Source organism: Amycolatopsis sp. NPDC003865, assembly GCF_053605345.1.
Genome location: NZ_JBSGJA010000004.1, coordinates 1 through 112148 on the forward strand (window position 1 = coordinate 1; position 112148 = coordinate 112148).

Annotated in this window: 112 protein-coding genes; 46 read left to right on the forward strand and 66 right to left on the reverse strand. The window is 71.6% G+C overall.

What is annotated here, in order from left to right:
- Window positions 1-104: 104 nt before the first annotated feature.
- Entirely contained in the window at window positions 105-1484 is a 1380-nt protein-coding gene (locus ACWEVP_RS11555; RefSeq protein WP_452062485.1) for an AlkA N-terminal domain-containing protein, read from the reverse strand.
- A gap of 196 nt (window positions 1485-1680) precedes the next feature.
- On the opposite strand from ACWEVP_RS11555, the gene ACWEVP_RS11560 reads away from it, so the two are divergent.
- The 9 genes from ACWEVP_RS11560 to ACWEVP_RS11600 all read left to right on the forward strand — a co-directional run bounded on the left by ACWEVP_RS11560 (window position 1681) and on the right by ACWEVP_RS11600 (window position 12157).
- Complete coding sequence (locus tag ACWEVP_RS11560) at window positions 1681-1977, forward strand: putative quinol monooxygenase (protein ID WP_372670671.1); 297 nt, start codon at window positions 1681-1683, stop codon at window positions 1975-1977.
- Window positions 1978-2210: 233 nt separating this feature from the next.
- Complete coding sequence (locus tag ACWEVP_RS11565; RefSeq protein WP_452062486.1) at window positions 2211-3428, forward strand: MFS transporter; 1218 nt, start codon at window positions 2211-2213, stop codon at window positions 3426-3428.
- 203 nt (window positions 3429-3631) lie between these two features.
- Entirely contained in the window at window positions 3632-4948 is a 1317-nt protein-coding gene (locus tag ACWEVP_RS11570; protein ID WP_452062487.1) for a helix-turn-helix domain-containing protein, read from the forward strand.
- A 297-nt stretch (window positions 4949-5245) separates the two neighbouring features.
- Window positions 5246-5728: a hypothetical protein gene (locus ACWEVP_RS11575; protein ID WP_452062488.1), complete on the forward strand. Its 483-nt coding sequence runs from the start codon at window positions 5246-5248 to the stop codon at window positions 5726-5728.
- An 84-nt stretch (window positions 5729-5812) separates the two neighbouring features.
- Complete coding sequence (locus tag ACWEVP_RS11580) at window positions 5813-5959, forward strand: hypothetical protein (RefSeq protein WP_372670665.1); 147 nt, start codon at window positions 5813-5815, stop codon at window positions 5957-5959.
- 92 nt (window positions 5960-6051) lie between these two features.
- Window positions 6052-6846, forward strand: coding sequence for a dimethylarginine dimethylaminohydrolase family protein (locus tag ACWEVP_RS11585; RefSeq protein WP_452062489.1), 795 nt, complete (start codon window positions 6052-6054; stop codon window positions 6844-6846).
- 105 nt (window positions 6847-6951) lie between these two features.
- The gene (locus ACWEVP_RS11590) at window positions 6952-8736 is read left to right on the forward strand and encodes a hypothetical protein (RefSeq protein WP_452062490.1); all 1785 of its coding nucleotides are present in this window, start codon (window positions 6952-6954) and stop codon (window positions 8734-8736) included.
- Window positions 8737-8921: 185 nt separating this feature from the next.
- Window positions 8922-10508, forward strand: coding sequence for a CHAP domain-containing protein (locus ACWEVP_RS11595; RefSeq protein WP_452062491.1), 1587 nt, complete (start codon window positions 8922-8924; stop codon window positions 10506-10508).
- Window positions 10505-12157, forward strand: coding sequence for a glucosaminidase domain-containing protein (locus ACWEVP_RS11600; RefSeq protein WP_452062492.1), 1653 nt, complete (start codon window positions 10505-10507; stop codon window positions 12155-12157). The genes ACWEVP_RS11595 and ACWEVP_RS11600 overlap by 4 nt, the downstream gene beginning before the upstream one ends.
- A gap of 42 nt (window positions 12158-12199) precedes the next feature.
- Here ACWEVP_RS11600 and ACWEVP_RS11605 read toward each other — a convergent pair whose 3' ends face one another.
- Together ACWEVP_RS11605 and rlmN are read right to left on the reverse strand one after the other, a co-directional pair.
- Window positions 12200-12466: a hypothetical protein gene (locus ACWEVP_RS11605; RefSeq protein WP_452062493.1), complete on the reverse strand. Its 267-nt coding sequence runs from the start codon at window positions 12464-12466 to the stop codon at window positions 12200-12202.
- Window positions 12467-12497: 31 nt separating this feature from the next.
- Window positions 12498-13604 carry a 23S rRNA (adenine(2503)-C(2))-methyltransferase RlmN gene (rlmN, locus tag ACWEVP_RS11610; RefSeq protein WP_452062494.1) on the reverse strand — a complete coding sequence of 369 codons (1107 nt, stop codon included), beginning with the start codon at window positions 13602-13604 and terminating at the stop codon, window positions 12498-12500.
- 126 nt (window positions 13605-13730) lie between these two features.
- Here rlmN and ACWEVP_RS11615 point away from each other — a divergent pair, with 126 nt between their 5' ends.
- On the forward strand, window positions 13731-14327 hold the full coding sequence (locus ACWEVP_RS11615; protein ID WP_452062495.1) for a hypothetical protein: 597 nt from the start codon (window positions 13731-13733) through the stop codon (window positions 14325-14327).
- Here ACWEVP_RS11615 and ACWEVP_RS11620 read toward each other — a convergent pair.
- From ACWEVP_RS11620 to ACWEVP_RS11645, 6 genes are all read right to left on the reverse strand, one after another.
- Complete coding sequence (locus ACWEVP_RS11620; RefSeq protein ID WP_452062496.1) at window positions 14320-16614, reverse strand: transketolase-like TK C-terminal-containing protein; 2295 nt, start codon at window positions 16612-16614, stop codon at window positions 14320-14322. The genes ACWEVP_RS11615 and ACWEVP_RS11620 overlap by 8 nt on opposite strands.
- A 107-nt stretch (window positions 16615-16721) precedes the next feature.
- Window positions 16722-17207, reverse strand: coding sequence for an Lrp/AsnC family transcriptional regulator (locus ACWEVP_RS11625; protein WP_452062497.1), 486 nt, complete (start codon window positions 17205-17207; stop codon window positions 16722-16724).
- A 12-nt stretch (window positions 17208-17219) separates the two neighbouring features.
- Window positions 17220-18227 (reverse strand): ABC transporter substrate-binding protein, encoded by a 1008-nt coding sequence (locus ACWEVP_RS11630; RefSeq protein WP_452062498.1) that lies wholly within the window; start codon window positions 18225-18227, stop codon window positions 17220-17222.
- On the reverse strand, window positions 18217-19029 hold the full coding sequence (locus ACWEVP_RS11635) for an ABC transporter ATP-binding protein (RefSeq protein ID WP_452062499.1): 813 nt from the start codon (window positions 19027-19029) through the stop codon (window positions 18217-18219). Before ACWEVP_RS11635 ends, ACWEVP_RS11630 begins: the two co-directional genes overlap by 11 nt.
- A gap of 10 nt (window positions 19030-19039) precedes the next feature.
- Entirely contained in the window at window positions 19040-20065 is a 1026-nt protein-coding gene (locus ACWEVP_RS11640; protein ID WP_452062500.1) for a FecCD family ABC transporter permease, read from the reverse strand.
- The gene (locus ACWEVP_RS11645; protein WP_452062501.1) at window positions 20062-21069 is read right to left on the reverse strand and encodes a FecCD family ABC transporter permease; all 1008 of its coding nucleotides are present in this window, start codon (window positions 21067-21069) and stop codon (window positions 20062-20064) included. The genes ACWEVP_RS11640 and ACWEVP_RS11645 overlap by 4 nt, the downstream gene beginning before the upstream one ends.
- A gap of 162 nt (window positions 21070-21231) precedes the next feature.
- On the opposite strand from ACWEVP_RS11645, the gene ACWEVP_RS11650 reads away from it, so the two are divergent.
- Entirely contained in the window at window positions 21232-21876 is a 645-nt protein-coding gene (locus tag ACWEVP_RS11650) for a PadR family transcriptional regulator (RefSeq protein WP_452062502.1), read from the forward strand.
- On the opposite strand, the gene ACWEVP_RS11655 is transcribed toward ACWEVP_RS11650, so the two are convergent.
- Window positions 21816-22625 (reverse strand): class I SAM-dependent methyltransferase, encoded by an 810-nt coding sequence (locus ACWEVP_RS11655; protein WP_452062503.1) that lies wholly within the window; start codon window positions 22623-22625, stop codon window positions 21816-21818. The two genes, ACWEVP_RS11650 and ACWEVP_RS11655, sit on opposite strands and share 61 nt — an antisense overlap.
- A 113-nt stretch (window positions 22626-22738) precedes the next feature.
- On the opposite strand from ACWEVP_RS11655, the gene ACWEVP_RS11660 reads away from it, so the two are divergent.
- The gene (locus ACWEVP_RS11660; protein WP_452062504.1) at window positions 22739-23584 is read left to right on the forward strand and encodes a VOC family protein; all 846 of its coding nucleotides are present in this window, start codon (window positions 22739-22741) and stop codon (window positions 23582-23584) included.
- Here the strand turns inward: ACWEVP_RS11660 and ACWEVP_RS11665 are convergent.
- The 6 genes from ACWEVP_RS11665 to rpsB form a co-directional block, all read right to left on the reverse strand.
- The gene (locus tag ACWEVP_RS11665; RefSeq protein WP_452062505.1) at window positions 23572-24894 is read right to left on the reverse strand and encodes an MFS transporter; all 1323 of its coding nucleotides are present in this window, start codon (window positions 24892-24894) and stop codon (window positions 23572-23574) included. The genes ACWEVP_RS11660 and ACWEVP_RS11665 overlap by 13 nt on opposite strands.
- 81 nt (window positions 24895-24975) lie before the next feature.
- Entirely contained in the window at window positions 24976-25851 is an 876-nt protein-coding gene (locus ACWEVP_RS11670) for a phosphatidate cytidylyltransferase (RefSeq protein WP_452062931.1), read from the reverse strand.
- A 275-nt stretch (window positions 25852-26126) separates the two neighbouring features.
- Window positions 26127-26684: a ribosome recycling factor gene (gene frr, locus ACWEVP_RS11675; RefSeq protein WP_452062506.1), complete on the reverse strand. Its 558-nt coding sequence runs from the start codon at window positions 26682-26684 to the stop codon at window positions 26127-26129.
- A gap of 48 nt (window positions 26685-26732) precedes the next feature.
- The gene (gene pyrH / locus ACWEVP_RS11680; protein ID WP_003065595.1) at window positions 26733-27476 is read right to left on the reverse strand and encodes a UMP kinase; all 744 of its coding nucleotides are present in this window, start codon (window positions 27474-27476) and stop codon (window positions 26733-26735) included.
- A gap of 118 nt (window positions 27477-27594) precedes the next feature.
- Window positions 27595-28410, reverse strand: a complete 816-nt coding sequence (gene tsf / locus ACWEVP_RS11685) for a translation elongation factor Ts (RefSeq protein WP_452062507.1) — start codon at window positions 28408-28410, stop codon at window positions 27595-27597.
- An 88-nt stretch (window positions 28411-28498) separates the two neighbouring features.
- Window positions 28499-29359: a 30S ribosomal protein S2 gene (rpsB, locus tag ACWEVP_RS11690; RefSeq protein WP_452062508.1), complete on the reverse strand. Its 861-nt coding sequence runs from the start codon at window positions 29357-29359 to the stop codon at window positions 28499-28501.
- 775 nt (window positions 29360-30134) lie between these two features.
- On the opposite strand from rpsB, the gene ACWEVP_RS11695 reads away from it, so the two are divergent.
- Entirely contained in the window at window positions 30135-30701 is a 567-nt protein-coding gene (locus ACWEVP_RS11695; protein WP_452062509.1) for a M23 family metallopeptidase, read from the forward strand.
- Here the strand turns inward: ACWEVP_RS11695 and ACWEVP_RS11700 are convergent, their stop codons facing one another.
- The 17 genes from ACWEVP_RS11700 to ffh all read right to left on the reverse strand — a co-directional run bounded on the left by ACWEVP_RS11700 (window position 30702) and on the right by ffh (window position 45347).
- Window positions 30702-31550 (reverse strand): FliA/WhiG family RNA polymerase sigma factor, encoded by an 849-nt coding sequence (locus ACWEVP_RS11700; RefSeq protein WP_364450464.1) that lies wholly within the window; start codon window positions 31548-31550, stop codon window positions 30702-30704.
- Window positions 31551-31659: 109 nt separating this feature from the next.
- On the reverse strand, window positions 31660-32643 hold the full coding sequence (locus tag ACWEVP_RS11705) for a tyrosine recombinase XerC (protein ID WP_452062510.1): 984 nt from the start codon (window positions 32641-32643) through the stop codon (window positions 31660-31662).
- A gap of 103 nt (window positions 32644-32746) precedes the next feature.
- The gene (dprA, locus tag ACWEVP_RS11710; RefSeq protein WP_452062511.1) at window positions 32747-33886 is read right to left on the reverse strand and encodes a DNA-processing protein DprA; all 1140 of its coding nucleotides are present in this window, start codon (window positions 33884-33886) and stop codon (window positions 32747-32749) included.
- Window positions 33887-34061: 175 nt separating this feature from the next.
- Window positions 34062-35573, reverse strand: coding sequence for a YifB family Mg chelatase-like AAA ATPase (locus ACWEVP_RS11715; protein WP_452062512.1), 1512 nt, complete (start codon window positions 35571-35573; stop codon window positions 34062-34064).
- On the reverse strand, window positions 35573-35950 hold the full coding sequence (locus tag ACWEVP_RS11720) for a YraN family protein (protein ID WP_452062513.1): 378 nt from the start codon (window positions 35948-35950) through the stop codon (window positions 35573-35575). Before ACWEVP_RS11720 ends, ACWEVP_RS11715 begins: the two co-directional genes overlap by 1 nt.
- Before the next feature lie 261 nt (window positions 35951-36211).
- Entirely contained in the window at window positions 36212-36535 is a 324-nt protein-coding gene (locus tag ACWEVP_RS11725; protein WP_003096226.1) for a DUF2469 domain-containing protein, read from the reverse strand.
- The gene (locus tag ACWEVP_RS11730) at window positions 36532-37365 is read right to left on the reverse strand and encodes a ribonuclease HII (RefSeq protein WP_452062932.1); all 834 of its coding nucleotides are present in this window, start codon (window positions 37363-37365) and stop codon (window positions 36532-36534) included. Before ACWEVP_RS11730 ends, ACWEVP_RS11725 begins: the two co-directional genes overlap by 4 nt.
- Before the next feature lie 91 nt (window positions 37366-37456).
- Window positions 37457-38383, reverse strand: coding sequence for a signal peptidase I (gene lepB / locus ACWEVP_RS11735; RefSeq protein ID WP_452062514.1), 927 nt, complete (start codon window positions 38381-38383; stop codon window positions 37457-37459).
- Window positions 38384-38414: 31 nt separating this feature from the next.
- Window positions 38415-38783, reverse strand: coding sequence for a 50S ribosomal protein L19 (rplS, locus tag ACWEVP_RS11740; protein WP_003103119.1), 369 nt, complete (start codon window positions 38781-38783; stop codon window positions 38415-38417).
- 152 nt (window positions 38784-38935) lie between these two features.
- A complete protein-coding gene (gene trmD, locus ACWEVP_RS11745; RefSeq protein ID WP_452062515.1) occupies window positions 38936-39697 on the reverse strand; it encodes a tRNA (guanosine(37)-N1)-methyltransferase TrmD in 762 nt (253 codons plus the stop codon).
- Window position 39698: 1 nt separating this feature from the next.
- Window positions 39699-40211, reverse strand: a complete 513-nt coding sequence (gene rimM / locus ACWEVP_RS11750) for a ribosome maturation factor RimM (protein WP_452062516.1) — start codon at window positions 40209-40211, stop codon at window positions 39699-39701.
- Window positions 40212-40233: 22 nt separating this feature from the next.
- A complete protein-coding gene (locus tag ACWEVP_RS11755; RefSeq protein ID WP_003103110.1) occupies window positions 40234-40473 on the reverse strand; it encodes an RNA-binding protein in 240 nt (79 codons plus the stop codon).
- Window positions 40470-40913 (reverse strand): 30S ribosomal protein S16, encoded by a 444-nt coding sequence (rpsP, locus tag ACWEVP_RS11760; protein WP_452062517.1) that lies wholly within the window; start codon window positions 40911-40913, stop codon window positions 40470-40472. Before rpsP ends, ACWEVP_RS11755 begins: the two co-directional genes overlap by 4 nt.
- A gap of 159 nt (window positions 40914-41072) precedes the next feature.
- Window positions 41073-41864 carry a CPBP family intramembrane glutamic endopeptidase gene (locus ACWEVP_RS11765; protein WP_452062518.1) on the reverse strand — a complete coding sequence of 264 codons (792 nt, stop codon included), beginning with the start codon at window positions 41862-41864 and terminating at the stop codon, window positions 41073-41075.
- 103 nt (window positions 41865-41967) lie between these two features.
- Window positions 41968-42693 (reverse strand): CPBP family intramembrane glutamic endopeptidase, encoded by a 726-nt coding sequence (locus ACWEVP_RS11770; RefSeq protein ID WP_452062519.1) that lies wholly within the window; start codon window positions 42691-42693, stop codon window positions 41968-41970.
- A 45-nt stretch (window positions 42694-42738) separates the two neighbouring features.
- Window positions 42739-43815, reverse strand: a complete 1077-nt coding sequence (locus tag ACWEVP_RS11775) for an amidohydrolase family protein (RefSeq protein ID WP_452062520.1) — start codon at window positions 43813-43815, stop codon at window positions 42739-42741.
- On the reverse strand, window positions 43812-45347 hold the full coding sequence (gene ffh, locus ACWEVP_RS11780; protein WP_452062521.1) for a signal recognition particle protein: 1536 nt from the start codon (window positions 45345-45347) through the stop codon (window positions 43812-43814). The genes ACWEVP_RS11775 and ffh overlap by 4 nt, the downstream gene beginning before the upstream one ends.
- Before the next feature lie 183 nt (window positions 45348-45530).
- Here ffh and ACWEVP_RS11785 point away from each other — a divergent pair, with 183 nt between their 5' ends.
- Together ACWEVP_RS11785 and ACWEVP_RS11790 are read left to right on the forward strand one after the other, a co-directional pair.
- A complete protein-coding gene (locus tag ACWEVP_RS11785; protein WP_452062522.1) occupies window positions 45531-47321 on the forward strand; it encodes an ABC transporter ATP-binding protein in 1791 nt (596 codons plus the stop codon).
- Between the two features lie 9 nt (window positions 47322-47330).
- Entirely contained in the window at window positions 47331-47795 is a 465-nt protein-coding gene (locus ACWEVP_RS11790) for a MarR family winged helix-turn-helix transcriptional regulator (RefSeq protein ID WP_452062523.1), read from the forward strand.
- A 263-nt stretch (window positions 47796-48058) separates the two neighbouring features.
- On the opposite strand, the gene ku is transcribed toward ACWEVP_RS11790, so the two are convergent.
- The gene (gene ku / locus ACWEVP_RS11795; protein ID WP_452062524.1) at window positions 48059-48931 is read right to left on the reverse strand and encodes a non-homologous end joining protein Ku; all 873 of its coding nucleotides are present in this window, start codon (window positions 48929-48931) and stop codon (window positions 48059-48061) included.
- A gap of 53 nt (window positions 48932-48984) precedes the next feature.
- Window positions 48985-49344: a hypothetical protein gene (locus tag ACWEVP_RS11800; protein WP_452062525.1), complete on the reverse strand. Its 360-nt coding sequence runs from the start codon at window positions 49342-49344 to the stop codon at window positions 48985-48987.
- Window positions 49345-49463: 119 nt separating this feature from the next.
- Here ACWEVP_RS11800 and ACWEVP_RS11805 point away from each other — a divergent pair, with 119 nt between their 5' ends.
- The 6 genes from ACWEVP_RS11805 to ACWEVP_RS11830 all read left to right on the forward strand — a co-directional run bounded on the left by ACWEVP_RS11805 (window position 49464) and on the right by ACWEVP_RS11830 (window position 55255).
- Window positions 49464-50048, forward strand: coding sequence for a TetR/AcrR family transcriptional regulator (locus ACWEVP_RS11805; protein WP_452062526.1), 585 nt, complete (start codon window positions 49464-49466; stop codon window positions 50046-50048).
- Window positions 50049-50071: 23 nt separating this feature from the next.
- The gene (locus ACWEVP_RS11810; protein WP_452062527.1) at window positions 50072-50824 is read left to right on the forward strand and encodes a glucose 1-dehydrogenase; all 753 of its coding nucleotides are present in this window, start codon (window positions 50072-50074) and stop codon (window positions 50822-50824) included.
- Between the two features lie 473 nt (window positions 50825-51297).
- On the forward strand, window positions 51298-52602 hold the full coding sequence (locus tag ACWEVP_RS11815) for a diguanylate cyclase (protein WP_452062528.1): 1305 nt from the start codon (window positions 51298-51300) through the stop codon (window positions 52600-52602).
- Between the two features lie 67 nt (window positions 52603-52669).
- Window positions 52670-53272, forward strand: coding sequence for a TetR/AcrR family transcriptional regulator (locus tag ACWEVP_RS11820; RefSeq protein WP_452062529.1), 603 nt, complete (start codon window positions 52670-52672; stop codon window positions 53270-53272).
- Window positions 53269-53931: a VC0807 family protein gene (locus ACWEVP_RS11825; protein WP_452062530.1), complete on the forward strand. Its 663-nt coding sequence runs from the start codon at window positions 53269-53271 to the stop codon at window positions 53929-53931. Before ACWEVP_RS11820 ends, ACWEVP_RS11825 begins: the two co-directional genes overlap by 4 nt.
- Window positions 53924-55255: an FAD-dependent monooxygenase gene (locus ACWEVP_RS11830; protein ID WP_452062531.1), complete on the forward strand. Its 1332-nt coding sequence runs from the start codon at window positions 53924-53926 to the stop codon at window positions 55253-55255. Before ACWEVP_RS11825 ends, ACWEVP_RS11830 begins: the two co-directional genes overlap by 8 nt.
- Before the next feature lie 19 nt (window positions 55256-55274).
- Here the strand turns inward: ACWEVP_RS11830 and ACWEVP_RS11835 are convergent, their stop codons facing one another.
- From ACWEVP_RS11835 to ACWEVP_RS11845, 3 genes are read right to left on the reverse strand one after another with little or no spacing between them, the layout of a single operon-like run.
- Window positions 55275-57584, reverse strand: coding sequence for a [protein-PII] uridylyltransferase (locus ACWEVP_RS11835; RefSeq protein WP_452062532.1), 2310 nt, complete (start codon window positions 57582-57584; stop codon window positions 55275-55277).
- An 11-nt stretch (window positions 57585-57595) separates the two neighbouring features.
- Entirely contained in the window at window positions 57596-57934 is a 339-nt protein-coding gene (locus ACWEVP_RS11840; protein WP_086677886.1) for a P-II family nitrogen regulator, read from the reverse strand.
- Window positions 57931-59322, reverse strand: coding sequence for an ammonium transporter (locus ACWEVP_RS11845; RefSeq protein ID WP_452062533.1), 1392 nt, complete (start codon window positions 59320-59322; stop codon window positions 57931-57933). Before ACWEVP_RS11845 ends, ACWEVP_RS11840 begins: the two co-directional genes overlap by 4 nt.
- 173 nt (window positions 59323-59495) lie before the next feature.
- On the opposite strand from ACWEVP_RS11845, the gene ACWEVP_RS11850 reads away from it, so the two are divergent.
- The gene (locus tag ACWEVP_RS11850; protein ID WP_452062534.1) at window positions 59496-60347 is read left to right on the forward strand and encodes a putative RNA methyltransferase; all 852 of its coding nucleotides are present in this window, start codon (window positions 59496-59498) and stop codon (window positions 60345-60347) included.
- 28 nt (window positions 60348-60375) lie between these two features.
- Window positions 60376-61002: a (2Fe-2S)-binding protein gene (locus ACWEVP_RS11855; RefSeq protein ID WP_452062535.1), complete on the forward strand. Its 627-nt coding sequence runs from the start codon at window positions 60376-60378 to the stop codon at window positions 61000-61002.
- 5 nt (window positions 61003-61007) lie between these two features.
- Here the strand turns inward: ACWEVP_RS11855 and ACWEVP_RS11860 are convergent, their stop codons facing one another.
- The 5 genes from ACWEVP_RS11860 to ACWEVP_RS11880 all read right to left on the reverse strand — a co-directional run bounded on the left by ACWEVP_RS11860 (window position 61008) and on the right by ACWEVP_RS11880 (window position 64756).
- Window positions 61008-61865, reverse strand: coding sequence for a sigma-70 family RNA polymerase sigma factor (locus ACWEVP_RS11860; RefSeq protein WP_452062536.1), 858 nt, complete (start codon window positions 61863-61865; stop codon window positions 61008-61010).
- 109 nt (window positions 61866-61974) lie between these two features.
- Complete coding sequence (locus ACWEVP_RS11865) at window positions 61975-62388, reverse strand: PPOX class F420-dependent oxidoreductase (RefSeq protein ID WP_452062537.1); 414 nt, start codon at window positions 62386-62388, stop codon at window positions 61975-61977.
- A gap of 61 nt (window positions 62389-62449) precedes the next feature.
- Window positions 62450-62887: a VOC family protein gene (locus tag ACWEVP_RS11870; RefSeq protein WP_452062538.1), complete on the reverse strand. Its 438-nt coding sequence runs from the start codon at window positions 62885-62887 to the stop codon at window positions 62450-62452.
- Window positions 62884-64185, reverse strand: coding sequence for a serine hydrolase (locus ACWEVP_RS11875; protein ID WP_452062539.1), 1302 nt, complete (start codon window positions 64183-64185; stop codon window positions 62884-62886). The genes ACWEVP_RS11870 and ACWEVP_RS11875 overlap by 4 nt, the downstream gene beginning before the upstream one ends.
- 40 nt (window positions 64186-64225) lie before the next feature.
- Entirely contained in the window at window positions 64226-64756 is a 531-nt protein-coding gene (locus tag ACWEVP_RS11880; RefSeq protein ID WP_452062540.1) for a DUF3887 domain-containing protein, read from the reverse strand.
- A 278-nt stretch (window positions 64757-65034) separates the two neighbouring features.
- Here ACWEVP_RS11880 and ACWEVP_RS11885 point away from each other — a divergent pair, with 278 nt between their 5' ends.
- From ACWEVP_RS11885 to ACWEVP_RS11900, 4 genes are all read left to right on the forward strand, one after another.
- Window positions 65035-66321 (forward strand): O-acetylhomoserine aminocarboxypropyltransferase/cysteine synthase family protein, encoded by a 1287-nt coding sequence (locus ACWEVP_RS11885; protein ID WP_452062541.1) that lies wholly within the window; start codon window positions 65035-65037, stop codon window positions 66319-66321.
- Window positions 66318-66794, forward strand: coding sequence for a CoA-binding protein (locus tag ACWEVP_RS11890; RefSeq protein WP_452062542.1), 477 nt, complete (start codon window positions 66318-66320; stop codon window positions 66792-66794). The genes ACWEVP_RS11885 and ACWEVP_RS11890 overlap by 4 nt, the downstream gene beginning before the upstream one ends.
- A gap of 37 nt (window positions 66795-66831) precedes the next feature.
- Complete coding sequence (locus ACWEVP_RS11895; RefSeq protein ID WP_452062543.1) at window positions 66832-67587, forward strand: MBL fold metallo-hydrolase; 756 nt, start codon at window positions 66832-66834, stop codon at window positions 67585-67587.
- A gap of 242 nt (window positions 67588-67829) precedes the next feature.
- Window positions 67830-68006: a hypothetical protein gene (locus tag ACWEVP_RS11900; RefSeq protein WP_400903659.1), complete on the forward strand. Its 177-nt coding sequence runs from the start codon at window positions 67830-67832 to the stop codon at window positions 68004-68006.
- On the opposite strand, the gene alc is transcribed toward ACWEVP_RS11900, so the two are convergent.
- A complete protein-coding gene (gene alc, locus ACWEVP_RS11905; RefSeq protein WP_452062544.1) occupies window positions 68003-69022 on the reverse strand; it encodes an allantoicase in 1020 nt (339 codons plus the stop codon). The genes ACWEVP_RS11900 and alc overlap by 4 nt on opposite strands.
- Window position 69023: 1 nt before the next feature.
- Entirely contained in the window at window positions 69024-70352 is a 1329-nt protein-coding gene (gene allB / locus ACWEVP_RS11910) for an allantoinase AllB (protein WP_452062545.1), read from the reverse strand.
- A 229-nt stretch (window positions 70353-70581) separates the two neighbouring features.
- On the opposite strand from allB, the gene ACWEVP_RS11915 reads away from it, so the two are divergent.
- The 6 genes from ACWEVP_RS11915 to ACWEVP_RS11940 all read left to right on the forward strand — a co-directional run bounded on the left by ACWEVP_RS11915 (window position 70582) and on the right by ACWEVP_RS11940 (window position 75518).
- Window positions 70582-71091 carry a helix-turn-helix domain-containing protein gene (locus ACWEVP_RS11915; protein ID WP_452062546.1) on the forward strand — a complete coding sequence of 170 codons (510 nt, stop codon included), beginning with the start codon at window positions 70582-70584 and terminating at the stop codon, window positions 71089-71091.
- 79 nt (window positions 71092-71170) lie between these two features.
- Complete coding sequence (gene uraD, locus ACWEVP_RS11920) at window positions 71171-71650, forward strand: 2-oxo-4-hydroxy-4-carboxy-5-ureidoimidazoline decarboxylase (RefSeq protein WP_452062547.1); 480 nt, start codon at window positions 71171-71173, stop codon at window positions 71648-71650.
- The gene (uraH, locus tag ACWEVP_RS11925; protein ID WP_452062548.1) at window positions 71647-71964 is read left to right on the forward strand and encodes a hydroxyisourate hydrolase; all 318 of its coding nucleotides are present in this window, start codon (window positions 71647-71649) and stop codon (window positions 71962-71964) included. Before uraD ends, uraH begins: the two co-directional genes overlap by 4 nt.
- A 2-nt stretch (window positions 71965-71966) precedes the next feature.
- A complete protein-coding gene (gene pucL / locus ACWEVP_RS11930; RefSeq protein WP_452062549.1) occupies window positions 71967-72848 on the forward strand; it encodes a factor-independent urate hydroxylase in 882 nt (293 codons plus the stop codon).
- Window positions 72849-73252: 404 nt separating this feature from the next.
- Window positions 73253-73837 (forward strand): TetR/AcrR family transcriptional regulator, encoded by a 585-nt coding sequence (locus ACWEVP_RS11935; protein ID WP_452062550.1) that lies wholly within the window; start codon window positions 73253-73255, stop codon window positions 73835-73837.
- Window positions 73838-73940: 103 nt separating this feature from the next.
- Complete coding sequence (locus ACWEVP_RS11940) at window positions 73941-75518, forward strand: glycoside hydrolase family 27 protein (RefSeq protein WP_452062551.1); 1578 nt, start codon at window positions 73941-73943, stop codon at window positions 75516-75518.
- Here the strand turns inward: ACWEVP_RS11940 and pucD are convergent.
- The 4 genes from pucD to ACWEVP_RS11960 are packed head-to-tail and all read right to left on the reverse strand — an operon-like array spanning window position 75511 to window position 80424.
- Window positions 75511-77769 carry a xanthine dehydrogenase subunit D gene (gene pucD / locus ACWEVP_RS11945; protein WP_452062552.1) on the reverse strand — a complete coding sequence of 753 codons (2259 nt, stop codon included), beginning with the start codon at window positions 77767-77769 and terminating at the stop codon, window positions 75511-75513. The genes ACWEVP_RS11940 and pucD overlap by 8 nt on opposite strands.
- Window positions 77766-79106, reverse strand: a complete 1341-nt coding sequence (locus ACWEVP_RS11950) for an 8-oxoguanine deaminase (protein WP_452062553.1) — start codon at window positions 79104-79106, stop codon at window positions 77766-77768. The genes pucD and ACWEVP_RS11950 overlap by 4 nt, the downstream gene beginning before the upstream one ends.
- Window positions 79103-79570: a (2Fe-2S)-binding protein gene (locus ACWEVP_RS11955; RefSeq protein WP_452062554.1), complete on the reverse strand. Its 468-nt coding sequence runs from the start codon at window positions 79568-79570 to the stop codon at window positions 79103-79105. The genes ACWEVP_RS11950 and ACWEVP_RS11955 overlap by 4 nt, the downstream gene beginning before the upstream one ends.
- Entirely contained in the window at window positions 79561-80424 is an 864-nt protein-coding gene (locus ACWEVP_RS11960) for an FAD binding domain-containing protein (protein ID WP_452062555.1), read from the reverse strand. The genes ACWEVP_RS11955 and ACWEVP_RS11960 overlap by 10 nt, the downstream gene beginning before the upstream one ends.
- Window positions 80425-80545: 121 nt before the next feature.
- Here ACWEVP_RS11960 and ACWEVP_RS11965 point away from each other — a divergent pair, with 121 nt between their 5' ends.
- Both ACWEVP_RS11965 and ACWEVP_RS11970 read left to right on the forward strand, forming a co-directional pair.
- The gene (locus tag ACWEVP_RS11965; RefSeq protein WP_452062556.1) at window positions 80546-81868 is read left to right on the forward strand and encodes a PucR family transcriptional regulator ligand-binding domain-containing protein; all 1323 of its coding nucleotides are present in this window, start codon (window positions 80546-80548) and stop codon (window positions 81866-81868) included.
- A gap of 1 nt (window position 81869) precedes the next feature.
- Complete coding sequence (locus ACWEVP_RS11970) at window positions 81870-82352, forward strand: MarR family winged helix-turn-helix transcriptional regulator (protein ID WP_452062557.1); 483 nt, start codon at window positions 81870-81872, stop codon at window positions 82350-82352.
- Here ACWEVP_RS11970 and ACWEVP_RS11975 read toward each other — a convergent pair.
- From ACWEVP_RS11975 to aceB, 3 genes are read right to left on the reverse strand one after another with little or no spacing between them, the layout of a single operon-like run.
- Entirely contained in the window at window positions 82349-82672 is a 324-nt protein-coding gene (locus tag ACWEVP_RS11975; protein ID WP_452062558.1) for a DoxX family protein, read from the reverse strand. The genes ACWEVP_RS11970 and ACWEVP_RS11975 overlap by 4 nt on opposite strands.
- A 34-nt stretch (window positions 82673-82706) precedes the next feature.
- The gene (locus ACWEVP_RS11980) at window positions 82707-83894 is read right to left on the reverse strand and encodes a DUF6986 family protein (protein WP_452062559.1); all 1188 of its coding nucleotides are present in this window, start codon (window positions 83892-83894) and stop codon (window positions 82707-82709) included.
- On the reverse strand, window positions 83894-85471 hold the full coding sequence (gene aceB, locus ACWEVP_RS11985) for a malate synthase A (protein WP_452062560.1): 1578 nt from the start codon (window positions 85469-85471) through the stop codon (window positions 83894-83896). The genes ACWEVP_RS11980 and aceB overlap by 1 nt, the downstream gene beginning before the upstream one ends.
- A gap of 113 nt (window positions 85472-85584) precedes the next feature.
- Here aceB and ACWEVP_RS11990 point away from each other — a divergent pair, with 113 nt between their 5' ends.
- Complete coding sequence (locus ACWEVP_RS11990; protein ID WP_452062561.1) at window positions 85585-86361, forward strand: IclR family transcriptional regulator; 777 nt, start codon at window positions 85585-85587, stop codon at window positions 86359-86361.
- A gap of 54 nt (window positions 86362-86415) precedes the next feature.
- Window positions 86416-86670, forward strand: coding sequence for a hypothetical protein (locus ACWEVP_RS11995; RefSeq protein ID WP_452062562.1), 255 nt, complete (start codon window positions 86416-86418; stop codon window positions 86668-86670).
- Window positions 86671-86674: 4 nt separating this feature from the next.
- Here the strand turns inward: ACWEVP_RS11995 and ACWEVP_RS12000 are convergent, their stop codons facing one another.
- Window positions 86675-87175 carry a GNAT family N-acetyltransferase gene (locus ACWEVP_RS12000; protein ID WP_452062563.1) on the reverse strand — a complete coding sequence of 167 codons (501 nt, stop codon included), beginning with the start codon at window positions 87173-87175 and terminating at the stop codon, window positions 86675-86677.
- 149 nt (window positions 87176-87324) lie between these two features.
- On the opposite strand from ACWEVP_RS12000, the gene ACWEVP_RS12005 reads away from it, so the two are divergent.
- Entirely contained in the window at window positions 87325-87777 is a 453-nt protein-coding gene (locus tag ACWEVP_RS12005; protein WP_452062564.1) for a hypothetical protein, read from the forward strand.
- On the opposite strand, the gene ftsY is transcribed toward ACWEVP_RS12005, so the two are convergent.
- Window positions 87774-89063 carry a signal recognition particle-docking protein FtsY gene (gene ftsY / locus ACWEVP_RS12010; RefSeq protein ID WP_452062565.1) on the reverse strand — a complete coding sequence of 430 codons (1290 nt, stop codon included), beginning with the start codon at window positions 89061-89063 and terminating at the stop codon, window positions 87774-87776. The genes ACWEVP_RS12005 and ftsY overlap by 4 nt on opposite strands.
- Window positions 89064-89203: 140 nt before the next feature.
- Between ftsY and ACWEVP_RS12015 the strand changes: the two genes are divergently transcribed.
- From ACWEVP_RS12015 to ACWEVP_RS12030, 4 genes are all read left to right on the forward strand, one after another.
- Window positions 89204-90412, forward strand: coding sequence for an anhydro-N-acetylmuramic acid kinase (locus tag ACWEVP_RS12015; protein WP_452062566.1), 1209 nt, complete (start codon window positions 89204-89206; stop codon window positions 90410-90412).
- Between the two features lie 15 nt (window positions 90413-90427).
- Window positions 90428-91993 carry a sodium:solute symporter gene (locus ACWEVP_RS12020; protein WP_452062567.1) on the forward strand — a complete coding sequence of 522 codons (1566 nt, stop codon included), beginning with the start codon at window positions 90428-90430 and terminating at the stop codon, window positions 91991-91993.
- An 86-nt stretch (window positions 91994-92079) separates the two neighbouring features.
- Window positions 92080-92580: a DUF3455 domain-containing protein gene (locus ACWEVP_RS12025; protein WP_452062568.1), complete on the forward strand. Its 501-nt coding sequence runs from the start codon at window positions 92080-92082 to the stop codon at window positions 92578-92580.
- Between the two features lie 55 nt (window positions 92581-92635).
- Window positions 92636-92860 carry a hypothetical protein gene (locus ACWEVP_RS12030; protein ID WP_452062569.1) on the forward strand — a complete coding sequence of 75 codons (225 nt, stop codon included), beginning with the start codon at window positions 92636-92638 and terminating at the stop codon, window positions 92858-92860.
- Window positions 92861-92866: 6 nt separating this feature from the next.
- Here the strand turns inward: ACWEVP_RS12030 and smc are convergent, their stop codons facing one another.
- Together smc and ACWEVP_RS12040 are read right to left on the reverse strand one after the other, a co-directional pair.
- Window positions 92867-96469, reverse strand: a complete 3603-nt coding sequence (gene smc, locus ACWEVP_RS12035; RefSeq protein WP_452062570.1) for a chromosome segregation protein SMC — start codon at window positions 96467-96469, stop codon at window positions 92867-92869.
- Window positions 96470-96638: 169 nt separating this feature from the next.
- Window positions 96639-96926, reverse strand: coding sequence for an acylphosphatase (locus ACWEVP_RS12040; protein ID WP_452062571.1), 288 nt, complete (start codon window positions 96924-96926; stop codon window positions 96639-96641).
- A gap of 223 nt (window positions 96927-97149) precedes the next feature.
- On the opposite strand from ACWEVP_RS12040, the gene ACWEVP_RS12045 reads away from it, so the two are divergent.
- Complete coding sequence (locus tag ACWEVP_RS12045; RefSeq protein ID WP_452062572.1) at window positions 97150-97734, forward strand: hypothetical protein; 585 nt, start codon at window positions 97150-97152, stop codon at window positions 97732-97734.
- Between the two features lie 45 nt (window positions 97735-97779).
- Here ACWEVP_RS12045 and ACWEVP_RS12050 read toward each other — a convergent pair whose 3' ends face one another.
- Complete coding sequence (locus tag ACWEVP_RS12050) at window positions 97780-98421, reverse strand: TetR/AcrR family transcriptional regulator (protein WP_452062573.1); 642 nt, start codon at window positions 98419-98421, stop codon at window positions 97780-97782.
- 65 nt (window positions 98422-98486) lie between these two features.
- Between ACWEVP_RS12050 and ACWEVP_RS12055 the strand changes: the two genes are divergently transcribed.
- Window positions 98487-99626: an acyl-CoA dehydrogenase family protein gene (locus ACWEVP_RS12055; RefSeq protein ID WP_452062574.1), complete on the forward strand. Its 1140-nt coding sequence runs from the start codon at window positions 98487-98489 to the stop codon at window positions 99624-99626.
- On the opposite strand, the gene ACWEVP_RS12060 is transcribed toward ACWEVP_RS12055, so the two are convergent.
- The 7 genes from ACWEVP_RS12060 to kdpF are packed head-to-tail and all read right to left on the reverse strand — an operon-like array spanning window position 99623 to window position 107519.
- Complete coding sequence (locus ACWEVP_RS12060) at window positions 99623-99847, reverse strand: hypothetical protein (protein WP_452062575.1); 225 nt, start codon at window positions 99845-99847, stop codon at window positions 99623-99625. The two genes, ACWEVP_RS12055 and ACWEVP_RS12060, sit on opposite strands and share 4 nt — an antisense overlap.
- 21 nt (window positions 99848-99868) lie before the next feature.
- Entirely contained in the window at window positions 99869-100567 is a 699-nt protein-coding gene (locus ACWEVP_RS12065; RefSeq protein ID WP_436389544.1) for a response regulator, read from the reverse strand.
- The gene (locus ACWEVP_RS12070) at window positions 100564-103092 is read right to left on the reverse strand and encodes a DUF4118 domain-containing protein (protein WP_452062576.1); all 2529 of its coding nucleotides are present in this window, start codon (window positions 103090-103092) and stop codon (window positions 100564-100566) included. The genes ACWEVP_RS12065 and ACWEVP_RS12070 overlap by 4 nt, the downstream gene beginning before the upstream one ends.
- A 4-nt stretch (window positions 103093-103096) precedes the next feature.
- Window positions 103097-103708 carry a potassium-transporting ATPase subunit C gene (locus tag ACWEVP_RS12075; protein ID WP_452062577.1) on the reverse strand — a complete coding sequence of 204 codons (612 nt, stop codon included), beginning with the start codon at window positions 103706-103708 and terminating at the stop codon, window positions 103097-103099.
- Window positions 103709-103714: 6 nt separating this feature from the next.
- The gene (gene kdpB / locus ACWEVP_RS12080; RefSeq protein WP_452062578.1) at window positions 103715-105760 is read right to left on the reverse strand and encodes a potassium-transporting ATPase subunit KdpB; all 2046 of its coding nucleotides are present in this window, start codon (window positions 105758-105760) and stop codon (window positions 103715-103717) included.
- Entirely contained in the window at window positions 105757-107418 is a 1662-nt protein-coding gene (gene kdpA, locus ACWEVP_RS12085) for a potassium-transporting ATPase subunit KdpA (protein WP_452062579.1), read from the reverse strand. Before kdpA ends, kdpB begins: the two co-directional genes overlap by 4 nt.
- Window positions 107418-107519 (reverse strand): K(+)-transporting ATPase subunit F, encoded by a 102-nt coding sequence (gene kdpF, locus ACWEVP_RS12090; RefSeq protein WP_155545259.1) that lies wholly within the window; start codon window positions 107517-107519, stop codon window positions 107418-107420. Before kdpF ends, kdpA begins: the two co-directional genes overlap by 1 nt.
- 403 nt (window positions 107520-107922) lie before the next feature.
- On the opposite strand from kdpF, the gene asnB reads away from it, so the two are divergent.
- A complete protein-coding gene (gene asnB / locus ACWEVP_RS12095; protein WP_452062580.1) occupies window positions 107923-109764 on the forward strand; it encodes an asparagine synthase (glutamine-hydrolyzing) in 1842 nt (613 codons plus the stop codon).
- A gap of 34 nt (window positions 109765-109798) precedes the next feature.
- Complete coding sequence (locus tag ACWEVP_RS12100) at window positions 109799-110158, forward strand: hypothetical protein (protein WP_452062581.1); 360 nt, start codon at window positions 109799-109801, stop codon at window positions 110156-110158.
- Here ACWEVP_RS12100 and ACWEVP_RS12105 read toward each other — a convergent pair.
- Complete coding sequence (locus ACWEVP_RS12105) at window positions 110086-111084, reverse strand: Gfo/Idh/MocA family protein (RefSeq protein ID WP_452062582.1); 999 nt, start codon at window positions 111082-111084, stop codon at window positions 110086-110088. The genes ACWEVP_RS12100 and ACWEVP_RS12105 overlap by 73 nt on opposite strands.
- Window positions 111081-112088, reverse strand: a complete 1008-nt coding sequence (locus ACWEVP_RS12110) for a LacI family DNA-binding transcriptional regulator (RefSeq protein WP_452062933.1) — start codon at window positions 112086-112088, stop codon at window positions 111081-111083. The genes ACWEVP_RS12105 and ACWEVP_RS12110 overlap by 4 nt, the downstream gene beginning before the upstream one ends.
- Window positions 112089-112148 lie beyond the last annotated feature (60 nt).

Genomic DNA, 112148 nt, shown 5'->3' on the forward strand with positions numbered 1-112148 from the left:
CGTCATCTGGGCACTGCTGCGCGACGGCCGTGAGTTCCATCCCTCACCACCGATCACAGCCACAGCCGGCGCTTGACACGATCATTGAGACTCCTCGGGGTGTTTCAGGCAGCCGGGGTGCCGGCGGCGATCAGGTGGGTGGCGGCGAAGGCCCGCCACGGGTGCCAGGCGGCGGCCGTGCGGCCGGCGACGGCGAAGACGTCGTGCTCGAGCAGCTGCGTCTCGACCGTGCGCTCGGTGGCCGGGAAGGCGTCGGCGTGCCCCAGCCGCAGGGCGATCTCCTGGGCGGTGCTCTGCTCGATGCCGGGCAGCGCCGTCAGCCGGGCGGTGCAGTCGGCCAGGCTCGCCCCGGGGTCGAGCAGGGTCTCGTCGGCGGCGACGGCGGTGGCGAACGCGCGCAGCGTCCGCGCGGCCGCCGCGGGCAGGCGGGCCGCGTCCAGGTCCGCCTCGGCGAGGACGCCGGCCGACGGGAACAGGTGGGTCAGGCCGTGCTCGAGGCCGGGGACCGGCTGCCCCGCCGCTTCGACCAGCGCGGCCAGCTGCCGCTGCACCCGCGTCCGGACGCCGTACTGGCTGAGCACGGCTTCCACCGCGATCTCGAAGAAGCCCCAGGCGCCCGGCACGCGCAGGCCGGGCCGCTTGCGCAGGAGCGGGCCGAGGACCGGGTCGTCGGCGAGGGCGGCTTCGGCGGGGGCGGTGTCGGCGTCGACGCCGAACATCCGCCCGACGCGGTCGACGACGTGGATGAGCCCTTCCCAGAACGGCATGTGCGCGGTCAGCAGCAGGTGGTCGTCGCCACCGCGCTCGACCTCGATGACCCCGGCTTCGCCGTCCAGGCTGATCGTGCGCCGGTAGACGCCGTCGCGCACCGACTCCACCCCGGGCACCGCTCGCTCGGCGAGGAACGCGGTGAGCGCGTCCCAGTTCAGCGGCGCCACGAACGGCAGCCGCATCCGCAGGCCCCCGTCCGCGGCGATCCGGTCGGCCTTGCGGCGGCGGCTGCGCAGCTCGACCGGGGACGCGCGGAAGACCAGCTTCATGTCCCGGTTGAACTGGCGCAGGCTGCCGAACCCGGCGGCGAACGCCACGTCCGCGACGGTCAGGTCGGAGTCGTCGAGCAGCCGGCGCGCGAAGTGCGCGCGCCGCGAGCGGGCGAGCTGGTCCGGCGTCACGCCGAGGTGGTCGTGGAAGAGCCGGCGCAGGTGCCGCGGGGACACCGCCAGCCGCTGACCCAGCGCGGCTTCGGTGCCGGTGTCCAGCGCGCCGGCGATGATCAGCTGCACCGCCCGGCAGACGAGCTCGGGCGCGTCCGCGCCGACCGGGCCGGCGACGCGGTAGGGGCGGCAGCGCAGGCACGCCCGGAACCCGGCGGCCTCCGCTTCGGCGGCCAGCTCGAACGTCTTCACGTTCTCGGCGAGCGGCTTCGCCCCGCACCCCGGCCGGCAGTAGATGCCGGTGGTGACCACGGCCGAAAAAGTCGTCATGTCCCAGGTGTAGGGGATCGGCTCGGTGCGGCGCTAGCCAGATCCGGACATGAGCGGGGCAGGTGCGCATCCCGGGAGAAGACTTCTTCGCCGGGGCCGGGACCGCCGGGGACGTGTCCGGATCTGGCCGGACCCGGTCGCCCGCGCCCGGCACAGTGGTCGGCGGATCAACCACCGCACAACCGAGAGGGTTCCCATGCTGGCGAAGGTCTTCCCCATCCCCCTGAAGCCGGGCAAGCAGGCCGAGGCCGAAGCGCTCGTCCACGAGTTCGCGCCGCTCGGCCCCGGGCAGGAGGACGGCACCCTGTCCTTCCGCGTGTACCGCGACCCCGCCAAGCCGGACTTCCTGCTGTTCGTGGAGCACTTCGCCGACCAGGCCGCCTACGACGCGCACACCGGTTCCGCCGTCTACAAGGAACTGATCGCCGGCAAGTTCGCCGACCTGATCACCGAGTTCGTGGAAATCGACCACGAACTGATCGTCGGGCTCTGAATTCCGCGTTCACCGGCCGGATGCAGCAACGGCTGCGTCCGGCCGGGCGCGGGTAATGCGAATTCAGCGACAACCGCGTTACGCTCCGATTATCGGCGTAGTCCACGTCACGCGAGAATTGATTTTCCGGCGGAGACAACTCTGCCGGTCAACCCGCCAGGCCGCTGCAATGAAGAAGCCGGCACCCGACCGAGGTGCGGCACCCCCTTCGCACGCCACCTGGAGGCTCGGCCGTGACCACCACCGAAAAACCCGCCGGCGTACTGGCCGTCCTGCGCCGGACGCCCACGCCCGTCCGCTACCTGCTCGGTGGCGTGCTCGTCAACCAGCTCGGCGCGTTCGTCCAGACGTTCATGGTGCTGTACCTGGTCTTCCGCGGCTTCTCCGCGGGCGAGGCCGGCGCCGCCATCGCCGCCTACAGCGTCGGTTCGGTCCTCGGCGGGCTCGCCGGCGGCGAGCTGGTCCACCGCATCGGCCCGCGCGCGACGATCGCCGCCGCCATGGCGGGTTCGGCCGCGATCCTCGCCGTCATCCCGGTGTTCGGCCGTCCCGGCCTCTACGTCCCGCTGCTGGCCGCGCTGCTGCTCGCGGGCCTCGCGACGCAGAGCTACCGGCCCGCGGCCGCGGTCCTGCTCAGCGAGCTGATGCCGGGCGACGACCGCGTGATGGGCTTCTCGATGATGCGGATCGCGCTCAACCTCGGCGCGGCGCTCAGCCCGCTGGTCGCGGCCGGGCTCATCCTCCTCGACTGGAACCTCCTGCTGTGGTTCGACTCGGCCACCGCCCTGCTCTACGCGGTCGTGGCGCTGCGGCTGCTGCCCGACCACCGCGTCGAGCGCGAGCCCGCGTCCCCGAAGGAGGGCGGGACGCGTGCGGCGTACGGAATCCTCTTGCGGGACGGGCGGTTCTGGTTCTTCCTGGCCTCGGTGCTGATCGGGTCGGTCATCTACGTCCAGTACACCGTTTCGCTGCCGCTGAAGATCACGGCCGAGGGACACTCCGCCGGGCTCTACAGCGTCGTGCTCGTGACCGCGTCGGCCGTGCTCATCCTGTGCGAGCTGAAGATCACCTCCTACGTCACGCGCTGGCCGGGCCACGTCGCCGCCACGGCCGGGACGGTCCTGATGGGCCTCGGCGTCGCCGGGTTCGGGCTCAGCGGCGGTTCCGCGGTCGCGCTCGTCGTCTGCACGGTCGTGTTCGTCTTCGGGATCATGGTCAACGGGCCGACGATGTTCGCCTACCCCTCGACGTTCCCGGCCGCCGTCAAAGCGCGCTACATCAGCGCCCACCAGGCGACTTTCGGCCTCGGTATGGCACTGGGCCCGCTGTTCGGCGTCGCCGCGTGGGTGGCCCTGGGCAACGGCGTCTGGTGGCTGTGCGGCGCACTCGGCCTGGTCGCGGCGCTGTGCGCGCTGCTCGGCATGACGGCGGCGCGCCCCGCGGCCGCCTGAACCCCGTCCCCGACGGCCGCCCGCTGCGCGCGGGCGGCCGTCGAGTGTTGCCACAATTCACCGGAACGACGTAAAAAAGCACCCGAAAATGATCGACCAAGTGTGGCGGGAAATACCCGAACGGGCTAGCAAGGCCGCCAAGGAGCGGAAGAGACGCCGACCGCCAACAGCGACGCTGAGTGAACGAAGGGGAAGGGATTCACATGGGCAGGCCAGAAAAACCCGTCAACATGTCCGGTGGCATCGCCACCCAGTTCGCCCGGGAATTGCGTGAACTGCGCGCGCGGGCCGGGAACCCGACCTACCGGGAAATGGCCCGGTCGGCGATGTTCTCGTCGTCGGTGCTCTCCAGCGCGGCGAGCGGCAACCGGATGCCGTCGCTGCAGGTGACCCTCGCGTTCGTGGCCGCGTGCGGCGGCGACGACGAAGCCTGGCGCCAGCACTGGCACGCCGCGACGAGCGGCTATACGCAGGCCCCGTTCGGGGCCCGCAAACGGAGACCGACGTTGTTCCAGCGCCGCGGCACCCCGCCGCAGCCGGCGCAGCTACCCCCGAGACCGCGGGGGTTCGTCGGGCGGGCGGCCGAGCTGGCCTGGCTGCGGTCCCCGCGCGACACCCCCATGGTCGTCAGCGGGCCCGCCGGCGTCGGCAAGAGCGACCTGGCCCTGCACCACGCGCACGCGATCGCGGCGGAGGAGAACGACGGGCAGCTCTACGCCGACCTCGGCGGCCTGCGCCACGGCGGCGGCGCTCCCCCGGCGCCGGCGACCGCCGACGTTCTCGACGGGTTCCTGCGCGCGCTCGGCGTCGACGACGACCAGCTCGCCGGCACGTTCGACCACCGCGCGGGGCTGTACCGGACGCTGCTGGCCGAACGCCGGCTCGTCGTCGTGCTGGACAACGTCCAGGACGAGCAGCAGGTGCGCCCGCTGCTGGCCGAGACGACCACGAGCACGACGCTGCTGGTCAGCCGGAAACGGCTGCTGGGCCTGCGGGACGTCCAGCGCCTGCAGCTGACGCCGTTGCCGCGCGGCGACTCGATCGCGATGATCACCGCGGCGCTGCCGCACGTCGCGGTCTCCGCCGGGCCGGACTGCGACCGCCTCGCCGAGCTGTGCGGCGACCTGCCGCTCGCGCTCGACCTGGCCGTGCGCAAGATCGCGTCGCGGCCGCGGCTGACGCTGCGGCGGGTCGTCGAAGAATGGCGCCTGAACGGCACCACGGTGGACTGGCTCAGCGTCGGGGACCTGTCCCTGCGGGATTCCCTGGAGTCCGCGTACCGCACGCTCAGCCCGGCCGCGCGGGAACTGCTGGAGCAGCTGGCGCGGACCTCGCCGGGCGCACCGGATCCGTGGCCGCCGGCGCTGGACGAGCTGGCCGAGGAGATCGCCGACGCCGGCCTGCTCACGCACGCGGATCCGTACCTCGACGGGTGCGGGATGCCGCCGCCGGTGCGGGACTTCGTGCTGGGCGCCGCCGAACGCGGCGGACACGACCTCTCCGCGCCCGTGTCCGCCTAGCCCCGGGACGGCCCGGCAACGGCGCCGCCGTCCCTGTCTTCTCCCGCAGAACCGGGGATTGATTGTCCTTTGCGGACAATACTCCCAGCCAAGTCCGCGATGGCCTGTAATCAGCACAGCACGGGTTCTCGCCGACGCAGGCAGGTCGCACGCACCGGTCGTTCCGGCGGAACCCGCTCCCACGGATTTCCCCGGAAGGACAAGGTCATGCTCGACAACGGCATCCCGGTACGGATCCCGCCCGCCCCGCGTCCGCCGGGGTCCGGTGTCCATCGACGCTACGCGGCCTATGCGGCCATGTCTGCTTCGATCATGCTGCTCGCTTCGGCGATCTGGCTGTCGACGCGGGTGAAGCCGAACTCGGCGTGGCACGACATCGCGCTGTTCGCGCACCTGAGCTCGCTCGTGGTCGGCTTCGGCGCGGTCCTGGTGGCGGACTACTTCTTCGCCCTGTGGGCGCTCGGGCGCGTGCCGTTCGCCGAAGCCGTCCGCAGCGCTTCCCGGCTGCACCTGCTCGTCTGGGGCGGGGTGACGGGCCTGGTCGCGAGCGGCGCGCTGCTCTCGCCCGACCTCGGGTCCGCGGCCACGGTCGTGAAGCTCTGCCTCGTCGGCGTGCTGGCCGTCAACGGCGTGCACGCGACGGTGCTCGGCGGGCGGATGACGCTGGTCGACGGCCCGGTGCCGCCGCGGCTGCTCGTGCGCGGCGGCCTCACCACGGCGGTTTCGCAGCTGTGCTGGTGGGGCGCGGTCGTCATCGGCTTCCTGAACGCGACGCGGTGAACGTGTCCGGATCCGGCCAGACCGGCGGGCCCCCCGCCCGGCACCCTGGGTTTCCCCCGGAATCCTCGGAGAAAGGAAGAAAGAATGATCGCCAAACTGGTCCGCGCGGTGAGCGCGGCGATGCGCCCGGCGCCCTCGGCCACGACGGTGGCGCAGCGCATCGACGCGGCCCGCTCGCAGCCGGGCTACCTGATGACGATCGAGCTGTTCCGCTTGCGCGGCCTGGGCTGACCCGGCTCGCTCGCTTCGCCGGCCGGGCGCCGCCCGGGCTGGGCCACCCCCCAGCCCGACCGCCCGCCCGCCTCGACGAATCGAGTGAACCCATGACCCACCAACGGCTTCTGATGTGTTCCGCGCGGTATTTCCGCGTCGACTACGAAATCAACCCGTACATGCACGTCGGGATCCAGCCCGACGTGGACGCCGCCCTCGTCGAGCACGAGAACATCGTGGAGGCGCACCTGGCCGCCGGCCGCAAGGTCGAGTTCGTCGACGCGGACCCGGCGTGCCCCGACATGACCTACACCGCCAACGCGGCGGTGGTCCAGGGAACCCGCGCGGTGCTGGCGACGCTGCCGGCCGAGCGGGCTCCGGAAACCCCGCACCACCGGGCCTGGCTGGAATCCCACGGGTTCGAGGTGGCCTCGACGCGGTACGCGTTCAGCGGCCAGGGCGACGCGCTGGCGTGCGGCTCGCTGCTGCTGGCCGCGCACGGCCAGCGCACGGACACCCGGGCGCTGCGCACGCTGGCCCGGCACCTGGACTACGACGTCGTCCCGCTCCGCACGACCAGTTCCCGGTGGTACGACCTGGATCTGGCGGTGGCGGTGATCAGTTCCGGTGTCCTGGCCTACAACCCGGAGGCACTGGACGCGGCGAGCCTGCGAACGGTGCGCGGTCTGGGCGTGGAGCTGATCGAGGTGGCCCCGGCCGAGGCGGCGGCGTTCGCGTTGAACCTGATCAGCGACGGCCGCACGGTGACGATGACCGCGGGTGCCCCGCGCCTGGCGGCGGACCTGAGGTCGATGGGCTTGACGGTGACGGAGCTGGACACGACGGAGCTGCGCAAGGGCGGCGGAGGAATCCGCTGCACGGCGTTGACCCTGGACAACCCGTGACGGCCGGTGCCTGGCGGGCCGATGGCCCGCCAGGCACCGCGAGCGGCCCGCGATGACGGGAGAAGCGACCGGCCATGCCCTACGGTGATCACCGTGGACAACGGCATGGCGGACCAAACCCGTCGCGACGAGCCTGGTGAGGTCACCTACCGGGTGCTGTCCATCCGGATGATCTGGTTCGCCTCCGCCGTGATCGTGGTGCTCGGCGTCGCGGTCGCGGTGTGGTTGCTGGCGGCTTTCGGCCACGGCGACGCGCGGGAGCGCAACCAGCTGGAGGCGATCAAGACGGCCGGCACCGTCGTGGTCGGGACAGGTGGGGCGGCGGCGCTGCTGCTCGCCGCGCGCCGGCAGCGCAGCGCCGAGATCGCGCTGAAGCAGAAGGACCTGGACCAGGCCGCGGTGGCCCGCACGCACGCACTGCAGGAACGGATGGCCGAGGACACCCGGCTGGACGCGGCGGAGCGACGCCTCACCGAGCTCTACAGCACGGCGGTCGACCAGCTGGGTTCGGAGCGGCTGGCGGTGCAGCTCGGCGGCCTCTACGCCTTGGAGCGGCTCGGCCAGAGCAGCCCCGGCCAGCGGCAGACGATCGTCAACGTGTTCTGCGCGTACCTGCGGATGTTCACCGACGCGGCCGCGGACGTCGTCGAAAACCCCCTCGGGCAGCAAGGCCGCGTCCGGCAGGCCGTGGGCGAGGTGCTGGCGGCCCACCTGCGTCCCGGCGCGCCGGACCACCGCTTCTGGCCGGACCTCGACCTCGACCTCGCCGGCGCGAGCCTGCTCGGCTTCGACCTGAGCGGCTGCCGGGTGCGGTCGGCCGGGTTCCGCTCGGCGACCTTCGTGGGTCCGGCGCGCTTCGGCGCCGCGACGTTCACCGACGCGGCCGGTTTCGCCTCGGCGACGTTCACGGCGGAGGCGGACTTCACCGGAGCCGTTTTCGGCAGCCGGCCGGACTTCTCGGCGGCGTGCTTCCGCGGCGACGCGGTGTTCACGTCGGCGCGCTTCACCCGCGGCCTCGAGTTCGCCGGCGCGGTGTTCCTGACGCGCGCCCACTTCGATTCGGCGGTGTTCACGCTCGGCGAGACGGCACCCGCGTCGTTCGACGAGCTGCCGGACGAGCTGGCCCGGCAGCTGACCGCGCTGCCGACGCACGTTCCCTACGCCGCGATACCGGCTCCGGAGGCCGGTTCCGTGCCGCTCGGCGTCCGCGTCGACGGAACACCGGCCGTCTGGTCGCCGGCGGCCGATCCGCACTTCGTGGCGTTCATGGGGCCGGAATCGGGCAAGACGACGCTGCTGCGCACCATCCTCCGCGGCATCGTCGAGCAGAACACCGCGGCGGAAGCGGTGATCCTGCTGGTGGATTACCGCCGTACCTCGCTCGGTTACGTGCCGGCCGAGCACCTGCTGGCCTACGCGGTGTCCCACGCCCAGCTCACCGCGATCATGGAGGACGTCCGGGAATCGATGCGGCGGCGGCTCCCCGGCCCCGATGTCACGCAGGAGCACCTGAAGAACCGCAGCTGGTGGTCGGGACCGGACCTGTACGTGGTCGTGGACGACGCCGAGCTCGTCGCGCCCGGTGACGCCGACCCGTTCGAGCCGCTGCGCGAGTTCCTCCCCCAGGCGAAGGACGTCGGCCTCCACCTGGTGGTGGCCCGCCGCACGGAAGGAGCGTCCGGCGCGCTGCAGCACGGGACGCTCACCACGTTGGCCGCCCTGCAGACCCCGGGCGTCGTCGGCGACGGCGACTTCCGCGAGGGCCCGCTGGTCTTCGGCGTCTGGCCATCGGCCCTGATCCCGGGCCGCGTGACGGCGGTCAGCAGACGCCACGGCCAGGAACTGGTCCAGCTCGCGTGGTCGGAGCCCGACAACCCGAACTACGGCTGACGTCGGACGAGTCTCCTCGGAACTCGGGGACTTCGCGTTCCGCCCGCGTCAGCTCCCGCGGCACGAGCGCTCATCTGAAAACCACCTTTGAGGTTTCTTTCACCCGCCGCCGACAAGCTACGGCCGTCCCGGAAAGCGAGGAAGGCCGGCGAGGCGTCCTCACGGGTTTCACCTTGGAGGTCACCTTGATCGCAAGACGATCGACAGGCGCCGTCGCCGCGGCGGCGCTGGCCGGTTCGGTCCTGACGCTGTTCGGCCCGGCGGCCGCGCACGCGGACACCCGGACCGACATCCGCGATCTCGCCAGAGCCAACCTCGGCGTCACGATCTGCGGTACCAACAGCCTCGGCGGCACCGGGTACGAGAGCAGCTGCGCCAACCACGAAGCGTGGTGCGCCGATTTCGCGTCGTGGGTGTGGAGCCACCACGGCGTCGACGTCACCGGGCTCACCGCCGCCGCGGGCAGCTTCTACCTCTACGGGCAGCGGAACGGGACGCTGCACGCCGACCCCGGCTACGTCCCCCGCGTCGGCGACGCCGCCGTCTTCAACTACAACGGCAACGGCTACGCCGACCACGTCGCCCTCGTCGACACCGTGAACGCCGACGGGACCATCCGGACGATCAACGGCAACTTCGGCGCCTCGCCGGACACGTCCTCGGTGCAGCCGGCCACCGGCGGCGGCCGGGTCGGGCAAAGCGTCGCCGGCCAGACGATCTCCGGGTTCGTCAGCCCGGTCGTCGAGGAGGGCGACGCGGATTCGGCCCAGACGGCACGGGTGGTGTACCGGCCGGACACCGGCGTCACCGAGGTCTTCGGGCGCGGCACCGACGGCAAGCTCATCCACACCTACAACGGCGGCAACGGCTGGGCGGACTGGTCCGCGATCGGCGACTGGACCCTCGCGGGCGACCCGGTGGCGAGCTACCGCCCCGACACGGCGACCACCGAGGTCTTCGCCCGTGGCGGCGACGGCAGCCTCATCCACACCTACAACAGCGGCAACGGCTGGGCGCCGTGGTCGGTGATCGGCGGCTGGAAGCTCCAGGGCAACCCCAGCGTCGTCCACCAGCCGGGCACCGGCACGACCGAGGTGTTCGCGCGCGGTACCGACGGCAAGCTCATCCACGTCTACAACGCCGGCAACGGCTGGTCCGGCTGGTCCGCGATCGACGGCTGGACCATGGCGAGCGACCCGGTGGCGGTGTACCGGGCCGACCTCGGCGTCACCGAGGTCTTCGCCCGCGGGACCGACGCCCGGCTGATCCACGTCTACAACGGCGGTAACGGCTGGTCGGCCTGGTCGGCGATCGGCGACTGGGCGTTCACCGGCGTGCCGGCGGTCGTCGACCACACCGGATCCGGGGTCACCGAGGTGTTCGCCCGCGGTGCCGACGGCAAGCTCATCCACGTCTACAGCTCCGGCGGCGGCTGGTCGGCCTGGTCGGTGATCGACGGCTGGACGTTCGACGGCAGCCCGGCCGTGGTCGAGCGCCCGGGCGTCACCGAGGTGTTCGCCCGCGGCACCGACGGCAAGCTCATCCACGTCTACAACGCCGGCGGCGGCTGGTCCGGCTGGTCCGCGATCGGCGACTGGGCGCTGGGTGGCCAGCCGCTGCCGGTCCACCGGCCCGGCGACGGCGTCACCGAGGTCTTCGCCCGCGGCGGCGATGCCCGGCTGGTCCACGTCTACAACGCCGGCGGCGGCTGGTCCGCCTGGTCGGCGATCGGCGACTGGCAGCTCGCCGAGGAAACCGGGGGTGCGGCGTGAAGCGCTGGACACTGCGGGCCGCGACCGCTTTCGGCGCGCTGGCTCTGATCACGACGGTCTCCACGGCTCCCGCCGTCGCGGCACCGGCGACCACCGACGACACCCGGCTGGTGGACCCGGCCCGGCAGCGCGCGAACGAGCAGGCCGCGCTGAACGGCTTCCGGACGCAGAGCACTTCGGACGACTACATCGCGCTCGCCGGCCCGATCGCCCAGCAGGTGCACGACGAATTCGACATCCCGGCGTCGGTGACGGCCGCACAGTCGATCCTCGAATCGGACTGGGGCCGCAGCACCCTGACGGTGAACGACAAGAACTACTTCGGCTTCAAGTGCGTCTCGCCGGACTCGCCGGGCGGGATCGCCATCGGCTGCCACGCGTACCCGACCACGGAGTGCGATACCTCGGGCTGCCACCCGGCCACCGCGTACTTCCGCGTTTACGCGTCGATGACGGACTCGTTCCGCGACTACGGCCGGCTGCTGACGACGTTCTCCGTCTACGCGGACGCCCTGCCCTACCGCCACGACCCGGACGCGTTCATCCAGCACGTCGCCGTGCACTACGCGACAGATCCGGACTACGCCACCAAGGTCATCGGGACGATGCAGGCGAACGACCTGTACCGGTTCGACACCGCGGGCAGCGGCGGCGCGGGCTCGGTCGCCGCGGTGTACGAGCCGAACACGGGAACGACCGAGGTCTTCGCCCGCGGCGCCGCGGACAACCGGCTCGTCCACACCTACAACACCGGCGGCACCTGGCACGACTGGTCGGCCATCGGCGGCTGGCAGTTCGCGGGCCGGCCCGCCGCGGTCTACCAGGCGAACACCGGGACGACCGAGGTGTTCGCCCGCGGGACCGACGGCAAGCTCATCCACACCGACAGTTCCGCGTGGGGCAACTGGTCCGTCCTGGCGGACTGGCAGCTCGCCGGGGACCCGGCGGCCGTCTACGAACCCGACACCGGCGCCACCGCGGTCTTCGCCCGCGGCGCCGACGGAAAACTCGTGCACATCTACAAGACCGCGGACAACGTCTGGCATTCGTGGACCACGCTCGGCGGCTGGCAGATCACCGGCACGCCCTCGGTGGTCCACCAGGCCGCCACGCGGTCGGTGGACGTGTTCGCCCGCGGCACCGACGGCAAGCTGGTGCACATCTACAAGACGTCCGACGGCACCTGGCACGACTGGTCGGCGGCCGGGGGCTGGCAGATCAGCGGCGACCCCGTCGCCGTGTACCAGGCCCACGACGGCAACACCGAGGTGTTCGCCAGGGGCACGGACGGCAAGCTCGTCCACAACTACAGCGCCTCGGGCTGGAACTCGTGGTCGGCGATCGGCGACTGGACGTTCACGGGCACCCCGAGCGCGATCTACGAGCCGGGGACGAGGACGACGGAGGTGTTCGCGCGGGGCTCGGCGGACAACCGGCTGATCCACACGTACAACACGGCCGGAACCTGGCACGACTGGTCCGCGGTGGGCGGCTGGCAGATCGCCGGTTCTCCGAGCGCGGTGTACCAGGACCACGACGGCAACGTCGAGGCGTTCGCCAGGGGAACGGACGGCAAGCTCATCCACAACTACAGCGCGGCGGGCTGGAACTACTGGTCGGCGATCGGCGACTGGACGATCGCGAACTGACGCTCGCTTCCGAGGCCCCTGGGGATTTCCCCGGGGGCCTTGTCAGCGGTCGAGCCAGGGAGCGAGCAGCTTCTCCAGATCGGCGTCCGACAGCGCCCGCGGGCCGCCGTGGAACTCGTGCCAGCGGGCCGCGTCGCACGCGGCCGCGTACTCCACCTCGAATGCGCGCATCAGCACGTACATGAACGTCACCGAGCTGAACCGCTCGCCCAGCAACGTCCGGGCCTCACGCGCGACATCGGTCGCACCGACGAAATCCGTGAGCTTCAACGATTCCGCAGCCGGGTCCAACAGGCTGGGGGCATACATCACGACAGAATCTCCATAACCCAAAAGAAAACTAGCCTTCAGCGGCGAGCTGCCCGCAGGCGGCCGCGATGTCCTGACCGCGCGTGTCCCGCACCGTGCAGGCTACCCCGCCGGCGTTCACCAGCCGCACGAACTCCCGCTCCACCGGCTTCGGCGACGCATCCCACTTACTACCCGGAGTCGGGTTCAGCGGAATCACGTTCACGTGCACCAGCTGGCCCAGGTGCTTACGCAGCCGCTTGGCCAGCAGCTCGGCCCGCCACGGCTGGTCGTTGATGTCCCGGATCAACGCGTACTCGATGGACACCCGCCGCCCCGACGTGTCGGCGTAGTACCGCGCAGCCGAGAGCACCTCGTCCACCGACCACCGGTTGTTCACCGGCACCAGCGTGTCCCGCAGCTCGTCATCCGGCGTGTGCAACGACACCGCCAGCCGAACCTGCATCTTCTCGTCCGCCAGCTTCCGGATCGCCGGCGCCAGGCCCACAGTGGACACCGTCACCGACCGCTGACCGATCCCCAGCCCACCCGGAGCCGGATCGGTGATCCGGCGAACCGCCGCCACCACGCGCTTGTAGTTCGCGAGAGGCTCGCCCATTCCCATGAAGACGATGTTCGACAGCCGGCCGGGCCCACCCGGCATCGTGCCGTCGCGCATGACCGCCGCCGCCGAACGCACCTGGTCCACGATCTCCGCCGTCGACAGGTTCCGGTCCAGACCACCCTGGCCGGTCGCGCAGAACGGGCACGCCATGCCGCAGCCGGCCTGGCTCGAAATGCACAGCGTCGCGCGGTCCGGGTAGCGCATCAGGACGCTCTCCAGGAGCGTTCCGTCGTGCGCGCGCCACAGCGTCTTGCGGGTCGCGCCGTTGTCGGCCGAAAGCGCGCGGACCTCGGTCAGCAGCGTCGGCATCAACGACTCGACGAGCCGGTCCCGGGAAGCCGCCGGGATGTCCGTCATCTCCGCCGGGTCGACCGTCAGCCGCGAGAAGTAGTGGTTCGACAGCTGCTTCGCCCGGAACGGCTTCTCCCCCAGCTCCGCCACCGCGGCGGCGCGCTCGGCCACGGACAGGTCGGCGAGGTGGCGCGGCGGCAGGCCGCGCTTGGGGGCGTCGAAAACGAGCGGGAGGGCAGTCATAACCTGACCAGTGTCCCACGCGCCCACCAGCACCGCCCGAACCGCCCTGGCCGAATGTACGCCAGGTCACCGGCGAAACCGGGAAGGCCGTCCGGGAGTCCAACAGCGGACGAAAGAGGTGAGCCCGTGTCCTTCCGGCACAACGTCCTGGTCCTCGCGGTGGTCCTGAGCGCCGCCGCCTGCAGCACGTCGACCGGCGGGCAGGCGCAGCCCGTGCCGACGGTGACGAAGGCCGCCGGGCCGGAGGTCGTCGTCGGGACCATGCACGTCACGCTGCCCGTCGGCGCGAAGTACACCCAAGCGAGCGAAGACGGCCTGCTCGACGGCTGCGTCGCCGAAGGCACCGTCGTCTGCGAAGCCCGGCTCCTGGACCTGCACGAAGCGACCGCGGACCCCAACGCGCCCATCAACCTCCCGAGCGCGAAGCGCCCCTTCGGCTGGTACACGGGCACCGACGTGCCGACATGCATCACGGCCGCGTCGCCGCCCGGGCAGGCCGCGGAGGCGACCGGCAGCAACCTCGTCGAGTCCGGCTTCAAGCCGATCGGCACGAAGACGGCCGAGTACGGCCGCTGGGAAGTCACCTGCAAGGACGAGACCCAGAACAACCAGGTCCGGATGTGGTGGCTGCCGACCAGCAAGATCCTCGTCGTCCAGTACGGGGCGTTCGAAGGCTGGAACGAGAAGATGGACGCCGTGCTGGCCGGCGCGACCTTCAGCTGACGGCGTCGAGCGCCGCGCGGATGATCGCGTCCGTGTCGATGCCGTGGTAGCGGTAGACGTCCTCCAGCGACCCCGACTGCCCGAACTTCGTGACGCCCAGCGCGACCGACGGCACCCGGTTGATCCCGGCGAGGAACGCCAGCGTGTGCGGGTGCCCGTCGAGGACCGTCACCAGCGGGCGAGCCCGCGAAGCCGGGAACACCTGGTCGAGGATCCACGACTCGCCGCCGCCCCGGCCCGACCGCGCCTGGACGGCGTCGAACAGCAGGCCCGGGCTGGTCACGCACACCACGTCCGCCTCGACGCCCACCTGGGCCAGCCGCTCGGCCGCCGCGAGCGTGTCCGGCACCAGGGCGCCCATCGCCGCCAACGTCACCGACGGAGAGGACGCCCGCCGCAGCAGGTACGCGCCCGCCACGACCTGGCGGCGACGGCGTTCGCGCGCCGCCGGGTCGGTGGGCACCGCGGCCAGCGTCTGGTCGACCGGGCGCGTCGAGAGCCGGAAGTACGACGACGTGCCGCCCGGCTTGCCGAGCCGGCCGAGCGCGGCGAGCAGCGTCCATTCGGTGTCGATCGCGAACGCCGGTTCGTAGCTGACGCAGCCGGGCTGCTCGATGCCGATCGACGGCGTGGTGATCGACTGGTGCGCGCCGCCCTCCGGGGCGAGCGTGACCCCCGACGGCGTGCCGATCAGGATCGACTGCCCGCCCGCGTAGATGCCGAACGACCACGGCTCGAGCGCGCGCTCGACGAACGGGTCGTACATGACGCCGATCGGCAGCAGCGGCTCGCCCCAGCGGCTCCACGTCGCCCCCAGCTCGCCCAGCAGGCCGACCAGGTTCGTCTCGGCGATGCCCAGCTCGACGTGCTGGCCGGTCGGCTTCTCCCGCCAGTGCATGATCGTCTCGGGGTCGTCCTCGAACCAGTCGCGGCGCTCGGTGGCCGACCAGACGCCGACCTTGTTGACCCAGCCGCCGAGGTTGGTGGTCGAGCTGACGTCGGGGCTGACCGTCACCACGCGCTTCGCCGTTTCGGGTGCTTCGCGCGTGAGGTCGAGCAGGACGCGGCCCAGTGCCGCCTGCGTCGTCGCGGTCCCGGACGGCGTACGCCCGATGTCGACCGGCAGCTCCAGCGAAGGCGCCGAAGGAACGTCCGGACGGCGAAGGCGCGAAGCAGCTTCAAGACACAACGCGGCTTCGGGTGACCCTTCGGCGAAGCGCTCCCACGGCGAAGCGAGGTCCGCGCCCAGCGAAGAAGCCAGCTCCTCCATCTGCGAAACGGTCAGCAGCGACGAGTGGTTCTGCGGGTGTCCTTGCGTGGGGAGACCGCGGCCCTTGACCGTGTAGCAGAAGATGACCGTCGGCCGGTCGTCCGAAATGGACGCGAAGACCTCGTCGAGCGAGCCGAGGTCGTGCCCGCCGAGGTTGCGGATCGCGGCCAGCAGGGTTTCGTCGTCGAGCGAGGCCACCAACGAGGCCAGCGCCGCGTTCCCCGCGGGCAGCCGGTCGCGCAGCTGGGCGGCGTCGCAGCGCAGCAGCCGCTGGTACTCGGGGTTCGGCATCCCGTCGATGCGGGCGCGCAGCTCGGCGCCGCCGGGCCGGGTGAACAGCTCCTCCAGCAGGCGGCCGTACTTGAGGGTCAGCACCTGCCAGCCGGCGGCGTCGAACATGCCCTGCAGCCGCCCGGCCGCGATGTTCGGAACCACCCGGTCGAGGGACTGGCGGTTGAGGTCGACGATCCAGACGACCTCGCCCAGCTCGGCGACGGCCGGGTCGAGGATGGCCTCCCAGATGGCGCCTTCGTCCAGCTCGGCGTCGCCGACCAGCGAGTACTGCCGGCCGGTGCCCGCCGAAGAGCCCCGGGTCGTCAGGTAGCGGCGCGCCAGCGCGCCCCAGATCGGGGCGGTGGCGCCGATGCCGACCGAGCCGGTGGAGTAGTCGACGGGGTCGGGGTCCTTCGCGCGGCTCGGGTAGCTCTGCAGGCCGCCGAACTCGCGCAGCGTCGGCAGGTAGGCCTCGTCCAGCTCGCCGAGCAGGTAGTTGATCGCGTGGAGCACCGGCGACGCGTGCGGCTTGACCGAGACGCGGTCCTCGGGGCGCAGGTGCCGGAACCACAGCGACGTCATGATCGACACGAGCGACGCGCACGACGCCTGGTGCCCGCCGACCTTGAGCCCCGAGGGGTTGGGCCGGACCCGGTTGGCCTGGTGCACGATCGCGGTGGCGAGCCAGAGGACCCGCTGCTCGATCGCGGTGAGCGCCGGGGCGGTCGCGGGGGCGTGGGTCATCGTCGACACCTTTCGTGCAGGAAGCGCACACCAGGACAGCACTGGTGGACGCTTCGCACAACCGATGCGGACGTGAGTGCGCAGATTGCACACCGGGAGCGGACGGCTCAGGTCTCCGGGTGCGCAGAATGCACGCGCTCCAGCAGGGGCGTCAGGCGGTACGGGACGAGCTCGCGCATGACGAGCGAGATGTTCGTCCGCTCGACGCCCGGGGAGGCGAGGATGCGTCCGGCGATGCGGTAGAGGTCGTCGGCGTCGACGGCCACCACCTGCACCATCAGGTCGCTCGCCCCGGTCAGCCCGCACACCTCGGTGACCTCGGGGATCGTGGACAGGGCGTCGGCGATCTCGGCGAGGCGCCGCTGGTCGACCATCGCGTTGACGAAGGCCCGCAGCGGGTAGCCCAGCCGGGCGGGGTCGATGCGGCGTTCGAACGACCGGAGGACGCCGCGCTGCTCGAGCCGCACGAGCCGGGCCTGCACCGTGTTGCGGGACAGGCCCAGCCGCTCGGCCAGCGCGACCGCCGTGGACCGCGGGTCCTCCCCCAGCGCTTCGAGCAGGCGCGCGTCGATCTCGTCGATGGTTTCCGGCACCCGCCGATTTTGTCAGCCCAGGTACTTCTTCAGGTCGTCGAGGACCTTCATCGCCCCGATCGGGCCGAGGCCGAGGAACCACACCTCGTCGGCGACCGGGATGGCGTGCTTCGCCTTGACCGCGCCGAGCCCGGCCCACAGCCCGCTGCTCGTCACGGCCTTCTCGTCCGCGCTCGGGCCGGCGCCGTAGCTGGAGTAGAAGATCCAGTCGGCGTCGGCCTCGTCGATGCGCTCCTTCGAGATCTGCGCGGCCAGCTCGTCGATGTTCTGGTTCGCGGGCCGTTCGAGACCGACGTCCTTGAGGATGACGCCGATGAAGGACAGGTTGCCGTAGAGCCGGATGTTGCCGGAGAGGAAGCGCAGCAGCGAGATCTTCGGCGTGCCCTTGACCGAAGCCTTCACCTCGTTCGCGCGCTTCTGGTAGTCGTTCAGCAGCCCGACGGCCTTCGTCTCGTCACCGAGCGAGGCCCCGATCAGCAGCAGGTTCTCCTTCCACGGGAACCCGGGCCGGATGCCGAACACCGTCGGCGCGATCTTCGACAGCTGCGGGTAGAGGTCGTTGGCGCGCAGCTTGCTGCCGACGATCAGGTCCGGCGTCAGCGCGGCGATCCGTTCGAGGTTGAGGTTGTTGATGTCCCCCACCGTCGGGATGCCCTCGACGCGGTCGGCGAGGTAGGACGGCACGCCGCTCTGCCCGGCGGTGGTGGCCATGCCGACGGGCGTGACGCCGAGCGCGAGGACGTCGTCCAGCTCGCCGCTGTCCAGCACCACGACCCGCGTGGGCTTCTTGTCCAGCTGGGTCTTGCCCAGCGCGTGGGTGACCGTGCGCGGGAAGACGCCGGGTCCGACGTCCGCGCCGAGCTTGGCCGTCTCCTTGTCCGCGGTCGAGAACAGCCGGCCGCCGGTGGCGACGTCCTGGTCGCCGACGCCGGAACTGCTCGGTTTGTCGGGCTGCCCGCACGCGGCGAGGAGCGTGACGGCCGCGAGCACGGCGACCGGAGATGTCCGCTTAGGACGCATCGGGACTTCCTTTCGAGGTGGCCCGCCGCCGGCCGATCGGGACGACCAGGGGCGTGGCGGACACCGGGTCTTCGATGACCTGGCAGGGCATGCCGAAGACGTCGGCGACGAGTTCGGCGGTGAGGATGTCGGCGGGCGCGCCCTCGGCGGCGATCCGGCCGTCCTTCATCGCGATGAGGTGGTCGCCGTAGCGGGCGGCCAGGTTGAGGTCGTGCAGGACGATGACGATGGTCCGGCCGTCCTCGGCGTTCAGCTCCGCGAGCAGGTCGAGGACCTCGACCTGGTGGGCGATGTCGAGGAACGTCGTGGGCTCGTCGAGCAGCAGCAACGGAGTCCGCTGCGCCAGGGCCATCGCGATCCAGACGCGCTGGCGCTGCCCGCCGGACAGCTCGTCGACCGGCCGGCCGGCGAGCTCGACCGTGTCGGTGGCGACCATCGCCTTCGCGACGGCGTCGTCGTCTTCGGCGCTCCACCGGCGGAACACGCCCTGGTGCGGGTAGCGGCCACGCCCGACGAGGTCGGCGACGGTGATGCCCTCGGGCGCGGTCGGCGACTGCGGCAGCAGGCCCAGCACGGTCGCGACGTCCTTGCTGCGCCACGTCGTGATGCCCTTGCCGTCGAGGTAGACGGCGCCCGCGGTCGGGGTGAGCAGCCGCGCCAGCCCGCGCAGCAGCGTCGACTTCCCGCAGGCGTTGGTCCCGACGATCATGGTGACCCGGCCGGGCGGGATCCGCACGGAGAGGTCCTTGACCACGCGCAGCGGGCCGTAGCCGAGCTCGAGGTTCTCGGTGTGCAGTGTCACGGCGTTCCCCTCACATCCGCCCGGCGCGGTTGGCGCTCGCGAGCAGCCACAGCAGGTAGGGCGCGCCCACCGCGCCGGTCACGACACCGACCGGCAGCTGGGCGCCGAGCAGGTGCTGGGCGGCGAAGTCGCCCAGCAGCACGACGAGCGCACCGGTCAGCGCCGCCGGAAGCAGTCCCGCGCGGGCGCCGCCGACGAGCCGGGTCGCGATCGGGTTGGCCACGAAGGCGACGAACGCGACCGGTCCGGCGGCCGCGGTCGCGAAGGCGGCCAGCGCGACGGCGATCAGCAGCAACGCCAGGCGGGCGCGTTCGACGTCGAGCCCGAGTCCCGCCGCGGTGTCGTCGCCGAGCTGCAGGCCGGCGAGTGCCCGGCTGCGCAGCAGCGCCGCGGGCAGGAGGACGGCGAGCGCGGCCGCCAGCGGGACGACGTGGTCCCAGCCGCGGCCGTTGAGGTTGCCGGTGAGCCACACCAGGGCCTGCTGGGCAAGCGTGACATCGGCCCACGTCATCAGGTACGACACGACGCTCGTCAGCACCGCGCCGACACCGACTCCGACGAGCACCAGGCGGTAGCCGTGCACGCCGCCGCGGCGGGCGAGGAGGTAGATGGTGGCGCCGGTGAGCAGCGCGCCGGCCAGCGCCGCGACCGAGACGACCGCGCCGCCGGCGCCGAACAGCACGATCGCGACGACCGCCGCCGCGCTCGCGCCCTGCGTCACGCCGATGACGTCCGGGCTGGCGAGCGGATTGCGCAGGAGCCGCTGGAAGAGCGCGCCGGACGTCCCGAAGGCGGCCCCGACGAGAACGCCGGTGACCGCGCGCGGCAGCCTGAGTTCGGTGACGACGTAGGCCGCGCGGCCGGTCCCGTCCCCGAAGAGCAGGCCAGGGAGGTCGCCGAGCGGCACCGGGAAGTCGCCCACCGCCAGGGAAACCGCGAAGACGACGACGATCGCGAGCAGCAGCGCCAGCGTCACCGAGCGGGCCCGGACCGCGCCCCGGCGTCGCGCGGCGGCGACCGCCTCGACGGCGTTCACACCGCCACGACCTTCCGGCGGCGCACCAGGAAGACGAACACGGGCGCGCCGACGAGCGCCGTGACGATCCCGACCTGAACCTCGGCCGGGCGCGCGACCACGCGGCCGACGACGTCGGAGACGAGCAGCAGCAGCGGGGCCAGCAGCGCGGAGTACGGCAGCAGCCAGCGGTGGTCGGGGCCGGTGACGACCCGCGCCGCGTGCGGCACGGTCAGCCCGACGAACGCGATCGGCCCGGCGATCGCCGTCGCCGCCCCGCAGAGCACGACGACGGCCAGCGCGCACACCAGCCGCGCGACCGGGACGTTCTGGCCGAGCGAGCGGGCGACGTCCTCGCCGAGGGAAAGCGCGTTGAGCAGCCGGGCGGACACCAGCGCGAGGACCACGCCGGCGACCACGAACGGCACGGCCTGGGTGATCGTCGCCGCGTCGCGGCCGGTCAGCGAGCCGGCTTGCCAGAAGCGGTACTGGTCGAAGGTCGTCTGGTCGGTGAGCAGGAGCGCGCTGGTCGCCGAGGCCAGTGCCGCCGTCACCGCCGCCCCGGCGAGGGCCAGCTTCACCGGCGTCGCCCCGGCCCGGCCGAGCGAGCTGACGCCGTAGACGACGGCGCCGGCGGCCGCGGCGCCCAGGAAGCCGAACCAGACGTACCCGCCGACGCTGGTGATGCCGAAGGTGCCGATGCCCAGGACGACGAAGAGGGCCGCGCCCGCGTTGACGCCGAGCAGGCCCGGGTCGGCCAGGGGGTTGCGCGTCGCGCCTTGGATGACGGCGCCGGACAGGCCGAGCGCGACGCCGGCGAGCACCCCGGCGAGCGTGCGCGGGAGCCGGAGTTCGCGGACCACGAGGTGGTCGGGGTTGCCGGGGTCGAAGTGGAAGAGCGCGTCCAGCACGGTGGCCGGGCTCAGGCCGCGGGTGCCGACGGCGATGCTGAGCAGCACGGCGGCGGCCACGGCCGCGGTGAGGACCACCAGTCCGGCCGTGAGCGGGAGCGAGCGGGTCCGCACTGGTCGTTACCTCTGCTAACAGGTCTTTAGGCTTGCCTACCCTATGGCGCGAAACTTGAGGGCTCAAGTTCCGTGAGCGGCATCACCGCGACCAGGTTGCCATCCGACTGTTTCCGATATATCGTGAACGTGTCGCAACCGTTCGAGAAAGGAACAACCGACATGCGTAGGCAACGACACCCCTTCATGCAGGAACATCCGTTCGCCCAGGAACGTGGGCGTGCACCCTTCGGTGGCTTCGGCGACTTCGGCCCGGGCTTCGGGCCGGGTTTCGGTCCGCGCGGCGGACGCGGCCGGGGACACGGACCGGGCCGGCGGGGTCACGGCGGACGGCGCAGCCGCCGCGGTGACGTCCGCGCCGCGATCCTGGCGCTGCTCGCCGAGCAGCCCCGGCACGGCTACGAGATCATCCGCGAGATCGGCGAGCGCTCCGGCGGCTTCTGGCGGCCGAGCCCCGGCTCGGTCTACCCGACGCTGCAGCTGCTGGCCGACGAAGGCCTGGTCGTCAGCAAGGACGAGAACGGCAAGAAGCTGTTCGAGCTGACCGACGCCGGCCGCACCGCCGCCGAGGAGCAGGACAGCACCCCGCCGTGGGAGCAGATCGCCCAGGACGTCGACCCGGTCGAGGTCGGGCTCGCGAAGGCGGGCAAGAACCTGGCCGCCGCCGTCGTGCAGATCATGCGCGCGGGCACCGAGAGCCAGCAGGCCCGCGCGGCCGAGGTGCTCAACGACGCCCGGCGCTCGCTCTACGGCATCCTCGGCGAGGACGAGGACGAGTCCTCGGCTCCCGGAGAGGCCGCCGAGTGACCTGGCAGGACGAGGCCGGTGGGCTTGACCCGCGTGTGCACGCGGTAGCCCACCGGCAGCGTCAGGTCCTGCGCGCGATTCCCGTTACGCTGCAAGGACTCCGCGATCGCCTGTTCGGCGACCCGCTTGCTGAACTCGATCTTCAGCACCGCTTCCAGGTCGGCGGCGGCCGGGAAACGCCACTGGGTGGCGACCCGGCGTAGCCCGAACCCGGCGCGGGCGAAGAACCGCTCCACCGCCGCCGGGTCGTAGTGCGGCAGGTCGGCGCGCATCCAGCCGCCGTAGGGCTCGCTGGTCACGTCGAGGTCGACGATCACGATCGCCCCGCCCGGCCGCAGCACCCGCTCGGCCTCCGCCAGCCCCGGCTCGCAGCCGGGGCCGAAGAAGTACGCCGTGCGCGCGTGGACGACGTCGACGCTCGCGCTGCGGACCGGCAGCCGCTGGGCCCGGCCCATCCGGACGTCCACGTTCGACAGTCCCTCGACGCGCTTCAGCGCGCTTCGCACCAACGGCTCGTGCGGCTCGACCCCGAGCACCGATCGCGCGTCGCGGGCGAAGACCGGCAAGTGGAAACCGTCGCCGCAGCCGACGTCGAGCACGTCCCGGCCGGTCCAGTCGCACTCCTCGCGCAGCACGCGCCAGATCTCGCCGGCACTGTCCTGCGCGCGGTTCTCCCGCTCGTAATCGGCCTGGTAGTACCAGATGTTGGGGCTCGGCACGACCTCCGCGCGCCGGGACGACCACCGCACCCCGCTGCTCCTTCCGGGTCCTCGTCGCCGTCCCGTGCTCTCCCGGTGGCGAATTCTTGGCGGAAACCTCACCGATCACGCCTAGAATCCGGTGGGTACCGGGAGGAGCACCCATGGCAATCGGCCCGTCCAGTCCCTCGTCCCCGGTTCCGGCCGGAATCCCGTGCTGGATCGAGCTGGCCTGCCGCGAGCAGGCCGTGGCGGAGAGATTCTACGGCGCCCTCTTCGGCTGGGAGTACACCACTCAACGGGATCCGGCGACGTCCGACGGCCGGTACGCCATCGCGACGATGAACACCCTCCCCGTCGGTGGCCTGTACCGCGCAGCCCCGGGCGCGCCGCTGGGCTGGATGCCGCACCTGTCCGTGCCGCACACCGCGAGCGCGGCCGAGTGGGTGGAGCACCTCGGCGGGCGGCTGACGCTCGGGCCGATGCCGATCCCGCAGCGGGGCACGATCCTGCACGCCTTCGACGCGTGCGGCGCGCCGGTGGTGTTCTGGGAGGTACCGCCGGACTGGGAGTTCGTCACCGGGATCCCCAACACCTTCAGCGGCGCGGACCTCAACACGCACGACGGCGTCGCGGCGGATCACTTCTACACCAAGCTCTTCACCTACGGCAGCCACCAGATCGGCGACGGCGAGTCCCTGGACTACGTCGAGTGGCTCATCGAGCACGAACCCGTGCTCTACCGGTACGTCATGGGCTCGGAGTACAGCCTCGACACCCCGCCGCACTGGCTCGTCTACTTCGACATCGACCCGGCGCGCGGGGTCGACGCGGTCGCCGGCGAGTCCCTCATGCACGGCGGCACCGTCGTGATCCAGCCCTACGACACGCCGTTCGGCCGGATGGCGATCCTCGCCGACCCGGAAGGCGCCGTCTTCGCGGTGATCGACCACTCGCGCGTCTCGGAGGACTGGGGCCGCGCCGAGGTCGACGACCCCTACGACGACTGACGCTCGGCGAAGGCCAAGCCCGCCACCAGCGCGTACCCGCCCGCCACCAGCCACATCCCGGCGGCGGGGGCCAGCGCGCCGACGAGCGCGACCCCGATCGCGCCGCCGGTCTGGCGGGACGCGTTGAGCACGCCGGCGGCCAGCCCGGCCTTGCCGGGCAAGGAGTTCATCGCCAGCGACGTCATCGCGGGCATGGCCAGCGAGCAGCAGCCGAAGACGACCGAGCCGGCGACGAACGGCACGAGGGCGCGCTCGGCCGGCAGCACCGCGAAGCCGATCGCTCCGGCGAGCCCGGCGAGCGCACCCGCGACCATGGGGACACGCGGGCCGAAGCGCCCGGTCAGCCGTCCGCTGAAGAACGCGTTGAGCCCGACGGCCAGCGTCAGCGGCACCAGCGCGAGCCCGGCCGCGAGCGCGCCGAGCGACCAGGCGCGTTGCAGGAACAACGCGAGGCAGAAGAGCGTGCCGTAGAGGCAGAAGTTGAACAGCCCGCCGATCCCGGTCGCCACCGCGAAGTTCCGGATCCGCAGGATCCCCAGCGGCAGCACGGGTCCGGGGACGCGCTTCTCGACCGCCACGAACACCGCGCCGCTCACCACTCCCCCGGCGAGCAACGCGAGGGTCGCCGGAGCGAGCCAGCCGGCGTGCCCGGCTTCGATGAACCCGGCGACGAAGGCGGCCAGCGCCGCCGTGCCGGAGAGCTGTCCCGCGAAGTCGAGGTGGGTGTCGCGACGCGGCGGTTCCGTGACCGCCCGGCGCGTCAGGACGATGGCGACGATCCCGACCGGGACGTTGACGGCGAAGACGAGCCGCCAGTCGGCCAGACCGACGGCGAGCCCGCCGAGCACCGGCCCGGCGGCCAGCCCGACGCCGCTCATGCCACCCCACACGCCGAGGGCGCGGGCCCGCTCCCGCGGGTCCGGGAACTGGTGGACGATCAGGGCGAGCGACGACGGCAGCAGCGCGGCGGCCCCGGCGCCCTGGATGGCGCGGGCCGCGATCAGCCAGGTCGCGTCCTGCGCGAGGGCACAGCCGATGCTCGCGACGACGAAGACGGCGACGCCCGTTTCGAAGACGCGTCGCGAACCCCACCGGTCACCGGCGGCGCCCCAGGTGAGCAGGAACGCCGCGAGCGTGACGGTGTAGGCGTCGACGACCCACTGCAGCGCGGCGGTCGACGGCTCGGCGAACTCGGCGCCGATCGCGGGCAGGGCGAGGTTCACGATGGTCGCGTCGAGCGTGATCATCAGGAAGCCCAGGCAGACGGCGGACAGAGCCAGCTTCGCCGGAGCGCGGGTTTCGGTGGTCATGCCCCGAGTCAAACCCGCGGAAGCTTCGGCCGTCCACGAACCGTTGCCTCCCGCGTGGGAGCCTCCGGCTCCCACCGCAGGTCAGCCGAGCGGGACGAACGCCGAGAGCAGCAGCCAGGAGACGACGGCCGAGGGCAGCAGCGAGTCGAGGCGGTCCATGATCCCGCCGTGCCCGGGCAGCAGCGTGCCCATGTCCTTGACGCCGAGGTCGCGCTTGATCAGCGACTCGACGAGGTCGCCGAGGGTGGCGGTGAGCACGATCGCGACGCCGAAGATGACGCCCTGCCAGACGTGGCCGTCCAGCAGCAGGCTCAGGGTGAGGGCCCCGGCGACGACACCACCGACCAGCGAACCGCCGAAGCCTTCCCAGGTCTTCTTCGGGCTGATGGTCGGGGCCATCGGGTGCTTCCCGCCGAGCACGCCGGCGATGTAGCCCCCGGTGTCCGAGGCGACGACACCGATCAGGAAGGTGAGAACGCGCCCGACGCCGTCGGACGGCGGCACGAGCATGGCCGCGAAGGCGCCGAAGAGCGGCAGGTAGGCGGCGGCGAAGGTCGACGCGCTGATATCGCGCAGGTAGCCCTTCGCCCCGCCGGGCAGGCGCCAGAGCAGGCAGGCGAGCACGGTGAGGACGAAGGCGGTGAGCGCGCCTTCCCGGCCGAAGGGCCAGGCGAGCCAGATCATCGCCTGCCCGCCGACGAGCACCGGGATCATCGCGACCTTGATGTCGGCGACCCGGCGCAGCACCCCGGCGAACTCGAAGGTGCCGACCGCGATCGCGATCGCGATGATCCCGATGAACAGGAAGCGCACGGTGAGCAGGGAAACGATGATCGCGGCGCCGAGCAGCAGCCCGACACCGATGGCCGCGGGCAGGTTCCGGCCGGCCTTGGAGGCCTTCTTGACCTCCGGCGCGGCCTGGACACCGGGAGCGTCGGCGGTCCCGGCCGCCGACAACCGGCTCGCTTCGCCGGTTTCCGAGCCCGCCGCCTCGGCCTGCGAGGTCGCCGAACCAGCCGCCTCGCCGTTCCGCGAAGGCGCCACCGGAGCCGTCGCACCGGGCCGCGAGGTCGCCGAACCGGCGGCCTCGCCGGTTTCGGCGCCGGCCGTCCCGGCGGTTGCCGGGAACTCCGTGGTGCCGGCGTCCGCCGGGCCCGGCGTCCCGGGAGCGCCGGCCGGTTCGTCTCCGGTCGCGTCCACCCGGTCCTCGCGTTCCTCGCTCACCTGTGCCATCAGACCTCGAGCAGCTCGGCTTCCTTGTGCTTGACCAGCTCGTCGACCTTGTGCACGTAGGTGTCGGTCAGGTTCTGCAGTTCCTTCTCCGCGCGCGCGACGTCGTCCTCGCCGGCCTCGCCGTCCTTGGCGATGCGGTCCAGCTCGTCCTTGGCCTTGCGGCGCACGCTGCGGATCGACACCCGGGCGTCCTCGCCCTTGCCCTTGGCGACCTTCACCATCTCCTTGCGCCGCTCTTCGGTGAGCTGCGGGATGACGATGCGGATGACCTGGCCGTCGTTGCTCGGGTTGACCCCGAGGTCGGACTCCCGGATCGCCTTCTCGATCGCGCCGAGCTGCGACTGGTCGTAGGGCTTGATGAGCGCCATCCGGGCTTCCGGCACGTTCACGCTGGCCAGCTGGTTCAGCGGGGTCGGCGAGCCGTAGTACTCGACGACGATCCGCGCGAACATCGTCGAGGAAGCCCGGCCGGTGCGTACCGACGTCAGCTCGTCCTTGGCGACGGACACCGCTTTTTCCATCTTCTCCTCGGCATCGAGGAGGGTCTCGTCGATCACGGTCACTCCCGTAGTTGTGATGGGTGGCGCTTGCTGATCCCAGCAGGTCTAGGCCGGCACCCCGTCGGCGGGGGTGCTGACCAACGTGCCGATTCTTTCACCACTCACCGCGCGGGCGATGTTCCCCTCGGTGAGCAGGTTGAACACGATGATCGGCATGTTGTTGTCCATGCACAGGCTGAACGCCGTCGCGTCGGCGACCTTGAGGTCCCGCTCCAGCACCTCGCGGTGGGTGATCTCGCGGAACATCTCGGCGGTCGGGTCGGCCTTGGGGTCCGCGGTGTAGACGCCGTCGACGGCCTTGGCCATCAGCACGGCCTCGCAGCCCAGCTCCAGCGCCCGCTGGGCGGCCGCGGTGTCGGTGGAGAAGTACGGCATGCCGACCCCGGCGCCGAAGATCACGACGCGGCCCTTCTCCAGGTGCCGCTCGGCGCGGCGCGGGATGTAGGGCTCGGCGACCTGGCCCATCGTGATGGCGGTCTGCACGCGGGTGGGCAGGCCTTCCTTCTCCAGGAAGTCCTGCAGCGCCAGGCAGTTCATCACGGTGCCCAGCATCGCCATGTAGTCGGCGCGGTCGCGGTCCATGCCGCGCTGCGAGAGCTCCGCGCCGCGGAAGTAGTTGCCGCCACCGATCACGACCGCGACCTGGACGCCGGTGCGGGCGACGTCGGCGATCTGCTGCGCGACCGAGTGGACGACATCCGGATCGACGCCGATCGAACCACCGCCGAACATTTCGCCGCCCAGCTTCAGCAGCACCCGCCGGTAGCCACCTTCGACCCGGTCACCCATCTATGTCGCCTCCTACGCCCCTCGACCGCTGCAAAACTTCTCTGGACCCGACAGTGCCCCGTCCCCGATGGACGGAGACGGGGCACTGTGGGTGTGAAACCTACGCCCTGGCCTGAGCTCAGGCCTGGCCGACCTCGAAACGCGCGAACTTGGTCAGCGTCACGCCGGCCTCGTCGAGCAGGGCCTTGACGGTCTTCTTGTTGTCCTTGACCGACGGCTGCTCGAGCAGGACGTTGTCCTTGTAGTAGGCGTTGACCTTGCCCTCGACGATCTTCGGCAGCGCCTGCTCCGGCTTGCCTTCCTCGCGCGCGGTCTGGTCGGCGATGCGGCGCTCGTTCTCGATGATCTCGGCGGGCACCTCGTCGCGGGTCAGGTACTTCGCGCGCAGCGCGGCGACCTGCATGGCGGCACCGCGGGCGGCCTCGGCGTCGTCACCGGTGAACTCGACGAGCACACCGACGGCCGGCGGCAGGTCGGAACCGCGGCGGTGCAGGTAGGTCGCGGTCTGGCCCTCGAAGGCCACGACGCGGCGCAGCTCGAGCTTCTCGCCGATGCGGGCCGACAGCTCCTGGACGACCTCGTTGACGGTCTTGCCGTCGAGCTCGGCGGCCTTGAGCGCCTCGACGTCGCTGGTCTTGAGCGTCTTCGCGACCTCGACGATCTTCGCGGCGAGCGCCTGGAAGTCGGCGTTCTTCGCGACGAAGTCGGTCTCGGAGTCGAGCTCGATGAGCACGCCGCCGTCGCCGGTGACCAGGCCCTCGGCGGTGGCGCGCTCGGCGCGCTTGCCGACGTCCTTGGCGCCCTTGATGCGGAGGAACTCGACGGCCTTCTCGAAGTCGCCGTCGTTCTCCTCCAGCGCCTTCTTGCAGTCCATCATGCCGGCGCCGGTCATCTCGCGCAGGCGCTTCACGTCAGCGGCGGTGTAGTTCGCCATTCTGGTAAATCCGTCCTTTGCAGGAAATCTGTGGGTTGCTACGCCGGTGCGGCCGACCCGTCGGGCCGGCCGCACGGGCGGTGGGACATCAGGAGGAGGCGGTCGCCTGCTCGGTGGCGGCCTCGGTCGCGGCAGCGGCCTCGGTCGCGTCGGCGGCGGCGGTCTCGGAGCCGGCGAGCAGCTCCTTCTCCCACTCGGCCAGCGGCTCGTCGGAGGCGACGCCCGGCTCCGGCTTCGTGTCGGCGGAGGCACCGTTGCGGCTGGAGCGGGCCATCAGGCCGGCGGCCGCGGCTTCGGCGACGACCTTGGTCAGCAGCGCGGCGGACCGGATCGCGTCGTCGTTGCCCGGGATCGGGTAGTCGACCTCGTCCGGGTCGCAGTTGGTGTCCAGGATCGCGACGACCGGGATGTTCAGCTTCCGAGCCTCGCCGACGGCGATGTGCTCCTTCTTCGTGTCGACGATCCACACCGCGCTCGGCACCTTGGCCATGTCGCGGATACCGCCGAGGGTCTTCTCCAGCTTTTCCTTCTCGCGGGTCAGCGTCAGGATCTCGCGCTTGGTGAGGCCGGTGAAGCCACCGGTCTGCTCCTGGGCCTCGAGCTCCTTGAGGCGGAGGAGGCGCTTGTGCACGGTCTGGAAGTTGGTCAGCATGCCGCCGAGCCAGCGCTGGTTGACGTAGGGCATGCCCACGCGCGCGGCCTCGTTGGCGATGGCTTCCTGGGCCTGCTTCTTGGTGCCGACGAACATGATGGTGCCGCCGTGCGCGACGGTTTCCTTGATGAACTCGTACGCACGGTCGATGTAGGTCAGCGTCTGCTGCAGGTCGATGATGTAGATGCCGTTGCGCTCGGTGAAGATGTAGCGCTTCATCTTCGGGTTCCACCGACGGGTCTGGTGCCCGAAGTGCACGCCGCTGTCGAGCAGCTGCTTCATGGTGACGACGGCCATTGCCGGAATCACACCTCTTCTGTGTCGCGCGCGCCCGCTGGACGCGCTGCTCGGTTTTGTCGCTCGCGGCCGGGTGGCCGTTCGCCCTGGTGCCCGTGCCGGAGCCCGGACCCTGAGGGGTGAGGAACCCCAGGGACCGCCGGACCCCGTGCGTCTCCCGCGGTGAGAAAATTCGAGGGAACGCGCACGTGCACGCGAAGTCAGCCCGCTCACGCGGACCGCGCAGAAGATTCTACCCCCTGCCACCAGCCCCTCCCCCACCGGCGGCCGAGTTGTCCACACCGGCACCGCAGCGGCCCGAGTTGTCCACAGATTCGCGACCGCGCCCCCACGACGCCACGAAGTGCCGCAGGCTGGAGCCATGGAGTTGATCAACGGTTTCAGGTGGCGGTTCGCCGGTCGCAGCTGGGGCGTGATTGCCCTGGTCACGGTTGGTTTTCTGGCGGGTGTCGGTGTGATCGTTCCGGCCCAGCGGGAGTCCGGGCAGGCGGCCGATTCGGGAGTGGCGGCGGGGTTGACCGGGCTGGGGATACCTGGCGGCTGGACCGGTGGACAAGGGCCACCACCGGCACCACCGCCGTGGACGGGTGGGCCACCACCGGCACCACAGCCACAGACAGGTGAGCCACCACCGGCGCCACAGCCAGGGACGGATGAGCCACCGTCGACAGCACCGCCGCGGGCGGGTGAGCAGTCGCCGGTGCCACCGCCATGGCTCGGCGAGCCACCCCTGACGGCGGGCGAGTGGATGGCGGAGCGGGCGAGAGCCGAGCTGATGGCGGCGGTCGAACGGCCGACCGCACTCGGATCGACCCCGGCCCGGCCCCTCTCGACCGCGCCTCCGGCCGTGGTTCCCGCGCCGGCCTGGCTCACTTCACCCGGGCTGTGGGGCTCGCCGGACCCGCGAGCCGTTCGCCAAGGGCGGCTTTCCTGGCCGTTATCACCCGTTCCGGTGGTCACGAAGTACTTCGACGCCCCCGAAACCCCCTACGGCGCCGGGCACCGGGGCGTCGACCTGGCCGCCTTCCCCGGACAGGAGGTCCTTTCCGCCGATGCCGGTGTCGTCGTCTTCGCCGGGCTCGTCGGCGGGCGGCCCGTCATGTCCGTCGACCACGACGGCGGCCTGCGCACCACCTACGAGCCCGTCGAGCCGAAGGTCGCCGTCGGGGACCAGGTCTACCGGGGGCAGGTGCTCGGGACCGTCCTCGCCGGGCACCCCGGCTGCGCGATCGCAGCCTGCCTGCACTGGGGCGTGCGGCGGGGCGAGGAGTACGTCGACCCCCTCGCCCTGACCGGCGAGGTCGGCGAGTTCCGCCTCAAGCCGTGGGGAGGTGGTCCGTGATCAGGAGCCGGTCTGCTCGACCAGCTTGGCGCGCAGCCGCATGACCGCCCGCGTGTGCAGCTGGCTGACCCGCGACTCGGTGACGCCGAGGACCTTGCCGATCTCGGCGAGGGTCAGGCTCTCGAAGTAGTAGAGGCTGACCACGATCTTGTCGCGCTCGGTCAGCTGCGCGATGGCCTGCGCGAGCTGGCGCCGGTTGTCCTGGTCGACGAGCACCGCGACCGGGTCGACGGCGTCGTCGTCGGGCAGCGTGTCGACCAGCGAGCCGCTGTCCTTGCCCGCGGCCACCAGGTCCTCCAGCGCGACGACGCTGGTGAGCTGCAGCTGGCCGTAGAAGTCGCGCAGGTCGTCGAGGCCGATGCCCAGCTCGGCGGCGAGCTCGGCGTCGGTAGGGGTGCGGTTCAGGCGGGCGCCGAGGCGCTCCATCGCGCGCTCGGCCTCCTTGGCCTTGCTGCGGACCGCGCGCGGCACCCAGTCCTGCGAACGGAGGTCGTCGAGGATCGCGCCGCGGATGCGCTGCATCGCGTAGGTCTCGAAGCGCAGGCCGCGCTCGGGGTCGAACTTCTCGATCGCGTCGACGAGGCCGAAGATGCCGGACTGCACGAGGTCACCGACGTCGACGTGGGTCGGCAGCCCGGTGCCGACCCGGCCCGCGACGTACTTGACCAGCGGGGCGTAGTGCAGCACGAGCCGATCGCGCGACGCCTGGTCGGGGCTGTCGGCGAACTGCCGCCACAGCGCCGCGATGCCGGCGTCGACGTCGTAGCCGGCGCGCGATTCCGCGGGCGCGGCGGCCTCACCGTGAGTGGTCACTCCGGCGGCTTCGGTCACGTGCGGTCCTGCGGTCATTGCACAGTCGTTCTCGGCATGCGGCTCAGTATCGTCTCCGTGCTCGTGCGGATGCGCGTGCGCCGCCGGGCCCGCTGGTGACGACCCCGGCGAGACTCCCCGGGCCGCCTCAGGCCCTGGGGTGCGCTCGGTCATGGATCGCTTTCAACCGGTCGACGGTCACATGAGTGTAGAGCTGCGTCGTGGCAAGCGTAGCGTGACCGAGCAGTTCCTGAACGCTCCTGAGATCGGCACCCCCTTCGAGCAGATGCGTCGCCGCTGAATGCCGCAGGCCGTGCGGGCCCATGTCGAGCGCTCCGGGCACCGCCGAGACGGCGTCGTGCACCACCCGCCGCACCGCGCGCGGGTCGACGCGTTTCCCCCGGACACCGAGGAAAAGCGCGGGCTCGACGCCGTCACCGGCGGTTTCCGCGACGATCTTCGGCCGCCCCTCGGTGATCCAGTCGTCGAGCGCTTCCGCCGCCGGCACGCCGAACGGCACCACGCGTTCCTTGCCGCCCTTGCCGAGCACCGTCACGACACGGCGGGAGAAGTCGGCTCCGCCCAGATCCAACCCGCACAACTCGGACACGCGGATGCCGGTGGCGTAGAGCAGCTCGACGATCGCGCGATCACGCAGTGCGACGGGATCGCGTTCGGCCGCGCCGGCCGCCGACGCCTGCATGACCTCCCCCGCCTGCCCGGCGCGCAGCACCCCCGGCAGAGTGCGGTGCGCCCGCGGCGCGGCGAGCCGGCCGCCGGGGTCGGTCGCGAGGACACCGGTCCGGTGCGCCCAGGCGGTGAACGTCCGCGCCGAGGCGGCCCGCCGCGCGAGCGTCGTCCGGCTCGCCCCGCCGGACTGCTGGGCGGCGAGCCACGCCCGCAGCCGCGCCAGGTCCAGCTCGGCGAGCGAGCCGCCGCCGTCGGCGACGAACGCCAGCAGCGAAACCACATCGCCGACGTACGCCCGGACGGTGTGCGCGGACAGGCCGCGTTCGAGCCCGAGGTGCCGTTCGTACCCGGTGACGGTGGCCCGGACCGGCTCGGGCAGCGCGGCCCGGAGCGCGCGCAGATCGGGACGGCGGCCCCGGCCGGGGTGTGATGGCGGCGGCATGGATGTCACGCTGCGCGAACAACCGCCTCCGGTCAAGGATCGCCACGCGGGCACACCGGACCGGCCGAACGCCATCGACGATTTCGCCCGGAATTCGTGGCGTTCACGCGCTTTCCCTCCGCCGTCGCCAGCCGGCGTCCCCACGGACGGCGAATCCGTCGATTTCCAACGCCGGCAGCAGGGCACGCACTTTCCGCAGCGGCAGCCCGGATTCGGCCGCGATTTCGGAGTCCGACCGGTCGGCGCGTGCGGCAAGTGCCTCGTAGGCGCGCAACGCCTCGGGGCCGAGCCGGTCGGTCGGGCGCTTCGGCCGGGCGGCCGGGTCCTCGGCGATCCCGAACCGGCCGACGGCCTCGAGGATCTCGTCGACGGACGAGACGAGCGTCGCGCGGGAGTCGCGGATCAGCTCGTGGCAGCCGACGGACATCCCCGAGGAGATGGGCCCCGGCAGGGCCATGACGACCTTGCCGAGGGCGCCGGCGGTGCTCGCGGTGTTGCGCGCGCCGCTGCGTTTCCCGGCTTCGACGACCAAGGTGCCCTCGGTGAGGGCCGCGATCAGCCGGTTGCGGACCAGGAACCGGTGCCGGGCGGGCGGTGTGCCGGGCGGGTATTCGCTGACGACGGCGCCGCCGTCGCGGACGATCCGGTTCAGCAGCCCGACGTGACCGGCCGGGTAGCCGGCATCGACGGCGCAGCCGAGCACCGCGACGGTGACGCCCGAGGCGCCGAGCGCACCCCGGTGGGCGGCGCCGTCGATGCCGTAGGCCGCACCCGAGAACACCGGAACGCCCCGGGCGGCCAGCCCGTAGGACAGCTCGGCGGCGTGGTGCTCGCCGTACTCGGTCGCCGCCCGGGCGCCGACCACGGCGACAGCGCGGTCGGCGGCGGTGCCGAGGGCGACGTCGCCGGTGACCCACAGCGCCAGCGGCGGGACGGCTTCGGCCACCCCGCGCCGGGCCGCCTGGTCGAGGGCGAGCAGCGGCCAGGCCGGCCATTCGTCGTCTTCGGGGACGACGAGCCGGGCCCCGCCCGCGGCGGCCCGCGCGAAGTCCTGGCCGACAAGGTCGTAATCACGGCGCGCCTCGGTCGCTTTGAGCACCTCGGGCGGACAGTCGCTTCGCCGGACCCGGGCGGCCGCATCGACCGGGCCGTGCTCGGCCACGAAGGCGACCAGCGCGGCGGCCGGGGGCTCCGCGACCCGCAGGAGGTATGCACGGGCCCGGCGCAGCTCGTCGGCGCTCATGCCACCACCCGCCCACAACCAGACCGACCGACGAAACGCGGAGGCTGGGCCGCCCACGCGCTGGCCGGGTGCGCTCTCTTTGGCGTCATGCCACCACCCCGCCCACAGCCGGACCGACCGACGGAACACGGAGGCTGAACCGCCCACGCGCGAGCCGGGTGCGCTCTCTTCGACCTCATGCCGCCACCCGCTCACGGAAGGCCAGGGCCGAGCTGACCTGGTCGGCTCCGGGACGGTGCTCGCCGTCCAGGTCGGCGAGGGTCCAGGCGATGCGCAGGCACCTGTCGGCGCCGCGGCCGCTCAATGCTCCGCGGTCCATGGCCCGGTCCAGCAGCTGTGTTGCGTCCGGGGCCAGCGTGAACTTCCGCCTCAGGGCCGGGCCGGGAACCTCCGAGTTCGACCGCCAGCCGTGCTCGCTCCAGCGTCGCGCGGCGCGCTCGCGGGCCTGCAGTACCCGGCCGCGGACCGTTTCCGAGGATTCCGCCGGCCCCGTGTCGTGGGCGCTGATCGCGCTCAACGGCCGCAACCGGACCCGTAGGTCGACCCGGTCCAGCAGCGGTCCGGACAGCCGGCCCAGGTAGCGGCGCCGAGCTGTCGGCGAGCACACGCAATCAGCGTCCTTCGGTGGCGCGCACGCGCACGGGTTCGCCGCCAGCACCAGCTGGAACCGCGCCGGGTAGGTGATTGCGCCCTTCACCCGCGCGATGCGCACCTCGCCCTCCTCGAGCACCGTCCGCAGGGACTCGAGGCACTGGCCGCCGAACTCGCACACCTCGTCCAGGAACAGCACGCCACGATGGGCGCGGCTGATCGCACCGGGCATCGCGATCCCGCTGCCGCCGCCGATCAGGGCGGCGATGGAGATCGAATGGTGGGGCGCGACGAACGGCGGCACGGTGACGAGCGGCGAGGACTTCGACAGCGACCCGTCGACCGAATGCACCGCCGTCACCTCCAGCGACTCGTCGGACGACAACGGCGGCAGCAGGCCCGGGAGCCGCTTCGCCAGCATCGTTTTCCCGACGCCGGGCGGACCGGTGAGCAGGACATGGTGGCCGCCTGCCGCGGCGACCTCCAGCGCCCACCGCGCCTCCGGCTGGCCGACGACGTCGGCCAGGTCGGGCACCTCGGATGCCGCCGCCGGCGCGGCCGGGACCGGCTTCGGCAGGTCGAGCTCGCTCTTCAACCAGGCCACCAGGTCCCGCAGGTGGGGCGCTCCCGCGACCTCGATGCCGTCCACCAGGGCCGCCTCGACCAGCGACTCCTGCGGTACGACGGCACGGCCGTACCCTGCCGCTCGCGCCGCCAGCAGGCCGGGCAGGATGCCGCGGACCGGGCGGATCCGCCCGTCCAGGGCGAGTTCGCCCAGCAGCACGGCGCCGAGGAGCCGCGTGGCCGGCACCGCGCCTTGCGCCGCGAGGATCGCGGCCGCGATACCGAGGTCGTACGCCGAGCCGACCTTCGGCAGGTTCGCCGGCGAGAGGCCCAGCGTGACCTTGCCGTCGGGCCAGGGCTGGCCCGAGTTGCGGATGGCCGACCGGACGCGGTCCTTGGCTTCGCGCAACCCGGCGTCGGGCAGCCCGACGAGGGTGACCCTGCTGAGCCCGCCGCCCAGGTCCGCCTCGATCTCGATGATCCGGCCGTCGATCCCCAGCAGGGCGGCGGACCAGGCCTTGGCGATCGGCATCAGAACGCCGCCTCGATGTGCTGGACGCGGGGGCGCTTGCCGACCTCGGCGAGGATCGTCACCACGTCGTAGCGGACCGGGCACCAGCCGATGCGGTACTCGCGCAGCCAGCGTTCCGCCGCTCTGCGTATCCGACCCGCCTTTTCCTCGGTGACTGTCTCCGACAGAAGCCCGTACTCGGTGCCCGTACGGGTCTTGACCTCGCAGAACACCACGCGGGTGCGGTCGGTGAGGATCAGATCGATCTCGCCTTCGCGGCAGCGCCAGTTGCGGCCCAGCAGGACGAGGCCGCGGTCCTGCAGGTACGTGGCCGCCAGGTCTTCGCCCCACGTTCCCAGGTCGCGGCGGTGTCTTGCGAGCTGGTCGGTGCCCGTCATCGTGTCGCCCCCTCGTCGGTGCGCCGGTCACCGGGGTGGTCCCGGCGATCACGGTGCGTGTGCGTTCGACGATGCCAGGGTGCGGGGCGGCGAAACCAGGCCGGAATCGCCGGGCTGTGGACAACCGGGGGTATGTGGACAACTCGTCCACGGATCGCCCCGGGAGCACCGGTTTTGTCGGACCGTTGTGCTAAGGGGGGCGAAAAGACCGCGCCGGCTCGTCCAGGGCGGGACGAACCGGCGCGGGCAGGGAAACGGGGCTCAGCCCGAGAACGGGCCGTCTTCGGGCAGCCTCAGGTCCGGTTTGTCGAGCTCCTCGACGTTGACGTCCTTGAACGTGATGACCCGGACGTGCTTGACGAACCGGGCCGGGCGGTACATGTCCCAGACCCACGCGTCGGACATGCGGACCTCGAAGTACACCTCGCCGCCGCCGTCGCGGACCTGGACGTCGACCGCGTTCGCCAGGTAGAACCGCCGCTCGGTCTCCACCACGTACGAGAACTGGCCGACGATGTCGCGGTACTCGCGGTACAGCGAGAGCTCCATCTCGGTCTCGTACTTCTCGAGATCCTCTGCGCTCATGAAATCCGCGCCCCTCCTCGGGCTCGTTCTGCTCCGGCGGAGCGTTCATTGTGACCCACACCCGCGCCCGGGGCATGCAGCGGCAGGCTGAGTTGTGGCTCGAGTGCCTCGTCGAGGACCGCGGCCAGGCTCGCCGCGGTCCCGGATTCCATGGCTTTCTCCAGCGCCGCGTAGGTCAGCAGGACCGGCCGGGCCGGCCGCAGGCCGTGCTTGACGGCCACCGTCGCGACGTTGGTGTACGACCACCGGTGGACGTCGCTGGGGCCGTGCTCGCGCAGCGCCGCCAGGTGGTCGGACGTGCTGTACCCCTTGTGCACGTCGAAACCGTAGTGCGGGAGGTCGTCGTGGTAGCCCGCCATGATGCGGTCGCGCGTCACCTTCGCCAGCACCGACGCGGCCGCGATGCACGCCACCGACCGGTCGCCCTTGATCACCGCCGCGTTCGGCGCCGTCAGGCCGGGGACCCGGAACCCGTCGGTCAGGATGTAGCCCGGCGAGACGCGCAGCGCCGCCGCAGCGCGCCGCATGCCTTCCAGGTTCATCACCCGGATGCCGTAGAGGTCGACCTCGGCCGTGGGGATGACGATCACCGAGTAGTCGACGGCGCGCTTGAGGATCAGGTCGTAGACCCGGTCGCGCGCCTTCGCCGTCATCAGCTTCGAGTCCGTCAGCTCGGTGAGCTTCGCGTCGCCCTGCTTGAGCACGCAGGCCGCGACCACCAGCGGCCCCGCGCACGCTCCGGCGCCCGCTTCGTCCACACCGGCGACCGGGCCGAGGCCACGGCGGTCGAGCGCGCCCTGCAACCCCCAGAAGAGGTCGCCGCGCACCACGGCCCGCGGCGGCCGGATCGGCTCGGCCGCGGTGAGGGGAACGGGAAGAGTCAAGGCTGGATCACCCGTCTGCCGACACGGATCGGGGTGGTTAGCGTTTCCGGCGGAGTCCGGACTTGAGCTTGCGCCCCAGGAAGAGCGTGGGCCACGCCGCCGCGATCCCGGCGCCGAGCGGGATGCCGCTCTGCCAGGCCGGCGCGCCGAGCGCCACCGGCTGGGCGGCTTCCTGCGGGTTGTGGTCGGTGATCCCGCCCCACCGGCTCGGCGGCAGGACGATGATCCGCGCCTTGCCGATGATGTTGTCCACGGGGACCGCGCCGTTCACGCCGCCGCCGCCCTGGAAGCGGGAGTCGTCGGAGTTGTTGCGGTTGTCGCCCATGACCCAGACGGTCCCGGCGGGGACCTTGACCGGCTCGAAAGGCCGCTCGTTCTGGTTGTTGGCGTCTTCCCAGTGGACGTACGGCTCGTCGAGCCCCTTGCCGTCCACGACGACCCGGCCCTGAGTGTCGCAGCACTGGACGGTCTGGCCGCCGACCGCGATCACGCGCTTGACGAAGTCGCGCTCGTCCGGCGGGGCGAACCCGACCAGCGAGCCCAGACCGCGCAGGCCCTGGACGACGATGTTGCTCGACTCCTGCGGCGCGATCTCGTTGTTGACCCACGCCGGCGGACCCTTGAACACGATCACGTCGCCCGGCGAGGGCTCGGTGAAGTCGTAGGTGACCCGGTCCACGAGGATCCGGTCACCGGTGCAGCCGGGGCACCCGTGCAGGGTGGCCTCCATGGACCCCGAAGGGATCATGAAGACCTTCGCGAGGAATGTCTGGATCAGGATCGTGAGCACCAGGGCGATCACGAGCAGGATCGGCAGTTCCTTCCAGAACGACCGTTTCTTGGCGGGCTTGGCTCGCCGCCGTCGGGACCCCCCGCGCTCCTCGGAGCGGGACCGCCTCGGCTGGTCCTCCTCGGAGCGATCGGGGTCATCCTCAGGAGCGTTCTGGGACACGGGTTCGGCCACGTCGTCAGGCTACCGGTAACCGGGTTGTGACTCAGTTAGCCGAAGCCGTCTCGCGGTTCTCGCGGCGCTCCTTGATCTTGGCCTTCTTGCCCCGCAGGTCGCGCAGGTAGTACAGCTTCGCGCGCCGCACGTCACCGCGCTTGTGGACCTCGACCTCGGCGATGTTCGGCGAGTGGACCGGGAAGGTCCGCTCCACGCCGACGCCGAAGGAGATCTTGCGAACGGTGAAGGTCTCCCGGATGCCACCGCCCTGACGGCGGATGACCACGCCCTGGAAGACCTGGTTGCGCTCGCGGTTGCCCTCGATGACGCGGACACTCACCTTGAGCGTGTCGCCCGGGCGGAAGTCCGGGATGTCGGAACGCAGCGACTGCTTGTCCAGCGCGTCCAGGGTGTTCATCGGTGGTCCGTCCTCGTCTTCGTATGGCTTGCGTACACGTCCCCAGGCGCGCAACGGTGCCGCTGCGGGCGACCCGGGGGGCTGATGGCGGGCTCGTGAACGAGGAGGTCCACTCACGCCAACCTGTCAAGTATTACAGACCGGGGTCCGGCTCAAGTAACCGGCCCCTGGGCCCGCTCGGGGTCCAAGCCCTCCAGGACCCCGCGATCGTGCTTGTCGAGACTACCTTCCGGCAACGCCGCCAGGAGATCGGGGCGGCGGCGGGCGGTGCGCTCCAGGGCCTGGTCACGCCGCCACCGGTCGATCAGCGCGTGGTTGCCCGACCGCAGCACGTCCGGCACGGCGAGGTCCCGCCACACCTCCGGGCGGGTGTAGCTGGGCCCTTCGAGCAGGCCGTCGGAGAACGAGTCCTCCGCGGCCGAGCGGGCGTTGCCCAGCACCCCGGGCAGCAGCCGGACGACGGCCTCGACGATGACCAGCACCGCCGCTTCGCCGCCGACCAGCACGTAGTCGCCGATCGACACCTCGTCGACCGGCATCCGGCGCGCGGCGTCGTCCACGACCCGCTGGTCGATGCCCTCGTAGCGGCCGCAGGCGAACACCAGGTGCTTTTCCGACGCGTATTCGTGCGCCAGCTCCTGGGTGAACGGCTTGCCCGCCGGCGTCGGCACGACGAGCCGCGTCTCGGACGTGCATACGTCGTCGAGCGCCGGGCCCCAGATCTGCGGCTTCATCACCATGCCGGGGCCGCCGCCGTACGGCGCGTCGTCGACCGCGCGGTGCACGTCGTGGGTCCAGTCGCGCAGGTCGTGCACGCCGACCTCGATGAGGCCGCGGTCGATCGCCCGGCCCAGCAGCGCGGCGCGCAGCGGGTCGAGGTACTCGGGGAAGATCGTGACGACGTCGATCCGCATGTCAGGCGTCCAGGAGCCCTTCCGGCGGGTCGAGCACGACCCGGCCGCCCGCGACGTCCACCGTGGGGACGATCGCGCGGACGAACGGGACCAGCACGTCACGGCCGTCGACGTCCAGTTCCAGCAGCTCGCCCGCGGGTGAGTGGACGACCTCGACGACCTTGCCGACGACCGTCCCGTCGGCCAGCTCGGCCCGCAGGCCGGCCAGCTCGTGGTCGTAGAACTCGTCGGGGTCCGAGGTCGGCGGCAGCGTGTCGGTGTCCGCGAGCAGCAAGGCCCCCCGCAGCGTCTCGGCGACGTCGCGCGTCAGGACCTCCTCGAAACGCACCAGCAGCCGCCCGCTGTGTTCGCGGGCGGCTGCGATGGTGAGTTCCCTCTTGCTGCCGTCACGCAGCTTGGTCGTGACGGCCGCACCGATCCTGAACCGCTCTTCCGGCGAGTCCGTGCGCACGTCCACCGCGAGTTCCCCGCGGATGCCGTGCGCCTTCGCGATGCGGCCGACTACGACGTCCATCCTGACCGTGCTTCGATGAGGCTCAGCGGTCGGTGTCGACGACGTCCACGCGGACGCCGCGGCCACCGATGCCACCCATGACGGTGCGCAGGGCGGTCGCCGTGCGACCACCCCGGCCGATCACCTTGCCGAGGTCGTCGGGGTGCACGTGCACCTCGAGCGTGCGGCCACGGCGCGTGGTCAGCAGCTCGACCCGGACCTCGTCCGGGTTGTCGACGATCCCGCGCACCAGGTGCTCGAGGGAGTCCGCGAGGAAACTCACTCGGACTTCTCGCCCTCAGCAGCCTCCGCCTTCTCGGCGTCGGCCTTCTTCGGGGTCGACTTCTTCTTCGGCGTGGTGGCCTCGGTGGAGGGCTCCTCGCCGGCCGCGGCCAGCGCCGCGTTGAACAGGTCCTGCTTGGACGGCTTCGGCTCGGCCACCTTCAGGGTGCCCTCGGCGCCCGGCAGGCCCTTGAACTTCTGCCAGTCACCGGTGATCTCCAGCAGGCGCTGGACCGGCTCGGTCGGCTGCGCGCCGACACCCAGCCAGTACTGGGCGCGCTCGGAGACGACCTCGATCAGGCTCGGCTCTTCCTTCGGGTGGTACTTGCCGATCGTCTCGATGGCCTTGCCGTCCCGGCGGGTGCGCGCGTCGGCGACGATGATGCGGTAGTACGGCGCACGGATCTTGCCGAGGCGCTGCAGCTTGATCTTGACGGCCACGGGTGTGGGTTCTCCTCGAGTCTCTCTGGTGCTGGGCTGGGCGCACGCGGGCCGAGTGGGGACACGGACGCGGGCACCCGAAGGTCAGGAGCTTTCGCACGGTGAGAGGGTCCGGCGGAAGCAGGCAGTGACCCATTCTGCCAGACGGGGCCCGCGCCCCTAGAAAGAGGCCACCCCGAGCGCCCCGAGCAGGATGGTCAGCGCCGGCAGGAAGTTGTTCACCTGGTGCGCGACGATACTGGCCGGCAGCCGCCCGGTGACCAGCCGGGCCAGGCCGATCGGCACCGCGATGACCAGCAGCAACGTCGTGCGCAGCGGCTCGAGGTGGCTGGCCGCGAACACCGCCGTCGACAGCAGGAAGGCCGCGACGCGGCCCCAGCGTTCGCTGCGCCACTGCAGCTGTTCGGCGGCGCCCCAGAGCAGGCCGCGGTAGATGATCTCCTCGCAGATCGGGCCGAGCAGCCAGAGGTAGACGAACATCACCACGGCCGCCGAGATCGACATCTTCCGGTCTTCGACCAGCGCGCTGATCGCCGACGTCGCGTTGGCGTTGCCGACGAGCCGCGTCCACAGGTAGGCGCCGAGGGTGGTGAAGACGAGCCCGATGCAGCCGTACCGGAACCCGGTGCGGACGTCGGCCCAGCGCCACTCCAGCCGCAGGTCCGCGAAGGGCCCGTTGCCGCGCAGGTAGGTGATCAGCACCGCCACGCCCGCCGCGATCATCGTCGGCAGCATCGTGCCGAGCAGCACGACGCGGATCGGCAGCGGGCCGGGGCCGGTGTCGCCGACCAGCACCGACACGAACGCCGCCGACGCCAGCAGCACGGCCTCGACGAGCAGGAAGGCCCCGAAGCCCCACCGGTGCCGCCGCGGAGGCTCGAGGAACGCGGCCGGCTCCTCGGGGTCCGGCGGCGCGTCGGAAGCCGGGTCCCGGGGCTGGGAAGTGGTCACGCCTGGCCCTCCGCGGTCGCTCGGCTCCTGGGGACGAGCCTAGCGGCCGCGATGTGATCGCACAGTATCCGTCCGACTACTGTACACGATCTTCGCAACACCTTCAGTGCGCGACGAACAGCAGCACCGCGGGCGGCAGGTTGTTGGCCGCGTGCGCGATCACCCCGGCGCTCACCCGGCCGGACAGGTGCCGGGCCAGGCCGATCGCGATGCCCTGGCCGATGAGCGCGATCGTGCGCGTCGGCTCGCCGTGCAGCTGGGCGAACACCACCGACGTGAGCAGCAGCACCACCCACGGCGGGACCCGGTGGAACGCCAGCGCGTTCCAGAGCGTGCCGCGGACCAGCAGCTCTTCGGTGATCGGCGCGCCGGCGATGACGATCACCGCGGCGAGCACCAGCCAGACGGTGTCGCCGTCGAAGGTGTCGGCAAGGTCGGTCAGCGGGCTGTCGGAGACGTCGTCGGCGCCGTAGACGGCGATCAGCACCAGGTTGAGCCCGTAGCCGACGACCAGGGCGAGCGCGCCGCAGGCGAGACCGATCCGGACGTCGCGCCAGGTCGGCTTCAGCCCGAAGTCGGCGCGCAGGCCGCTCCCCCAGGTCCACGAGCCCACCGCCGGGCCGAGGCCGAGCAGCAGGTTGGGCACGAACGCCAGGAGCAGCAGCGGGCCGATGTCGTGCAGCTCGAGGGGGTCGAACTCGCCGACGTTGCGGTTGACCGCCGCGGCGATGATCAGGTTGATCAGGTAGTAGCCGGCGATCCCCGCGATGAACGCCACGAAACACCAGTGCGCCCCCAGCACGCGCCGTGCGCCGTCGTCGTCCGTCACGGGTCCAACGCTAAAGTGCCGACCCCGCAAGGAAAGCAGCGGGGTCTACGCGTAGACGACGCCGCCGAGCACGATGTGCTCCGGGTGCCGCAGGACGCCCAGGTCCGCGCGGGGATCGCTCGCGTAGACGAGCAGGTCGGCGGGTGCGCCGTCGGCGATGCCGGGGTGGCCGAGCCAATCGCGGGCGGCCCAGGACGCGCCGGCAAGGGCCGCCTCGCGGGTCATGCCCGCGCGGTGCAGGGCCTCGATCTCGTCGACGAGCCGGCCGTGCTCGACCATGCCGCCCGCGTCGCTGCCCGCGAAGACGCGTACGCCCGCTTCGATGGCGGCAGCGACCATCTCGCCGACGCCCGCGTGCAGCGCCCGCATGTGGTTCGCGTACGCGGGGTACTTGCCCGCCTTGTCCGCGATGCCCGGGAAGTTCTCGATGTTGATCAGCGTCGGGACGAGTGCGACGTCGTTGCGCGCCAGCTCCGCGAGCTGGTCGCCGCTCAGGCCCGTGCCGTGTTCGAGGCAGTCGATGCCCGACGCGATCAGGCCGGGCAGCGCGGCCTCGCCGAAGACGTGCGCGGTGACGCGGGCGCCGTGCTCGTGCGCGACCTTGACGGCCTCGGCGAGGACGTCGTCCGGCCAGAGCGGCGCGAGGTCGCCCGCGCCGCGGTCGATCCAGTCGCCGACGAGCTTGACCCAGCCGTCGCCGTCCCGAGCCTGGTCCGCGACGGCGGCGGGCAGCTGCGAGGCGTCGTCCAGCTCGATGCCGAGCCCGGGGATGTAGCGCTTGGCCAGCGCGAGGTGCTGCCCGGCGCGGATGATCGTGGGCAGATCGGCGCGCCGCTGCAGTGGCCGGACGTCGATCGGGAGGCCGCAGTCGCGGATCAGCAGCGTGCCCGCGTTCCGGTCCGCGATCGCCTGCGACGTCGCCTCTTCGAGCGAGACGGGCCCGCCGACGCCGATGCCGGGGTGGCAGTGGGCGTCGACCAGGCCGGGCACCAGGAAGACGTCCCGGCCCAGCGTCTCGGCGTCCGGCACCGGCTCGAACGAGATCCGCCCGCCGGTGATCCAGAGGTCCCGGGACTCGCCGCCGGGCAGGACCACCCCGGCGGCGTGCAGCGCCGTGCTCAATTGTCCTTCGGGTTCTTCGGCAGCTTGAACTTCGACGGGTCGAAGCCCGGGACGTCGTTCATGCCACCCAGCTGCGAAAGATCGGGCATCCCGCCCGGCATGCCACCGCCCGGGGGCAGCATCGGCATACCGCCGGGGAAGCCGCCGCGGACCTTGGGAGGCGTGGGACCGCGGCCCTTCTTGCCCTTCTTGCCCTTGCGGGACTTCGAGCCGCCCCCGCCGCCGAAGCCGAACCGGCCGGCCATCTGGGCCATCATCTTGCGGGCCTCGAAGAACCGGTTGACCAGGTCGTTGACCTCGCGGACGGTGACGCCAGAGCCCTTCGCGATGCGCAACCGCCGGGAGCCGTTGATCAGCTTCGGGTCGTCGCGCTCGGCCGGGGTCATGCCGCGGATGATCGCCTGCAGCTTGTCCAGGTGCTTGTCGTCGACCTGGGCCAGCTGGTCCTTCATCTGGCCGGCACCCGGGAGCATGCCGAGCAGGTTGCCGATCGGGCCCATCTTGCGGACCGCGAGCATCTGCTCGAGGAAGTCCTCCAGGGTGAGCTGGCCGCTGGAGAGCTTCTCCGCGGCCTTCTCGGCCTGCTTCTGGTCGAAGGCCTGCTCGGCCTGTTCGATCAGGGTGAGCACGTCACCCATGCCGAGGATCCGCGACGCCATCCGGTCGGGGTGGAAGGTGTCGAAGTCCTCGAGCTTCTCGCCGTTGGAGGCGAAGAGGATCGGCTGGCCGGTGATCTCGCGGACGCTCAGCGCGGCACCACCGCGGGCGTCGCCGTCGAGCTTGGTGAGCACGACGCCGCTGAAGCCGACCCCGTCCTGGAACGCCTGGGCCGTGGTCACGGCGTCCTGGCCGATCATCGCGTCGACGACGAACAGGACCTCGTCCGGGCTGACCGCGTCGCGGATGTCCGCGGCCTGCTTCATCAGCTCTTCGTCGACACCCAGGCGGCCCGCGGTGTCGACCACGACGACGTCGTGCTGCGCGTGCTTGGCCTCGGCGATGGCGCGGCGGGCGACGTCGACCGGGTCGCCGACGCCGTTGCCCGGCTCCGGCGCGAAGGTGACGACGCCGGCGCGCTCGCCGACGACCTGCAGCTGCGTGACGGCGTTGGGGCGCTGGAGGTCGCAGGCGACCAGCATCGGCGCGTGGCCCTGCTTCTTCAGCCACAGCGCGAGCTTGCCGGCCAGGGTCGTCTTACCGGCGCCCTGCAGACCGGCGAGCATGATCACGGTCGGCGGGTTCTTCGCCAGGTTCAGCCGGCGCGTCTCGCCGCCGAGGATCGCGACGAGCTCCTCGTTGACGATCTTGACGACCTGCTGCGCGGGGTTGAGCGCCTGGGAGACCTCGGCGCCCTTCGCCCGCTCCTTGATCTTCGCGATGAAGGTCTTGACCACGCCGAGGGCGACGTCGGCCTCCAGCAGCGCGATGCGGATCTCGCGCGCGGTGGCGTCGATGTCGGCGTCGGACAGCCTGCCCTTGCGCGTGAGCGTCTGCAGGGCGGCGGTGAGCCGATCGGAGAGGGTGTCGAACACGGGTGTGCACGCTCCAGCTGGGTCGAGAGTGGCGCGCCGGACGAGGCCGGCCCTCCCGAGGGTAGTCGCTCCAGGTCGTCGGCCTCACGGGTGCGCACACCTTGTACGCATGTGCGTACTACCTCGACAGGCAGTTCCCACAAATAGTTGGAAAGTGTGACGTGAGTCTGTAAACGTATGTGTATGACCTCTGCGACCAGACCCCGGCCGTCGCTCGCCGAACCGGCCGCCGACACCGACGAGCCGGTCCCCCTCCGCCGGATCGCCGGCCTGTTCCGCGCGCACCGCGGGTCCCTCGCCGCGCTGTTCGCGCTGATCGTCGTGCAGGCCGGGCTCGGCGTGACTTCACCGTTCCTGCTGCGCGAGATCCTCGACGACGCACTCCCGCACCGCGACACGCTGCTGCTGAGCCTCCTGGCGGGCGGGATGATCGCCTGCGCGGTCGGCAGCGCGTCGCTGGGCGTGGCCACCACGGGGCTGTCCAACACGATCGGGCAGCGCGTGATGAACGAGCTGCGCGTCTCGGTGTACGGCCACCTGCAGCGGATGTCGCTCGGCTTCTTCACCCGGACGAAGAGCGGCGAAGTGCTCTCGCGGGTGTTCAACGACATCGGCGGCGTCGACAACGTCATCACCACGACCGCCGGGTCGATGGTGCAGAACCTGACCACGACGGTCGCCATCACGGTCGCGCTGATCCTGCTCGACTGGCAGCTCGCGGCGCTCTCGCTGATCGTCGTCCCGCTGTTCCTGCTGTTCACGCTGCGGCTCGGCAAGAAGCGGCGGACGCTGGCCCGCGGCCGCACGCGGCGGATGGCCCGGCTGACGACGATGGTCGAGGAGTCCCTGTCGGTCACCGGCGTGCTGCTCGCCAAGACGATGGGCAACGAGCGGGCGATGCGCGAGCGGTTCGGCGCCGAGTCCCGGGAGATCGCGTCGCTCGAACGCGCGGCGGCGCTGGCCGGCCGCTGGCAGATCGCGTCCCGGGCGATGAGCCTGACCGTCATCCCGGCGCTGGTCTACTGGATCGCCGGGCTGGCGCTGGCGGGCGGGGCGTCGCCGATTTCGCTCGGCACGGTCGTGGCGTTCACCAGCATGCTCAACCGGCTGGTCGCGCCGGCGAGTGCGATGCAGACGATCGGGCAGAACGTGGCGACGTCGAAGGCGCTGTTCGGGCGCATCTTCGAGGTCCTCGACCTGCCGGTGGAGATCGGCGACAAGCCCGGCGCCGGCACCCTCGAGGTGCGCCGCGGCGACGTCGCGATGCGCGGGGTGTCGTTCCGCTACGACGAAGAAGGCCCGCTGACGCTGCGGGACATCGACCTCGACGTCCCGGCCGGGACCACCACGGCGCTCGTCGGCTCGACCGGTTCGGGCAAGACGACGCTCGCCTACCTGGTGGCGCGGCTGTACGAGGTGAGCGCCGGGTCGGTGACGATCGACGGCACCGACGTCCGCGACGTCACCCTGGCCTCGCTCGCGGCCGGCGTCGGGATGGTGTCGCAGGAGACGTACCTGTTCCACGACACCGTCCGGGAGAACCTGCGCTTCGCGAAGCCGGACGCGACCGACGAGGAGATCGAGGCCGCCGCCAGGGCCGCGCACATCCACGACACCCTGGCCGGGCTGCCCGAGGGCTACGACACGGTCGTGGGCCAGCGCGGCTACCGCTTCTCCGGCGGCGAGAAGCAGCGGATGGCGATCGCGCGGATCCTGCTGCGCAACCCGCCGGTGCTCATCCTCGACGAGGCGACCAGCGCGCTCGACACGCGCACGGAACGGTCGGTGCAGGCCGAGCTGGACCGGCTCGCCGCGGGCCGGACGACGCTGACGATCGCCCACCGGCTGTCCACTGTGGAGCACGCCGACCAGATCGTGGTGCTGCACGGAGGCCGGATCGTCGAACGCGGGACGCACGACGAGCTGCTGGCGCGCGACGGGCGTTATGCCCGGCTGGTCCGGGGAACCGCCTAACCTGGGGCCATGCAGCCCGAACCCGACGTCGCAGCACCGGTCAGCGCGGACCCCGAGCTGGCCGACCTCGCCCACCGGGTCCGCGAGGGCGTCGGGCGGCTGAACTGGCGGATGCGCGCGGAGCGGGATCTCAACGGGCCGGGCCCGGCGGTGCTGGCGGTGCTGAGCAGGCTCTACCGGGCGGGGACGCACACGCCGACCGAGCTGGCCGAAGCGGAACGGCTGCAGCCGCAGTCGCTCACGCGGATCCTCGCGTGGGTGACCGAACGCGAGCTGGTGACGCGCGCGCCGGACCCGCAGGACGGCCGCCGTTCGCTGGTCAGCATCACCCCGGCCGGGCTGGCGGTGCTGCGCGAGTACAGCGTCCGCCGCGAGCGCTGGCTGGCCGGCGCGATCGAGGCGACGCTGTCCCCGACCGAACGGCAGCTGCTGAGCCTGGCTTCGGAGCTGATGCTGCGGGTGGCGGACGCCTAAAGCCGCCGCGGAGACCCCTCGATCCCTCCACGGCGGCTTCGGCGTTCGCGCCGCCTCCCCGCGGTGCGATGCGAGTCCCGGAACGGGCCGCTCCTCCGTCGGCCCGCCCCGGAACCCTGGTCCCCGGACGGCTCACCTCCCCAGGGGCCGTCCGGTTCTCCCCCCTGCCTGCGGTCCGGTACCCGCTGGCAGGACGAAGTCTGCCGCGCCGGGGTACCCGGCCAGCAGTGGGAGAACCCTCAATTACCCGTGGGTAGTACTACTCAGGGCGTCTTAGCGCGGCCGCGACCGGCCGCTCGCTTCGCCGTCGTACGCGCCTTCGCCGCCCTCGACGCGGCGGCTTTCGCCTTCGCCACGGCCGCGTTGCGCGCGTCCTCGGCCTCGGACGCCGTCTCCTGCAAGGCCGCCAGCAGCCGTGTCACGCCCTCCGCCTGCTCGGCCGCCGTCGGCTGGACGACGTCCGCGCCGTCGATCTTCGCCTGGACCAACGCCTGGAAGGCTTCGCGGTAACGGTCGGGGTAGCGGGCGGGGTCGAACTCGCCGGTCAGCTCCTCGACGAGGTTCACCGCGCGCCGCAGCTCACCCGGCCGGATGTCGACGTCGGCGTGGCGGAACGGGAAGTCGGGCGTGCGGACCTCGTCCGGCCACCGCATCGTCTCCAGCACGATCACCTGGTCGCGCACGCGCAGCGCGCCGAGGGTCTCGCGGCGGCGCAGCGCGACGGTGACCAGCGCGATCCGCTCGGACTGTTGCAGGGCCTCGCTGAACAGCACGTACGGCTTCGTGCCCGCCGGCTCGGGCTCGAGGTAGTAGCTCTTCGCGAACCAGATCGGGTCGACGTCGGCGAGCGGCGCGAACCCGCGGATCGCGATCGTGCGGCCGGGCATCGGCAGGGACGCGAGCTCGTGGTCCGACAGCAGCACGACGTCACCGCCGGGGACGGCGTACCCGCGGACCATCTGCTCGGGCGGCACCTCGGCGCCGTCGACCTCGCACACCCGCTTCACCCGGACGCGGCCGCCGTCGGCCTCGTGGACCTGGTGCAGCGGGAGCTCCCGGTCCTCGGTCGCGCTGTACGCCTTCACCGGAACGGCGTAGCTGCCGAACCCGATCGTGCCCGTCCAGATCGCGCGCATGCGAGCCACCTCCGCAGCTCCCAGGCTAGACAGCGGGTCGCGCGCGCCGACAGCTACAAACGGGTGTCAGGCGCGACGGATTCGCTCACACATTCGAACGACGGCGTGACCTCGTCGAGCGCTTCGGCCGAGCAGCGGGCCGCGATGGCCGCCGCGCGGAGCACCTCGGTGACGACTTCGACGTCCAGCGGCGGGGCCGCGGCGAGCGCGCCCGCGCCGCCTTCGACGCGGGCGGCGAGGCCCGCGAGCGCGTGGGAGATGGCCTCCTGACCGGCGATCAGGTGGGCGACGACGTCGGTGAGCTCGGCGGTCGTGGCGCCCGGGCCGCCGCAGCGCAGGCTCGCGGCGAGCTCTTCGGCACAGGAGCGCAGGTGGGTGGCGACGACCGTCGGCGGCAGCGTCACGTCGTGCATCACTCACCCCTCGGGCCGGCAGAGCCGCCATGGTGCCACCGCGCCCGCCGTGAGCCGAGGCGACACACCGCCGCCGACATATTTGACCACTCGTTCTCGAAAGAAGTAGCCTTCCGATCATGTCCCGGGTCAAGGAGTTCGACGTCGACGAAGCCTGCGACGCCGCACTCGCGCTCTTCCGGCGCCAGGGTTACGAAGCGACGTCGGTCAGCGACCTCGTCACGCACCTCGGCGTCGCCAAGGCGAGCCTGTACGCCACCTTCGGCACGAAACACGACTTCTACGTGACGGCGCTGAAGCGGTACGCCGAGCGGACCGACGCCCGGGTCGTGGCCGAGCTGTCGGGGCCAGGCTCGGGCGTGGCCGCGGTGCGCCGGCTTTTCGACGGCTACCGGGCCGAAATCCTCGGCGACGAGACCAGGATGGGCTGCTTCGTCGTCAACGCGGCGATCGAACTGCTCCCCCACGACCCCGAGGTCGCGCGGCTGGTGGAACGCAGCTGGGACACCCTCGAGGTCGCGCTCACCATGGCGCTGGAACGCGCTCGATCCCAAGGTGAACTGCCGGACGGCAGCGACCCGGCCCAGGTGGCGAGGTTCCTGCTCACCGTGCTCCAGGGGCTGCGCGTCCTCGGCAAGGGCACGGACGCCGCGAGCCGGCTGGACGCGGCCATCTCCCAAGCCATGCGGCTTATTCAAGACTGATCAGACCAGAAAGAAGGCACACGATGGGGGCACGGTTCGCGGGCAAGGTCGTCCTGGTGACGGGCGGCAGCTCGGGCATCGGACGGGACACGGCGCGGGCGTTCGCGACGGAGGGCGCGACGGTGGTCGTCGCCGGGCGCGACGAGCGGCGGCTCGCGGCGACGGTCGAGGAAATCGGCGGTGACGCGAGCGCGGTGACGGTGGACATCACCGACTCGGAAGACGTGGCGCGGATGGTCGAGACGGTCGTCGCGCGGCACGGCGGCCTGCACGTCGCGGTCAACAACGCGGGCATCCTCGGGTCGCCGGCGCCGGCCGGCGACCTCGACGAGGCGGGCTTCGGCGCGGTGCTGGCCACGAACGTCACGGGGACGTGGCTGTGCCTCAAGCACGAGGTCGCGCACATGCGGGCGCACGGCGGCGGCGCGATCGTGAACATGGCGTCCAACATCGGCGCGCACGGCAGGCTGCCGAACATGGCGGCCTACGCGGCGTCGAAGGCCGCGGTGAGCGCGCTGACCCGCACGGCGGCGCGCGACCACATCGCCGAGGGTGTCCGCATCAACGCGGTCAGCCCGGGCGCGACCGACACGGACATGTCGCGGCGCCCCGGCGAGACGGACGCCGATCGCGCGGAGCGGCTGAAGAACGCGATCCCGCTGGGCCGGGTGGGGGCGACCGCCGAGGTGGCCGCCGCTGTGCTGTGGCTGGCTTCGGACGAAGCGGCCTTCACCGTGGGGCACGACCTGGTGGTCGACGGCGGTGCGACCGCCTGAGCGGCCCCACCCGGGCCCGCGGCTGCTTCAGGACTCACGGTTGCGCATGGTGACGATCCCCTCTCGTGCGGGATGGACTGGGTGGCGGCGGGCTCAGGACTCGCGGTTGCGCACGGGGCTCTCCTCTCGCGCGGAGCGGCGGGGTTCGGGTTTCAGGACTCGCGGTTGCGCACGACACGGCTCCTCTCGGGGCGAAGGGACGGGGCTGCGGCGGTTCAGGACTCGCGGTTGCGCACGGCGGCTCTCCTCTCGAGCGGCGGGACGGGGGCGGCGGCTCAGGACTCGCGGTTGCGCATGACGGCCTCCTTCCGGCGTCGCGCGGACATCGGCCGGGCGTCAGGACTCGCGGTTGCGCATGGCGGCGGCCTCCCTTCGCTGCTCCGATCGTGTGGCAATCGTCGATCGCGGTCGCCCAATGTGGTGAAGTGGACGCGGATCGTCGAATCACCCAGGGGAGTTGCACCGCCTTGAGTATGGACGGCGCCCGTCCGGCCGAACCCCGAGCGGGCCGGATCCGAGGGGCGCTGAACCCTGCTCACTGGACCCTCTGGCGGCAGCGCGGGTCGCTGATCTTCTACTGCTTCCTCGTCGAGTCCGTGGCGCTCGTGGCCACCGTCTGGACGGCCGTCGCCGTGCCAGCGCACGGGTGGGATCTGGTCGTCTTCGCCGTCCTGGCGAGCCTCGGCGTGCTGCAGGCCGAGCTCGGCCGCAAGATCGAGCGCGTCCGCCGCCTGGTGTCCGACACCCCGCACATCAACCTGACGTCGGTCTGGACGTTCGCCGGCGTGCTGCTCCTGCCGCCCGCGCTCGTCACGGCGCTGATCGCCGTCCTGTACACGCACCTCGCGACGCGCAGCCTCGCGCGGATCAAGCGCGTCCCGCCGTTCCGGACCACGCTGAACGCGACGCTGGTCGTCATCACCTGCTACTCGGCCGAGCTCGTCCTGAGCCGCCTGGAAGTCCCGGACATGTACACGGCGCTGACGGCGGGCTGGCGCGGCGTCACCGCCATCACGCTGGCCGCGGTGACGTACTTCCTGGTCGCGGCGATCACGATCCTCCCGGCGCTGACGATCACCAAGCGCACGGTCAAGGCGTTCTTCGGCGGCCTCGGCGACAACCTCCTCGAGGTCGCGACGCTCTGCCTGGGCCTGCTCACGGCGTTGACGCTGGCGACGCTGCCCGCGCTCGCCGTCGCGATCGTGCCGCCCCTGCTCGTGCTGCACCGGGCGGTGCTGATCAAGCAGCTGGAGATCGCCGCGACGACCGACGAGAAGACGGGCCTGTTCAACACGACCGGGTGGCACCTGCTCGCTTCGCGCGAACTGGCCCGGGCCCAGCGCAGCACGCGCAGCACGTTCGGCGTGCTGATGATCGACCTGGACTACTTCAAGCTGATCAACGACGAGCACGGGCACCTCGCGGGCGACACCGTGCTGCGCGCGGTCGCGGCGACGATCAAGAGCGCGGTCCGCGACTACGACTCGGTGGGCCGCTTCGGCGGCGAGGAGTTCGTGGTACTGCTGCCGGACATCGGGCCGGCGGCGGTGCTCGCGGTGGCCGAGCGCATCCGGTCGGCGATCGAGTCCCTGCGGGTCGAGTACGAGGACGGCAGCCGCATCCGCGCGATCGGCGGCCTGTCCGCCTCGATCGGCGTAGCGACGTACCCGGACGGCGGCACGGCGGTCGACCGGCTGCTGCAGGCCGCGGACAAGGCCCTGTACCGGGCGAAGGACGCGGGCCGCAACCAGGTCGTCGACGGCACCGCCCCCGCCTGATCCCCCTCGAAAACCCGTCCTGACCTGGCGACTTGTCAGATTTGCTCGGCTGAGCTAAATTTTGCTCATGCGAGCAAGAACGTTCACCGAGTCCGGCAGGCGCGCCCAGATCGTGCGGGCCGCGATCGAAGTGATCGCCGAAGCCGGTTACCTCAAGGCGTCGTTCAGCCGGATCGCGAAACACGCCGGGCTGTCGAGCACCGGCATGATCAGCTACCACTTCGCGGGCAAGGAAGACCTGCTCAAGGCGTGCGTCACCGAGATCGAGGAGATCACCGGCGCGTTCATGCAGCCGCGCATCGACGCCGCCGTCGGGCACGTCGCCCAGCTGCGCGCCTTCGTCGAGGCGAACGTCGAACTCGTCGGTGAGCACCCGGCCGAGATCCGCGCGCTGATCGACCTGGTGAAGAACGCCGGCTCGCAGAGCGCCGGGGTGAATGGACGGCTCGCCCTGTTCGAGGAGCACTTCCGCACCGGGCAGGCGGCGGGCGCGTTCGGGCCGCTCGACGCCCGGACCACGGCGCTCGCCCTGACCGCCGGGCTCGACGCCGTCGTCGCCACCGCGGCGGCGAACGTGCCCGAACCCGCCGAGCTCACGCGCATCGGCCGCGAACTCGCCGACCTGTACGTGCGGGCGACCGCACCCGAATCCACTGGGGAATCCGCATGATGATCGAGCAGAAGACCGAACCCGACGCCGGCCTGCGCCGGGTCGTCCGCGCCAACGTCCTGAACGTCGTGTTCGAAGTGGTCGTGCCGATGGCGCTGTTCTACGGCCTGCGCGCCGCGGGGGTGAGCCAGTGGTGGGCGCTGATGGCCGGCGTCCTCGTGGCCGCACCGTACGTGCTGTGGACGATCGCCCGCAACCGCAAGGTCGACCTCGTCGCGCTGGTCACGCTGAGCGTGCTGGTGCTGTCGGTCGTGCTCGGCCTGCTGTCGGACGACCCGCGCACGCTGGTGATCCGCGAAGGCTGGACAGCGGCGCTGGGCGGCCTCTTCGGCGCGTGGATGCTGGTGACGGTCTTCATCGGCCGTCCCGCGCAGCTGACGCTCGGGCGCACGATCGCCGAGGTCAAGCGCGGCGCCGAAGGAGCGGAGGCGTGGGCGGGCCGCTGGGACACCGACCCCCGGTTCCGGCGCGGCCTGCGGATCAACACGGCCGCCTGGGGCGCGGTGCTGCTGGGCAGCGCGGTGGTGCACATCGTGCTCGTCTACACGCTGCCGATCGACCTCATCTCGCTGGTCACCAACGTGGCGTGGTTCGGGGCGCTGGCCGTGCTGATCGCCTGGCACGTCTGGTACCTCCGCAAGGAGAACCTCGATGCCTGACGTCCTGGTCGCGGGCGCCGGCCCGACCGGCCTGCTGACCGCGTTCGAGCTGGAACGCGCCGGCCTCGGCGTCCTGGTCCTGGAGCGCGACGCCGGGCCCACGACCCAGTCGAAGGCGCTCGGCCTGCAGCCCCGGTCGGTCGAGGTGCTGGCCGACCGCGGCCTGCTCGCCGCGATCGAGCCGCACGTGCGGGCGAAACTGCCCGCCGGGCACTTCTCGGGCGTCCCGATCGACTACACCGACCTGCCGACGTCCTTCCCGTACCAGCTCGGTGTCGAACAGGTCCACGTCGCTTCGGCGATCGAGGCGCGGCTGCGCACGCCGGTGCTGCGCGACGCGGCCGTCACCGCCGTGGCCCAGGACGACGAGGGCGTCACGGTCACCGCGGGCGGCCGCGAGCACCGGGCCGGGTGGCTGGTCGCCGCCGACGGCGGGCACAGCACGGTCCGGACGCTGCTGGGCGCGGCCTTCCCCGGCAGTTCGGCGCGGACCTCGCTGGTCGTCGCGGACCTCGCACTGGCCGCCAAGCCCGCCGGGCTGGCCGACGACTGGTCGCTGCCGTCGTCGGGGTCGGGCTACCTGCTGCCACTGTCCGGCGGCCGGTACCGCACGATCGTGTACGGCGAGGAGCAGCAACGGCGCGGCCGCGACAGCGCGGTCACGCTCGACGAAGTCCAGCGCGCGCTGACCGCGGCGCACGGACCGGGGATCCGCGTGGGCGAGGTGCTGTGGGCGTCGCGGTTCGGCGACGCGTCCCGGCAGCTGGAGCGGTACCGCCACGGCCGGGTGCTGTTCGCGGGCGACGCGGCGCACGTTCACCTCCCGGTCGGCGGCCAGGGCCTCAACCTGGGCCTGCAGGACGCGGTGAACCTGGGCTGGAAGCTGGCCGCGACGGTCCGCGGCACGGCGCCGGCGGGATTGCTCGACAGCTACCACGACGAGCGCCACCCGATCGCGGCGCGCGTGCTGGTGAGCACGAGGGCCCAGGCGGTCCTCGGCGTACCCGACCCGGACGCGGCGGCGGTCCGGCAGGTCGTCACGGAACTGCTGGCCGTCCCCGAAGCCCGTCGCGCGGTCGCCGCCGAGCTTTCGGGCATCGGGGTGACGTACCCGGGGATCACCGGTCGTGCCACGGACGTGCCGGCGAGCCCCGACGGCCGCGCCGTGCTGGTCGGCGCGGCGGTACCCATGGGCTGGGCCGGACGGGTCGAGGGCCGAGAGGGGGCGGCACCTCGGCTCGTCCGGCCCGACGGGTACGTCGCGTGGGACGGCGGGCCGGGCCTGGACGAGGCCCTGCACCGCTGGCTCGGCGCGCCCGCGTGACCGGGTCGCGCCGGTGCGGTCAGGAAGCCGCGGCCAGGATCGCCTGCTCGACCTCGCGCCGCCAGCCCGGCTCGATGCGGCCGCTCCTCGGCGTCACCGCGAACGAGTCCACCACCGCGCCGCCCAGCGTCGAGACCTTTGCCCAGCGGACTTCCGCGTCACAGCGGCGCAAGGCCCCCGCGACGCGGAACAGCAGGCCGATCCGGTCGGCGGCGCGCAGCTCGACGACCACCGTGTCGGGGCCGCTCGTCTCGTCGTCGAACCAGAGGACCTTCGGCGCGACCGGTGCCGGCGAACCGTAGTCCCGTTCCTTCGCGGCCAGGCGCTGGGTGAGCGGCAGCGTGCCGGCGACCGCGCGGGCGAACTGCTCGCGCAGCAGCGTCGCGTCCGGCAGCGACCCGAACTTCGGCGACGCCGTGAACACCCCGGCGCGGCCGCCGTCGTGCCCGCGCAGGATCGCCGAGTGCACTTCCAGGGAGTTCAGCGCCAGCACACCGGCCGCCGGGGCCAGGAGCTCCGCGCGGGCCGGCACGGCCAGCAGCACCGTGACCACCTTGCCCTGCGCGCTGATCCGGATCTCGCCGTTGCCCGAAGCGACGGCTTGCGCCACGAGCTCGCGTTGCTCGTCGTTCATCGGTTCGGGCGCGGTGAACCCCTTGCCGCGCAGCACTTCTTCGCAGCCGGTGACGAGTTCGGCGAGCAGCCGGGCCTTCCAGTCCGTCCAGACGCCGGGGCCGGTGGCCAGCGAGTCGGCCTGGGTGAGCGCGTGCAGCAGCTCGACCAGGACGATGTCGCTGTCGAGGGTCTTCACCACCCGCGCGACCGTCTCCGGCTCGCTGATGTCGCGGCGCGTGGCGGTGTGCGGCAGCAGGAGGTGGTGGCGGACCATCGACGACACCGTCGCCGCGTCCGCCGGGCTCAGCCCGAGCCGCGTCGCGACCTGGGCCGAGATCTTGGCGCCGAGCTCGGAGTGGTCGGCGTCGCGGCCCTTGCCGATGTCGTGCAGCAGCGCGCCGATCAGCAGCAGGTCCGGGCGCGACACCGTGGTGGTCAGCTTGGCCGCCTCGACGCAGGTGCGCACGAGGTGCCGGTCGACCGTCCACTGGTGCACCGGCGACCGCGGCGGGAGGTCGCGGACGGCACCCCATTCGGGGAACAGCCGGGACCACAGGCCGGTCCGGTCGAGCGACTCGACCGCGTCGACCAGGCCTTCGCCCGCGCCGAGCAGTTCGACCAGGGCGTTGAGCGCGTCGGGTGGCCACGGCGTCCGCAGCTCGGGCGCCGATTCCGCGAGCGCCTTGAGCGTGCCGAGCGCGATCGGCTTGCCCGTGCGCGCCGACGCGGCGGAAACCCGCAGCAGCAGCGCGGGATCCTTCGCCGGGACCGCGTCACGGGCCAGCGAGACCTCGTTCCCGTGCAGCACCACGCCTTCCGCGAGCGGCGTGCGCGACGGGCGACGGCCGAACCGCGCCTTCGGCGGCTCCACAGTGGACCGGAGCGCGACGTCCAGCGCGTACGCGATCGTGCGGCCCGCCCCGGAAAGCTTGCGCGCCAACGTGAACCGGTCACCGAAGCCCAGCTCCGAAGCGACCAGCTCGGCTTCCGGAGCCGACAAGATGTCCCGTTCACGGCGGATCTCGCGCCGCAGTTCGGTGCGGACGTCGAGCAGGAGTTCCTTGGCCGCCAGGAGTTCCTCGCCGGGCCGCGCGGTGAGCTGCGCCGCCGCCAATGCTTCCAGGACGGCGAAGTCCCGCAGCCCGCCCCGCCCGTGCTTGAGGTCGGGTTCGGCGGACTGCGCGATCTCACCGCTGCGGCTCCAGCGTTGCCGGACCGACGCCGTCATGTCCGGGATCTGCTTGCGCGCGGTGCGCCGCCACTGGTCGCGCGCCGCGGAAACCAGGCGGCCGGCCAGCTCGGCGTCCCCGGCGATGTGCCGGGCGTCGAGCAGGCCCATGGCCACCCGAAGGTCCTCCGAAGCGACCTTCAACGCCTCGCCGGGGGTACGGACCGAATGGTCCAGCCCGACTTTCGCGTCCCACAAGGGATACCAGAGCGCGTCCGCGATCTCGCCGACGCCGCTGTTGCCGTTGTGCACCAGCAGCAGGTCGAGATCGGAGAACGGCACCAGCTCCCGGCGGCCGAGCCCGCCCACGGCGACCAGCGCGACACCCGGTTCAGCGGTGTCGACGCCGGCCGCCGAGGCTCCCCTGCCCAGCCAGAACTCGTAGAGGTCGACCAGGGCCGCCCGCAGTGCGGACGCCCCCAGCCTCCCGTGCCTGCCCTCGAGCAAACGCTCGGTGGCCTTGACCAGTTCGCCCCCGTCGGCCATATCCCGGTCGCCTATAGGGCGTCCGTGCCGCGCTCGCCGGTCCGTACGCGGATGACCGTCTCGACCGGGGTCACCCACACCTTGCCGTCACCGATCTTGCCGGTGTGCGCGGCCGTGGTGATGGCCTCGAGGACCTTCTCCACGTTGGTGTCGTCGGTGACGACCTCGATCTTCAGCTTGGCCACGAAGTCCACCGAGTACTCCGCGCCGCGGTAGACCTCGGTGTGGCCCTTCTGCCGGCCGTAGCCCTGGACCTCGCTGACCGTCATACCCAGCACGCCCAGCTGCTCCAGCGCGGAGCGGACGTCGTCGAGCGTGAACGGCTTGACAATCGCCGTGATGAGCTTCATGCCTTGCTCTCCTCGAGTTTCGCGTTGCCGGTGGCGGACTTGACCGGGATGGTCGTCGGCTGGCCGAGGCCACCGCCGGTCAACCCGGTGAAGTCGTACGCGCTCTCCGCGTGCTGGGCCTCGTCGATGCCCGAGACCTCGTCCTCGGCGCTGACGCGGAAGCCGCCCGCCTTCTTGATCACGAAGCCGATGATGAAGGACAGGACGAAGGAGTACGCGAGCACCGCACCGGCGGCCGCGGCCTGACGACCCAGCTGGGTGAACCCGCCGCCGTAGAAGAGCCCGTCGGCGCCGAGCGAGTTGACGCTGGTGGTGCCGAAGAAGCCGATCAGCAGCGTGCCGACGATGCCGCCGACCAGGTGGACGCCCACGACGTCGAGCGAGTCGTCGAAGCCGAACTTGAACTTGAGCGAGATGGCGAGCGCGCAGAGCACACCGGCGATGAGGCCGATCGCGATGGCGCCGAGCGGGCTCACGAAACCACACGCCGGGGTGATGGCGACGAGGCCGGCGACCGCGCCGGAGGCCGCGCCGAGGGTGGTCGGCTTGCCGAACTTGATCTGCTCGATCAGCAGCCAGCCGAGGACGGCCGCGGCGGTGGCGACGGTGGTGTTGGTGAACGCGACGGCGGCGAGGTCGTTGGCGGCCAGCGCCGAACCGGCGTTGAAGCCGTACCAGCCGAACCACAGCAGCGAGGCGCCGAGGAGCACGAACGGCACGTTGTGCGGCCGCCCGGTGTCCTTCGGCCAGCCCTTGCGCTTGCCGAGCACGATCGCCAGCGCGAGACCCGCGGCACCGGCGTTGATGTGGACCGCGGTACCACCGGCGAAGTCGAGCGCCTTGAGGTTGTTGGCGATCCAGCCGCCGACGGCGTTCTCGCCGACGAAGCCGTTGAACGAGAACACCCAGTGCGCGACCGGGAAGTACACGACCGTCACCCAGATGACGACGAACAGCGTCCAGCCCCAGAACTTCGCGCGGTCGGCGATGGCGCCGGAGATCAGCGCGGGCGTGATGATCGCGAACATCAGCTGGAACATGACGAACGCGAGCACCGGCAGCGCGTCGGAACCGGGCCACGCCACGGCGGGCGCCGAGTCGGTGGCGGCCACCGCGAAGCCGGCGAGCTTCCCGAAGGTGTTCTCCAAGCCGGCGAAGTGGAAGTTACCGACCAGGCCACCGAAGGCGTCGTCGCCGAACGACATCGAGAAGCCGTACAGCGCCCACAGCACCCCCACCACGGCCAGCGCGATGAAGTTCATCATCAGCATGTTCAAGACGCTCTTCGCGCGGACCATACCGCCGTAGAAGAAGGCCAATCCCGGTGTCATGAGCATGACCAGCGCGGCGCTGGCCAGTACCCATGCGGTGTCTCCTGCGTTCAGCACATCGTCCTCCCGTGCCCTGGGTCTGTGCGATGGCAGTTTTGGCGCGCGGTGTTTCACGGGGCGGCGCGAGAGGTTTCGCCCACGTGAACTGTCCGCACGCGGTTGTTACGGCCAGGTTTCCCGGGAGGTGTCCTGGAGTGTCCGGTTGCTTTACGTCGTGGTCGAATATCCCCATGACCCCAGCCGACCGCGGGAATGACCCACTGCCACCCCGGGTCGTCGAGGCGTTGCGCTGTTCGGTGTGCGCTTCGCCGCTTGAGGGCGTCGAACGCACGCTGCGTTGCCTGGCGGGCCACTCTTTCGATCTAGCTCGCCAGGGGTACGTGAACCTGTTGCACGCGCGAATCCCGGCCGGAACGGCGGACACGGCGCCGATGGTCGCGGCCCGCGCGGACTTCCTCGCATCCGGCGCCTACCGCCCGCTGGCGGACGAGCTCGCCCGGGTGTGCGCGGAGGCCGACGGCCTGGTGATCGACGCGGGCGCCGGAACGGGCTACTACCTGGCGCACGTCCTGGAGTCGGCGCCGGCGGCGCTCGGCCTCGCGCTGGACGTCTCCGCGGTGGCTTTGCGCCGCGCGGCCCGCGCCCACCCCCGGCTGGGCGCGGCGGTGTGGAACCTGTGGGAGCCGTGGCCGGTGGGCGACGAGGTGGCGTCGGCGGTGCTGAACGTCTTCGCGCCCCGCAACGGCCCGGAGTTCCACCGCGTCCTGCGCCCCGGCGGTCTGCTGACGGTCGCGGCCCCGGCCCCGGACCACCTCCGTGAGCTGGGCGACCTGGTGCTGTCGGTGGACGAACGCAAGGACGAGCGCCTGGACGGCACCCTCGGCGAGTACTTCGCCCGCACCGGACGCACGGAGGTCCGCCGGACGGCGCAGCTGTCACCCCGGCAGATCCGCCAGGCGGTGGAGATGGGTCCGACGGCCTTCCACCTCGATCGCGGCGACCGCCGTTCCCGCCTCGACGCGCTGAGCGAGCCCCAGGACGTGACGGTGGCCTTCACGGTCTCCACCTTCCGGCGCCGGTGAGTTCCCGCGTTCTGGAAGGCTGGGTGCCGTGAAGCCGGACTGGACCGCACCCGCGAGCTCGCTCGCGGACGCCGAGTGGGTCCGCGCCCGCATCGGCGGCGCGGCCAAGCTCTACGGCTGCGCCCGGCCCGAGGTGCTCGGCACGATCTGGTGGTACTCGCTCTCGTCGGTGCTCGTGGCTCCCGCGCTCGACGGCCTGGTCGCCGGCGCACCGGCCGACCCCTCGCTCGACGCCGTGGAGATCGACCTCCTCGCCGACGGCCGGTTCCTCGGCGCCCGGTCCACCCGGCACCTCACCGGCGGGCTGCCCGAGCTGGGCGCCGCGTTCGGTGAGGCGCTCGGAACCGCCATCGCGACGATCGCCGACGTCACCGGAGCGCGCGCCCGCGCCCTGGGTGCCATCGCCACCGACTCGATCGGCAACCGGCTGCTGTGGACGTCCGATCCCGAGCGCGCGATGACCCTGGCCGAGCCGCTCGTCGCCGCGATCGGCCTGGGCCTGCCGAAGCCCCGCTTCGTGCGCGTCGGCCGAACCCCGGCGGTGCGCCGGGCCTCGTGCTGCCTGATCTACGAGGTCGGCAACCCGAAGTGCGTGAGCTGCCCGCGTCAGCCGCCGGCCGAGCGCGACGCGCGGCTTCGCGCCGCCCTGGGCTGATCTGGTCAGTCGAGGACGGCCAGCTCCAGCCCGCGCAGCCGCTCCGGGTCGGCGATGACGTCGATGCCCGCGACCCGGTCGCCGTCGACCCGGAAGGCCAGCACGACCGCCGGCCGCCCGTCGCGGATCCAGAGCAGCCCCGGCGAGCCGTCGACGAGGGCCAGCTCGCTGGAGCGGGCCCGTTCGGAGGCCAGCACCGCACCCTTGCGCACGTTTTCGACGCCGCGCAGCACGACCGGCGCCGGGCTCGGGCCGACGAACCGGTCCGCGTGCAGCACCACGTCCGGGGCGAGGAGCGCGAGCAGCGCTTCGAAGTCGCCGCCCCGGGACGCCGCCAGGAACGCCTCGACGACCTTTCGCCGCCGCGGCAGGTCCGCGTCCACCGCGGAGCCGCCCTTGACCCGCCGCCGCGCGCGGCTCGCCAGCTGGCGGGCCGCCGCCGGCGTCTTGTCGATCATCGGCGCGATCTCGTCGAACGGCACGGCGAACATGTCGTGCAGCACGAACGCGACCCGTTCGGCCGGGGCCAGCGCGTCGAGCACGACCAGCAACGCCAGCCCGACCGTGTCGGCCAGCTCCGCCTCCTGCTCGGGGTCCCGACGGTCCTCACCCTGCTCGGGCCGTCCGTCCAAGGGCTCCTCGCGGTGGTTGCGCCGCGTCCGCAGTATCGACAGGCACACCCGCGCGACGACGGTCGTCAGCCACGCGCCGACGTTCTCGACCTCACCCAGGTCCGTGCGGTCGAACCGCAGCCAGGCCTCCTGCAGGGCGTCGTCCGCCTCACTCGCCGAACCGAGCATCCGGTAGGCGACCGCGCGCAGCCGCGGCCGCTCCTGCTCGAACCGTTCGGTCAGCGTGTCCACCGTGTCCCGTTCCTTTCGCCGCGGTCGTAGCAGTAGACCCCGCGGCGGCGGGTGATGTGACCGGAACGTGGCGACGTCGTGCGTGATCTGGCTCATCCGGCCCGGTCAGCTACCCATGAACCACCCTCCTCGGCTCGTACCACGTCTCGCCCACGGGCTCCCCCGCCATGTTCCAGCTCCACGAAACCCGCGGGGTGATCCGCGTGTACAGCCCGGGCCCCACCAGCCCGGTGCGTTCGACCGGCTCGTCCGCCTCGCCGTACACGCGGATCGCCCGCGCGATGAACGGCCGCAGCGACACCAGGTCGTCCACCACCAAGGCGACCTTCCGCCGTCCGGCGGAGACGTTCCGGAACTTGCGGGTGGCCGCCACCGCCGCGCCGGACCCGCCGACCCAGAAGTGCTCGCCGTCGAACTCGAACGCGAGCGGAACGACGTCGGGCTGGTCGCCGGCGCCGAGCGTGGCCACGCGGGCGAGCGGTTGTGAACGCAGGTAGCCGATCTCTTCGTCGGTGAACGTCATGAGCACTCCTCCGGGTCCGGGTCCACCTCCTGTACGAACGCGCCACCGCCGGATCGACAGCTCAGAGCACGCAGAACTCGTTGCCTTCCGGATCGGCCATCACGACGTGGTCCGGGCGGCCGTCCAGCATGTCTTCGCGCAGCACGGTCGCTCCCGCCGCGGTGAGCCGGGCGACGGCTTCGACGACCCGCTCCCACCGCGTCTCCCACGCGACGTCACGGCCGCCGCCGGCCTGGACGTCCAGGTGGACGCGGTTCTTGACGATCTTTTCCTCGGGCACCTTGAGGAAGCTCAGGTTCGGCAGCACGCCGTCCGGATCGCTCAGGTAGGCGCCGTCGTCCCAGTCCGCCTCGGGCACACCGTGGTGCGAGAACCAGTCGTCCCAGCTCGCGAAGCCCGGGGGTGGTGGCCGCTCGATGTAGCCGAGGGCCACCGCCCAGAACCTCGCCAGCGCACGGGGTTCCGCGCAGTCGATCGTCAGGCTCCACCGCACCGTCACGGACGAAGCGTAGCCGCGAGGAGCGCCACGGCGCCCTTCGCGACAGCGATTCCCCGTGCCGCCACGTGGCTTTCGTCCAACGCCCTGACCGGGTCCGACACCATGATGCTGGTGACCAAGGAGCGGCCGTCCACCGTGCGCGCCAGGTAGTTCAAGGTCAGCACGCCGGGTTCGCTGCCGCCCTTGAACCAGACCTCGGGGAACCGCGCCCGGTCGAGTCCGAGGCCGCCGTCGTTCAGCGACAACGCGTGCCCGATCTCCGGCTGGTTTTCCTTCTGCAGCCCGGAGAACGCCCGGCAGATGTCGTCCGGCGAACCGAACCACTCGATGTCGTCGATCTTCTCGGGCGCCTGCCAGCCCTGCAGGCCGGTGAGCGGAAGCCGTTCCAGCCCGGCGACGGCCGCGGGCCGCGCCCAGCGTGGCAGTGCCAGGTAGGCATCGGCGCGAGCCGGGTAGTGCGTGGCCTTGAGCTCGAACATCGCCTTGGTGCTCAGGAACGGGATGTTCGCCGGCGGTCGCTGGTTGCCGAACGCGGTGAGCTGCCGCTGCACGGCGTCCCGGCCCAGCCGGTGGATCAGGTGGTCGGTCGCGGTGTTGTCGCTGATCGAGATCATCTCGTCGGCGTAGGTGGACAACGGCAGCCGTGTGCCCGCCGGTTCGTTCTGCAGTACCCCGGACGGCAGGCTCTTCCAGTCGTCACGGATGGCCAGCTGCTCGGTCCACGACGCCCGGTGCTCGGCGACCGCCTTGCCGAGCGCGCCGAGGACGTAGAGCTTGAACGCCGAGCCCAAGGGCCGTTGCACGTCGTCGCGGACGCCGTGCACGTCCCGGCAGCGCCCGTCGGGGAGGATCTCCGACGCGCCGAACGACACTCGGCCGCCGAGCGCCGCGAGCTGCGCGTCGACCTCCGGCCACGAAGCCGGCACCGGGTCGTCCGGTTTCGCCGTCAGCCCGTCGATCAGCCCGGCGGAGTCCACGTGCAGGCCGAGCAGATAGTCGTCGGCGACCCCGTGCACCGCCGCTTCGACGTGGTCCGGCGCCTCGGTGACGATCCGTTTCACCTGTAGCGGCCCCAGCTTGCCGAGCGCGCCGTTGACACCCGCGGTGCCGCCCACCGCGTCCAGCATCGCCTGGGCGACGTGCTCGCGAACTTCGGTGTCGGGCACCGGGACGCGCCCGGTCGCCTCGACGACCCACTCGAGCTGCCGCGTCGCCGTGGGTACCTCGGCGGCCTGGGCGGCCGGAGCCACCGATGCCACGACGAGCGCGACCACGCCCGCCAGTGCTGCCTTCACCATCTTTCCCCCTGTGCTTCCATCGTTCCCCCTTGATCACCGGCTACTCTTCGGGCGGCCGGATCCACAACCCGGCCACCCGGCCGTCCTCCCGGTAGGTCAGCTGCACGGTCCGCTCGCCGGCCTCGAAGGCCAGCGGCATGTGGACGACCGTGTAGCCGCCCATGGACCGCGCATACGGCTCCCCCGTCCGCTCGTACCGCCCGACCGACCCGGCCAGCTGGGCCCAGGCGAGCTGCAGCTCCTCCTCGCCGACTGCCTCGCGCATGCGCTCGTCGAAGTCTCGGCGGACTTCGTGCCACTGACAGCCGACGAGTTCCGCCACGAGCTCTTCGGCGCGGTGGATCACGTCCGGCGGCTTCAGTTCCGTCATGGACTCCCCCGTCGTCGGATCGACCGGCCGGCCGAACCGCTGGAAGGCGGCCTGCCGGCTGGTGCCCAGGAGATTGCCGATCTCCTGCCAGGTGTGCCCTGCCCCCCTGGCCGCATCCACCGCCTCCCGCAATGTCGCTTCCGCGTCACGGACCTTCCGCACCGCTTCGCCGACCGCGGCCAGTGGCCCGTGTGCCGGCACGGTGTCAAGAATGTATTGACGATCCGGGTATGTCAAGTCAATCTTTACGTTTTCGCGGCGACGGCGGGCGGCACTTCGACACGTGGCGTCACAATACTGGCGATTTCGCCCAGAACCTCGGCGAGGTGGCAGCGGCTTGCCACAGGCGGCGCATTTCATACTTTCGAGTGTAGCGCACGGAATACCAAAGCGTGCTACCGTCGAGAGCACGAAATGGCCTCGCCCACCACCTGGGAGGCGTGGCCATCCGAAGGGGAGGACGGTTACGGTGAGAACCGATGAGTGAACGCACCTGGGGCTTCCGGACCCGCGCACTGCACGCGGGCGGCACCCCCGATCCGGCGACCGGCGCGCGGGCCGTGCCGATCTACCAGACCACGAGCTTCGTCTTCGAAGACGCCGCCGACGCGGCGAACCTCTTCGCACTGCAGAAGTACGGCAACATCTACAGCCGCATCGGCAACCCGACAGTGGCGGCGTTCGAGGAACGGATCGCCAGCCTCGAAGGCGCCATCGGCGGCGTGGCGACCGCGAGCGGCCAGGCGGCCGAGTTCCTCACCTTCAGCGCGCTGACCGAAGCGGGCGACCACATCGTGTCGGCGAGCGGCCTCTACGGCGGCACGGTCACCCAGCTCACGGGCACGCTGAGGCGGTTCGGCGTGGAGACGACGTTCGTCAGCGGCGGCATCGACGAGTACGCGGCCGCGATCACCGACCGGACCCGGCTGCTCTACACCGAGGTGATCGGCAACCCCGGCGGCGGCATCGCCGACCTCGCGGCGCTGGCGGACCTCGCGCACTCGCACGACATCCCGCTCGTGGTGGACGCGACGCTGGCGACACCGTACCTGTGCCGCCCGATCGAGCACGGCGCCGACATCGTGCTGCACTCGGCGACGAAGTTCCTGGGCGGGCACGGGACGACCCTCGGCGGGATCGTGGTCGAGTCCGGGAAGTTCGACTGGGGCAACGGGAAGTTCCCGCGGATGACCGAGACCGTCGAAAGCTACGGCGGCCTCAGGTACTGGGAGAACTTCGGCGAGTACGCGTACTGCACCCGGCTGCGCGCCGAGCAGCTGCGGGACATCGGCGCGGTCCTGTCACCACACTCGGCTTTCCTGTTACTGCAAGGGGTCGAGACGCTCCCGCAGCGGATGGACGCGCACGTCGCCAACGCCCAGGCGGTCGCCGAGTACCTCCAAGCGGATCCACGGGTGGCGTGGGTGTCGTACGCCGGGCTGCCCTCCCACCCGCACCACGACCTGGCGAAGAAGTACCTGCCCGCCGGGCCGGGCGCGGTCTTCTCGTTCGGCATCGACGGCGGCCGGGCGGCGGGCGAGAAGTTCGTCGAATCGGTGGAACTGCTGTCGCACCTCGCGAACGTCGGGGACGCGCGGACGCTGGTGATCCACCCGGCGTCGACCACGCACGCACAGCTGTCGGAGGATCAGCTCGCGGCCGCGGGCGTCGGCCCCGACCTGATCCGGCTGTCGATCGGGCTGGAGGACACCGACGACATCCTCTGGGACCTCGACCAGGCACTGGGCAAGGCGGTGGCCGGATGACGTATGCGGTGGGCGCCGTCGAACGGCGCGCGATCCTGAACCGGACGAAGTCGGTGACGCTGGTGGGCGCGTCCGCCAATCCGGCCCGGCCCAGCTACTTCGTCGCGACCTATCTGCTCTCCTCGACGCGCTACGAGGTCAACTTCGTCAACCCGCGGCTGGAGACGCTGTTCAGCAAACCGGTGTACGCCTCGCTCAAGGACGTACCGGGTGAACCGGATCTGGTCAGCGTCTTCCGGAAGCACGACGACCTACCCCAGGTGGCCGAAGAGGTGATCGACGCCGGCGCGCGGACGCTGTGGCTGCAACTCGGGCTGTGGCACGAGCCGGCGGCCGACCGGGCGCGGGAAGCCGGGCTGGACGTCGTGATGAACCGGTGCGTGAAGATCGAACACGCGCGCTTCGCGGGCGGGCTCCACCTGGCCGGGTTCAACACCGGGGTGATCAGCTCACGGAGGCAGTCGGCACCCTGAGGGAAGAGAACGCACGTTCCCGCTGTTGGCCCCGGGTATGACCGAGAAACTGGGGATCACGCTGTCCGGCGGCCCGACCGCGCTCCTGGAGCTGGGCGGCGTGCGGCTGCTCACCGACCCGACCTTCGACGCGCCCGGCGACCACCCCGTGGGCGATCGCGTGCTGGTCAAGACCGAGGACTCCGTGCTGACCGAAGAGGCGGCCGGTGTGGTGGACGCGGTCCTGCTGTCCCACGACCAGCACCCCGACAACCTGGACGACCGCGGCCGCGCCTATCTCGGGACGGTACCGCTGACCCTCGTCACGCCCAGCGGAGCGGAGCGGCTGGGCGGGACCGCGCGGGGCTTGAGGCCATGGGAGGAGACGCAGGTCGGAGCACTGACGGTCACGGCCGTCCCGGCGCTGCACGGACCGGAAGGGGCCGAGCCGACGACCGGCGAGGTGACCGGGTTCGTGCTGAGCGGCAGCGGTCTGCCGACGGTGTACGTGAGCGGGGACAACGCATCGGTCGAGCTGGTGCGGGAGATCGCGTCGCGGTTCCGCGTCCACATCGCGGTGCTGTTCGCGGGGGCGGCGCGAACCAAGTTCTTCGACGGCGCACCCCTGACACTGACGAGCGCGAACGCGGTCGAGGCGGCAAAGGCACTGGGAGCGCCGAAGGTGGTACCGCTGCACTTCCGCGGCTGGCAGCACTTCACCGAAGGGCCGGACACCCTGCGCAAGGAGTTCGAGGCGGCGGGACTGGCCGACCGCCTGGTGCTGCTCGAACCGGGACAGCGCGCAGAGGTCTGAGAACGGGCGGGGCGGGGGGGCGGGGCGGGGCGGGGCGGGGCGGGGCGGGGCGGGGCGGGGCGGGGCGGGGACGAGTGGCAACTCCGTCGGCGTCACGCCTAAGCCCGGCAGGCACTCGCCGGCGCGCCGGGCCGGCGCGGACGCCCCTCGCCCGAGGCGACGCCCTCCGCGCCGGCGCGGGCCCCGTCACCCCACGTCCGGGCGCGCGGCGATCCCGCTCGCGCCCGTGAGAGGCTGGGGGTATGGCCAAACCCACGCCGCTGCAGTTTCGGAACATCCTGGTCGCCCTCTTGGCGGCGGCGGGCTTTGTCTGGAGCGTCGTGGCCGGTCTTCAGTGGTGGGTCAGCGCCATCATCGGTTGCGCCTGTGTGCTCTCGCTTGCCTCCGCCTACCTCAACCGTCCCGGCGCCGACAGCTAGCGAGTCTTGGAGTAGCGGGCCTTCAGATTCGTCCGGCCCGCCTCCGTGAGCCGGCCGAACAGGCGCAGCCTCGCCAGTCCGCCGTCCGGGTAGATGTCCAACCGAGCCTCCGTCATCTCCGGGCCGTCCTTCACCACGAAACGGTGACGCGTGTCCGGTTGCAGGCGGGTCTTCGGCAGCAGGTCGACCCACTCGCCGTACGTGTCTCGGCCGCTCACCGATGCCCAGCCCGGAGCGTTGCCCTTGAGGTTGCTCGTGTCCAGCTCGGCGAACCGGACGATGCCCGCGCCCGCCAGGCGGAGCGTCACCCAGTCGTTTCCGTCGTCACGGCGGCGGGCCGTCTCCCAGCCCTCCGCCTGGTGCGCCGCCAGTCCGGGCGACAACAGGTTGTTCGGCGATGAATAGAACTTGTTGCTGCAGCCCGTCACCACCGCGCCGTTCTCCAGCGCCGCCAGGTCGAGTGCGTCCGGATCGAGCAGGTCCGGGTCCGGGATCGGCGTGCCGTGGACGCGCAGCCGCGCCACTCCGCCGTCCGGGTGCTGCGTCAGCCGCACGTGCGTGTAGCGGCGTGAGCCGTTGATCGCGTAGAAGTTCTCCGTGTGGCCGGCCGCCGGGGCGTGGTCGACCAACACGTCCCAGTCCGCCGTCTGCAGCTCCGCCGCCGACGGGTAGCCCGGCACCGATGCCGCCTCGACCGAGACGAACGGCGGGTAGTTGCCTTTGAAGAACGCCGTGTCCACAATGACCCCGGTGACCGTGCCGGCCAAGCCGAGCCTGATCAGTGCCTGGTCGTCGCCCGGTTCGCGGTGGCGGCGGGTCTCCCAGCCGTCGTAGACCTGGCCCTTCGGGCCGAACGTCTCGGCGCGGTGCGCCGGCGTCCACGGGTTGACCAGGTTCTCCTTCTCGGCGAACAGCTCGTCGGTCGCCCACATCACCGTTCCGCCGAAGCGGCGCGAAGCGAGGTCGGGCAGGTCCGTCCACACGGGACGCTCGGACTCGGACAAGGCAGCCTCCATTTCAGCAGTCCCCCCGGGTCAGCAGCTCGCCGTGCGGCGAGTCGCCGGTGATTTCGGTGCCCCGCAACCACGTCGAGCGCACGACGCCGGCGAGCGGGCGCCGGTCGTAGGCGCTGACCGGGTTGCGGTGCTTCAGTTTCGTGACGTCGACGACGAACGCCTCGTCCGGTGCGAACACGCAGAAGTCGGCGTCGTACCCCGCCGCCAGGTGCCCCTTGCGGCGCATCCCGGCCTGCGCGGCCGGGCGTTCGGCCATCCAGCGGACGACGTCGGTGAGCGCGAACCCGCGCTGCCGCGCCTGGGTCCAGATCGCCGGCAGGCCCAGCTGGAGGCTCGAAATCCCGCCCCACGCCACCCCGAAGTCGCCGCTGTCGAAGCGTTTCAGCTCCGGCGTGCACGGCGAATGGTCGCTGACGATCGTGTCGATCACTCCGTCGGCGAGCCCCTGCCAGAGCCGCTCGCGGTTGGCCGCCTCGCGGATCGGCGGGCAGCACTTGAACTGCGTCGCGCCGTCGCGGATCTCCTCGGCGATGAAGCTGAGGTAGTGCGGGCAGGTTTCGGCCGTCAGCGCGACGCCGTCACGGCGGGCCGAAGCGACCAGCGGCACCGCTTCAGCCGACGAAAGGTGCAGGATGTGCGCTCGCGCGTGGTGGCGGCGAGCAGCCTCGATGACGTGCGAAATCGCGAGGTTCTCCGCGGCCGGCGGCCGGGATCGCAAGAAGTCGACATAACGACCGCCGTGGGGTTCCGGTGCCGAGTCGATCTCGTGCGCGTCCTCCGCGTGCACGATCATCAACGCGTCGAAGGAACTCAGCTCGCGCAACGCTTCGTCCAGCCCCGCCGGGTCGAGCGGCGGGAACTCGTCGACGCCCGAGTGCAGCAGGAAGCACTTGAAGCCGAACACCCCGGCTTCGTGCAGGGCGCGCAGATCGCCGACGTTGCCGGGGATCGCGCCGCCCCAGAAGCCGACGTCGACGTGCACCCGGCCGGTCGCCGCCTTGCGCTTGACCTCCAGCGCCGCGACGTCGACGGTCGGGGGCAGGCTGTTGAGCGGCATGTCCACGATCGTGGTCACGCCGCCCGCGGCGGCCGCGCGGGTCGCCGTCTCGAACCCCTCCCACTCGGCGCGGCCGGGATCGTTGACGTGGACGTGCGTGTCGACGAGTCCCGGCAGCAGCACGACGTCGTCGCCGAGATCGATCACACGGTCGCCGGACAGCGAAGCGCCGCCGGGTTCGACCGCGACGATCCGGCCGCCGTCGACGCCGAGGGTCGCCGGAACCTCACCTTCGGCCGTGACAGCTCGGGTCGCGCGCACCACAAGATCCATCCGAAAACCCTTCACCGGGAGGATTGACCACCGCCGATTTCACACTACGGAAAGACGGTTTCGCACAACGACAGTAACCACGGCGCGCGCCGCTCGTCAACGACGGACGCGGCGCGTTGCCGATCCCGCCGAAGCAGGCGGAAACGGACGAAAGCCGACCACCCGTCGGCACCCATTCCGCGTGACTGCCGGTCGGATTGACAACCAGCGACGCAGTACGGTCATCCTCGTGCGGCTTGAAGCGGAGTTCACCAGCGAACCGTTCCGCGGCGAGGGTTCGCCGCCCGAGCACGCCGTCGCCGCGCGCGACGCCGCGGCGGAAGCCGGGCTGGACACCGACTTCGGTCCGCTGGGGACGCTCGCCCGCGGCGAGGCGAAGGAGCTCTACGACGCGCTTCCGGCGATCGCGCAGGCCGCCCTCGACGCGGGCGCGACCCAGGTGACGCTGCAGGTGCGCCGGGCCGAACCGGGACACGCCGAGGCGAGCGAAAAGCCCGCCGGAACGGCCGCCGCGCCGGCCGTCGAACTGACCGACGCGCTGGCCCGGCTCATCGCCGACCTCGAACGCGAGATGGGCGCCAAGCTGGGCGAACTCGACCGCGCCGGGAAGCAGCGAGCGGTGCGGCTGCTGCGCGAACGAGGGGCCTTCGGCCTGCGGAAGTCCGTCTCCTCGGTGGCCGACGCGCTGGGCGTCACGCGGTTCACCGTCTACAACTACCTGAACCGGGAAGTCGACTGACCAGCGGTTTCAACAAAATGTTGACGGAACTCCGGCGTCGACGTACGGTCAGCGGGACGCCACTCACGAGGAGTTCCCCGTGCCGCTCACCCTCTCCGACTTCAACGCCGCCGACGCCGAGGACGTGCGTCCGGCGCTGACCGCCTGCCTCGCCGTCCCACGCTGGGTGGACGTGGTGCTCGACGGCCGGCCCTACGCGAGTCCGGACGCGCTGCAAGCCGCCGCCGACCTGCCGTTGACCACCGACGAGATCCGGCTGGCGATGGCCGCCCACCCGCGGATCGGCGAAAAACCGCGGCAGAAAGGCACCGAGGGCGACTGGTCGCGCAGCGAACAGTCCGGCGTGGACAACGCCGATGCCTTCGCCGCCGCGAACGCCGAATACGAAGCCAGGTTCGGCCACGTCTACCTCGTCTGCGCCAGCGGCCGCACCGGGGAAGAGCTGCTGAAGATCCTCCACGAACGGCTGGACAACGACCCCGCGACGGAACTGGCCGTCGCCGGGCGGGAACTGGTCAAGATCGCCGAACTCCGACTCGCGAAAGCGGTGACCGCGTGAGCCTCGTGACGACCCACGTCCTCGACACGGCGACCGGACGCCCCGCGCCCGGGATCGCCGTCCGGTTCGAGACCGCCGAGGGGAAGCCGATCGCCGACGGGCGCACCGACGCCGACGGCCGCATCCGGGACCTCGGCCCGGAAACCCTCGAGCCCGGCGCCTACCGCCTGGTCTTCGACACCGGTGCCTACCTGGGCCCGGACGCCTTCTTCCCGGAGGTCGCGCTGACCTTCCGGATCGCCGACGGCACCGCGCACCACCACGTGCCGCTCCTGCTCAGCCCGTTCGCCTATTCGACCTACCGAGGGAGCTGACCGTGGCCATCACCCTGGGCCCCAACCAGTACGGCAAGGCGGAGGTCCGCCTGGTGACGGTGCGCCGCGACGGCCCCGTGCACCACCTCAAGGACCTCACCGTGTCGACGTCGCTGCGGGGCGAGCTCGCCGCGACGCACCTGACCGGCGACAACGCCGGCGTGCTCGCGACCGACACGCAGAAGAACACCGTGTACGCCTTCGCGAAGGAAGCGCCGGTCGGCGAGATCGAGGACTTCGGCCTCCGCCTGGCGCGGCACTTCACCGGGACACAGGGGAACATCACCGGCGCGCGGATCAAGATCGACGAGCACGGCTGGGACCGGATCGCCGTCGGCGGCGAGCCGCACGACCACGCGTTCAGCCGCTCCGGCGACGAACGGCGCACGACGGCCGTGACGGTCCGGGACGGCCGCGCGTGGGTCGTGTCCGGCATCGACGGCCTGACCCTGCTGAAGTCCACGGGTTCGGAGTTCCACGGCTTCCCGCGCGACCAGTACACGACACTCGCCGAGACCGACGACCGCATCCTCGCGACGGCCGTGACGGCGCGGTGGCGCTACCGGGGCGAGGACGTCGACTGGGCCGGGAGCCACCGCGAGATCCGGCGGCTGATGCTGGAGACGTTCGCGACGAAGCACAGCCTTTCGCTGCAGCAGACGCTCTACGCGATGGGCGAAGCGGTGCTGAAGGCCCGCGAGGAGGTCGCCGAGGTGCGGCTGTCGCTGCCGAACAAGCACCACTTCCTGGTGGACCTGAGCCCGTTCGGGCTGAAGAACGACAACGAGGTGTTCTACGCGGCGGACCGCCCGTACGGCCTGATCGAGGGCACGATCCTGCGCGACGACGCCGAGGACCCGGGTCCGGCCTGGGACATCCACTGACGCAGCCCCCACCCTCGGCGGTTTCCGGCGGTCGTTGCAGCACTGCTGGTGGGTGGGGTGGTGTTGAGTAATGGGGTCATGTGTTCGGCGGGGCGGGCCGGTCGTTGAGTTCGGCCGCGACGGGGGCGTGTGGGTCGCGGAAGTAGACCGGAATGTTCGTGGCAGCGGGTGGATCTTGGCGACCAGAGCATCGCCGACCAGGCTCGAGGTGTACGGCGGGTGCTCTGTTGCGGGCTCCACCGCGTGTCCAGCCCATCCTGAACGACCGCCCGCGCCCCAGGATCCACGACCAGCTTGCCGATCTTGGGCCAGGTCCGCCGAGCGCCGGCTTGTCCACATCACGACGGGGGTGTGGACAAGCCGGACTCGGTAGAACGCTCTAACGAACGCGTATCCTCGATCGCGTGGCAGGGACCAAAGAACGCATCATGGCCGCCGGCGCGGAACTGTTCCGGCGCAACGGCTACAGCGGTACCGGGCTGAAGCAGATCGTCGCCGAGGCCAACGCGCCCTTCGGGTCGCTCTACCACTTCTTCCCCGGTGGCAAGGAGCAGCTCGGGCAGGAGGTCGTCCGGACCTCCGGGCTCGCCTACATCCAGCTCTTCGACCTCTTCATCGCGCCCGCTCCCGATCTGATCAGCGGCATCGAAGCCTTCTTCGCCGCCGGGATCGCCACGCTCGAAGCCACCGACTACGTCGAAGGCTGCCCGATCGCGACCGTTGCCCTCGAGGTCGCCTCCACCAACGAACCGCTGCGGCAGGCCACCGCCGACGTCTTCACCGCCTGGATCGAGGCCGGGACCGAGAAGTTCGCGAAGTTCGGCATCGGCACCGAAGCCGCGCGCACCCTCACCATCACCGCCGTCAACAACCTCGAAGGCGCCTTCGTCCTCTGCCGCTCGCTGCGGGACACCGAGGCCATGGCCGTCGCCGGGGCCGCCACCGTGGACGTCGCCCGGCGGCTACTCGACGAGAACGCACAACTTTAGTCGGTAATCCAACACGAATACTCAAAATGGCGCTTGACCGCGCAGGACCCGACACCGATGCTGCGTGCAGTGGTCCAGACAACGCCGTCCGGTTGGAGCCGCCATGCGCCGAGTCTTCGCCGTCCTTGCCGCCGTCCTGGCGGGCGCCGCACTCAGCAGCCCGCCCGCGCAAGCCCTCGAAAACGGGCTTCTGCGCACACCCCCGATGGGGTGGAACACCTGGAACACCTTCGAGTGCGACATCAACGAGACGCTCGTCAAGCAGACCACCGACCTCATGGTCAGCTCCGGGATGCGCGACCGCGGCTACACCTACGTCAACCTCGACGACTGCTGGATGACCAAGACGCGGGACGGCAACGGCAACCTCGTCGCCGACTCCGCCAAGTTCCCCAGCGGCCTCAAGGCCCTCGGCGACTACATCCACGCCCGCGGGATGAAGTTCGGCATCTACGAGAGCGCCGGCACCGAAACCTGCCAGCACTACCCCGGCAGCCTCGGCCACGAGCAGGCCGACGCGAACCTCTTCGCGAGCTGGGGCGTCGACTACCTCAAGTACGACAACTGCGGCAGCCCCGCCGGCGAAACCCAGCAGGACTACGTCCGCCGCTACTCCGCGATGCGCGACGCGCTCAAGGCCACCGGCCGCCCGATCGCCTACAGCATCTGCGAATGGGGGAACTTCAGCCCGTCGACCTGGGCGCCGGACGTCGGCAACCTGTGGCGCACCACCGGTGACATCACCAACAACTGGGGCAGCATCGACTCGATCTACCGCCAGAACGTCGGCCTCGCCTCGGCCGCGAAGCCCGGCGCCTGGAACGACCCCGACATGCTCGAAGTCGGCGACGGCATGGACTTCCAGGAGGACCGCGCCCACTTCACGCTCTGGGCCGCGATGGCCGCACCGCTGATCGCCGGCGCCGACCTGCGCTCCGCCAGTGTCGCCACCTTCTCGACCTACCTCAACGCCGACGTCATCGCGATCGACCAGGACCCGCTCGGCAAGCAGGCGACGCGGATCGCCACCGGGAACGGCCTGGACGTGCTCAAGAAGCCGCTGCAGAACGGCGATGTCGCCGTCGTGCTGTTCAACGAAAACAGCACCACGAAGACCGTCTCGACGACCACCGCCGCGGCCGGGCTGCCCGCCGCGTCGAGCTACCGGCTCACCAACCTGTGGTCCAAGGAGCAGACCACCAGCACCGGCACGATCAGCGCGAACGTCCCGTCGCACAGCACGGTCATCTACCGCGTCACGGCGAACGCTAGCGGCAGCAACCCAGCGAAAGCACTGCAGGGAGCGTCGTCCTCACGCTGCATCGACATCAACGGCAACGTCACCACGCCCGGCACCAAGGTCGACATCTGGGACTGCGACGGCGGCCCGAACCAGACCTGGACGTTCACCGGCGCCGGTGAGCTGAAGTCCGCAAGCGGCCTCTGCCTCGACGCCAGCGAGGGCGGCACCACCGCCGGGACCAAGCTGATCGCCTGGACCTGCCACGGCGGCGCGAACCAGAAGTTCCAGCTCAACCCCGACGGCTCGATCACCGGCACCCAGACCGGCCTGTGCGTCGACGTCACCGGCGGCGACAAGCCCGCCGGCAACCTCAACGGCGTCCAGCTCGAGCTCTGGGGCTGCAACGACGACGCCAACCAGAACTGGCAGCTCAGGTAGCGGTCAGGTGCTCCGGCCGGACCGGGACGCGCGTGAGCGCGAGCCCGGTCGCGGCCCGGATCGCGGCCACGATCGCCGGGGTCGACGAGATCGTCGGCGGTTCGCCGACCCCGCGCAGGCCGTACGGCGCGTGCGGGTCCGGGCGCTCCAGGACGTCGATGCTCATCGGCGGCATGTCCAGGACCGTCGGGATCAGGTAGTCGGTGAAGGAGGGGTTCCGGATCTTCCCGCCGGAGGTCTGGATCTCCTCCATCACCGCGAGCCCGAGGCCCTGCGCCGAACCGCCCTGGATCTGGCCCAGCACGGCTTGCGGGTTCAGCGCCTTGCCGACGTCCTGGGCGCAGTCCAGCGCGACCACCTTCACCAGGCCCAGCTCGGTGTCGACGTCGACGACCGCCCGGTGCGCGGCGAACGCGTACTGCACGTGCGCGGTGCCCTGCCCGGTCTCCGGGTCCAAGGACGAAGTGGGCCGGTGCCGCCACTCCACGGTCTCGTCGTAGACGTCGTCGCCGAGGACGTCCACCAGGTCCGCGACCACCCGGCCGTCGGCCGCGACGAGCTTGCCGCCGACCACCCTCGTCCTGGCATCGAACCGGGACAGCAGCTTCGTCCGCACCGCACCGCACGCGGCCTGGACCGCGCCGCCGGTGACGTACGTCTGGCGCGACGCCGACGTCGAGCCGCCGTTGCCGATCGAGGTGTCCATCGGCAGGATCGTCACCTGGTCGACGCCCAGCTCGGTCCGCACGATCTGCTGCATGATCGTCACGAGGCCCTGGCCGACCTCGCAGGCCGCGGTGTGCACGGTCGCCGCCGGTTCGCCGCCGACCAGCTGCAGGCGCACCCGGGCCGTCGAGTAGTCGTCGAAGCCTTCGGAGAAGCAGACGTTCTTGATCCCGACCGCGTACCCGACCCCGCGGACGACGCCTTCGCCGTGCGTCGTGTTGGAGACCCCACCGGGCATGTGCCGCAGGTCGAACGGCCGGTCCGGCGGCAGCGGCATGTCCCGCACGCGGGACAGCAGCTCGGCGACCGGCGCGGCAGAGTCGACGACCTGACCGGTGGGCATCAAGTCGCCTTCGCTCATGGCGTTGCGGACGCGGATCTCCACCGGGTCCAAGCCGCACGCGGCCGCGAGCTTGTCCATCTGCGACTCGTAGCCGAACGCCGCCTGCACGGCACCGAAGCCGCGCATCGCGCCACACGGCGGGTTGTTCGTGTACGTGCCCCAGCAGTCCACCGAGACGCTGTCCACTTTGTACGGACCGACGCCGAGCGTGGCGGCGTTCGCGACCACCGCGCCCGTCGAGGACGCGTACGCGCCGCCGTCCAAGTACAACCGCGTACGCACGTACACGAGACGCCCGTCCGAAGTAGCGCCGTGCTCGTAGTACATCTTCGCCGGGTGGCGGTGGACGTGACCGTAGAAGGACTCTTCGCGGTTGTAGACCATCTTCACCGGCTTGCCGGTGTGCAGCGCCAGCAGGCACGCGTGCACCTGCATCGACAGGTCCTCGCGGCCGCCGAACGCGCCGCCGACGCCGCCGAGGGTCAACCGCACCTTCTCGACGGGCAGGCCCAGCGCGGCCACGATCTGCTGCTGGTCGACGTGCAGCCACTGCGTGGCGACGTACAGGTCGACGCCGCCTTCGGTGTCCGGCACCGCCAGCCCGGACTCCGGCCCGAGGAACGCCTGGTCCTGCATGCCGACCTCGTACACACCCGAGACGACGACGTCGGCGGCGAGATCTTGCGGACCGCGGCGGATCTTCACGTGCCGCACGACGTTGCCGCCCTCGTGCAGCGAAGGCCCTTCGCCCGCGACGGCCGCTTCGGAGTCCGTCACCGGCTCCAGTTCCTCATAGGTGACGGCGATCCGCTTCATCGCCCGCCGCGCGGTCTCCGGGTGGTCGGCGGCGACCAGCGCGACCGGTTCGCCCTGGTAGCGGACGACGTCGGACGCGAGCACCGGCTGGTCGGCGTGCTCCAGGCCGTAGCGGTTCACGCCGGGGACGTCTTCGTGCGTCAGCACCGCGTAGACGCCCGGCACCGCCAGGGCTTCGGCGATGTCGATGCCGGTGATCCGCGCGTACGGGTGCGGGCTGCGCAACGTCACGCCCCACACCATGTCCTCGTGCCACAGGTCCGAGGAGTAGGCGAACTCGCCGCGCACCTTCACCGTGCCGTCGGGGCGGCGCGGTGACGCGCCGACGCCGTTCACGGTCTGCGTGGTGACGGAAGTGGTGGTCATCTGCCCTCCCTCAGCCGGGCGCTCGCGGCCGCCAGCTCGCGAGCGATCTCGGATTCGTCGGCTTCGCGCAGGGTGCCGTCCTCGACGACGGCCTTGCCGCCGACGAACAGCCGGCGCAGCGGCGGGGTCGTGCCCAGCACCAGCGCCGCGACCGGGTCGGTGATGCCCGCGTAGTTCAGCCCGGTCAGGTCCCAGACGGCGAGGTCGGCGAGCTTCCCGGGCTCGATCGAGCCCAGGTCGTCGGCGCGGCCCAGGCAGCGGGCGCCGCCCATCGTGCCCATCCACAGCGCTTCCCGCGTGGTCAGGCCGCGCGGGCCGCCGCGCTGGCGGGCCTGCAGCAACGCCTGGTGCAGCTCTTCGCCGAGGCCGCCGGACTCGTTGGACGCGGCCCCGTCGGCGCCGAGCCCGACCGGGACGCCGGCGTCGAGCAGGTCGCGGACCGGGGCGATGCCGGCACCGATCCGGCCGTTGGACGTCGGGCAGTGCGCCGAGCCCGTGCCGGTCGCGCCGAAGCGGCGGATCGCCTCGGGCGCGAGGTGGATGGTGTGCGCGAGCCAGACGTCGTCGGCGAGCCAGCCGAGCTTGTCGGCGTACTCGGCGGGCGTGCAGCCGACCTCGGCGAGGCACTGCTTCTCCTCGTCGACGGTCTCGGCGAGGTGGGTGTGCAGGCGGACGCCCTTGCGGCGGGCCAGCTCGGCCGCGCCGGACATCAGCCGCTCGGTGACCGAGAACGGCGAGCACGGGCCCGCGGCGATCTGCAGGTGCGCGCCGGCCGAATCGTCGTGGAAGCGCTCGATCGCCGCTTCGGTGCCGGTCAGCGCGTCCTCGGTCGATTCGACGAGGTTGTCCGGCGGGAGGCCGCCGTCGGACTCGCCACGGTCCATCGACCCGCGCACGACGTGCAGCCGGACGCCGATCCGCTGCCGGGCCGCGGCGAGCGCCGCGACCTGGTCGCCGCCGTCGCGCGGGAAGACGTAGTGGTGGTCGGCGACGGTGGTGCAGCCGGTCAGCGCGAGGCGCGCCATCCCGGCGGTGCCCGCGGCGTGGGTGATCTCGTCGTCGAGGCGCCCCCAGACGGGGTAGAGCGCGACGAGCCACTCGAACAGCGTGTGGTCGGCGGCCAGCCCGCGGGTCGCCCACTGGTAGAGGTGGTGGTGGGTGTTGATCAGGCCGGGCGTCACCAGGCAGCCCGAGGCGTCGACGCGCTCGTCGAACTCGCCCGTGTACACGCCTTCGCCGACTTCGGCGATCCGGTCGTTCTCGACGACGACGTGGCCGGACGCGTGTTCGGGGCCGCTGACGGTGGCGATCGCCGCGTTCGCGATGAGGGTCTTCACGCGACACCGCCCTTCGCCACCGCGCGCACCGCGTCGAGGATCTTTTCGTAGCCGGTGCAGCGGCAGAGGTTGCCCGCGAGGGCCTCGCGGATCTCCTCGTCGGACGGGTCCGGCACGCGGTTCAGCAGGTCGTGCGCGGCGACGACCAGGCCGGGGGTGCAGAAGCCGCACTGGACCGCACCCGCGTCCACAAAGGACTGCTGGACCGGGTCGAGGGTGTCGCCGTCGGCCAGCCCTTCGACCGTGACGACCTCGCGGCCCTCGGCCTGCCCGGCCGCGACCAGGCAGGCGCACACCGGGACGTCGTCGAGGTAGACCGTGCAGGAGCCGCACTCGCCCTGTTCGCAGGCGTTCTTCGAGCCCGGCAGGCCGAGCCGCTCACGCAGGACGTAGAGCAGGCTTTCGCCTTCCCAGACGTCGTCGGCCTGGCGTTTCTCGCCGTTGATCGTGACATTCAGGCGCATGCGCGCTCCCCCGTCCGGTGTTCGTCCCAGGCCCAGGTCAACGTACGCCGCGCTAGTACCCCGAGCGCGTGCTTTCGATACGCGGCGCTGCCCCGGACATCGTCGATCGGCTGGGCGGCCGCGCCGACCAGCTCCCCGAAGCGCCGCTTCAGGGAGTCGGGCAACGCTTCCGACGAGTCCCACGGCAGCTCGGCGGCCAGGAACTCCTCGGCTTCGCGGGCGTGGCGCGGCGTCGGCGCGGCGGATCCGATCGCGGCACCGACGCGGCCGTCGCGCAGGGCGAGCCCGAACGAGCAGACCGCGATGACCATCGCGTTGCGCGTCCCGACCTTGGCGAACTGCTGCGGCCCGGCGTGCGCGGGCAGGTGGACGGCGGTGATCAGCTCGTCCGGCTCGAGCGCGTGGCGTTTCACGCCGACGTAGAACTCCTCCGCGCGGAGGATCCGGGTCCCTCGGACGGAGGCCACCTCGACCTGCGCGTCGAGGGCCAGCAGCACCGGGTGGGTGTCGCCGGCGGGCGACGCGGCGCCGAGGTTGCCGCCGACCGTGCCGCGGTTGCGGATCTGCGGCGAGCCGACCGTGCGCGAGGCCATGGCCAGCGCCGGGACGGATTCACCCACCTCGGCGATCACGCGGGTGTACGGGACGCCGGCGCCGAGCCGGACCGTGCCGTCCGATGTGGACCACTCCGCCAGCTCACCGACCCGGGTCAGGTCGAGCAGGGCGTCCGGGCGCCGGTGGTCGAAGTTCAGCTCGACCATGACGTCGGTGCCGCCGGCGATCGGCACGGCGTCCGGCCGCTCCGCCTTGAGGGCGAGGGCCTCGGCGAGCGTCGTGGGACGCAGGAACTCCACTCTTGCTCCTTCGTGAGGGCGATAGACCAGTAGACGCCGAACCCGGCCCGGGCGGCAACGGCACGGCGCATGAAACGCACAGGAGCGAAACCGGGGTGGTTTGTGCTTTCCTACAAGCCTGATGACGACCGTGAAAACTCTGCTGGGCCTCCCCGGTCTGCGGCTGCGCCCGCGGGCCGGGGCCGAGCTGCTCGACCGCCCGGTGACGCGCATCTACGTCACGGAGCTGCCCGATCCCGGACGGTACCTGTCGGCCGGTGAGCTGGTGCTTTCCGGCCTGCTCTGGTGGCGGCGCCCGGGCGACGCCGAGCCGTTCGTGGCCGCGCTGGCGCGCTCGGGGGCGGCGGCGCTGGCGGCGTCCGGCGCCGACTCCGGCGGGATCCCCGGCGATGTCGTCGAGGCCTGCGAGCGGCACCGGATCCCGCTGCTCGAAGTGCCGGCCGACCTGTCGTTCTCGGTGATCACCGAGCAGGTGGTGCTCGCGCTGGCCGCCGCGTCCGAGAGCGCGCGCAAACGTTTGCAGGCCGCCGCGGACGCCCCCGTCGAGACGCTGCTGGAGCGCGCGTCCGCGGAGTTCGGCCTGCCCTGCTGGGTGCTGTCGGGGCTCGGCCGGGTCGTCGCGGGGGCGTCCCCGCTGCCGGTGCCGGCGCCCGACGTCGTCCGCCGGTACGCGGCGAAGGAAGCCGGGTCGCTGACCGTGGTCCCGGTCGAGGGGCGGCACGCCGTGCCGTGGCTGGTCGCCGTCGGCGGGCCCTTGACCACCGCGCAGGCGGAGCTGGCCGAGGAGCTGGCCGGGCTCGTCGGCGTCACCCGGGCGCGGTCGGTTCCGCCCGACGCCGAGGTGCCCGATGAGGCGCACGTCGTCGCGTTGCGAACCGAGGGCAGCGACGAGAGCCGGGACGTCCTGCGGGAACTGCTGCCGGACGGCAGGCTGCTGGAGTCCACTGGGGACACTTCCTACGCGGCGGTGCGACGGTGGCCCGGCTCGGCCGGACTGTCCACTGTGGAGCCGTTGTTGCGGGCCTCACGGATCCTGTGCGGGGTGGGCGATTGCGGCCCGCGGGCCGAGGCTTCCGCGACGGCGCGGTACGCCCTGAACGTCGCCGCCGGGCGCGCGGGACGCGTCGTGGTCGTCGAGGCCGGCGAGGTCGACGCGCACCGGCTGCTGCTGGCCGGGGCGCCGGAGGGGCTGCGCGCGGCGTTGCGGCGCCGCGTCCTCGGGCCGCTGCTGGACTACGACGCCGAACAGCACACGGACCTCGTGCACACGGTGCGGGTGTTCCTGGAGTGCTCGGGCTCGCCGACGCGGGCGGCCAAGGCGCTGCACGTCCACGTCAACACCCTGCGCTACCGCATCGGCCGGGCGGGCGAACTGCTCGGCGCGGACCTGACGGAGTTCACCGACCAGCTCGACGTCTACCTCGCGTTGGGCACGGAGGAGTGAAGTGGAGATCACGTCGGCACAGCAGGCCGGCTACGACCCGCGGGTGCTCGCGTTCGGGCGGCTGCAGGGCGCGGCGAACCGGCTCGAGTACCTGCTCGGGCGGGCGCTCGAGCGCGAATGCGGTATCACGCACCTGATGTACGAGGTGCTGCTGATCGTCGGCCGCACGGGCCCGGACGGGCTGACGATGCGGTCGATCGCCCAAGAGCAGGTCCTGACGACCGGCGGTGCCACCCGGCTGGTCGACCGGATGTCGGCGCTGGGACTGGTGACGCGCACGGTTTCGCCGGACGACGGCCGCGTCCAGCTGGTGCGGCTGACCGAGCTGGGCGAGGAGACCACGGTGCGGGCCAGCCGGGTGCACGTGGAGAACATCGAGCAGTTCTTCTTCAAGCCCTTGCCGCCGGAGCACCGCGAGCGGTTCGCGGAGGATCTGCGGATCTTGAGCCACTTCGCGCGGGACGCCCTGCCACGGCTGCGTTAGAGCGACGCCGCGGCCAGTCCCAGGAAGAGCAGCGGGGCGACGCCGGTGGCGAACTTGCGGGCCCGCAGATGGGCGATGATCGCGCCGACGTAGAAGAGGATCAGGCCGATCGCGGCGGCGGTCGCTACCGGCGTGATTCCGAGCAGGCCCAGGGCGAGGCCGGCCGCGCCGGCGAGCTTGAGCGTGCCCAGCACGGGGAGCCAATTCGGCGGGAGGTCGACGGCTCGCGACGTGGCGAGGACGAACTTCGCCTTGGCCAGGTCGGCGAGGCCGATGGCGGCGTTGAGGACGATCGTGGTGACGACGAGTGCGGTGTGCATGCCTTCCCGACGGGCGGCCCGCCGGGAAGGTGACTCACACTTCGCGGCGGGCGTACTTCTCCAGCTCCGGCCGCCCGAAGGACGACTCCGCCTCGTCCAGCGCGCCGCAGTCCAGCCCGCGCAGCAGGTACACCGACAGGGCCTGCGCGGTCGCCGGCTCGTCGAGCACGCCCCCGGCCTGCTTGTCCGCATACGCCCGCAACCGCTCCACCGCCGCCGGGAACCCCTCGCGGTAGAACGTGTACGTCGCCGCGAACCGCGTCGGCAGCTGGTGCGGGTGCAGGTCCCAGCCCTGGTAGAACCCGCGCTCCAGGGACCGCCGGACCAGCCGCAGGTGCTCCGCCCACGCCGAGGGCAGCGCGTCGCCGACCGGGAGGCGGTTCGTCGACCCGTCCGACAGCCGGACGCCCGTGCCCGCCGCCGAAACCTGCATCAGCCCCTTGGCCAGGTCCGCCGCCGGGTGCTCCATGCTCTGGTACGCCGCCGCGATGCCCAGGCCCGCGCTGTAGTCGTACGTCCCGTAGTGCAGCCCCGCGCACCGGCCCGCCGCCGCCCGCACGATCCGCGGCACCGACAGCGTCCCGTCGATGTCCACAATGGACTGGGACGTCTCGATCTGGACCTCGAACCGCAGCGTTCCCTCGGCGAGCGCGTACGCGGATTCCAGCCGTGCGAGCACTTCCGCGGCCACGGACACCTGCTCGATCGCCGTCACCTTCGGGAGCGTGACGACGAATCCCGGCGGCAGCGAGCCGTGCTCCAGGAGGCCGGTGAGGAACAGGTCCAGCGTGCGGATCCCCCGCCGGCGCGTCGCCGCTTCGAAACTCTTGAAGCGGATGCCCGAGAACGGTGTCCCGCCGGTCGTCGCCAACGTCCGGCCGGCCGCGAGCGCCGCCGCGTCCTCGACGTCGTCGGGGACGCGGCCGTAGCCGTCCTCGAAGTCGATCCGGAGGTCCTCGATCGGCTCGGTCAGCAGTTTCGCGCGGACGCGCTCGAACACGTCCGCGCCGACGCCGAGGAGGTCGCCGTGCTCGATGAACACGCGCATCGCCTGTTTGCCCCAGTCGGCCACCAGGCGCGTCTTGTACACCGACGCCGGCACGTACACCGTGTGCACCGGCTGCCGCCCCGGCCGCTCCCCCGGGTACGACGCCGCGACGCGCGCGTCGGCCTCGGCCAGGCGCGCGTCGGCGGCGTCGTAGACGTCCTCGGGCAGGCGCACTACTTGATCCGCTCGTACGCGGGCAGCGTCAGGAAGTCCGGGAACTCGTCGGCCAGCGCGACCTGCTCGAACAGCTCGATCGCCGGCAGCAGCCGGTCGGCCGGGATCTCCCGGGCCAGCTCGCCGCGGACGTCCGTGAGCACCCCGCGCACCAGCTCCTTCGTCACGACGTCGCCGGTGTCCAGCGTGGTCCCGTTCTTGACCCACTGCCAGATCTGCGACCGCGAGATCTCCGCCGTCGCCGCGTCCTCCATCAGGTTGTGGATCGCCGCCGCGCCGTTGCCGCTCAGCCAGGACGCGATGTAGCGGACGCCGACGTCGACCGCGGCACGCAGGCCCGCCGCCGTCGCGCCGCCCGGCGTCGAAGCGACGTCCAGCAGCTGGTCGGCGGTGACGCTCACCTCGTCGCGGGTCCGGTCGAGCTGGTTCGGCTTGTCGCCGAGGACCTTGTCGAACTCCTCCTTGCAGAGCTCGACCATGCCCGGGTGGGCGACCCAGGAGCCGTCGAAGCCGTCGCCGGCCTCCCGCGACTTGTCCGCGTGCACCTTCTCGAAGGCACCCTTGTTGACCTCGGGGTCCTTGCTCGGGATGAACGCGGCCATGCCGCCGATCGCGAACGCGCCGCGCTTGTGGCAGGTGCGCACGAGCAGCTCGGTGTAGGCGCGCATGAACGGCGCGGTCATGGTGACGGAGTTGCGGTCCGGCAGCACGAACTTCTCGCCCGCGTCGCGGAAGTACTTGATCACGCTGAACAGGTAGTCCCAGCGGCCGGCGTTGAGGCCGGACGCGTGCTCGCGCAGCTCGTAGAGGATCTCCTCCATCTCGAACGCGGCCGGGATGGTCTCGATCAGCACGGTCGCGCGGATGGTGCCGTGCTCGATGCCGAGCGTCTTCTCGGCGTGGGTGAAGACGTCGTTCCAGAGCCGCGCTTCGAGGTGGCTCTCCATCTTCGGCAGGTAGTAGTACGGGCCCTTGCCGCGCTTGAGCGACTCGGCCGCGTTGTGGAAGAAGTGCAGGCCGAAGTCGACGAGCGCGCCGACGGCTTCGCGGCCGCCGAAGGACAGGCCGCGCTCGGGCAGGTGCCAGCCGCGCGGGCGGACCACGATGGTGGCGTGCTCGACGTCGTCCTTCAGCGCGTAGCTCTTGCCGCCGCGCTCGAGGGTGATCGTCTCGCGGACGGCGTCGTACAGGTTGACCTGGCCGGACACGACATTGGCCCAGTGGGGCGTGTTGGCGTCCTCGAGGTCGGCGAGCCAGACCTTGGCGCCGGAGTTGAGCGCGTTGATGGTCATCTTGCGCTCGGTCGGCCCGGTGATCTCGACGCGGCGGTCCCGCAGCGCCGGTGGGGCGCCGGCGACCTGCCAGTCGCCCTCGCGGATCTCCTTGGTCTCCGGCAGGAAGTCGAGCCTGCCGGTGGTCCGGGCCTCCTCGCGCCGCTTGCCGCGCGCCTCGAGCAGCTCGTCGCGGCGGGCGGCGAAGGCGTCGTGCAGGCCGGCGAGGAAGTCGAGCGCCTCCGTGGTGAGGATCTCGTCGCCGCGCTCGACCGGCTCGCCCAGCACCTGGACTTCAGAAGACATGGGGAAACACCTCGAAGGTTCGGAATCTTGGATAACGGCCCTACGGTTTTCTACCAGCCGGACTATAGTTTCTGCATAGCGGAACCTCAACGCCGACGTAAGGAGGGCCACCGGTGGCAGCGGAGAAGAACGGGCGCGACGGCGGCGTCCAGTCCCTGCAGCGTGCCTTCGAGCTGCTGGAACACCTCGCGGACACCGGCGGCGAAGCCAGCCTGTCCGAGCTGGCGACGTTGTCGGGGCTGCCGATGCCGACGATCCACCGCCTCATCCGCACCCTGGTCGACCTCGGGTACGTCCGGCAGAACACGAACCGCCGCTACGCGCTGGGAGCCCGGCTCATCAGGCTGGGCGAGAACGCGAGCATGCAGTTCGGCGCGTGGGCGCGGCCGTTGCTGGCGGAGCTGGTCGAGGAGGTCGGCGAGACGGCGAACCTGGCGGTCCTGGAACGCGACGAGGTCGTGTACGTGTCCCAGGTGCCCTCGAAGCACTCGATGCGGATGTTCACCGAGGTCGGGCGGCGGTTGCTGCCGCACGGAACGGGCGTCGGCAAGGCGATGCTGGCCCACCTGCCGGAAGCGGAGGTGCGATCGTTGCTTTCGCGGACGGGCATGCCCGCGTACACCGAGCACACGTTCACCGACCCGGACGCGCTGGCGGTCGAGCTTTCGCGGATCGCTTCGCAGGGGTACGCGCTGGACGAAGCGGAGCAGGAGCTGGGGGTTCGCTGCGTCGCGGTGGCGGTGCCGGGCGCACCGGTCCCGGCGGCGGTTTCGGTGTCGGGCCCCTCGGGCCGGCTGACCGCCGAGGCGGTGGCGCACATCGCCCCGGCGGTGCAGCGGGTGGCCGACGCACTCGGCGCGAGCTTGTCCCAGACGGCGGTCACGGTCTGACGGAGAGCGAGATCCGATCACTCACTGTGCGATCGGGCCGGCATCGTGGGATGCGTGGACCTTCCGGCACGCGCCGATCGGGCCGGTGAGATCCGGTGGCTCCTAGCGGTGAAGACAACGCTTCTCGACGCCGTGCGGGAAGCTCAACGTCGGCAAAGTGAGCAGCTCGGATGTGCGACGGCCGCGAGCCGCGACCTCGCGGCCGGAATCGACGACCTCGGACGCACGCTCGAAAAAGGATTCGCCGATTTGACCGTCAGGATCGAGCACATCACCCAGCTCGTCCGGCGCCTCGGTGCCGAGGACTGACCACTTACTTCAGCTCTCCCTTCAGCAGATCCATCAGCAGGCCGTCGTGCCAGGTGCCGTCCGGCGCGCGTTCGTAGTCGCGCATCAAGCCCACCGGACGGAATCCCACCTTCGTGTACACCCGGATCGCCGTCTCGTTGGCCGCCGCCGGGTCGATCGTCAAGCGGTGGTGGCCTTCCTCGAACAAGTGACGGGCGAGGGTGCGGAGGGCGTCGGTACCGATACCGCGGCCGTGGAAGCCCGGGTGCACCGAAATGTCGATGCCCGCGTGGCGGTACTGCGGATCCAGCTCCTCACAGCTCTGGATCACCCCGACGACGGTCTCGCCCAGTTCGATGGCGTAGACGGCGTAGCCCTCTTCGACGGTGTACAGGCCTTCGGTCTCGTGGTCCGGGTCGCCCCACCAGCGGGCGACCTCCGGCGTGGCCAGGATTTCGCGCAAACGAGCGCGGTCCGTTGCGACGATCGGGCGCAGCCGCACCCGCTCGCCGGTGATGACAGGCATGATGGTTCCTCACTCTTGTAGCGGATGACGGCTTCGGGACGTCTGCTACGAGGAGGGGCACGTGCGGTCGTGCGTCAACCGGGCATACCCGGGATTCTGCGCCGGCGCGGACCGCCCGTCACCTGGTTTTCCGCCGGAGGGAGCCATCGATGGAACCGCAGCTGACCTGGCTCGCCGCCGCGAACGTCGTGGACCAGCTCGTCGACCGCGCGCTCGACGGCCTGCCGTCCCCGCCGGTGTGGCCGCGCCCGCCCAAGACGGCCGCGGGCACGGTCGAGATCACCGTCCGCCACCACTCGGCGGCGAAGGTCCGCACCCCGGTGATCCTCACGCTGCAGGAAGAGGACAGCCGCACCGGCACGGCGTTTTCGGTGGTTCTCGGCCACACCGCCCGCATCGCGATGCCGGGCGGCCGGTACTTCGGGGCGGCGATGGTGGTCGACCCGGCGCGGCGGACCCTCGACGGGATCGGCTGGTCCAAGCTGGCGGTGGGACCCCGGCGGACGTCCCCGCTGGTCATCCCGGTCCAGCGCCCGTCGACGCAGACGATCTACCGGCTGGGCCTGCGGAAGACGGACGGAACGCCGCTGTTCCGGCTCTAACCGAGCAGGGCGTCCACGAACGCGCCCGGTTCGAACGGCGCGAGGTCGTCCGGCCCCTCACCCAGGCCCACGAGCTTCACCGGCACCCCCAGCTCCTTCTGGACCTGGAACACGATGCCGCCCTTGGCGGTGCCGTCCAGCTTCGTCAGCACGATCCCCGTCACGTCGATGACCTCGGCGAACACCCGGGCCTGCATCAGCCCGTTCTGGCCCGTCGTCGCGTCCAGGACCAGCAGCACCTCGTCGACCTTCGCCTGCTTCTCCACGACGCGCTTGACCTTGCCCAGCTCGTCCATCAGGCCCGTCTTCGTGTGCAGGCGGCCCGCCGTGTCGACCAGGACCGCGTCCACGCCCGTGTCCACGCCGCGCTTGACCGCGTCGAACGCCACCGCCGCCGGGTCCGCGCCTTCCTTGCCGCGCACGACCTCCGCGCCCACGCGCTCGGCCCACGTCTGCAGCTGGTCGGCCGCCGCCGCGCGGAACGTGTCCGCCGCGCCCAGCACCACCGTCTTGTCCTGGGCCACCAGGACGCGCGCGAGCTTGCCCGTGGTCGTCGTCTTGCCCGTGCCGTTCACGCCCGCGACCAGGACCACCGCCGGCTGCTTCGTGCCGTCGACGATGTGCGGCAGCGCCCGCACCGCGCGCTCGCTGTCGGTCGACAGCTGCGACGTCAGGACCTCGTGCAGCACCTCGCGCGCCTCGGCCGACGACCGGATCGCGCGCCGGGAGAGCTCGTCGCGCAGCCGCTCGACGATCTGGTTCGTCGTGGCCGCGCCCAAGTCGGCCATCAGGAGCGTGTCCTCGACGTCCTGCCAGGAGTCTTCGTCGAGGTCGCCGGCGCCGAGCAGGCCCAGCAGGCTCGTCCCGAACACCGACCGCGACTTCGCCAGCCGGCCGCGCAGCCGCTCCATGCGGCCCGTCGCCGGCTCGATCTCCTCGACCGGAGCGGCGGCGGGAGCGGCCGGCGCCTCCGGAGGCGCTTCGGGCAGCTTGACGTCGCGGACCGTGCGCTGCGCCGAATCGCGCGGCACGGCGGCGTCGTCGCCGACCGCGGGCTGGCCGTCGACTTCCGGCCGGTCTTCGACCGGGTGCTCGGGAGCCTCGCCGCCGGGCGCGAGCGCGATGCCCCCGCTGGCCGCGTAGGAGCCGCCTTTCGGTTTCTCCTCGACCTCGCGCTTCGCGTCCAGGCTGATCCGGCGCTTGCGCGCGACCAGCAGGCCGGTCACCAGGATGGCGACCAGCACGACGACGGCGATGACCACGAACAGGAACCAGGTGCTCGACACCCGCCCATCCTTTCATCCGCACCGCGCCGTCCCGGACACCCCGTCCACACAGGCAATTCGTAACGACGTAGATCCCGATTGGGGCAAGACTTCACCACGTGGGTTGCGTCACGCGGCGGGCCTGCACTAAACCCCTCCGGATGGGGAATCGCGCGAGCCACGGGTTTCGGGTGATCGGCCTGCTTTCGGGCACGTCGGTCGACGGCATCGACGTGGCCGCGGCCGACCTGCACGCCGAAGACGACACGGTGGTCCTGACGCCGCTGGGCGAGCTCGACGTGCCGTACCCGGACCCGCTGCGCGAGGCCCTCCTCGCCGCGCTGCCGCCGAACCCCTGCACCGCCGGCGAGCTGACGCGGCTCGACACCGGCGTCGGGCAGGCGTTCGCCGACGCGGCCGCGCGCGGTGCCGAAGAGCTGGCCGGCGGCGGCGCCGACCTCGTCGCCTCGCTCGGCCAGACGGTCTTCCACTGGGTCGAGGACGGCCACGTCCGCGGCACGTTGCAGCTCGGCCAGCCGGCCTGGATCGCCGAGCGCACCGGGCTGCCGGTGCTGGCCGACCTGCGCGCCCGCGACGTCGCCGCGGGCGGCCACGGCGCTCCCCTGGCGAGCACGCTCGACCAGCTCTGGCTGCGCGGCCTCGCCCGCGACACCGGTCACCCGGTCGCCGCGCTCAACCTCGGCGGGATCGCGAACATCACCGTCGTCGCCGGGGAAGAGCCGGCGATCGCCTACGACACCGGGCCCGCCAACGCCCTGCTCGACATCGCCGCGTACCGCGTCGCCGGACAGCGCAGCGACGTCGACGGACGGCTCGCGTTCGGCGGCTCGGTGCGCTCCGACCTGCTCGTCCGGCTGCTCGCCGACCCGTACTTCGCCGCCGAGCCGCCGAAGTCCACCGGCAAGGAGCACTTCAACGCGCCCTACCTCGACGCCGCCCTCGCCGGGCTGCCGCCGGTGGATCCGGGCGACCTGCTGGCGACGCTCACCGAGTTCACCGCGGTGACCGTCGCGGGCCAGTGCCTGAGCCACGGCGTCACGACGGTCGTCGCCTCCGGCGGCGGGGTCGCCAACCCGGCGCTGATGGCGGCGCTGGCGCGGAACCTGTCCGACGCGGTGCTCAAGACCAGCGACGACCTCGGCCTGCCCGGCGACGGCAAAGAGGCGTACCTGACCGCGCTGCTGGGCTGGCTCACCTGGTGCGGCGTACCCGGTAGCGTCCCGTCGGCGACCGGTGCGCGCGGGCCGCGCCTGCTCGGCGCGCTCGTCCCCGGCGCCGGGCCCCTGAACCTTCCCGCCCCGCTGGGGGGCACCGTGACGCGGTTGCGAGTCGCGGAGAAGGCCGGATGAGTGTAGGAGAAGTCCATGCGCGGTGTTGACCTCGCGATCATCGTGGTCTACCTGGCGGCGATGCCGCTGATAGGCGTGCTCGTCGGCCGGAAGCAACGGTCGGCGGCCGACTACTTCGTCGGCGAGCGCAGCCTGCCGTGGGGCGCGGTGATGCTGTCCGTGGTGGCCACGGAGACCTCGACGCTGACCGTGATCAGCACGCCGGGCCTCGTCTTCGGCAACGCGTTCCTGTTCCTGCAGCTGGCTTTCGGCTACATCATCGGCCGGACGGTCGCCGCGTTCGTGCTGCTGCCGCGGTACTTCCGGGGCAACCTCGTGAGCGCGTACGCGTTCCTGGGCAAGCGCTTCGGCTCGGGCCTGCAGGGTACGGCGTCGGTGACGTTCGTGATCACGCGGCTGCTCGCCGAGGGCGTGCGCCTGTTCGCCGGGGCGATCCCGATCAAGGTGATCCTCGGGCACTACAACATCCACCTCGACTACTGGGTGATCGTGGTGATCCTGACCGCGCTGACGCTGATCTACGCCTACATCGGCGGGATCAAGGCGGTCGTCTGGGTCGACGTCATCCAGCTGTCGCTGTACCTGGGCGGCGCGGCGGTGGCCGCGATCGTGCTGCTGAACAAGCTGCCGTCCGACTGGGCGACGCAGGCGTCGGCGGACGGCAAGTTCATGCTCGTCGACTTCACGAAGAACCTGCTGACCAGCCCGTACGCGTTCGTCACGGCGGTGCTCGGCGGCGCGGCGCTGTCCATGGCCTCGCACGGCGCCGACCAGCTGATCGCGCAGCGGCTGATGGCCACGCGCAGCCTGCGCGACGGTCAGAAGGCGCTGATCGGCAGCGGCATCATCGTCACCATCCAGTTCGCGCTGTTCCTGCTGGTCGGGGCGATGCTGTGGGTGTTCAACGGCCGCAAGTCGGTCGCGCAGCTGGGCCTGCAGAGCCCGGACGACGTGTTCTCGCGGTTCATCATCGACGACCTGCCGGTCGGCGTGTCGGGCCTGCTCATCGCGGGGGTGCTCGCCTCGACCATGGGCGCACTGGCCTCGGCGCTCAACGCCCTCTCGACGTCCACAGTGGCCGACCTCTACCAGCGCTTCACCAAGCGCTCGCCGGAGGATTCGAAGCTGCTGCGGCACGGTCGCATGTGGACGCTGATCTGGGCGGTCGTGTTCGCGGTGTTCGCGTCGCTGTTCTCCACGACGAAGAACTCGGTGATCGAGCTGGGGCTCGCCATCACCGGCTACACCTACGGCGCGCTGCTCGGGTCGTTCCTGCTCGGCCTGCTGGTCAAGAAGGCGCGGCAGGCGGACGCGATCATCGCGTTCGTCGCCACGGTCGTGGTGATGGCGTTCGTCATCCTCGGGGTGAAGTTCAGCGCGAAGACCGGCGGGCTGATCGGCATCGACTTCAGCAAGGCCGCCGGGGACAAGGTCGCGCTGGCCTACCCCTGGTACACGCTGCTGGGCGTGGTGATCACGCTGGTCGTGGGCGGGTTGCTGGCCCTGCGCCACCGGACGCCGGATCCGAAGGCGGCCGAGGCGGAAGCCGCGGGCGAGGCGGCAGAGGTCCCCGCCGCCTGATCCTTCTGAACCGTTTCCGGCGGGCGCCCGTGTCGATCTGCGGGAGCCCGCCGAGAAGCGGCGGGAGGACTTCGAAGGTGGACTTCATGAAGCGGATGACGGTGGCGCTCGCGATCGGCGCCCTGCTCGTGGGTGGCGCGGCGACGGCTTCGGCGACCCCGGCGGGCGCGAAGGTGCCGGACGCGATCAAGGTCCCGGCCGGCAACGTCGCGCTGGCGAGCTACCCGGCCGAGGGCGTCCAGATCTACGGCTGCACGAACGGCGCGTGGGCGCTGATCCAGCCCGCCGCGGTGCTCACCAAACACGGCAAGCCGGTGGCCCTGCACAGCAAGGGCCCGGTGTGGACGTCCGTTGTGGACGGCAGCACGGTCGGCGCGTCGGCCGTGGCCAACGCCCCGCGTGACGGCGCGATCCCGGAGCTGCTGCTCAAAGCGAACCTCAACACCGGCGACGGGATCTTCGGCAAGGTGACCTACATCCAGCGGCTGAACACGCGCGGCGGCGTCGCCCCGGCGGGAACCTGCACGGACGGCGCGCAGACCGCCGTGCGCTACTCGGCCGACTACGCCTTCTGGGTCGCCGGATAAGCGGATGTGACCCCCTCTCCCGCTCCCGTACGCTGGGAGCGGGAGAGGGGGTCTCATGGGGTTCTTCATCGGGATCGGCGCGGTTCTGGCCGTGCTGCTGGTCATCGCGCTCGTCCTGGACCGGTCGGACCGCAAGCGGGGCGTGAAGCACGGCATGCTCCGGCCCGGCGGACGGCCGCCGCAGCTGGGCGACGCCGGCAGCGTCGGCAACGACCTCAGGCACTACGAGCCGCGCGTGCGAGGCGAAGACCGGCGTGCGCCGCGCGAGGACGAGATGTGACCCGGGTCAGCTGACCGGGACCGGCTCTTCCTCGGCGGTGCGCAGGCGCTGCGAGATCACCTTCGTGATGCCGTCGCCCTGCATGCTCACGCCGTAGAGCGCGTCGGCGATCTCCATGGTCGGCTTCTGGTGGGTGATGATGATCAGCTGCGACGAGTCGCGCAGCTGCTCCAGCAGCCCGATCAGCCGGCGCATGTTGGTGTCGTCGAGCGCGGCCTCGACCTCGTCCATGACGTAGAAGGGTGACGGCCGGGCGCGGAAGATCGCGACCAGCATGCCCACCGCGACCAGCGACTTCTCGCCACCGGACAGCAGCGACAGCCGCTTGACCTTCTTGCCCGGCGGGCGCGCTTCGACGTCGACGCCGGTGCTGAGCAGGTCGTCCGGCTCGGTGAGGACCATCCGGCCCTCGCCGCCGGGGAAGAGCACGCCGAAGACCGTCTCGAACTCGCGGGCGACATCGGCGTAGGCGCCGGCGAAGACCTCGAGGATCTTCTCGTCGACCTGCTTGATGACCGCTTCGAGGTCCTTGCGGGTGTCCTTGAGGTCTTCCAGCTGCGTGGAGAGGAACTTGTACCGCTCCTCCAGCGCCGCGAACTCCTCCAGCGCGAGGGGGTTCACCTTGCCCAGCAACGACAGGTCCTTCTCGGCGCGCTTGGCGCGGCGGGCCTGGGTGTCGCGGTCGTAGGGCATCGGCGGCGGCGGGGTGACGTCCTCGCCGCGCTCCTTGGCCGCCTCGTACTCGGCCATCTCGCCCGCGCTCGGCGGGACCGGGACGTCCGGGCCGTACTCCTGCACCAGGTCCGTGAGGCCGATGCCGAAGTCCTCGGCGATCTTCGCTTCCAGGGTCTCCAGCCGCAGCCGCTGCTCGGCGCGCAGCACCTCGTCGCGGTGGACGGCGTCGGTCAGCTTCTCCAGCTCGCCGGTGAGCTCGCGGACCTTGGCGCGGACGCCGGTCAGCGCCTGCTCGCGGCTCTGGCGGCGGGCCTGGACCTGGTCGCGTTCGGTGGCCGCGCGCTGGACGGAGTGCTCGATGCGTTCCAGCGCGATCTCGCCGCCGTTGACGACGGCGTTGGCGATCTCGGCGCCGCGCTTGCGGGCCGCGGCGGCGCGCTCGGCGCGTTCCCGGGCCTGCTGCTCGGCGTGCGCGGCGCGGCGGAGCCCTTCGGCCTTGCCGGCGATGCTGCGCGCCCGCTCCTCGGCCGTGCGCTGCGCGAGCCGCGCTTCCATCTCCTCCTGCCGGACGACGGCCAGCTCTTCGGCGGCGGCGTCGCGCTCGGCGGTGTCCGGGTCGTCCTCGACGGGCTGCTCGGCGACGGCGGCGAGGCGTTCCTCCAGCTCGGCGAGCTGGGCGAGGGCCTGCTCGCGGCTCTGTTCGACCTTCGCGCGCTGGCCGGCGAAGCGTTCGACCTCGGCCTGCGCCTGGCGGGCCGCCTGCTGCAGCCGGTTGAGCCGCTCCGACGACCGCGCCTTGCGGACCTTGGCCTCGCCGAGGGCGTCCTTGGCCTGCGACACCTCTTCGCGCCGCGCCTGCTGCTCGGCGCGGGCGCCTTCCAGCTCGGCCGCGTAGCGCTCCAGCTGGCGTTCGGCGGTGCGAAGCCGGTCGCCCGCCTCGTCGACGGCGGCCTGGACCTCGATGACGCTCTCGCGCTTGCCGGAGCCGCCGATCGCCCAGCGGGCGCCGAAGACGTCGCCTTCGGCGGTGACCGCCCGCACCTCGGGGTGCACCGCCACGAGGTGACGCGCGGCGTCGAGGTCGCGGACGATGGCCAGCTTGTCGAGGGCCTGCTCGACGGCGGGGCGCAGCTGCGCCGGCGCCGTGACGACCTCACGAGCCCAGCGCGCGCCTTCCGGCAGCGACGGCCACGAGTACGTGTCCACAGTGGACTCAGGCCCGCCGAGCAGGATGCCCGCGCGGCCGGAATCCGTTTCCTTCAGGTACTTCAGGGCGCGCAGGGCGTCTTCGCCCCCGGTGACGGCGACGGCGTCGGCCACCGGGCCGAGCGCCGCGGCCAGCGCGACCTCGTAGCCGGGTTCGACGGTGAGCAGCGCGGCGACCGAGCCGAGCAGGCCCGGCAGCTCGTGGGACGCGCCGAGCAGTGCGCCCGCGCCGTCCTTGCGCCGCAAGCCCATCGACAGCGCCTCGACGCGCGCCTTCTCCGACGCGATCTCGCGCTCGGCGGCGCGTTCGGCCTTGACCAGTTCTTCGACGCGCGCCTTGGCGGCGTTGTTGGCCTCGACCGCGCGGTCGTGGCGGTCCATCAGGCCGGCGTCGTCGGACTCCTCGACGCCGCCCTCGGCCTTGGCCATTTCCAGCTCTTCGACGGCGATCTCGGCGCGCTCGGCGGCCTCTTCGAGGGAGACGCTGAGGCGGTCGATCTCGTCGGAGGTGGCGCCGTTCTTGCTGCGCAGCGCCTCGACCTGGCCGGTCAGCTTGGCCATGCCCTCGCGGCGGTCGGCGATCGCGCGGACGGCGGCCCAGTGCGCGCGCTCGGCGGCCTGGACGCGCTGTTCGAGGTCTTCGCGGCGCAGCACGGTCTGGGCGAGCAGCTCCCGGGCCTCCATGACGGCCTCGTTGAGCTCTTCTTCCTGCTCGGCGACGCGCTCGGCCTCTTCGAGCAGCTCTTCGGGGTCGCGGCCGCCGGTCGACGTCGCGACGTCGGCCGACAGGTGGCGCTGGCGCTCGATCGCCAGGCGGACGGTGCCGCGCAGGCGCTCGGCCAGCGCGGACAGCTTGTACCAGGTCTCCTGCGCGGTCTGCAGCAGCGGCGCGTCCTCGGCGAGCGAGGCCTCCAGCTCGGCTTCTTCGGCGGAGACGATCTCCAGGTGCTGCTCGACCTCGGCGCGGCGCTGGCGGGCGGTCTTCTCGTCGGCCTCGTCGCGCGCGATCGTGTCCCGCTGGGTGACCAGGTCGTCGGCGAGCAGGCGCAGGCGGGAGTCGCGCAGCTCGGACTGCACGGACTGGGCCTTGCGGGCGATCTCGGCCTGCTTGCCCAGCGGCTTGAGCTGGCGGCGCAGCTCGGTGGTGAGGTCGCCGAGGCGGTCGAGGTTGCCCTGCATGTTGGCCAGCTTGCGCAGGGTCTGTTCCTTGCGCTTGCGGTGCTTGAGGACGCCGGCGGCCTCTTCGATGAAGGCGCGGCGCTCCTCGGGCTTGGACTCCAGGATCGCCGAGAGCTGGCCCTGCCCGACGATGACGTGCATCTCGCGGCCGATGCCGGAGTCCGACAGGAGTTCCTGGACGTCCATCAGGCGGCAGCGGTCGCCGTTGATCTCGTACTCGCTCGCGCCGTCGCGGAACATCCGGCGGGTGATCGACACCTCGGAGTACTCGATGGGGAGCGCGCCGTCGGCGTTGTCGATGGTGAGGGTGACCTCGGCGCGGCCGAGCGGGGCGCGGCCCGCGGTGCCGGCGAAGATGACGTCCTCCATCTTGCCGCCGCGCAGGTCCTTGGCGCCCTGGGTGCCCATGACCCAGCGCAGGGCGTCCAGCACGTTGGACTTGCCGGAGCCGTTCGGCCCGACCACGCAGGTGATACCCGGCTCGAAGCGCAGCGTGGTGGCCGAGGCGAAGGACTTGAAGCCCTTCAGCGTCAAGCTTTTCAGGTGCACTGGGTGCTGACCCCTCTGGCTGCCGGTACTGGCGGTTCAATCGTCCCAGGCTACCCGGGAGCCCCGGCGGGCCGCCGGACGCGCCCCCTCATCGGCGCGCCTTAGCACATCGTTCGAGGCCTCAGCAACCTCACGGACCACACCGGCCCCGGAAGTACCAAGGCCCGCGTCAGCGTTCGAGGAAGCCGCTGAGTCCCCCTTTCGGGTCGGACCAGCGCTCGACGACGGTCTCCACACTTCCGGGTGATTCTCCGGACCGCAGGGCGGCGAGCAACCGCTCACAGTGGTCTCGATCACCCTCCGCTATGACCTCGACACGCCCGTCGGACATGTTGCGGGCGCTGCCCACCAGCCCCAGCTCGAGCGCCCGGCTCCGGGTCCACCAGCGGAAACCGACCCCCTGGACGCGCCCCCGGACCCACGCCGTCAACCGCGTGTTCGTTTGTTCCTCACTCACGCTTTCATCCTTTCCGGACTCTTCGACTGCGCACAGTGATCGCGCAGGCCCACTACCTGGGCGAATGCGGCACCGACGGTGATAGCCTCGCCGCCGAGGTCGTCCTCCCGGGTTCCCCCGCCCGAGGAGGCAGTGATCGATTCACGGCCTCGCCCCGCGCCTCTCCCGAACCCCCGAGGAGCCTGCAATGCCCCGCCCCGACGGGACCGCTTCGAGTTCGCACGTGACCAGGATCGACACCGCCCCGCCGAAGAGCAGCAAACCGAACCGCACCGGGTACGTCGTGCTCGGGGTGGCCGGACTGGTGGTCGCGACCGCGTTCGCCGCGGTCGCCGAGCTCGCCGGCCCGGACCCGGCCAGCACCGCGGGCAGCACCGGCGGCACCGGTGGCCAGGGCACCTCGCAGGCCGGCCTGCAGACGGTGCCGAACACCCCGTCGTCGGCGGGCCCGTCGACGGTGGGCGCACCGACGAGCGAATCGGCGACGACGTCGTCGAGCGCGCCGACCACGGTGGTGTCGGTCAGCCCGGACGGCAAGACGACCACCACGGTCGTCACCCACGCCGACCCGCCCCCGCCGCCGCGCAGCGACACGGGCGGCAACCCGCCGCCGGTGTCCCAGCCGCCGTCGAGCCCGAAGCCGCCGACGACGACCAAGACGACGACCTCGACGCCGCCCAGCACGTCGGAAGACCCGACGCCCCCGACCACCACGACCACGGGCGGCAGTTCGAGCACCGGCGGTGCGCCGTCGCCGAGCACGACCGGCTCCCCGACCGCGAGCGGAAGCACCACCCGCGCGCAGTGAGGAAGCTCCCGAAGGCCACCGCCACGGCGGTGGCCTTCGGCGTTTCTAGGCCAGGATCGCGGCGACGACCGCGTCGCGGACGAACGTCCCGTAGCGCTCCGGTGGCCAGCCGCGCTCCAGGCACAGCAGCTCGTACTGCTCCGGCCCGTGGTAGGCCCACAGGACGTCGCGGACGTCGTCGGCGCTCAGCCCCGGCTTGACCTGCCCGGTGGCCAGCAAGTCGGCCGAGAAGTACGTCATCGCCGTCAGCATCTCGCCGCGCATCTGCGCCCACACCTCGGCCGCCGCCGGGTCGGCCGCCGCCGCGTCGCGGGCCAGCAGCTGGACCGGGAACACCACCGGCGCGCTCGCCGTGAGGTGCTCGAAGTACATCGCGATCTTGCGGGCGGCGGCCGGCTCGGCCTGGATCGCCGCGATGAAGTCGCGGCCGGCGATCGGGACGTCCTCGTCGTCGCCCGCCACCGTCACGTCGAAGACCGCCTTGAGCAGCGTCGCCTTGTTCGCGAACGCCTTGTAGACCGTCTGCACCGCGACGCCGGCCGCCTTCGCCACCTCGGGCATCGCCGTGCCCGCGTACCCCTTCTCCCGGAAGAGCCCCGACGCCGCCGCCAGGATCCGCCGGCGGTTCTCGCGCGCCTGCTCCTGACGTCGCGACGTGTCGTAACGGCGCTTGACAGGCTCAGCCATTTAGGTAGAGACTCCTCTATCAAATAGACGTCCATCTATCATGACACCCTGAGGGGGCGCTGACCATGATGGGACAAGCCACCACCGACGCCGTGACCGCCGCGCGGGAGCTCGCGCCCGAGCTGAGCGCGCGGGCCGTCGAAGCCGAACGGCTGCAGACGCTGCCGCGCGACCTCGTCGAGCGGGCGCGGGAAGCCGGGCTCTTCCGCCTGGCGACGCCGCGCGCCCTCGGCGGGCAGGAGCTGCCGCCCGCCGAGCTCGTCGAAGTCGTCGAGGAGCTGTCCCGCGCCGACGGGTCCGCGGGCTGGACGATCACCATCGGCAACGGCTCGGCGTTCCTCGCCTGGCTCGACCCGGCCGTCGCCGCGGAGCTCGTCGCCGGCACCCCGGACCCGATCGGCGGCGGCGTCTTCGCGCCCATGGGCAAGCTCACCCCCGACGGCGCCGGGAAGTTCACGCTGGCCGGCCGGTGGGGGTTCTGCAGCGGCAGCCCGCACACCGACCTGTTCTTCAACGGCGGCTTCGCCGGCGGCGACCCGCGGGACTGGCGGCTCGCCGCGGTCCCGGCCGCCGACGTGCGGGTGGTCGAGAACTGGGACGTCAGCGGCCTGCGCGGCACCGGCAGCCACGACGTCGAGATCGACACCGTCGTGCGCGAAGAGCACACGATCTCGCCGTTCACGAACCCGGCGCGCCACGACGGGCCGCTGTGGCGGTTCCCCTTCTTCACCTTCGTCGGCACGCTGATGGCGGGCGTCCCGCTCGGCATCGCCCGGCGCGCGCTGGACGAGTTCACCGGGTTCGCACCGGTCAAGTTCCGCCCGCCGGGCCCGGGCCCGATCGCCGAGGACGGCGACGTCCAGGTGGCCCTGACCCGGGCCGAAGGGGAGCTGCGGTCGGCGCGCGCGTTCGTCTTCGACGCGCTCGGCGCGCTGTGGGAGACGGCGTGCGCGGGCGACGTGCCGGACGCGGCTCGGCGCGGCCAGTTCCTGCTGTCGACCCAGCAGGCGATGCGGGCGGCGCTGAGCGCGGTGAACACGGTGACGGGCCTCGCCGGCGCGGGCGCTCTGCACGCCGACCAGCCGGTCCAGCGCTGCTTCCGCGACCTCCACGCGGCGTCCCAGCACATCTACTTCTCCGCGGCGGCGTCGAAGCGGTACGCCAAGCTGCGGTTCGGGATCGAGCAGCCGACCTTCTGGTTCTAGCGGCGGCGGAGCCGGTGGGCGAACAGTGCCCACAGGTACACCGTCAGCAGGGCGCCGGCGCCGGCCGCCGCGACGCGCAGCCACAGCACGTCGCCGACGTCCTCGGCGAACGCCGTGACGAGCAAGCCGAGGGCGCCGAACGTCGCTCCCACCGCGAGCGTCAGCACGATCACCGGCGGGATGCGCTCACCGCCGTGCAGCCACGTTTTCGTCCCGTCCATGACCTGGGGTTACCCAGCCGGTCAGACCTCGAAGCGGTACCCCATCCCCGGTTCGGTGAGCAGGTGCCGGGGCCGCGACGGCTCCGGCTCCAGCTTGCGCCGCAGCTGCGCCAGGTAGACCCGCAGGTAGTGGGACTCCGTCTCGTACGACGGCCCCCACACCTCGTGCAGCAGCTGCTTCTGCGCCACCAGCCGGCCGCGGTTGCGGACCAGCAGCTCCAGCACGCCCCACTCCGTCTTCGTCAGGTGGACCTCCACGCCGTCGTGGCGGCGGACCTTCTTCGCCGCCAGGTCCACGCTGAACGACGAGGTGTCCACCACCGCGTCCGCGCCGTCCGCGCCGGTCACCGCCGACCGGCGGACCGCCGCCCGCAGGCGGGCCAGCAGCTCGTCCATGCCGAACGGCTTCGTGACGTAGTCGTCCGCGCCCGCGTCGAGGGCCTGGACCTTGTCCGCCGAGTCGCCGCGCGCCGACAGCACGATGATCGGGACCGTCGTCCAGCCGCGCAGGCCCGCGATCACCTCGGTGCCGTCGAGGTCCGGCAGGCCGAGGTCGAGCACGACGACGTCCGGCTTGGTCTCGGCGACCGCCTTGAGCGCGGCGGTGCCGTCGTGGGCGGTGATCACCTTGTAGCCGCGGGCGTTGAGGTTGATCCGCAGTGCCCGCACGATCTGCGGCTCGTCGTCCACCACCAGCACGGTGGCGCCCGGGTCGCTCATCGCACCCCCTCTTCTTCGAACTCGACGCTGAACGCGGGCAGCGAGACCACGATCGTGAGGCCGCCGCCCGGGGTGTCCTCGGCGCGGATCGTGCCCCCCATCGCCTCGGTGAAGCCCTTGGCGACCGACAGCCCGAGCCCGACGCCGGGCGTGGCGTCGCGGTCGCCGCCCAGGCGCTGGAACGGCGCGAACGCCGAGTCCGCGCCCCCCTTCCGCAGGCCCTTGCCGTGGTCGACGATCCGCAGCTCCACCTGGCCGGAGTGCGCCGACGCCCGCGCGGACACCGGGCCACCACCGTGGCGCAGGGCGTTGTCCAGGACGTTGGCCACCACCCGCTCCAGCAGGCCGGGGTCGGCGAGCACGGCCGGGAGCTGGTCGTCCACCGCCACCCGCACCGCGGCCGAGCCGTCCACAGTGGACAGTGCGTGCGCGACGACCTCGTCGTAGCCGACCGGGCGCAGGTGCGGCTTCACCGCGCCGGTGGCCAGGCGCGACGAATCCAGCAGGTTGTCGATCAGCCCGGCCAGCCGGTCGGCCGACAGCTCGATGGCCTCCATCAGCTCCGAGGTGTCCTCTTCGGACAGTTCGAGGTCGGGCGCGCGCAGGCTGCCGATGGACGCCTTGATCGACGTCAGCGGCGTCCGGAGGTCGTGGCCGACGGCCGAGAGCAGCGTCGTGCGCAGCTCGGTCGCCTCCGCTTTGCGCTCGGCGCGGGCCGCGGCGGCCGCCGTCCGCTGCTGGCGCAGGGCGAGCAGCGCCTGCCCGGCCACGGCTTCCAGGACCCGCCGGTCGGCCGCGGGCAGCGTCCGGCCGCGCAGGGTCAGGTGCACGTCCGCGGTGACGGCGATGTCGACGTCGGCCTCGTCCGGGTCGGCGCACGGGCGCTCCCCCGCGCACGCCACCGCCCGCCACTCGCCTTCCTGCTTCTCCAGCAACGTGACCGACGTCAGCGCGAAGTTCTCCCGCACCTTCTCCAGCAGCCGCTCGATCGGGTTCGCGTGGGTCAGCACGGTCCGCGCGTAGGAGGCGAGCAACGCCGCCTCGGTCCGCGCCCGCGCCGCCTGCGTGGCCCGGCGCGCCGCCTGGTCGACGACCAGCGCGACGAGCACCGCGACCACGACCATCGCGATCAGGGTCACCAGGTTCTGCGGGGTGTGCACGTTCAGCGTGTACAGCGGCGGCGTGAAGAAGAAGTTGAGCAGCCCGGCGCCCAGCACGGCCGCGACCAGCGCCGGGCCGAGACCGCCGACCAGCGCCACGACGACGGTGGCCAGCACGTAGGAGATGACGTCGGTGGCGAAGTCGAGCCCGGCCGGGACGAAGAAGCCGACGACGGTCACCAGTACCGGCAGCGCGACGCTGAGCACCCAGCCCGCGACCAGCCGCGAGAACCCCAGCGGGCTCGCGCCGAGCCGGGCCCGCAGCCGCCCGCCCGCCTCGGCGTGGGTCACCATGTGCACGTCGATCGGGCCCGAGCGCTGGACGACCGACGCCCCGATGCCCTCGTCGAACAGCCGCGCCACACGGGAGCGCCGCGAGGTGCCGATGACGAGCTGGGTCGCGTTGACCCCGCGGGCGAAGTCCAGCAGCGCGGCCGGGACGTCGTCGCCGACGACGGTGTGGAAGGTCGCCCCGACCTCTTCGGCCAGCGTCCGGCAGCGGGCCATCGCGGTCGGGCCGATGCCGGAGAGGCCGTCACCGCGCAGGATGTGCAGCACCTGCAGCTCGGCGCCGGCCCGGGTGGCGATCCGGCTGGCGCGGCGGATCAGCGTCTCGCTCTCCGGGCCGCCGGTGATGGAGACGACGACGCGTTCGCGGGCCTCCCAGGTGTCGGTGATCCGCTGTTCGGCGCGGTAACGCTGCAGGGCCACGTCGACCTGGTCGGCCACCCAGAGCAGGGCCAGCTCGCGCAACGCCGTCAGGTTGCCCGGGCGGAAGTAGTTGCCGAGCGCGGCGTCGATCCGCTCGGCCGGGTAGACGTTGCCGTGCGCGAGCCGCCGCCGCAGCGCCTCGGGCGTGATGTCGACCAGCTCGAGCTGTTCGGCACGGCGGACGACCTCGTCCGGCACGGTCTCCTGCTGGGTGACGCCGGTGATCCGCTCGACGACGTCGTTGAGGCTCTGCAGGTGCTGCACGTTGACCGTGGACAGCACGTCGATCCCGGCTTCCAGGAGTTCCTCGACGTCCTGCCAGCGCTTGGCGTTGCGCGAGCCCGGCACGTTCGTGTGGGCCAGCTCGTCGACGACGGCGACCTCGGGCGCGCGGGCCAGGATGGCGTCGACGTCCATCTCGTCGAACTCGCGGCCGCGGTGGCCGGCGTGGCGCCGCGGGACGGTTTCGAGGCCGGCCAGCAGCTGCGCGGTCTTCTCGCGGCCGTGCGTCTCGACCAGCCCGACGACGACGTCGGTGCCGCGGTCGAGGCGCCGGCGCGCTTCGCCGAGCATGGCGAAGGTCTTGCCGACGCCCGGAGCCGCGCCGAGGTAGATCCTCAGCTCCCCCCGGCGCGGCTTGTTCTCGGTGGTCACGCTGTCAGTGTGCCCCTCCGGCCGCGGCTTGCACGGCCAAGTTGAGCGGGAGCACATCCACGCCGGGGACCCCGATCCCGGCACCGGAGGTGTTCGCCTCGATCAGCTGCTTCACCTCGTCGAGCGGCAGGCCCGTGTTCTTCGCGACCCGCGCGGCCTGGAGGTCGGCGTAGGCCACGCTGATCGCCGGGTCGAGGCCCGAGCCCGACGCCGTCACCGCGTCCGGCGGTACCTGGTCGGGTGACACGCCTTCGCGCTTCGCGATGAGGTCCCGCCGTTCCCCGATGGTCTTCACGAGGTCCTCGTTGTACGGGCCCTTGTTGGACGCGCCGGACGTCGACGGGTCGCCGGGGCCGAGCGCGTCCTTCGCGAGCGCCGAGGGCCGGGTGTGGAACCACGGGTCGTGCGCGGGGTCGGCGGGCACCGGGTCGACGCCGATGAGCGACGACCCGGTCGCCTGGCCGTTCCGCGTGACGACCGAACCCTCGGCGTTGCCTTCGAGGCCGGGGATGCGGGCGACGGCCCAGACGGCCAGCGGGTAGAGGATGCCGAGCAGGACGGTCAGCACGATGAGGACGCGCAGCCCGGCCCAGGTCTGCTTGACGAGCGTGTTCACTTCGGTTCACCCGATTCCAGGGATGAGGCGCACGAGCAGGTCGATCAGCCAGATCCCGAGGAAGGGGCTGACGATCCCGCCGAGGCCGTAGACGAGCAGGTTGCGGCGCAGCAGGGCCGAGGCCGACGACGGCTTGTACCGCACGCCGCGCAGGGCCAGCGGGATGAGCACGACGATGATCAGCGCGTTGAAGATGACGGCCGACAGGATCGCCGACTTCGGCGTGGCCAGGTGCATGATGTTGAGCGCGCCGAGCTGGGCGAAGATGCCGGTGAACATCGCGGGCAGGATCGCGAAGTACTTGGCCAGGTCGTTGGCGACGCTGAACGTGGTCAGCGCGCCGCGGGTGATCAGCAGCTGCTTGCCGATCTCGACGATCTCGATCAGCTTCGTGGGGTCGCTGTCGAGGTCGACCATGTTCCCGGCTTCCTTCGCGGCCGAGGTGCCGGTGTTCATCGCGACGCCGACGTCGGCCTGCGCGAGCGCGGGGGCGTCGTTGGTGCCGTCGCCGGTCATCGCGACCAGGCGCCCGCCCTCCTGCTCCTTCTTGATGAGCGCCATCTTGTCTTCGGGCTTGGCTTCGGCGAGGAAGTCGTCGACGCCGGCGTCCGCGGCGATGGCCTTCGCGGTGAGCGGGTTGTCACCGGTGATCACCACCGTCTTGATGCCCATCGCCCGCAGCTCTTCGAAACGCTCCTTCATGCCCGGCTTGACGACGTCGGACAGCCGGATCACGCCGCGCACCACGGTGTCTTCCGCGACCACCAGCGGCGTGCCGCCCTGGGCGCTGATCTCGTCGACGACGCGCTCGGTCTCGTCGGGGAACTCGCCGCCGTTGTCGCGCACCCACGCGCGGACGGCGCTCGCCGCGCCCTTGCGGATCCGGCGGTTCCCGATGTCGAGGCCGCTCATCCGAGTCTGGGCGGTGAAGGGGACGAACTCGCCGTGCTCGTCCCGGTCCGCGTAGGCCTCGGTCAGCTCGACGACGCTGCGGCCTTCGGGCGTTTCGTCGGCGAGGCTGGCCAGGCGCGCGGCGCGGGCCAGTTCGTCCGGTGTGGACGATCCGACCGGGATCAGCTCGGTCGCGCGGCGGTTGCCGAAGGTGATCGTGCCGGTCTTGTCGAGCAGCAGCGTCGAGACGTCGCCGGCGGCTTCGACCGCGCGGCCGCTGGTCGCGAGGACGTTGCGCTGCACCAGGCGGTCCATGCCCGCGATGCCGATGGCGCTCAGCAGGGCGCCGATCGTCGTCGGGATCAGGCAGACCAGCAGCGCGGTCAGCACGATCACCGACTGCTCGGACCCGGAGTAGCGGGCCATCGGCTGCAGCGCGACGACGGCGAGCAGGAAGATGACCGTCAACGTCGAGAGCAGGATGGTCAGCGCGATCTCGTTCGGCGTCTTCTGCCGGGAAGCGCCTTCCACCAACGCGATCATCCGGTCCACGAAGGACTCACCCGGCTTGGTCGTGATCTTCACGACGATCCGGTCGGACAGCACCGTCGTGCCGCCGGTGACGGCGCTGCGGTCGCCACCGGACTCGCGGATGACCGGCGCGGACTCGCCGGTGATGGCCGACTCGTCGACGGTCGCGATGCCCTCGACGACGTCACCGTCCCCCGGGATCACCTGGCCCGCCTCGACGACGACCAGGTCGCCGATCTTCAGCTCGACCCCGGGCACCTGCTCTTCCCCATTTGAAGTGAGCCGGCGGGCGACGGTTTCCTTCTTCGACCGCCGCAGGGATTCCGCCTGCGCCTTGCCGCGCCCTTCGGCGACGGCTTCGGCGAGGTTGGCGAACAAGACCGTGAACCACAGCCAGACGGCGATCAGGATCGTGAAGACGCTCGGGTCGGTGACCGCGAAGACGGTGGTGAGCGCGGAGCCCACCCACACCACGAACATCACGGGGTTGCCGAGCTGGCGCTTCGGGTTGAGCTTCCGGAACGCGTCCGGCAGCGACGTCCAGAGCTGGCGGGGGCTGAACACCCCGGCGCCGACCCGGCCGGCGGGTTCGGGGGAAGTCACCTGGGGTCGTTCTTCGGTGACGGTCATGCGAGTGCCTCCGCGATGGGCCCGAGCGCGAGCGCCGGGATGAACGTGAGGGCCGCGACGAGCACCACCGTGCCGGTGAGCATGGTGGCGAACAGCGGCCCGGTGGTGGGCAGGGTGCCGGCCGTTTCGGGCACCTTGCGTTGCGCGGCCAGGGATCCGGCCAGGCAGAGCACGGCGAGGATCGGCACGAACCGGCCGATCGCCATGGCGACGCCGAACGAGGACTGGAACCAGTCGCTGGTCGCGGTCAGTCCGCCGAACGCGCTGCCGTTGTTGTTGCCGGTGGACGCGTAGCCGTAGAGGACTTCGGACAGGCCGTGCGCGCCGCCGTTGCCGAGCGCGCCCGCGGTGTCCGGCAGGAGCAGGGCGATGCCGGAGCCCAGGAGCACCACGGTCGGCATGGCGAGCATGGCGATCGCCGCCGCCGTGACTTCGCGCTTGCCGAGCTTCTTGCCCAGGTACTCGGGGGTGCGGCCGACCATCAGGCCGGCCAGGAACATCGCGATGATCGCCAGGACGAGGATCCCGTAGAGGCCGGTACCGACACCGCCGGGCGAGATCTCGCCGTAGAGCATGTTCAGCAGCGGGCCCCCGCCGCCGAGGCCGGACAGGCTGTCGTGAGCGCCGTTGACCGCGCCGGTCGACGTGCCGGTGGTGGTGTCGGCGAAGATCGACGTCAGGCCGATGCCGAACCGCTGTTCCTTGCCTTCCATGCTCGCGCCCGCGGCCAGCGCGGCCGGGTTGTTCGCGTTGGCTTCGGAGAACCAGATGATGGCCAGCGAAGCCGCCCACAGCAGGCCCATCACGCCGAGCAGGACGTACCCCTGCTTCGGCTTGCCGACGAGCTTCCCGAACGCGCGGGTCAGGCTGACCGGGATCACCAGGATCAGGAACAGCTCGATCAGGTTCGTCCAGGCGTTCGGGTTCTCGAACGGGTGCGCGGAGTTGGCGTTGAGGATGCCGCCGCCGTTGGTGCCCAGCTCCTTGATGGCCTCCTGGCTCGCCGCCGGGGCCAGGGCGATGGTGCTCTGGCTGCCGTCCGGGTTGGTGACGGCGATGCCGGCCTTGAGGCTCTGCACGACGCCGAGCGCCACGAGCACGATCGCGAAGACGAACGCCATCGGCAACAGGACGCGGACCGTGCCGCGCGTCAGGTCCACCCAGAAGTTGCCGAGGCGGTCGGTCTTCGCGCGGACGAACCCGCGCGTCACCGCGATCGCCACGGCGAGGCCGACGCCCGCCGACAGGAAGTTCTGCACGGTCAGCCCGGCCATCTGCACGAAGTGGCCCATCGTCGTCTCGGGGACGTAGGACTGCCAGTTCGTGTTGGTGACGAACGAGATCGCCGTGTTGAACGCGACCCCGGGGCTCACCGCGCCGCGGCCGAGGTTCCACGGCAGCAGCGGCTGCAGGCGCTGCAGCAGGTACAGCAGGACGACCGAGACGAACGAGAAGCCGAGCACGCCCGCGGCGTAGGTCGGCCACCGCTGCTCGGAGTCCGGGTCGACGCGGAAGAGCTTGTAGAGGCCCTTTTCGAGCTTCAGGTGCTTCTCGGTGGAGAAGACGCGCGCCAGGTAGTCGCCGAGCGGTTTGTAGACCGCAGCGAGGGCGGCGAGGAGGAGGCCGAGCTGGATGAGCCCGGCCGTCGTGTCGGACATCAGAATTTCTCCGGCTTGATCAGCGCGACGAAGAGGTAGACGAGGAGGCCGAGCGCCAGCAGTCCGCCGACGACGTTGGCCACGGTCCCGGCGCCGCTCACAGCTTCTCCAGCCCGCGCAGCGCCAGCGCGAGCACCACGAACACGCCGATCAGCAGGACGGCGTAGAGCAAGTCGGCCACAGGCACCTCTCAAGACGGGTCACCGGGTTCGGTGACCGGACGCGTTCACTCTGCGGCTCGGGGACCTCGTCCCGACCTGCGGCTGACGGCGCCTTGATGCCTTCCTGACACGCATTTACGCCGTCTTTATGGCTGGTGGCGGCCATCACGCAAACGTTTGCCGATTAATCACGCAATGCAGTTGGTTAGTGACTCGCGACACAACGTGTGACGGAACAAGTGCGGAACGTGCAATTCGGGCAGACAAGATCTACAGCCCGTGTTACACCTGTGTTACCGATAGTTGTATCGGCTAAGCAAATCCTTGGGAGAGGGGATCACCTATGTGCGGTATCGCCGGCTGGGTTTCCTACGACGCCGACCTCACCCGCCGCCAGGAAGTGGTCGACGCGATGACCGCGACCATGTCCTGCCGCGGCCCGGACGACGAGGGCACCTGGGTGCGCCGCAACGTCGCGCTCGGCCACCGGCGGCTGGCCATCATCGACCTGCCCGGCGGCCGGCAGCCGATGTCGGTGCACACGCCGAACGGCGACGTCGCGATGGTCTACAGCGGTGAGGCCTACAACTTCACCGAGCTGAAGGAAGAGCTGACGAAGCTCGGCCACCGGTGGGAGACCGACAGCGACACCGAGGTCGTGCTGCACGGCTACCTGCAGTGGGGCGACGCGGTCGTCGACCACCTCAACGGCATGTACGCCTTCGCGATCTGGGACGAGCGCGACGACCGGCTCGTCATGATCCGCGACCGGATGGGCATCAAGCCGTTCTACTACTACCCCACCCGCGACGGGGTGCTGTTCGGCTCCGAGCCGAAGGCCATCCTCGCGAACCCCCTCGCGAAGAAGGTCGTCGACCTCGACGGCTTCCGCGAGCTGGCCGGCTTCACCAAGCGGCCGGGCTGGTCGCTGTGGAAGGACATGGAAGAGGTCCAGCCGGGCACGATCGTCACGGTGTCCCGCGAGGGCATCAAGACCCGCACCTACTGGAAGCTGGACGCGAAGAAGCACACCGACGACCAGGAGACGACGGTCGCCCGCGTGCGCGAGCTGATGACCGACATCGTCAACCGCCAGCTCGTCGCGGACGTCCCGCGGTGCGTGCTGCTTTCGGGCGGGCTCGACTCGAGCGCCGTCACCGGGCTCGCCGCCGCGCGGCTGGCCGAGCAGGGCGAGCAGCTGCGGACGTTCTCGGTCGACTTCTTCGGCCAGGAAGAGAACTTCAAGCCGGACGAGATGCGCGACACCGCGGACTCGCCGTTCGTGCGGGACGTCGCTTCCCTGGTGAACTCGGCGCACGAAGACGTCATGCTCAACCCGGCCGACCTGACCGACCCCGAGGTCCGGCGCGCGGTGCTGCGGGCCCGCGACATCCCGGCCGGGCTCGGCGACATGGACACGTCGCTCTACCTGCTGTTCAAGGCGATCCGCGGCCAGTCGACGGTGGCGCTGTCGGGCGAGTCGGCCGACGAGGTGTTCGGCGGCTACCGCTGGTTCCACGACGAGAAGGCCGTCAACGCCGACACGTTCCCGTGGCTGGCGTTCCGCACGTCGATGATGGACGAGCGGGCGTCGCTGTACACCCCGGAGCTGGTGAAGAACCTCGACGTCGAGTCCTACGTCGCGGACCAGTACAAGACGGCGGTCGCGGCGGTGGACCACCTCGACGGCGAGTCTTCGCAGGAGGCGCGGATGCGGACCATCTGCAACCTCCACCTGACCCGGTTCGTGCGGATGCTGCTCGACCGCAAGGACCGCGCGTCGATGGCGGTGGGCCTGGAGGTCCGCGTGCCGTTCTGCGACCACCGGCTGGTCGAGTACGTCTACAACACGCCGTGGTCGCTGAAGACGTTCGACGGCCGCGAGAAGAGCCTCCTGCGGCACGCGACCAAGCACGTGCTGCCGGAATCGGTGGCCCAGCGGGTGAAGAGCCCGTACCCGTCGACGCAGGACCCGGGCTACGCGGCGGCGTTGCAGCAGCAGGTGAAGGAGGTGCTGGCCGAACCTCGCCACCAGGTGTTCGACCTGGTGGACCGGGCGTGGGCGCACCGGGCGTCCGAAGTGGACTCGGCGACCATGGACCCGGCCATGCGCATCGGCCTGGACCGGGTGCTCGACCTGTACCACTGGATCGAGATGTACTCCCCGACGCTCGAGCTGTCTTGACCTCGAGTGCCCTTGAGGTGTGAGCCTGGGCGGCATGAAGGTGCTGCTGTTCGGCCGCAACCCGGCCACGGTCTCAAGGGTGACGGCGGCGCTGTCCGCGGCGGGTCTCGCCGCGGACGGCGTCGTTTCGGAGGAGTCGGTGCTGTCCCGGCTCGGGGTGGTGGACGCGCTGGTGCTGGAGGCGGGGGTGGTGGGTTCGGTGCGGGAGCGGGTGACGGCCGCCGCGGTCCGGCACGGGGTCGTGTGGGTGCAGGGGCCGCACATCCTGCCTTCGCGGGACGCGCTGGAGTACGTGCGGACGGAGGTCCTGCCGCGGCTGGTTCAGCGCCGGATCTCCGCCAGCTTCACCGGACGCCGTTCGCGCCGCGAAACTTCGCACGCCTCCGCGATGTAGAACGCCTCCAAGGCGTCGGCCGCGACGCACGGCGACGGCGCCCGGCCCGCGACCACGTCCAGGAACGCCTTCAGCTCCGTCGTGTACGCCGGGCGGAACCTCTCCATGAAGCCCGGGTACGCCGGCCCCGGCAGCGGGGCCACCCCCGGCTCCACCGAGCGCAGCGGCGCCCGGTCGTCCAAGCCCACGACGACCCCCGAGACCGAGCCCAGCACGTCCAAGCGCACGTCGTAGCCCGCGCCGTTGTAGCGGGTCAGGGACACCGTCGCCAGCGTCCCGTCGTCGAGGGTGAGCGTCGCCGCCGCCGTGTCGACGTCGCCCGCGTCCGCGAAGAAACGCTCGCCGCGGTTCGCGCCGATCGCGTACACCTCCTCGACCTCGCGGCCGCTCACCCAGCGGATGATGTCGAAGTCGTGCACGCCGCAGTCGCGGAACAGCCCGCCCGAGTGGGCGACGTACTCCGCCGGCGGGGGCGCCGGGTCGAACGTCGTCGCGCGCAGCGTGTGCAGCCAGCCCAGCTCGCCCGACGCGACCGCCGCCCGGGCCGCCGCGTACCCCGCGTCGAACCGGCGCTGGAAGCCGATCTGGACGGCGACGTCCGAGGCGCCGATGCGGTCGATGACGGCCAGCGTGCCGGGGATGTCCGCGGCCACCGGCTTCTCGCAGAACACCGGGACGCCCGCGTCGACCGCCGCGATGATCAGGCCGGGGTGCGCGTCGGTGGCGGCCGTGACGACCACGCCGTCCAGCCCCGCGTCGAACAGCCCGTCGAGGGACACCGGCTCGACACCGAGCTTCGCCGCGGCGGACGCGGCGCGCGCGGGGTCGACGTCGGCCACGACGACCGACTCGACCTCCTCGAAGCCCTTCAGCGTCTCCGCGTGCGCGGTGCCGATCCGGCCGGTGCCCGCCAGTCCCAACCTCATCGTGGTGCTCCTCCTGTCGCAGAAAACCCGGCGGTGGTCGCCCGGACCACCAGGGACGGGTGCAGCAGGTGCCGGACCGGCTCCGTGCGCTCCCCGCGGACACGCTCGATCAGTGCTTCGAACGCCAGCCGGCCCATTTCGGTGCGCGGCTGGTCCACTGTGGTCAGTGAGAGGTGCCGCAGCGCGGCCAGCGACGTGTTGTCGTAGCCGACGACCGAGACGTCCTCCGGCACGCGCAGGCCGGCCTCTTCGAGCGCCGAAATGGCGCCGACCGCGTTGAAGTCGTTGCCCGCCACCAGGCCCGTCGGCAGCTCGGCGCGCGAGTACGTCGCCAGCAGCTCCCGGACGGACTTCTCGCCCGCCGTGTCGGTGTGCTCGCTGCGCACCACGATCGGGTCGAGGCCGTGCCGCCGCATCGCCGCCTGGAACCCGCGGCGGCGCTGGGCCGCGCCCGCCGCGCCGCCGCCGTCGAGGTGCGCGATGCGGCGATGGCCGAGCCCGACCAGGTGGTCGACGGCCAGCGCGGAACCCGCTTCGCCGTCGTCGTTCACGGTGTCCACTGTGGACGACCGGATCGTCCGCGAGACCAGCACGACCGGGCACTGCTTGGCCGCGGTCTGGATCGACGCGGCCGGAACCACCGGCGAAAGCAGGATGATCCCCGCCGGCCGGAAGGACAGCAGGTTGTGCAGGGCGTTCCACTCGCGCGTGGGACTGCGGCCGCCGGTGTTGAGGATCAGGTCGAAGCCCGCGGCCTGCGCGGCCGCGTCCAAGCCCTCGACGACGTCGGCGAAGAACGCGTTGCGCAGGTCGTTCACCATCACGCCGAGCACCGTGGACGTCCGGCTGGCCAGCGACCGCGCCATCACGTGCGGCTGGTAGCCGAGTTCCTCAGCCGCGCGCAGCACCGCCGCGCGCCGGGCGTCGGAGACCTTCGGCGAATTCCGCATCACCAAGGACACGAGCGCGCGGGAAACGCCCGCCCGCGCGGCGACGTCCTCCATCGTCGGACGCACGCGGCACCTCCCCTGATCACCGGAAACTCGGGCCTTGACTTGCTGTGA

Bases quoted from the DNA above. Each gene is read 5' to 3' on its own strand.
- ACWEVP_RS11555 (WP_452062485.1), bottom strand. From the start codon at position 1,484: ATGACGACTTTTTCGGCCGTGGTCACCACCGGCATCTACTGCCGGCCG.
- ACWEVP_RS11560 (WP_372670671.1), top strand. From the start codon at position 1,681: ATGCTGGCGAAGGTCTTCCCCATCCCCCTGAAGCCGGGCAAGCAGGCC.
- ACWEVP_RS11570 (WP_452062487.1), top strand. From the start codon at position 3,632: ATGGGCAGGCCAGAAAAACCCGTCAACATGTCCGGTGGCATCGCCACC.
- ACWEVP_RS11575 (WP_452062488.1), top strand. From the start codon at position 5,246: ATGTCTGCTTCGATCATGCTGCTCGCTTCGGCGATCTGGCTGTCGACG.
- ACWEVP_RS11580 (WP_372670665.1), top strand. From the start codon at position 5,813: ATGATCGCCAAACTGGTCCGCGCGGTGAGCGCGGCGATGCGCCCGGCG.
- ACWEVP_RS11585 (WP_452062489.1), top strand. From the start codon at position 6,052: ATGACCCACCAACGGCTTCTGATGTGTTCCGCGCGGTATTTCCGCGTC.
- ACWEVP_RS11590 (WP_452062490.1), top strand. From the start codon at position 6,952: ATGGCGGACCAAACCCGTCGCGACGAGCCTGGTGAGGTCACCTACCGG.
- ACWEVP_RS11605 (WP_452062493.1), bottom strand. From the start codon at position 12,466: ATGTATGCCCCCAGCCTGTTGGACCCGGCTGCGGAATCGTTGAAGCTC.
- rlmN (WP_452062494.1), bottom strand. From the start codon at position 13,604: ATGACTGCCCTCCCGCTCGTTTTCGACGCCCCCAAGCGCGGCCTGCCG.
- ACWEVP_RS11620 (WP_452062496.1), bottom strand. From the start codon at position 16,614: ATGACCCACGCCCCCGCGACCGCCCCGGCGCTCACCGCGATCGAGCAG.
- ACWEVP_RS11630 (WP_452062498.1), bottom strand. From the start codon at position 18,227: ATGCGTCCTAAGCGGACATCTCCGGTCGCCGTGCTCGCGGCCGTCACG.
- ACWEVP_RS11650 (WP_452062502.1), top strand. From the start codon at position 21,232: ATGCGTAGGCAACGACACCCCTTCATGCAGGAACATCCGTTCGCCCAG.
- ACWEVP_RS11660 (WP_452062504.1), top strand. From the start codon at position 22,739: ATGGCAATCGGCCCGTCCAGTCCCTCGTCCCCGGTTCCGGCCGGAATC.
- ACWEVP_RS11665 (WP_452062505.1), bottom strand. From the start codon at position 24,894: ATGACCACCGAAACCCGCGCTCCGGCGAAGCTGGCTCTGTCCGCCGTC.
- pyrH (WP_003065595.1), bottom strand. From the start codon at position 27,476: ATGGGTGACCGGGTCGAAGGTGGCTACCGGCGGGTGCTGCTGAAGCTG.
- tsf (WP_452062507.1), bottom strand. From the start codon at position 28,410: ATGGCGAACTACACCGCCGCTGACGTGAAGCGCCTGCGCGAGATGACC.
- rpsB (WP_452062508.1), bottom strand. From the start codon at position 29,359: ATGGCCGTCGTCACCATGAAGCAGCTGCTCGACAGCGGCGTGCACTTC.
- ACWEVP_RS11695 (WP_452062509.1), top strand. From the start codon at position 30,135: ATGGCGGCGGTCGAACGGCCGACCGCACTCGGATCGACCCCGGCCCGG.
- ACWEVP_RS11700 (WP_364450464.1), bottom strand. From the start codon at position 31,550: ATGACCGCAGGACCGCACGTGACCGAAGCCGCCGGAGTGACCACTCAC.
- ACWEVP_RS11705 (WP_452062510.1), bottom strand. From the start codon at position 32,643: ATGCCGCCGCCATCACACCCCGGCCGGGGCCGCCGTCCCGATCTGCGC.
- dprA (WP_452062511.1), bottom strand. From the start codon at position 33,886: ATGAGCGCCGACGAGCTGCGCCGGGCCCGTGCATACCTCCTGCGGGTC.
- ACWEVP_RS11715 (WP_452062512.1), bottom strand. From the start codon at position 35,573: ATGCCGATCGCCAAGGCCTGGTCCGCCGCCCTGCTGGGGATCGACGGC.
- ACWEVP_RS11720 (WP_452062513.1), bottom strand. From the start codon at position 35,950: ATGACGGGCACCGACCAGCTCGCAAGACACCGCCGCGACCTGGGAACG.
- ACWEVP_RS11725 (WP_003096226.1), bottom strand. From the start codon at position 36,535: ATGAGCGCAGAGGATCTCGAGAAGTACGAGACCGAGATGGAGCTCTCG.
- rplS (WP_003103119.1), bottom strand. From the start codon at position 38,783: ATGAACACCCTGGACGCGCTGGACAAGCAGTCGCTGCGTTCCGACATC.
- trmD (WP_452062515.1), bottom strand. From the start codon at position 39,697: ATGCGGATCGACGTCGTCACGATCTTCCCCGAGTACCTCGACCCGCTG.
- rimM (WP_452062516.1), bottom strand. From the start codon at position 40,211: ATGGACGTCGTAGTCGGCCGCATCGCGAAGGCGCACGGCATCCGCGGG.
- ACWEVP_RS11785 (WP_452062522.1), top strand. From the start codon at position 45,531: ATGACCTCTGCGACCAGACCCCGGCCGTCGCTCGCCGAACCGGCCGCC.
- ACWEVP_RS11790 (WP_452062523.1), top strand. From the start codon at position 47,331: ATGCAGCCCGAACCCGACGTCGCAGCACCGGTCAGCGCGGACCCCGAG.
- ku (WP_452062524.1), bottom strand. From the start codon at position 48,931: ATGCGCGCGATCTGGACGGGCACGATCGGGTTCGGCAGCTACGCCGTT.
- ACWEVP_RS11800 (WP_452062525.1), bottom strand. From the start codon at position 49,344: ATGCACGACGTGACGCTGCCGCCGACGGTCGTCGCCACCCACCTGCGC.
- ACWEVP_RS11805 (WP_452062526.1), top strand. From the start codon at position 49,464: ATGTCCCGGGTCAAGGAGTTCGACGTCGACGAAGCCTGCGACGCCGCA.
- ACWEVP_RS11810 (WP_452062527.1), top strand. From the start codon at position 50,072: ATGGGGGCACGGTTCGCGGGCAAGGTCGTCCTGGTGACGGGCGGCAGC.
- ACWEVP_RS11815 (WP_452062528.1), top strand. From the start codon at position 51,298: ATGGACGGCGCCCGTCCGGCCGAACCCCGAGCGGGCCGGATCCGAGGG.
- ACWEVP_RS11820 (WP_452062529.1), top strand. From the start codon at position 52,670: ATGCGAGCAAGAACGTTCACCGAGTCCGGCAGGCGCGCCCAGATCGTG.
- ACWEVP_RS11825 (WP_452062530.1), top strand. From the start codon at position 53,269: ATGATGATCGAGCAGAAGACCGAACCCGACGCCGGCCTGCGCCGGGTC.
- ACWEVP_RS11830 (WP_452062531.1), top strand. From the start codon at position 53,924: ATGCCTGACGTCCTGGTCGCGGGCGCCGGCCCGACCGGCCTGCTGACC.
- ACWEVP_RS11835 (WP_452062532.1), bottom strand. From the start codon at position 57,584: ATGGCCGACGGGGGCGAACTGGTCAAGGCCACCGAGCGTTTGCTCGAG.
- ACWEVP_RS11840 (WP_086677886.1), bottom strand. From the start codon at position 57,934: ATGAAGCTCATCACGGCGATTGTCAAGCCGTTCACGCTCGACGACGTC.
- ACWEVP_RS11850 (WP_452062534.1), top strand. From the start codon at position 59,496: ATGACCCCAGCCGACCGCGGGAATGACCCACTGCCACCCCGGGTCGTC.
- ACWEVP_RS11865 (WP_452062537.1), bottom strand. From the start codon at position 62,388: ATGACGTTCACCGACGAAGAGATCGGCTACCTGCGTTCACAACCGCTC.
- ACWEVP_RS11875 (WP_452062539.1), bottom strand. From the start codon at position 64,185: ATGGTGAAGGCAGCACTGGCGGGCGTGGTCGCGCTCGTCGTGGCATCG.
- ACWEVP_RS11885 (WP_452062541.1), top strand. From the start codon at position 65,035: ATGAGTGAACGCACCTGGGGCTTCCGGACCCGCGCACTGCACGCGGGC.
- ACWEVP_RS11890 (WP_452062542.1), top strand. From the start codon at position 66,318: ATGACGTATGCGGTGGGCGCCGTCGAACGGCGCGCGATCCTGAACCGG.
- ACWEVP_RS11895 (WP_452062543.1), top strand. From the start codon at position 66,832: ATGACCGAGAAACTGGGGATCACGCTGTCCGGCGGCCCGACCGCGCTC.
- ACWEVP_RS11900 (WP_400903659.1), top strand. From the start codon at position 67,830: ATGGCCAAACCCACGCCGCTGCAGTTTCGGAACATCCTGGTCGCCCTC.
- alc (WP_452062544.1), bottom strand. From the start codon at position 69,022: ATGGAGGCTGCCTTGTCCGAGTCCGAGCGTCCCGTGTGGACGGACCTG.
- allB (WP_452062545.1), bottom strand. From the start codon at position 70,352: ATGGATCTTGTGGTGCGCGCGACCCGAGCTGTCACGGCCGAAGGTGAG.
- ACWEVP_RS11940 (WP_452062551.1), top strand. From the start codon at position 73,941: ATGCGCCGAGTCTTCGCCGTCCTTGCCGCCGTCCTGGCGGGCGCCGCA.
- pucD (WP_452062552.1), bottom strand. From the start codon at position 77,769: ATGACCACCACTTCCGTCACCACGCAGACCGTGAACGGCGTCGGCGCG.
- ACWEVP_RS11955 (WP_452062554.1), bottom strand. From the start codon at position 79,570: ATGCGCCTGAATGTCACGATCAACGGCGAGAAACGCCAGGCCGACGAC.
- ACWEVP_RS11965 (WP_452062556.1), top strand. From the start codon at position 80,546: ATGACGACCGTGAAAACTCTGCTGGGCCTCCCCGGTCTGCGGCTGCGC.
- ACWEVP_RS11975 (WP_452062558.1), bottom strand. From the start codon at position 82,672: ATGCACACCGCACTCGTCGTCACCACGATCGTCCTCAACGCCGCCATC.
- aceB (WP_452062560.1), bottom strand. From the start codon at position 85,471: ATGTCTTCTGAAGTCCAGGTGCTGGGCGAGCCGGTCGAGCGCGGCGAC.
- ACWEVP_RS12000 (WP_452062563.1), bottom strand. From the start codon at position 87,175: ATGCCTGTCATCACCGGCGAGCGGGTGCGGCTGCGCCCGATCGTCGCA.
- ACWEVP_RS12005 (WP_452062564.1), top strand. From the start codon at position 87,325: ATGGAACCGCAGCTGACCTGGCTCGCCGCCGCGAACGTCGTGGACCAG.
- ACWEVP_RS12015 (WP_452062566.1), top strand. From the start codon at position 89,204: ATGGGGAATCGCGCGAGCCACGGGTTTCGGGTGATCGGCCTGCTTTCG.
- ACWEVP_RS12020 (WP_452062567.1), top strand. From the start codon at position 90,428: ATGCGCGGTGTTGACCTCGCGATCATCGTGGTCTACCTGGCGGCGATG.
- ACWEVP_RS12025 (WP_452062568.1), top strand. From the start codon at position 92,080: ATGAAGCGGATGACGGTGGCGCTCGCGATCGGCGCCCTGCTCGTGGGT.
- ACWEVP_RS12030 (WP_452062569.1), top strand. From the start codon at position 92,636: ATGGGGTTCTTCATCGGGATCGGCGCGGTTCTGGCCGTGCTGCTGGTC.
- ACWEVP_RS12050 (WP_452062573.1), bottom strand. From the start codon at position 98,421: ATGGCTGAGCCTGTCAAGCGCCGTTACGACACGTCGCGACGTCAGGAG.
- ACWEVP_RS12055 (WP_452062574.1), top strand. From the start codon at position 98,487: ATGATGGGACAAGCCACCACCGACGCCGTGACCGCCGCGCGGGAGCTC.
- ACWEVP_RS12060 (WP_452062575.1), bottom strand. From the start codon at position 99,847: ATGGACGGGACGAAAACGTGGCTGCACGGCGGTGAGCGCATCCCGCCG.
- ACWEVP_RS12065 (WP_436389544.1), bottom strand. From the start codon at position 100,567: ATGAGCGACCCGGGCGCCACCGTGCTGGTGGTGGACGACGAGCCGCAG.
- kdpB (WP_452062578.1), bottom strand. From the start codon at position 105,760: ATGACCGTCACCGAAGAACGACCCCAGGTGACTTCCCCCGAACCCGCC.
- kdpA (WP_452062579.1), bottom strand. From the start codon at position 107,418: ATGTCCGACACGACGGCCGGGCTCATCCAGCTCGGCCTCCTCCTCGCC.
- asnB (WP_452062580.1), top strand. From the start codon at position 107,923: ATGTGCGGTATCGCCGGCTGGGTTTCCTACGACGCCGACCTCACCCGC.
- ACWEVP_RS12100 (WP_452062581.1), top strand. From the start codon at position 109,799: ATGAAGGTGCTGCTGTTCGGCCGCAACCCGGCCACGGTCTCAAGGGTG.
- ACWEVP_RS12105 (WP_452062582.1), bottom strand. From the start codon at position 111,084: ATGAGGTTGGGACTGGCGGGCACCGGCCGGATCGGCACCGCGCACGCG.
- ACWEVP_RS12110 (WP_452062933.1), bottom strand. From the start codon at position 112,088: ATGGAGGACGTCGCCGCGCGGGCGGGCGTTTCCCGCGCGCTCGTGTCC.